This is a genomic window from Lacisediminihabitans sp. FW035 (assembly GCF_054880895.1).
In genome coordinates this window covers 1,463,076-1,577,286 of record NZ_CM142187.1, presented here as the reverse complement: position 1 = coordinate 1,577,286, position 114,211 = coordinate 1,463,076, and the positions used below count along the sequence as shown (strand labels likewise).

Here is a 114,211-nt window from a genome sequence, read left to right as displayed (position 1 = left end):
CTTCTCCCGGGTGACGAGCGCGACCGCCTCGGCGCCGGTGCCCGCCTCGCCCACGACGTCGAGATCCGACTCCGCCTCGAGCAGCGAGCGGAAGCCACCACGGATGAGCTGCTGGTCATCGGCGATAGCGACGCGGATCATGGGGTGCCCTTCGGCGTGGGAGGAACGGGCGCGGACGGTGTGGAGTCGGGCAGGACGGATGACGGCTCGGCCGATTCCGAAAAGGTCGGCGAAGCGGGTGCGGAGGCAGATTGCGGAGGACCCGACGGCGGACCGGAGAGGGAGACGGCTGCCGCGGCGCCCTGCGGGATGCGTGCCGAGACCCGGAATCCGCCGCCCTCCAGCGGACCGGCGGTGAGGCTGCCTCCGAGTAGCTCCGCGCGTTCGTGCATCCCGAGCAGGCCGCGTCCGCCGGTGTCCTGGCGCGGAGGCGAGCCGGTGCCGTTATCGGTGATCTCCAGCAGGTAGCTCCCCGCCCGCTCGGCCACGACGACAGTCGCCGTCGTCGCCCGGGCGTGCCGAAGAACATTGGTGAGCGACTCCTGCGCGATGCGGTACAGCGCCAGCTGGGCCGGCGCGTTCGGCACCGTCTCGATGGTGTTGCGCACCTCGACGGCGACCCCCTGGGCGGAGATGGAGGCGGCGAGTCCGGTGAGACGGGAGAGATCCGGCTCCGGCACCAGGGGGGCACTCGGGTCGGCACCCCCCTCGGCACGGAGGATTCCGAGCACCGAACGCACCTCGTCGAGAGCGGTCTTGCTCGACTCCTTGATACTCGCGAGCGCGGCCTTCGCCTTCTCGGGTTGTTTGTCCATGAGGTGGAGTCCGACGCCGGCCTGCACGTTGATCTGGCTCAGCGAATGGGCGAGCACATCGTGCAGCTCCCGGGCTATGCGCACGCGTTCCGCCTGCACCTCAGACTGTTTGCGCTCGGCGACACGGCGTGAGATCTCGGCGAACTGCTCGCGTCGCGTTCGCATCCCCTCCCCGACGCCAAGCACGATCAGGATGCCGAGAGTCACTGCCGCGATGCGGGGCGGCGACACGTCGAGACCGACGACGAGCGCAACGACGAGGGTGAGGATCCAGGCCGACCCCACCGAGATCCAGGCCCAGATGCGTGCACCACGCACGACTGCCGACACGACCGCGAAGGCGAGGGCTATGTACGGCGGATGGTCTGCGGTATTGAAGATCAAGAGGTCGGCACCTCCCGCCGCCGCGGCGATCGCGACGACAGGTCCGGGAAACCGACGTGCCGCCAGGAGGGCGATCGGCCCGACCAGGGCGACGAACAACCCGAGGGCGAGCATCGCGGGTTCGGCCCACACAGCGGTGTGCACCAGGCCGCTGCCCGGACGAAAACGGAAGAACACCCCAGGCACCTGCACGAACAGGGAGAGGATCACGGGCAGGAACAGGCGCATCCGACGCGAACCGATGGAGGCTCTGCGCTGGGCGTGCCATGCTTCGATGTCCTGCCACGGCTCGTGCCAGCGTTCGAAGTTGCGCCCGGTGTGTCGCACGGCCTGGTGCTCAGTCCAACGAGCGCTGGAGAAACGACCGTGATGGGGCATGGATCGATCGTAGTTGCGGCTCTCGCCCGAGGCATCCGCCCGGCGAAGTCGCGCGACTACTCCCTCGGGAGTACTGGTCCTCGGAGAGCAGCGGCGACCGGCCCAGTAACGTCCGGCTTCCAGTGATGTCCGGCTTAAGGACGACTGCCGGCTTAATGACGACTGCCCGGCTTAATGACGACTGCCCGGCTTAATGACGACTGCCGCAGGGGGTGGAGCCCCGTGCGGCAATCGAGCTCCCCGACTTGGACTCGAACCAAGAACCGCCGCATTAACAGTGCGATGCTCTGCCAATTGAGCTATCGAGGATTGTACGAAAATCATTCTACGAAACTGTCTGTACAAAACAGCTTGACCACTTTACCAAAGGAACGCCCTGCACCAAATCGTGCCCTGCACTGCCCCTGGACAGTCGTGCTCGTTGCGAGAACGTGTCTACAGTACCGGCAGCAGGAAGGTCGGCGATGCAACATCCACCGGCGAGCCGAGCGGATGCGGGATTCCCGTGACCGCATCGAGCCGGAAGGACGTCACCGTCGACGACAGCTGGTTCGCAACGAGAAGCAGGTCTGCTCTCTTACCTCCGGCGCTCAGGCCTCCGGGGATCACGCAGAGGTGCCTCGGCCAGTCCCCTCCGCAAGAGAGAGTGGCCGCCGGGCTGAGATCAGACACCCGGATCACGGCGATCCGGTTGGAGCCACGCAACCCGGTGTACAGGAACCGGCCCCGGCCGTCGACCGCGAGAGCGGCGGCGTGGTCGCCGTCGACCCAGTCGGCGGCGAGTGTTCCAGATGCGGAGACACGCCAATGCCCGGCACTGGGAGAGTCGCCGTCACCGAAGTCGTCGCCGCGGTCGCCTCTGTCGCCGTCACCAACGCCGTCTCCGTCACCAACGCCGGGGTCACCCCCGTCGCCCTCGAGCGCGAAGATCGTGCCCTGCAACTCGCCGAGCAGGATCACACGGCCACCCAGGGCCAGCAGGTCGCGGGGACCGGTGCCCGGAGGAAGCGCGACAGATTGCCTGCGGACGAGGATGCCGCCGTCGACGGAGTGCACGTGCATCCGATCCGCACCGAGATCGGCGCTGAGCACCGTGGCTGCGCCGCGCCGCGATTCCTGCACCAGGGTCGAGTGTGCGTGCGGGCCGTCCTGCGCGGGGTTCGGTCCGCTCCCGTTGGAGGTGAGGGTCTGCCGCAACTCGCCGATCGCCCCGTCGGGCAGGAGCGGATAGACATCGATCGAGCCATCGAGATAGTTGGAGACATACAGACTGTCCGGCGTGACGCTCACGTGGCAGGGGAACCCGCCCGAGGTTGCCCGGCCGCCGAGATGCTCGAGCACCGAGTCGGATCCCCGCCGGAACGCCTCGATACGTCCCGCAGCGCCGGCGGCCGCGACGGTAGCGCTGCCGGTGGCAGTACCTGTGGCTGTGCCGGCGGCCGGGCCAGCCGCGCCCGCGGGCGCTTCGTCGGTGGCGTACAGCACCGCCCCGCTATCTGCCGCGCTGCTGGCCCCCCAGCCGGCGGCGAGGAACGACGGCGACGAGGTCGGTGTCGTGCCGATGAGCTCGGGGCCCGTGCCATCCGCCGCATAGCGCAACAGGGAAATGCCGTCCGCGGTGCCGCCCATCGTCGGCGTATAGCCGCCGACCCAGATGTCGAAACCGGTCAATAGCCGGCCCTCGGATTCACGATGCCGATGAAGCTGCCGTCGCCGACGAAGCCCGCGACGTTGGCGCGGATGCGCTCGGCGAGAAGCGGGCCGGTCATGGCAGGCGTGTCGGCGCTGTGCGGGGTGATGAGGATGTTCGGCGCGGTCCAGAGCGGATGACCGTCGGGCAGTGGCTCCGGGTCGGTCACATCGAGGCCCGCACCGGCGATCCCACCCGATTCGAGGGTCGCGACGAGGGCATCCGTATCGATGAGACCACCACGCGCGATGTTGACGAGCACGGCGGAGGACCTCATCGCCGCGAATTGCGCGGCACCGAACAGGTGGCGTGTCTCGGCGGTCGATGCGGCCGCGATGACCACCACATCCGCGTCGGGCAGTACCTCGTCGAGACGTTCGGCGGTGACTGTGCGCTCCGCCCCGGCGACCTCTCCGACGCTGCGGCGGACGACGGTCACGTGCACCCCGAAAGGCTGGAGCAGTCTGATGAGCTCGATCGAGATGCCGCCCGCGCCCACGATCAGCACGCGCAGCCCGAAGAGCGAGGTTCCCGTCTTCGGACCGGTGGGCCAGGAGGTGGCCCTCACTCGCTCGGGGATGACACGGAGCAGTGCGAGCACCAGGGTGAGCGCGTGCTCGGCCACCGGCTGCGAGTAAGCGCCCTTCGCGCTTGTCCAGAGCGGTAGTGGGCGATCGGCGTAGGAGCCGAGAAGCCCGGCGAAGGCATCGACGCCCGCATACGGGAGCTGCACCCAGTCGATCGACGGATGCGACTGGAGCGTCGCCCTCAAGCTGTCTGCGCCCCCGTAGGAGAGCCAGATGAGACCCCGAGTGAGCGGGCCGAGTGGCACCAGTTCGCCGCCGGCGGCGCGCACGGCCTGCGCGATCGGATCGGACGAGTTCTCCGCCGTCGCTGCCGTCCCCCCGACGGGCACGATAGTGACGCCGCCGACACGCGGGCGTCGCGATCCCACGAGCGTCTCGGCACCCCGTGCGGTCACCCCGCGGTGCTGCGAAGTCGCGGTCACGGAGTCTCCCCGGAGGGCCGCACTGCGGGGGTGCGGGGCTTCTTCGGGCGCGGCGCGGGAAGGGCATCCGCGGTCGCCTGCACGGCCTCCTGCAACCAATCGCGGTCTTCGAGGGCATCCCCGGGCACCGACCGGTAGTCCTTGGCCCCGGGATAGGGCGGGGCAGACACGGTGGGCTCGAAGAGAGCGGGATCCGCATCGCTCGGTTTGATGAAGAGCGTGTCGTCGCAGATGAAGCCGACGACCTTCTCATCGCAATAGATGCCGTACTCGCCGAACATCGTGCGGGTGCGGATGTCGAGCTCACCGAGTTGGTCTTCGATGAAGCGGATCGTGTCGGGGTTGTTGGGCATTCCGGTCAGCCTCCGGACTTCTGGGGGTCGACGCCGTCCAGCGCCGCCCGGGATCGCGCCAGGCCCCTGAGGTAGTCGTTCTCCGGAGAGGCCGTCAGCGAATCGATGTCGCCGAGACCGACGATGATGCCGCGTTGCATTACCGCGATCGTCGGGGCGATACGGGAGAGCACCGCGAGATCGCTGCTGATCACGATGGCCGTGAGTCCGTGGTTGCGGTGAAGGTCCCGCAGCGCGTCGAGGACTCCGTCGCGAACGCTCGCATCGACGCCACGGGTCGGCTCGTCCGCCACCAGGAGGGTCGGCTCGAGCACGAGGGCGCGTGCGAGGGCGACGCGCTGGCGCTGGCCACTGCTGAGCTGGTATGGCAGGCGATTCATCAGGCTGAGCGGCAGGCGCACGGCGTCGACCACGGTCGCGACGGCATCCGCCGCGTCCCGCGTGCTGAATCTGCGATCGCGCTGGTAGATGGGTTCAGCCACGTTCTCGGCAACAGTGAGCAGGGGGCTCAATCGCTCCGCCGCGTCCTGCCTCAGGAAGCCGACACCGAGGGTCAGCCGATCCCGGGAACGGCGCCCGACATGGCGCAGGGGCGTTCCGTGCACCTCGAGCTGACCGCCGGAGATGCGGGGAATCGCGTCTCCACCGCTGCCGGCGAGCCCGGCGATTCCCATGGCGAGGGTGGACTTGCCCGAGCCCGACTCCCCGACGATGCCGATCATCTCTCCCGAGCGCACTTCGAGGGTCACGCCCCGCACGGCGAGATACGGCCGCGCGTGACTCGACCGGTAGACCATCGAGACATCCCGGGCCGAGACGACGACCTCCGCCGAATTCGCCTGGCTCACGATCAGTCGCCGGCCCGCAGCATCCGCAGTTCCTCACGTCGGGTCGCCTGCTCGGCCGGGTTCGGCACCGGCAGCGAGGCGAGAAGACGCTTCGTGTACGGATGCTTCGGGGCTCCGAGCACCTCGGCCCCGGTGCCCTCCTCCACGAGCTCTCCGCGGTAGAGGACGGCGATCCGATCGGCGAGGATGTCGACGACGGCGAGGTCGTGGCTGATGAACAGCGCGGCGAACCCGAACTCCTTCTGCAGTTCGGCGAACAGCTCGAGCACCCGTGCCTGCACCGAGACATCGAGCGCGCTGGTGGGCTCGTCGGCGATGAGGAGCTTCGGCTGGAGGGCGAGCGCGCGGGCGAGGGACGCCCGCTGGCGCTGGCCGCCGCTCAACTCATGCGGGTAGCGGTCTCCGAACGCCCGCGGCAACTGCACCGCCTCGAGCAGTTCGTCCACCCGGGATCTGGCGGCGCGCGGGTCGGCAGCCCGGCCGTGGACGATGAGGGGCTCGGCAACGCATTCCGCGATGGTGAGAAGCGGGTTGAAGCTCGTCGCCGGATCCTGGAAAACGAATCCGATGTCGCTGCGCAGCGGGCGGAACTGCCGCTCCCTCACGCCGAGCATCTCCTGGCCGAGCACGGTGAGCGATCCACCGGTGACCCGGGTGAGCCCGCCGATCGCCCGACCGATCGTGGTCTTCCCCGATCCGCTCTCGCCCACCAGCCCGAGCACCTCGCGGGCGTTGATCTCGAAACTCACGCCGTTGACGGCACGGAACCCCGCACGCCCGAATCGACCGGGGAACTCGATGCGGAGGTCTTTCGCCACGACGAGGGGAGGTTCGCTGGCCGCGAGGGCCCGTTCCATCGCGCGCTCGCGGGTCTGCACCGTACCGGAGCCGAGATAGGGCACTGCGGCGAGCAGTCGCTTGGTGTATTCGTGCTGCGGATTCTCGAACAGGTTCGTGGCATCCGCCTCCTCGACCACCTTGCCCTGGTACATCACTGCCACCCGGTCGGCGAGGTCGGCGACGACGCCCATGTTGTGGGTGATGAGCACGATGGCCGTGTCGAATTCGTCGCGGCAACGACGCAACAGGTCGAGGATCTCGGCCTGTACGGTCACATCGAGAGCGGTGGTCGGCTCGTCGGCGACGATCAGCTCGGGATCGAGCACCAACGCCATGGCGATCACCACGCGCTGTTTCTGCCCGCCGGAGAACTGGTGAGGGTAGTAGTTCACCCGCTCGTGCGGCTCGGGGATCCCCACCTTCTCGAGGATCTCGATCGCCTTGGCCTTCGCCTCGGCGCGCGAGTACTTGCCGTGGGCGCGGAGGCCCTCGGCGATCTGCCAGCCGACGGTATAGACCGGGTTGAGCGCCGTGGACGGCTCCTGGAAGACCATCGCCGCGCTGGTGCCGCGGAGTTCACGCAGGCGGGCGTGACTCACCGTGACCACGTTGTCCTGGCCGAGGAGCACCACCCCGGATGCCGTCGCGGTCTCGGGGAGGAGGCCGAGGATCGTCTTGGCGGTGACGGTCTTGCCACTTCCCGACTCACCGACGATCGCGAGCACCTCGCCCGCGTTGACGGAGAGGGTGACACCGTCGACGGCGCGCACATCTCCGCCGTCCGTTGCGAAGGTGACGGTGAGATCCGTGATCCCGACGGCCTGTTCGCCGCGCTTCAGCCTGCTCATGCGCGGGACTCCGATCCGGGAGTCTCGAGTTCGAGATCTCCTACCACGTCAGTGCTGCCCTCCGGGGCGGCGTCGGTCGAGGGTGCGGGCGGGGGCAGGGCTCCGGATGCCCGGCGCCGGGTGCGCAGGCGCGGGTCGGCCAGGTCGTTGAGGCTCTCCCCCACCAGCGTCATGCCGAGCACGGCGAGCACGATGGCGAGGCCGGGGAAGACAGAAGTCCACCAGATGCCGCTCGTGACGTCGGAGATCGATTTGTTGAGGTCGTAGCCCCACTCCGCCGCCGACGTCGGTTCGATTCCGAAACCGAGGAAGCCGAGCCCCGCGAGGGTGAGAATCGCCTCCGAGGCGTTGAGCGTGAAGATGAGTGGGAGCGTGCGGGTGGCATTGCGCAGGATGTGCCGGAACATGATTCGCGCCGAGCTCGCGCCGAGCACCTTCGCCGACTCGACGAAAGCCTCCGCCTTGATGCGGACCGTCTCCGCCCGGATCACCCGGAAGTACTGCGGGATGAACACGACCGTGATCGAGATCGCCGCGGCGAACACTCCCCCGATGAGGTTCGATCGCCCACCGGAGATCACGATCGACATGACGATCGCGAGCAGCAGGGTGGGGAAGGCGTACACCGCGTCGCAGATCACCACGAGCACGCGGTCGAGCCAGCCCCCGAGGTAGCCAGAGACGACTCCGAGGAGCACGCCGGCGAAGATCGAGAGGATGATCGCGACCACGATCACGAAGAGCGCGGTCTGGGACCCCCAGATCACCCGGGAGAGCACGTCGTAGCCGCCCACCGTCGTGCCGAGGAGATGCGTGCCCGACGGCGGGTTCTGTGCTCCGAAATTGCCCTTCGCATCGGAGAGCTGCGAGAAGCCGTAGGGCGCGAGCACGGGCGCGAAGATGGCCGTGAGGATGAAGATGACCACGATGGTCAGGCCGGCCACGAGCATCCCGCGCTGGAGGCCGACGCTTTGGCGCACCTGGTGCACCACGGGGATGCGGGTCCAGAGCGGGCGCTTGGGGGCGATAGTCGGAGGAGCGACGGCCGGAGTGCTGACCATGATCAGTACCTGACTCTCGGGTCGATGAGGGCGGCTATGACGTCCACGATGAAGTTGGTGACGGCCACGACGACCGCGAGCAGCGCGACGATGCCCTGCACCGCGACGAAGTCTCGGGCCCCGAGGTACTGTGCGAGTTGGAAACCGAGACCCTTCCATTCGAAGGTCGTCTCCGTGAGCACCGCTCCGCCGAGGAGGAGGGCGATTTGGAGGCCGATCACCGTGATGATCGGGATGAGCGCGGGCTTGTACGCGTGCTTGCGAACGAGGCGGAATTCACTCACCCCCCGGGAACGAGCGGCGTCGACGTAGTCCGCCGACAGGGTGCCGATCACGTTGGTGCGCACCAGGCGGAGGAAGATCCCGGCGGTGAGCAGCCCGAGGGCGATCCCGGGCAGGATGGCGTGGCTGAGCACATCCGCGAGATCCGCCGGATTGCCGGTCTGGATCGCGTCGATGAGATAGATGCCGGTCGGATGGGGAAGCAGTTCGATGTTGAGCTCCGTGCCGGTCGACGCCCGGCCGGAGACGGGGAGCACCCCGAGCCAGACCGAGAACACCAGCTTGAGCAGGAGCCCGGCGAAGAAGACCGGGGTCGCGTAGCAGAGGATGGCGAAGACCCGCAGGATCGCGTCCGGCCATTTGTCGCGGAAGTAGGCGGCGAGCATCCCGAGCGGGATCCCGACGATGAAGGCGACGATGAGTGCGTAGAAGGCGAGCTCGAGGGTCGCGCCCCCGTAGGTGAGCAGCACCTTCGTGACCGGCTGGTTGTCGCTGATGGTCGTGCCGAAGTTGCCGGTGAGGATCTGACCGAGGTATTCGAAGTACTGCACGAGGATCGGGCGGTCGTACCCGGCCGCGTGGATGCGCTCCTGCAGCTGTGCCGCACTCAGCCTGCCGCCGAGAGCGGCGGTGATCGGGTCGCCGATGGTGCGCATCAGGATGAAGACCATCGTGACCAGGATGAACACCGTGGGGATGATCAGCAGCAGCCGCACGAGGATGTAGCGGCCGATCTGGTTGCCGCCAGCGGCTGCTCGCTTCGGCGAGCCGGCCCGGCTCGTGCCCGGTGGGGGCGTCGATGCCTCTGCCGGAATCACGGATGTCGTCATGGTCACCAATCTGCGCTGCGAGAAAACATGCGGCCAAGAAGAACCGGGGACGATCCGCTCTCGCGGACCGCCCCCGGCCACGGCTATCCCAAAGGTTAGCCGGTACTGATCGTCACCGTGACAGGGCTATCCTGTCGCGTGTCGGCTGGGTTCTACTTCGACAGCGTGCCGAAGCGGAACTTGAAGGACGCGTCGAGCGTGACGCCCGACACCTTCGTGCCGGCGACCGCGACCTGCGCGCCCTGGAGCAGCGGAACCGTGGACAGGTCGGCTGCGACCTTGTCCTGGATGGTCTCGATGTCCTTGGTGCGCTTGTCCTTGTCGGTTTCGACGGCCTGCGCCTTGATGAGGGAATCGACTTCCGCGTTGTCGTAGTGGTTCGCGAGGAAGTTGTCCTTCGCGAAGAACGGGGACAGGTAGTTGTCGGCGTCCGAGTAGTCCGGGAACCAGCCGAGCTGGTACTCCGGGTACGCGTCCTTGGTGCGGTCCTTCGAGTAGGTGACCCACTCCGTCGACTGCAGGTTGACCGTGAACAGGCCACCCTTCTCGAGCTGGCTCTTCACGAGTGCATACTCATCGCCCGAGGACGCCCCGTAGTGATCCGGGTTGTACTGCAGGTTGAGGGCGACCGGAGCGGTGATTCCCGCAGCGGTGAGGGTCGACTTGGCCTTCGCGCCATCCGGTCCACCCTTTCCGTCGCCGTACAGGCCCTTGAGAGCCGTGTTGGCACCGGTGAGTCCGGCCGGAACGTAGGAGTAGAGCGGAAGGTAGGTGCCCTTATAGACCTGGTCGGCGATCGCCTGGCGGTCGACGAGGTCGGCGACGGCCTGGCGCACGGCGAGTGCCTTCGCGGCATCCGCCCCATCGGCCTTCACACCGAAGGGCTGGGTGTCGAAGTTGAAGACGATGTAGCGGATCTCTCCACCGGGGCCCGTCGTGACCTTCACGGACTTGTCTTTCTTGAGGTCTTCGACATCGGTCGCCGAGAGGCTGCGCGACGCGACGTCGATGCCGCCCTTCTGCACATCGAGCTTCAGGTTGGACTGGTCCGTGTAGTACTTGAGCACGATCGTGGGCGTCTTCGGCGTGCCGAGGAGTCCCTTGTAGCCCGAGAACGCCTTGAACTGCACGAGCTGGTTGAACTTGTAGCTCGCGATCGTGTACTGGCCGGCGAACGCCTTGCCCTTCACGATGTCGTCGTCGCTCGTGACCTTGTCGGCCGAGAAGACCTGCTCGTCGACGATCGGGGCGGCCGGGCTGGACAGGATCTGGGGCCAGATCTGGTCGTTGGCCGCCTTGAGGGTGAAGACGACGGTGGTGGCATCCGGAGCGGCGGTGCTCTCGAGGTTGTAGAGGAGGGTCGACGGTCCGTTCTCGTCGGCGATCTTCAGCTGGCGGTCGAATGAGAACTTGACGTCGGAAGAGGTGAGCTTGTCGCCGTTGGCGAAGGTCAGCCCCTTCTTCAGGACGACGGTGTACTCGGTCGGCGAGGTGAACTTGGCCGACTCCGCGATGTCGGGCTCGACCTCGGAGGTGCCCGGCTTCGAGTTGAGGAGGAAGGGATAGACCTGGTTCATCACGGCGAAGGAGCCGTTGTCGTAGGAACCGGCCGGGTCGAGCGAGGTCACCTTGTCGGTGGTGCCGACGGTGAGGGTCGTCGCCGCTGCCGTGGTGTTGTTCGAGCCTCCGCCGGCGGCGCAGCCGGACAGGGCGAGCGCCGCGATCGCGGTGCCTCCCAGCACGGCGAGCGTTCGCTTGCGGAACGTGGATGCGGATGTCATATCCGTCTGCCTCTCTGTTGGAAAAGAACGCGGGGAAGACGCGAGGACACGCCGAATCCCCCGCTGTATGAGTCCTTGCTAACACATCGGGCACACCCTCGACCAATCGAAGACGTCCAAAGACGGGAATGTTTACCCATCTGCAACACGCGGCAGCGCGGCCCCGACGACCGCTACTCGGAGCGCAGGGCCCGACGTTCGGCTTCGATGCGCACCAGCTCGACCTGGAGGGCGCGGTATCGCTCCGGCTCCGCCGCGGCATCCGTGCGCTGGGACTGGCCGAGCAGGTCGGCTTTGCGACGCAGCAGGTCGCGCGCGATGAGGTCGGTCGTCACGGCCTGGCAGTAGAGGGTGAGCTCCCGGTTCTCGCGCTCGGGAAGGGGGGCGAGACCGAGCTCCTTCACGAGCATCGCGAAGGGTGCGGGCACCTCGTCGATCACCCGGGCGAGCCAGCCTGCGGAATCGAAATCGTCCATGCTCGCCATCACACCGTCGCGCACGACGGCGAGAGACGGGTTCGAGAAATCGACCTGGCTCGCTCGCTCGACCAGGCCGCGTCCGATCAGTGTCGGTTGTTGCAGCATGGCCATCAGCGCGTCCCGCTCCAGTCGAGTGGACGGGTCGGTGGGCAGGTGCACGAGCGAAGGGCCCTGCTCCTCCACCGGGGCGACAGCCTCCGACTCCCCGAAGCTGCGGACCTCTCGCGGGATCTCCGGTGTGCGGGCGCGAGAAGCGCTGACGGCCCGTGCCACCTCATCAGGGTCCATTCCCAGCCAGCCGGCGAGATTGCGCACGTAGCCGACGTTGAGCGCCTGGTCGCGGATGCCCGCCACGACGGGAGCGGATGCCCGAAGCGCGGCCACCCGGCCCTCGACCGTGTCGAGATTGTGCCCGGCGAGCACGCGCCGGATCATGAATTCGAACATCGGCTTCTTCGACTGCACCAGGCGCCGCACGGCATCGTCACCACGCTCGAGCCGGAGGTCGCAGGGGTCGAGGCCATCGGGGGCGACGGCGACGAAGGTCTGCGCGGCGAATCGCTGCTCCTCGGTGAAGGCGCGGCTCGCCGCCTTCTGGCCCGCCTCATCCGGGTCGAAGGTGAAGACCACCTCCCCGGTGCCGGTGGTGTCGGCGTTCTCGACATCGCCGAGCACCCGGCGCACCACCTTGATGTGGTCGACACCGAAGGCGGTTCCACAGGTCGCGACCGCCGTGGTGACGCCGGCGAGGTGGCAGGCCATCACGTCGGTGTAGCCCTCGACCACGACGACCTGGCGGCCACGGGAGATGTCGCGCTTCGCGAGGTCCAACCCGTAGAGCACCTGGGACTTGTGATAGACCGCCGTCTCGGGGGTGTTGAGGTATTTGGGGCCCTGGTCGTCATCCAGCAGCTTGCGCGCGCCGAAGCCGAGAGTCTGGCCCGTGACATCACGGATGGGCCACACCAGCCGGGATCGGAACCGGTCGTAGGTGCTGCCGCGGTCGCCCTGGCCGATGAGGCCGGCCGCCAGGAGCTCCGCCTCGGAATAGCCGAGCGACTTGAGGTGTCTGGTGAGGCCGGTCTTCGGCGCGAACCCGACTCCGAAGCGCTGGGCAGCGGACGGATCGAAGCCTCGGGTACCAAGGAAGGTGCGAGCAGGTTCGGCGTCGGCGGTGCCGAGCTGGGACACGTAGTACTCGGCGGCCGCCTGGTTCGCGGCCAGGATGCGCGCCCGATTTCCGTGATCGCTGTTGGCCTGGCCGCCGTCTTCGTAGTGGAGCTCGTACCCGACCCTCGCGGCCATGCGCTCAACGGCCTCGGTGAAGCTGGTGTGGTCCATCTTCTGCAGGAAGCTGAAGACGTCGCCGTCTTCACCGCAGCCGAAGCAGTGGTAGCGGCCGACTTGGGGGCGCACGTGGAAGCTCGGGCTGCGTTCATCGTGGAAGGGGCAGAGTCCCTTGAGGGACCCGACGCCCGCGCCCTTGAGAGTCACATAGTCGCCGACGATGTCGGCGATGTTGATGCGCGACCGCACCTCGTCGATATCGTTTCGTCGAATGAGGCCGGGCACCTGTCGATTCTACCGATCGCCGCCGACCCGACCCTGCGGTACTCGAACCGGTGCGCACCTTCGCGGCGCCGAGTGACACGCGCGCCCGAACGGGCGGGCGCACGTGTCACTCGGCAGCGCGGAGCTCGGGTCTAGCCGACGATGCGCTCGTGCCAGGCCATCGCCGACTGGTCGGTCAGGCTCGCCACCTGGTCGACGACCGCGCGCTTGCGCCCGGCATCCGTCGTCGCGGACCGCCAGTCGGCGGCAAAGCCCGGATCGAGAGCGGACTCGCCGCGGTCGAGCAGCGTCGTGGCGAGTTCGGTGAGCACCTCGCGCTGTTGGGTATATATGGGCTGGCGGGTGTTCTTCGACATGACGAAGGCGGCGACGATACCTTTGAGCACCGCGATCTCCGCCCGGATCTCCCGCGGCACGATGATGTCCGCGCCGAAACGGATGAGACTCCCGCCATCCTGGGTACGCGTGGCCTGCACCGCGGCCGCGGCGAACCGGCCGATGAGCTGGCTGGTGAGATTCTTGAGGCGACCCTGGGCCATGCGGCTGCCGTCCCAGTCCTCGAGCCAGACATCGAGCGAATCGAGGCGGTCGAAGGCGGCGATGAGCTCGTCGTGGTCGAGCTCGCCGCCGATCCAGGCGAACATCGAGTCGACGAGAGCGTCGTGGTTGACCCGGGCGCCGAGCGCCTTCACGTCGATGTAGCCGCTCACCACGGCATCCTCGAAGTCGTGGACGGAATAGGCGATGTCGTCGGAGAGGTCCATCACCTGTGCCTCGATGCAGAGGCGGCGATCCGGTGCCCCGGCCCGGAGCCAGTGGAACGCCTCGACGTCGTCGGCGTAGAAGCCGAACTTGGCGCGACCACTCGGGTCGCCCACCGAGGAGGTCTCGGGCCACGGGTACTTGCAGCTCGCGTCGAGGCTCGCCCGGGTGAGGTTGAGCCCGTAGGAGCGGCCGTCGGGGCCGAAGACCTTCGGCTCGATGCGGGTGAGCAGGCGGAGCGTCTGCGCGTTGCCCTCGAACCCGCCGATGTCGGCGGCCCAGCTGTTGAGCGCGCGCTCGCCATTGTGACCGAAGGGCGGATGCCCGAGATCGTGGGCGAGGCAGGCCGTGTCGACGACATCCGGGTCGAGCCCGAGGCTCGTGGCCAGCTCGCGCCCGACCTGCGCGACCTCGAGCGAATGGGTGAGCCGGTTGCGGGCGAAGTCGAGGCCGGCGGCCGGGCTCAGCACCTGGGTCTTGGCCGCGAGTCGCCGAAGGGCGCTCGAGTGCAGGAGACGGGCGCGATCCCGGGCGAAGTCACTTCGACGGCTCGAATGCTCCTCGGGATACCAGCGTGCGGTGTCGTGTTCCGAGTAGGTCTCAACCACCGCTGTTGTGGATCTCTGCTTCGGCGACCTCGGCCCGCTGCGTGTCCGCGAGCTCACGGCTGTCCAGCCAGCCGGTGGGCAGCGAGGTGCGTTTGGGCGTGCCGGCCCGACCGCGTGGCCCCTCGGCATCGGCGCCGGGATACGGCAGGGTCCAGTCGAGACGGCCGAGAAGGTCGTCCATCTGCTGCAGGCTCTCGACCGTGGCGAGGGAGGAGCGGATGTCGCCGCCCACCGGGTACCCCTTGAAGTACCATCCGATGTGCTTGCGGATGTCGCGGCAGGCGTGATCCTCGTCGCCATCGAAGAAGTCCACGAGCAGTTCGGTGTGGCGGCGAAGGGTCTCGGCGACGACGCCTAGCGAGGGCTGGGGGATCTCGGACTCGCCGGCGAACGCCGAGGCGAGCTCACCGAACAGCCACGGGCGACCGAGGCAGCCACGGCCGACCACGACCCCGTCGCATCCGGTCTCGTCCATCATGCGGATCGCATCTGCGCCCGACCAGATGTCGCCGTTGCCGAGGATCGGCACACCGCCGATGGTCTCCTTCAATTTCGCGATGGCCGACCAGTCGGCGTGTCCGCTGTAGAACTCGGACGCCGTGCGGGCGTGGAGGGCGATGCTCGCGACCCCGGCCCCCTCCGCGATGCGCCCGGCTTCAAGGTAGGTGAGGTGCGTCGAGTCGATGCCTTTGCGCATCTTGATGGTCAGCGGAAGGTCGCCGGCGGCCTTCACCGCGCCCTCGACGATCTCCCGGAAGAGATCGAGCTTCCAGGGCAGTGCGGCCCCCCCGCCCTTGCGGGTGACCTTGGGCACGGGGCATCCGAAATTCAGGTCGATGTGGTCGGCACGGTCTTCGGCGACGAGCATCGTGACTGCTTCGGAGACCGTCTTCGGGTCGACGCCATACAGCTGGATGCTGCGGGGCGTCTCCGACTCGTGGTGCTTGATGAGGCGCATGGATCCCTCAGTGCGCTCGACCAGCGCCCGGCTGGTGATCATCTCCGACACGTAGAGGCCGGCCCCGAATTCCCGGCAGAGCCGACGGAACGCGGTGTTGGTGATGCCCGCCATCGGAGCGAGCACGACCGGTACAGCGAGCTTCAGCGGCCCGATCTGTAGGCTCGTCTGAACGCTCTTCCGTGCGCTCGTTTGGGGATCGGCTGTCATGGTCACCCCTCGATTCTCTCAGGCAAAGGTGAAACCGACATGACTGCCCCCAGTGGACGCACGCGAGTACTGGCGGATGCCGCGGCTCGCGGCCTCGAAATCGAGGTGGTCCAACGCCCCTCCGCCGACTCGCTCGAGCAGGCAGCGGTGCTGCTCGGGCTCGAGACGCGGCAGATCGTGAAGTCCCTCGTGGTGCGTCGACACACGCCTGAGGGTGCCCCCAACGAATACCTGTTCGCGCTGATCCCGGGCGACCGGCAGATCTCCTGGGCGAAACTGCGAGCGGTAGTGGGCGTCAACAAACTCTCGTTGCCCTCCCCCGAACTCGCCTTCGAAGCCACAGGCTACGAGCGCGGCACGATCACACCACTCGGGAGCACCATGGAGTGGCCGGTCTTCGCCGACTCATCCATCGTCGGGGGCCGGATCGCGCTCGGCGCCGGCGAGCAGGGCTATGGGGCCTTCGTCGACGCCGACGCCCTCATCGCCGTGCTCGGTGCGACGGTGGCCGATATCAGCGGCTGAGCCGTCCACAGCCCCTCCGGTCGGCTATGCGCCCGCGAGTGACACGTGCGCCGAAACGTTCGGGCGCGCGTGTCACTCGCGGGAGCGGAGGTGGCAGGGAGGCCGGGCAGCGGCAGGCGCGGGGGACCATCCCGAACGGGGGGCGCGAGGTTCGCTCAGTTCTGCCTAGGGTGGAAGGAGATCCCAGCGAAAGGCAGTTCTGTGTCCGAAACAGAGACCACGACCGGCGGACCGGCAGCGGGTTGGTACACGGATCCGGGTGGATCGGGGGCGCTGCGGTGGTGGACGGGCACCGCCTGGACCGAGCATCTCACTCCAGTACCCGTACCCGTACCCGTTGGTGAACCTGTGCCCGCGCACCCGGGATCCCTCGGGCCCTGGGCGCCCTCAGACCGGGACTCCGGACTCTTCGCTCCCGCCGCGACCTCCACCGACGACTGGCCACCTCGCGCGGCCACGGTGTCGCCGATCACGCCGAGCGCGCACACCCGGCCGATCTGGCTGATGGCGACCGTCGTCGCCGCCGTGGTGGGGGGCCGGGGCGCGGTGTCCACTCTGCAGTTCGACTCGACCTTGGTCGTGACATTGGCGATCTCGCTGGCGATCGTCGTGGCGCTGTTCGGCCTCGCCCTCTGGGACCATGCCGTGCTCGTGTCTCGTGGCCTGAAGGCGGCCTCGAGCTGGTGGATACTCCTCGCCCCGCCGATCGGATATCTCGTCGCCCGTCGCGTCGTGCTGAAGCGGCAGGGAATCCGCGCGAACGCGCCGAGCAACGTCTATGTCCTCACGGCCGTCGCGGTGGGGCTGATCGGTTTCTTCGCCCTCACTCCGCTGGCGGACGCCCAGAAGGATCACGCGTCACTCCGGTTGCTCGAGCTGCAGTCGTCCAGCGAACTGCAGCGACAGACCTCGATAGCGTGGACGACCACCTGCCCGGACGGGGCACCGGCGTCCGTCGTAGGCTCGACCTTCGACTGCACGGCGGCGGACATCACCGGTCGATCGGTGAGGTTCATCGCTCACGTCGTGCTCCCGCGCCAGTTCTCGATTGACGCCCCCGTGCTGCAGTAGGCGAAGCCCACAACACTTCTCTGGGAAGAGCTACACCAGGTCTTCGTCGAGCCGACGATTCACGACGGCCTGCTCGTGGTGGTCGGGGATCGCACAGAAGTCGCCCTCGCACGCCGCGGCGGTGGGATCTCCGACAAGGGTGAGGGGGATCGCCGGGCGAATACTCGCCGGGATGGTCAGGGGCAGCGTCTCGGCATCCGTCACTGGATGGCCTCTCGTTCGGTTCGTACCTGTTCGAGCACGTTAGCGAAGGTGGTCGCGTCCTGTGCGCCCGACACCCCGTACTTACCGTCGATCACGAAGAAGGGCACGCCCTGGATGCCGTACTCCGAGGCCTGGGCGACGTCGGCCTTCACGTCGGCGAGGTAGGTCTCGTCGGTGAGCACCCGCACCACCTCCGCGCGGTCGAGCCCGATCTCTGCGGCGAGGTCGGCGAGATCCTCGATGCGACCCACGTGGCGACCGTCCACGAAATAGGCCTTCAGCAGCCGCTCCTTCATGTCGAGTTGGCGGCCCTGTGCCTTCGCGTAGTGGATCAACTCGTGCGCCTTGATCGTGTTGGTCTGGTGTACGTGGTCGTAGTCGTAGTCGAGCCCGACGGAGGCGGCGATGCCGGTGACGTTCGCGAGCATCTGGGTCACCTGCTGCACCGGGATGCCCTTGCGCTGGCTGAGGTAGTCCACCGGCGTGCCGTCGAAATCGACGGGGGTGTCGGGGGCGAGCTCGAAGGAGTGGTATTCGACCTCGACCGGGCCACCGAATGCCGCGGCACCCGCCTCGAACTTGCGTTTGCCGATGTAGCACCAGGGGCACTGCACGTCGGACCAGATGTCGACCTTGATGGGGGAAGGGGATGCGTCAGTCACGCTGGGTTCAACGCCAACGTCGGGCGCCTATTCCCGCCCCGAAGCAAAAGATGAGCCCCCGGGTACCCGTACCCGGGGGCTCAAGGCCATTGCTGGCAACGCAGGCAGGAGCGGTCGTCCCGAACGTCCGACCCCCGGCCAATTCCGAACCTATGGGCAGACAGGGCCGTTTCGACAATCAGACTCGCCGATGACCGAGAAGATTTTCAGGCGAAAGACGTTACGCCCCCACGAGCTGCTCGGCGAGGTATCCGACGACACGGTCGAGCGAGATGCGCTCCTGCGCCATCGAATCACGTTCTCGCACCGTCACGGCGTTGTCTTCGAGGGTGTCGAAGTCGATCGTGATGCAGAACGGCGTTCCGATCTCGTCCTGGCGACGATATCGGCGACCTATCGCCCCGGCGTCATCGAACTCGATGTTCCAGTACTTGCGGAGATCGGCGGCGAGCGACCGGGCGATCGGGGACAGCTGCTCGTTGCGGGACAGCGGGAGCACAGCCACCTTGACCGGGGACAGGCGACGATCGAGTCGCAGGACTGTGCGCTTGTCGACACCGCCCTTCGTGTTGGGTGCCTCATCCTCGTGGTACGCGTCGGCGAGGAAGGCCATGAGGGCCCGGGTGAGGCCGAAGGCAGGCTCGATCACGAAGGGGATCCAGCGCTGGTTCTTTGTCTGGTCGAAGTAGCTGAGATCGACCCCCGACCCCTCCGAGTGAGTCTTGAGGTCGAAGTCGGTGCGGTTCGCGACGCCCATCAGCTCACCCCACTCGCTTCCGGCGAACCGGAAACGGTATTCGAGGTCGACGGTGCGCTTCGAGTAGTGCGAGAGCTTCTCCTGCGGGTGCTCGAAGCGGCGGATGTTGCCCGGCGTGATGCCGAGGTCGGCGAACCACGCCTCGCAGGCGTCGATCCAGTATTCGAACCACTCGTCGTCGGTGCCCGGTTCGACGAAGAACTCCATCTCCATCTGCTCGAACTCCCGGGTGCGGAAGATGAAGTTGCCGGGGGTGATCTCGTTGCGGAAGCTCTTGCCGACCTGCGCGATGCCGAAGGGGGGCTTCAGGCGCGAGGTGGCGAGCACGTTGGCGAAGTTGGTGAAGATGCCCTGCGCGGTCTCGGGGCGCAGGTAATGCAGCCCCTCTTCGTTGTCGACCGGGCCGAGGAAGGTCTTCAGAAGGCCGGAGAAGTTCTGCGGTTCGGTCCACGACCCCGGCTGCCCGGTGTCGGGGTCCTTGATGTCGGCCAGGCCGTTCACCGGGGGATGACCGTGCTTCTCCTCGTAGGCCTCGAGAAGGTGGTCGGCCCGATAGCGCTTGTGGGTGTGCAGGGACTCCACGAGAGGATCACTGAAGACCTCGACGTGCCCGGAGACCTCCCAGACGCGCTTGGGGAGGATGACGGCGGAGTCGAGACCCACGATGTCATCGCGACCCTGCACCATGAACTGCCACCACTGACGTTTGATGTTCTCCTTGAGCGCGGTGCCGAGCGGCCCGTAGTCCCAGGCGGACCGTGATCCCCCGTAGATCTCCCCCGACTGGAAGACGAACCCCCGGCGCTTGGCGAGGTTGATGACGGGATCGAGCGGGGAGGCGTTGGCCACGTAGAACTCCAAAGGTCAGCCGCGCTGGATGCGCGGTCGCAGGGCAAGCCCCAATCCTAGTTTGTGCCGCCAGGCCCGATCGCGGCCACCGCGCGTGACACCTCGCGCGCGACGTCGCCCAATTCCTCGGCTCCGACAGCCTCCGTGAAGCTGAACCGAACGGCGGTCTGGGCGACCTCCGGCGTAATCCCCAGGGCGAGGAGCACGGCGGAGGGTTCGTCACTTCCGGCGGCGCAGGCCGACCCGCTGGAGCAGACGATCCCCCGGCGCTCGAGTTCCAGGACTATCGATTCACCGCTCCTTCCCGCGAAGGTGAAGGAGGCGTTGCCGGCCAGTCGGGAGCCAAGGGAGCCGGTGAGTCGCGCGCGCGGTACTGCGGAGAGGATGTCACGGATGAACCCGTCCCTCGTCCGGGCGAGTGCGTCGGCATTTGCGAGGCGCGAGCGCTCCGCCAGCTCGAGGGCCACCGCGAGTCCGACGGCGCCCGCTACATTCTCGGTGCCCGACCTGCGGCCGCGCTCCTGCCCTCCGCCGTGGATGAGCGGCTCGACGGCGATCCGGGAGGCCAGGAACACCGCCCCGACGCCCTTCGGCGCGCCGAACTTGTGACCGGAGATGCTCAGCGCGTCCACGCCGAGGGCTCGCACATCGAGCGGGAGGGATCCGGGAGCTTGCACCGCATCGGTGTGCAGTGCCGCGCCGACCGCGTGGGCGGCACGCGCAAGAGACACGAGCGGTTGCACGGTGCCGATCTCGTTATTGGCGTACATCACGCTGGCCAGCGTGGTGTCACCACGGAGTGCGGCGGTGAATTCGGGCAGACCCACCAACCCGTCACCGTCCACGCCGAGGCGAGTGATCTCGAAGCCGTGGAACCGCTCGAGGTGGGTGCAGCTCTCGAGCACGGCCGGATGCTCGATCGCGGTCGTGACGATATGACGGCCTCGGGGGTTCGCCAGCGCGATTCCGAGGACCGCGAGATTCGCCCCCTCGGTGCCACCCGACGTGAACACGACCTCGGAAGCCCGACAGCCGAAGACCTCTGCCACCCGGGCTCGGGCGTCCGCGAGCGCGGCGGCAGCGGATGCCCCGGCCTCGTTGTGGCTCGAGGGGTTGCCGTACTCCGTCGTGAGGTGGGGCCACATCGCCTCGAGGACCTCCCGGCGAACGGCGGTGGTCGCCGCGGAGTCGAGGTAGATCACGGCTGGTCGACCGCGATGTCGAGTCCGAGATCCAGGGAACGCACGCTGTGGGTCAGTGCCCCGACCGAGATGATGTCCACCCCCGTGCGGGCAATCGCCCCGGCGGTCTCGAGGCTCACGGATCCACTTGCCTCGATGATCGCGCGGCCCCGGATGAGGGCGACTCCCTCGCGCAACTGCTCCAGGCTGAAATTGTCGAGCATGATCGTGTCGACGCCCGCGGCGAGAACCGCCTCCACCTGGTCGAGACGATCCACCTCCACCTCGAGGTGGACCGTGTGCCCGAGGCGGCGGCGTACCTCGCGGAGTGCGTCCGTGAGGTCCCGTCCGCCGGCGGTGAGCACAGCGAGGTGATTGTCCTTGGCCATCACCGCGTCGGAGAGCGAGAACCGGTGGTTGAATCCGCCGCCACAGTGCACCGCGTGGCGCTCGAAGGCCCGCAGGCCGGGCGTGGTTTTGCGGGTGTCGACGATCCGGGCGGAGGTGCCGGCCACCTCGCGGACGTAGCGGGCGGTGAGCGTGGCGATCCCGCTCATCCGCTGCACGAAGTTGAGGCCTACACGTTCAGCCTGGAGCACCGCGCGGGCCGGTCCCCTCACCTCGGCCAGCACCGCGCCCGTCTCGAACGCCGCGCCGTCCTCGAGCACGGCATCGACTCGGATGCGGGAATCGGTGAGCCTCATCGCCGACCGGAAGACCTCTCCCCCGCTGAAGACCCCCGGCTCGCGCGCCACGAGACGAGCCCTGGCGGTCGCCTCCTCCGGGATGAGGGTCTCCGAGGTGATGTCGCCCCACGGGGCGTCTTCGGCGAGCGCCATCCGTACTGTCGGTTCGATCTGGTTAGACGAGAGCATGACTGGTGTCCTTGGTGGGGGTGATTGCCGATATTCGGCCGGCCTGCACGGCGGAGTGGCGGGCGAACCGTGGATCGGTCTCGGGATAGTCGTCGCGGTAGTGCGCTCCCCTCGACTCGCGCCGTGTGAGGGCCGCACTCACCAGCAGGCCGGCGAGCTGGAGGAGGTTGCGGTCTTCGAGTGCCGCAAACGAATCACCGGATGCCGAACTCCAGCCGGCGAGCTCGTCGCGCGCGGACTGCAGTCCCTCCGCCGAACGGAACAGGCCGGCGTCGTCCCAGAGCAAGGCCTGCAGGCGGGCGCGATCGACCGGCTCGCCATCTGCGGGCACGATGTCGGAGACGACGGTGTCGGCCGGCTCGTGGAACGGCGGCCAGGGCAGCCCGAGGGAGTCCACCGATCGCCAGGCGAACACGAGCGACTCGAGCAGGGAGTTGGAGGCGAGCCGATTGGCCCCGTGCACCCCGGTGCTCGCCACCTCCCCGACGGCGTAGAGACCGGGAAGAGTGCTGCGCCCCCAGAGGTCGGTCTCGATGCCGCCCATCCAGTAATGCGCCGCCGGGGTGACAGGGATGGGTTGCCGCGACCAGTCGAGCCCGTGTGCGCGGCACACCCGGTCGATGCCCGGGAAACGCTCGGCGAGAAAAGCGGCACCGAGCCCAGTGGCGTCGAGAAGCACCGGCGCGCCGCCCTGGGTGGCCATCTGGCGGGCGATGCCGCGGGCCACGACGTCCCGCGGCGCGAGTTCGGCATCCGGATGCCAATCCGCCATGAACCGGCGGCCTGTCGCGTCGAGCAGCACTGCACCCTCGCCCCGCACCGCTTCGGACACCAGGAAGTTGCCGGGCACCGCGAGCGAGGTGGGATGGAACTGGTAGAACTCCACGTCGGCGAGCTTCGCCCCGGCGCGGAACGCGGCGGCGGCGCCGTCACCGGTGGCGACCGCGGGATTGGTGGTGTGGGCGTAGAGCTGCCCGGCTCCGCCGCTTGCCAGGATCACGGCATCCGCGTCGAGACGGGACACCAGGCCCGCGGCGTCCACCGACTCGACTCCGCACACGTGCCCGTCGGCGACCAGCAGGTCGCGGACGAAGGTGAATTCGAGGATGCGCACGCCAGAGGAGCGCACGGCCCGCACCAGCGCGCTCTCGATGCCCGCTCCGGTGGCGTCTCCCCCGGCATGCAGGATTCGCGCGCGGGAGTGGGCCGCCTCGCGGCCCCGCGAGAGCACACCCTGGTCCCGGTCGAACTCGACACCGAGGGCGAGCAGGTCCCGGATACGCTCCGGGCCTTCGGCGCAGAGGATCTCGACGGCGTCACGTGAGTTGAGCCCGGCCCCCGACGCGAGTGTGTCTTCGATGTGGGACGCGACGCTGTCGTCGGGGAACATCACCGCCGCGATACCACCCTGGGCGTAGCGGGTGTTGCTCTCCCCGAGCTCCGCCTTGGTCACCAGGGTGACCGAATGGGTGCGCTCAGCACGCAGAGCCGCGACGAGTCCGGCGATCCCGGTGCCGACAACGATCACCGATGGCCTTGCCATCTTCAGTCCCCGATCACATCGGCCGGGGCCACAGGCATGCCGGGCTGGGCTGCAAGCATGCGCTCGAGGGCGATGCGAGCGGGGACGGCCACCGCTTGTGGAACCGTTATCCGGTTGAACACCTCGCCCCGAACGAGTCCCTCGAGCACCCAGGCCAGGTAGCCGGGATGGATGCGGTACATCGTCGAGCAGGGGCAGACGACCGGGTCGAGGCTGAAGATGGTGTGCTGGGGGTACTGCGCCGCCAGGCGGTTGACCATGTTGATCTCGGTGCCGATCGCGAAGATCGTCGGCTCGGTCGCCGCGGCGATGGCCTTGCCGATGAAGTCGGTGGATCCGGCGGCGTCCGCGGCATCCACGACGTCCATCGGGCACTCCGGGTGCACGAGCACGGTCACTCCGGGGAACTCGAGACGGGCCTTGTCGATCTGGGCCACGCTGAAGCGCTTGTGCACCGAGCAGAAGCCGTGCCAGAGGATCACCCGGGCATCCGCCAGCGCAGCCTCGCTGTTACCTCCGAGCGGCTTGCGCGGGTTCCACATCGGCATGCGGTCGAGCGGCACACCCATCGCCTTCGCCGTGTTGCGCCCCAGGTGCTGGTCGGGGAAGAAGAGCACCCGCTGGCCGCGTTCGAAGGCCCACTCGAGCACGGTCGCCGCGTTGGAGGAGGTGCAGACGATGCCGCCGTGCTCGCCGCAGAATCCCTTGAGGGCGGCGGAGGAATTCATGTACGTGACCGGGATCACCGGCACCCGGCCCTCGGCATCCGGCTCGGTGCCGTACAGCTCGGCGAGCTGCTCCCAGCACTCCTCGACCGAGTCGATGTCGGCCATGTCGGCCATCGAGCATCCGGCGGCGAGATTCGGCAGGATCACCGACTGGTGCGGGCCCGCGAGGATGTCGGCGGTCTCGGCCATGAAGTGCACGCCGCAGAACACGATCGCCTCCGCGGCCAGCGTGGACCGGGCTGCATTGGCGAGCTGGAACGAGTCGCCGACGAAATCGGCGAACTGCACCACCTCATCCCGCTGGTAGAAATGTCCGAGCACCACCACGCGCTCGCCGAGTGTCGCCTTGGCGGCGCGGATACGGTCGGCGAGTTCGTCCTTGGACGCCACGCGGTACTCTTCGGGCAGCTGGCCCTGGCGCGGACTCCCCACCGGGATGACGTCGCCCATCGACGAGCCGGGTCCGTAGCTCGGCTCGGTCTGCCGGTCGAACACCCACGGGCTTTCGGCGAGGGCGGGACTGCAGACGGCGCCCTCGACCGCTCCCGCGCGGATGAGCTGGATAGTGGTGTCGACAGATGACACGGTGTCTCCCTGGTTGTCGAGTCGGAGTGCGGCTAGGAACGAGACAGTGGCCCGCGATCGGTGAGTTCGACCGAGGCGTTGTAGCGATAAAGCTTCGGCGGTCGATGGCGACCGCCTGAGAGGTGTTCGCCGGTAGCGATGATCGCGGGCGAGGACTCCATCTGGCGACGGAAGTTCGCCGGATCGAGCGCCCGGCCCAGCACGGCCTCGTGCACGTTCCGGAGCTCCGTGAGCGTGAATGTCTCCCCGAGGAATGCATGGGCGATGCGGCTGTACTCCACCTTGGTGCGCAGCCGCCAGAGCGCGTATTCGACGATCGTGTTGTGGTCGAAGGCCAGCGGCGGCAGGTCGTCGGCCGCAAACCAGCGCACGTTCTCGCCCACTGCTGCGAGCTGCGCCTCGTCCGTGCGCACGAGCGCCCAGTAGACGATGGAGACGACGCGGTCACCCGGCGACCGGTCGATCTCGCCGAACGCATAGAGCTGCTCGAGGTAGGTGGGGCTCAGCGCGGTCGTGTCGAGGAGGTGGCGACCGGCGGCTCTCTCCAGGCTCTCGGTCGGATCGATCGGGCCCCCGGGCAATGCCCACCGGCCGGAGAACGGGTCACGGATGCGACGGACGAGCGGCAGCCTCAGCGATGCCGCCGTGCTCTGGCTGTCCGCCTTCAAGGCGAAGATCACGGTGGAGACGGCGAGCGATACGGGGGCCGCGTCGCGCTCGCGGGTGCTGTCGTCCATGGTCACCTCGCCATCCATCTAGTAACAGTCAAGATGACTCTAACATGATCGATCCCGGCGACCCGTGCCGGTGTCCGGTTGAATGGAGCCATGTCCGCCTCCGAGTCCCGGGTGTATTGCGTGATCGCGCCGCTGTCTGCGCTGCCGGTCGGCGAGTGGATCGATCGCGCCCACTGGCCGCGGCATGTCACGGTGTGCCCGCCGTTTGGTGCCGGCCCCCGCGACATCGACGCAGTGGCAGCAATTCTGCGGAGCGTGGCGGCAACGACTCCCCCGCTTTCGGCGACAGTCGGCGACGAGGCACTGTTCGGTCCGGCCGGGGAGACCGCCATGCAGCTGGTGGATTCCAGCCCGCTCCGGCGCCTGCACGAGACACTCCTCGACGAATTCGGCAGTGCGGTTACGCTCGCGCCCATCGCTCCCGCCTACAGCGGTGCCGGGTATCGTCCGCACCTGACGGTCGTGGACAGCCACCGGTTGAAGCCTGGCGCTTCCCTCGAGTTGGATGTGCTGCTCCTCGTCGAACTCGCTCCCGGGGGCGACAGATCACGAGCCGTGCCCGTCGCAATGGCTGAAGTCGGTCGACACCTGGCCGACGAACCGGTTTCCGCCGAGCGCGCCGCTGTGACGTGGTCGGCGCTGAAGGAGCTCGGCATCCGTTCCTGGGTGATCGGCGGCTGGGGCATCGATGCGCTGGTCGGCCGGCAGACGCGGGACCATCACGATCTCGACCTGCTCGTTCTCGAGCAGGATGTGGGCCGGATGCTCGAATCCCTCGGACCCTCGGGCCTGCGGTACCTCTGGTCGGAGAACCGTTGGCACGACGGACTGCCGTCCGCATTCGTCGCCGACGTCGCGGGTGTGGAAGTGGATGTGCACGTCGTCGGTCTCGACGGCGGTGCGGTGCGCATCCTCTCCGAGCATTCGATCGAACTGCCGGTCGGCGCGCTCACCGGGTCGGGTATGGTTGCCGGGCTGCGCGTGGCATGTGCGACCGCGGAAGCCCAGCGGATCATGCACACCGGGTACGACCTGCCGGAGAAGCAGGTGCGCGATCTCGAGGCACTGGCTGCGAGCGACGCGGCACCCCAACCGCGCTGATCGTAGGGATAGGGTTGGGGAGCACCGCTCGAGGGAAGGCGTGGTTCCGGATGTCATTCGACCCCACGCCCCTGCTCGGCAAGACCGCCCTGGTGACCGGAGTGTCGCGTCGCCGGGGAATCGGATTCGCCGTGGCCAGCCGTTTTGCCGAGCTCGGCGCCGATGTGTTCATCCAGCATTATTCGCCCCACGATGCCGAGCAGCCGTGGGGTGCCGACGACCTTGACGCGCTGCGGTCGGGCATTACTTCGGCGCAGGTCGACGGCGCCGCGTTCGGCGACCTGAGCCTAGACCTTTCGCGGCCGGATTCGGCCGGGGCGCTTCTGGACGCGGCTGTCGGCCTGACCGGACGGGTCGACATCCTGGTCTGCAATCACGCTCGAAGCGGCGGCGATGGCTCCATCTTCGATATGACGCCCGACCTCCTCGACGGCCATTGGCAGGTGAATACTCGATCGACGCTTCTCCTCACCCGGGCATTCGCCGACCACTACTCCGGCCGCGCGCCATCCGCTCCCTCGCGCCCGGGAGAGCATCCGGAGCGGTCTGATCAGATCGATGAGTTCGCGACCGGCCGGGTCATCTGGATGACGTCCGGCCAGATCCACGGTGCGATGCGGGGCGAGGTCGCCTATGCCGCGAGCAAGGCGGCTCTCGCCGGCGTGACGCCCACGGTGGCCGGCGAGCTCCTCGCGCGGGGCATCATCCTCAACACTGTCGATCCCGGGCCAGTCAACACCGGGTACCTCGATCCGGAGACGACCGATCGCCCGCTCGACGAGATCCAGGACCGAGTGCGCAACACCCCGTTCGGACGTTTCGGTGCACCGTCGGATCCCGCGCGACTGATCGGCTGGCTCGCCACGGACGACGCACGTTGGATCGTGGGACAGGTGATCAGCTCCGATGGCGGGTTCCGGCTCTAGCGAGATCGCGACGTGAGCAGGAATCGAGAAGCGTCGATGCGGCCCCGGGCCTAGCCTGTCGAGTGACGACGGAGACGTCGCGCCGAGCAGGTGACACGAGGAGTATCCAGCATGACCAGATCAGACGAGAGTTCCGAATCCACCGGCTTCACGGCCGATGAACGCGCCGCGATCAAGGCCCGCGCCGCTGAACTTCGCGCCGAGGGCAAGAAAGGCGCCCAGAAGGCGGACGGGCTTCAGTCCGTGCTCGACAGCATCGCGAAGATGGCTCCGGACGATCGCGCGCTCGCGGAGCGCGTACACGTGACGGCGACGGTGAATGCCCCCGGGCTTTCGCCGAAGACCTGGTACGGGATGCCGGCCTATGCGAATGCGGACGGCAAGGTGGTGTTCTGCTTCAAGAACGCGGGCAAGTTCAACACCCGCTACTCGACCCTGGAATTCCAGGATGCGGCCCGCCTCGACGACGGTGAGATCTGGCCGGTGTCGTGGGCTCTCGAAAAGTGGAGCCCGACGGCAGAGGAACAGGTCGCGCGGGTGGTGAGGGCCGCCGTTTCCTGAGGGGAGGGCGGGCGCGCAGATCAGGGGCGCAGCGCCGCGATCACTGCCGCGACATCCGCTTCGTCGTTCCAGAGGTGGAAGGCGGCGCGCAGGCGTCCGGCGCGACCCGAGGCCTTGATTCCGGCGGCGATGAGCGCGTGCAGGTCGGAGGAATCCGGATCCGCCCAGGTCACGATCGCCTGATGCTGCTGCGGGATGCCGAGACCGTCGCAGAGCAGGTCTCCGAGACCGCTCGTGTAGGCCCACACCTCGTCGATGTCGAGCTCGGAGAACATGCGGATGGCCGGCTCCGCTCCCACCCAGGCCGGCCAGGCCGGCGAGACGTCGAATGCGCGAGCGTCGGTTGCCAGGGTCATATTGGGTCCATAGCAGGACTGCCAGACCTGCTCCCCGGCATACCATCCGGCTTGCACGGGGCGCAGCTCGGCCTGGAAACGCTCGCTCAGCGTGAGGAAGGCGACCCCCCTCGGCGCGCACAGCCACTTGTAGCTGTGGCACACCGTCGCGTCGAAGAGCGAGGCGTCGACGGGATGCACGCCGGCGGACTGGGTGGTGTCACAGAAGGTGTACACGTTGTGAGCGGCCGCTGCCGCGACGATCCCGGCGACGTCGGCGACGATTCCCGTTGACGACTGGATGTGGGAGAAGACGACGAGCCAGGTGTCGTCGGAGATCGACTCGGCGAGATCTGCAAGGGCGACCGTGCGCACCCGGATGCCCGGCTTCTGCAGCAGCGGGAACACGATCGACGAGAAATCACCGCTCACGCTCAGGACCTCGGCGCCGTCCGGCACGCCCGCGGCGACCAGGCTGGTGATCACCGAGGTCTGCGAACCGGTTGCCACGCGATCCGGTGTCACGCCGACCAAGCGGGCATACGAGCGCCGGGTGCGCTCGACGATCGCGTCGTAGTCCATTGGATCGCGACGGGCGGAACCCCAGAGGTCGAGGTCCTCCTTCTGGGCGGCGACCGTGTCGCGCGTGGGGATGCCGATCGAGGCGACGGCGAGAAATCCGCTTGACGGCTCGAAGCTCGCTCGTGCGCGCTGGAGCTCGAGGGAGAGTTCGGGTCGCGTGGCAGTCGTCATGCTCCCAGCATGACGAGCGGGCACTTATGCGACAAGAGCATACTTTCGATGCAACCGATAACATCGAGTTATGACTCTGGCCTTCGATCCGCAACTCGACCTGCAGACGATCCGCATCGTGCGGGCCATCGCCGACACGGGCACGATCACCGGCGCGGCGCGGCTGCTCGGTTACAGCCAACCGGCGGTGAGCCAGCACGTGCAGCGCGCCGAGGCTCGCCTCAACCTGCCGCTCGTCACCCGCGTCGGCCGCTCGGTGCGCCTCACCGAGGCGGGGACGGTGCTCGCGCGTCACGCGCTCACCATCGCGTCGGCGCTCGAGGCGGCATCCGGGGACCTGGCGGATCTCGCCGGGCTGCGCACGGGACTTGTGCGGCTCGCAGCGTTCCCCACCGCGTCGTCGACGATCGTCCCCCGCCTGCTCGCGGCCATGGCCGTCGAGCACCCCGGCGTTCGCGTCAACTACGTGGAAGCGCAGCCCCCCGAGGCCGTTGCACTGCTCCGCGAGGGCAGCATCGACCTCGCGATCACCTTCAGCTACCCCGGGGACAGATCCGATCCGCACGTTGACAGCGCCAACGGGCTCGGCTCCGAGACCCTGTTCACCGAAGACACCGTGGTGGTGTTACCGGCGGGGCATCCGCTGGCCGAGCAGCACATCGTGGATCTCGCCGGACTCGACGACGAGCGCTGGATCGCCGGATGCCCCCGTTGTCGCGGACACCTGCTCGCCGTCTGCGAGCTCGCCGGATTCGCTCCGGCGATCGCCTTCGAGACCGACAACGCCAGCGCTGTCATCAACATGGTCGCGAGTGGACTCGGCGTGGCGATGCTTCCTCGGCTCGCGCTGGTGGCCGCCGCGGTGCCGCCCGGCGCCGTGATCCGCGCGCACACGCCGTCCAGTGCCCGAAGCATCCACCTGATCGCGAACGACGGCGCACGGCGGGTGCCGAGCCTCGCGGCGACCAGCCGGGTACTGCACGGCCTTGACGGAAACGACTGGGGACTGGTGACGGTCTGACGTTAGCGCGCGAAGTCGTGCACGCCTTCGATGATCCGAAGAGCGGCGAGGGAATCGCGCGGATCGACCGGGAGAGCTGCGCCATCCCGGATCGCCGCGGCAGCCTGAGCATAGAAGCCGGCGTAGTTCCCGGGCTCGGTCGGCACCCTCGTCGGCGGCACGTCCTCTGAGCCGGTGATTCCGACGGTGCCCCAGGTCTCCTCCGGGGCGACGCCGAATCCGACGTCGGTGGGCGATCCGCCGGCCATGAGCGCGGGCTCCTGAGTGTCGAGTCCATAGATCGTGAAGGCAGATCGATCGCCCAGCACCCGGAAGCGCGGCCCGTTCTGCCCGGCGAAGCGGCTGAGGGTGAGGTGGGATCGGGTGCCCGAGGAGTGGAGCAGGGAGATGAATGCCTCGTCGTCGCTGACGCCGCCCTTTCTCAGGATGGAGAGCTCGGCATCCGCGATCGTCGCGGGTCCGAAGAGGTGGAGCGCCTGGTCGATGAGGTGACTTCCGAGGTCGAAGGTGATCCCGGCCCCCTGCGCGCTCGTGGTGGTGTCCTGCCAGCGGTCGCGCAACCCCGGGGACCAGCGCTCGAAGGTCGACTCGAAGCGGTGCACGTTGCCCAAAACGCCCTCGGTGAGCAGCTTCTGCACGGTGAGGAAGTCCCCATCCCAGCGGCGGTTCTGGAACACCATGAGCGGTCGACCGGCGGCCTCGGCCGCGGCGATGAGCTGCTCGGCCTCGGCGACGGAGGCTGCAAACGGCTTGTCGACGACGAGGGCGGATCCGGCGGCCAGCGCGGCGAGTCCCTGCTCGAGGTGGGCGTGGCCCGGAGAGGCGAGCACCACGAGGTCGAGCCCGCGGTCGATGAGTTCGCCCGGAGTGTTGACGGTGTCGATCGTCGGATGCTGCGAGCGGGCCACCGTCTGGCGGCCGGCATGGCTCGTGGCGACGACCTCGAGCGAGAAGCGCGGGTTCGCGGCGATGAACGGGGCGTGGAAGACCCGGCCGGAAAGCCCGTAGCCGATGATGCCGGTGCGGATGGGCGTGATGGATTCGGTGGGACTCATGACGCCAGAATATCGAGTTGTGACGCTGCGTCCCGTGTCAGTGGCCACCGGAGGGCGATGGTCTGGTCCGCCTCCGGCAGACTGGACGGATGCTCTCCTCCCGCGACCCGATCCGTCGGCCCGCCCGCGTGGTGGTCGCCGGCGTGAGCGGGGTCGGCAAGTCCACCCTGGCACGTCGGATCTCGCACGCTCTCGACCTGCCCTACACGGAGATCGACGGGCTGTATCACGGTGCCGGATGGGTTCCCCGGCCGGAATTCCTCGTCGACGTCGAGCTCTTCTCCCGGGAGGCGGAATGGATCACCGAGTGGCAGTACCGGGACGCCCGGCCGATCCTGTCGGCTCGCGCGGACACCCTGGTCTGGCTCGACCTGCCCTCCCCCGTCGCCGTTTGGCGCGTGGTGAGTCGCACGATCCATCGCAGCCGCACGCGAGTGGAGTTGTGGAACGGAAACACCGAGCCGGGGCTGTTGCACGCCCTGACGGACCCGGAGGGGATCATCCGCTGGGCGGTCAAGCACCAGCGGACGTATCGCCGCACCGTGCCGGCCGCTGCCGGCCAGCATCCGCACCTGCAGGTCGTGCGGCTGCGCAGTCAGCGTGAGGTGGATGCCTGGCTCGTCGGCCCCCTCGCGAGCTCCCGCTGACACACCCAAAACGCAGGAGATTCGCCATCACAGGGTCATTTCGCGGCGAAGAGCTTTCTTTCGTGGCGAATCTCCTGCGTTTTGAGTCTCGCAGAGGAGCCGGGGCCGGTCAGGCCGAGGGGGCGTCGATCGCGCCACCGAAGCGACGCGTGCGCTGGGCGTAGACCACGATCGCCTCCCACAGCTGTTCGCGGGTGAAGTCGGGCCAGAGTGTGTCGAGGAACACCATCTCGGCATAGGCGCTCTGCCAGAGCATGAAGTTGCTGGTGCGCTGCTCGCCCGAACTGCGCACGAAGAGGTCGACATCCGGCAGGTCGGGGGCGTAGAGCCGCTTCTGGATGGTCTTCTCGCTGATGCCGGAGGGCTTGAGCCGCCCGTCGGCCACGTCGTCGGCGATAGCGCGCACGGCATCCGCGATCTCGGTGCGGCCGCCGTAGTTGACGCACATGGTGAGGGTCAGCACGGAATTATCGGCCGTCAACCGCTCAGCGAACTGCAGCTCATCGATGACGGATGCCCAGAGCCTCGGCTTGCGACCCGCCCAGCGCACCCGAACGCCCCAGTCGTTCAGCTGATCCCGCCGGCGATGAAGCACGTCGCGGTTGAAGCCCATGAGAAAGCGCACCTCGTCGGGCGAGCGCTTCCAGTTCTCGGTGGAGAAGGCATACACGCTGAGGTGCTTGACCCCGATCTGGATGGCGCCGGCCACGACATCCAGCAGCGAAGCCTCCCCCGCCTTGTGCCCCTCCACCCGGGTCAGGCCCTTGCCGTTGGCCCATCGTCCGTTGCCGTCCATCACGATGGCGACGTGCTCCGGCACCGCATTACGAGGGAGCTTTGGCGGGTAGAGGCCGGTCCAGTCGATTGCCTTGAAGTCGACGGCGTCGCGGTGGGTCTTGGGTTTGCTCATGAGGTCTCGACACGCTCGCTGGCGCTCGCTACTCGACCAGCAGGATTCTCTCGACCAGCGGAAGGTACTCGACCGGCGGTCGTCGTGCGCACCCGGTCCACGTGCTCGAGGGAGCGCAACCCACGGTCGAGGTGGAACTGGGTGTAGGCCGCCACGACTCCACTCGCCTGCGAACGGGTGCGGTCGTCCGCGTCGTCCGCCGTCTGCCATTCGCCGGTGAGCAGCGAGGACAGCAGCAGGAGGGTCTTCGCGTCGAGACGAGGCGCACCGGGCGGCGCGACCGCATCCGCGACCACGCCACCGAGCTGCACGACGAACGCCGAGTGCGGCCCGGGTGCGCCGGTCACGGAACAGTCGTCGAAACTGGGGCTCCACCCGGCGATGGATAGCGCGCGCAGCAGGTAGGAGTCGAGGGTGAGGCTGGCGCCGTGCTCACGCCGGGCCAGCGAACGAAGCGCTCCGACCAGGAGGAGGTATTGCTGGAGGCTCGGCTCGCCCTCCGTGAGCTTGTCGGCGGTCTCGACCATGGCGCTGGCAGCCGTGTAGCTGCCGTAGTCGGCGGTGATGTCGGCACCGTAGGAGCCGACGGATTCCGCCTGGGTGATGATGTCGAGGCTGCGGCCCTCGTACAGCTGAACATCGGCGACCATGAAGGGTTCGAGTCGTGCCCCGAATTTCGATGCGGTCCGGCGAACGCCCTTTGCGACGGCCCGCACTTTGCCGTGCTGGCGCGTGAGCATGGTGACGATGCGGTCGGCCTCACCCAGTTTGTGGGTGCGCAGCACGACGGCTTCGTCACGGTAGAGGGGCATCCCCCAATTATCGTCGCCCTCACGGGGCAGGGCACCGTGCCGTGCCGTGGTACCAATGACTGTGAACGTCAGCCCTCTCATCATCCCGCTCTGGGCGGATCTCCTCGCCATCGCCGTCGGCAGCGTGCAGGGTGCAATGTTCGCCGCACAGTTCCGCGATCGCCGGCTCGATCTCCTCGGAATCGCGCTCATCGGCATCGCCGCCGGCACCGGTGGCGGGCTCTTCCGCGACCTGCTCCTCAACCAGGTGCCGGTCGCCCTTCAACTCAACTGGTACCTCATGGTCGCGGTCGGTGCGGCACTGCTCGGGATGCTGCTCGAGCGACTGTTCCAACGTCTCGGCCCGGTGATCACCGGCCTCGACGCCCTCACCATCGGTTTGTTCTGCGCCATCGGCACGACGAAAGCGCTCACGCTCGGGCTGCCGGAGATCCCCTCGGTCTTCGTCGGAGTGCTCTCCGCGGTCGGTGGGTCGATCCTGCGCGACCTGCTGCTCAACCTTCCGATCGCCCTCATGCACGTCGGATCGCTCTACGCCATCGCGGCAGTCGCCGGGGCCGGCACGCTCGTGGGACTCGTCGCACTCGACGTGCCGATGTTCGTCGCCGCGGTGGTCTGCGTCGCGGTCACCTTCGGGGTACGGGTGCTTGCGGTGCTCTTCAAGTGGAGCTTGCCCGAGCAGCGCCGCCTCGAGCGGATGCCTAGATGGCGACGGCGCTCCGCTCGCCGCTGAACGCGACGACCGAACGATCGATCAGGCGGCTGAGCAGCTCGGTGTAGCTCACGCCGACGGCCTGCCACATGCGCGGATACTGGCTGAAGGCGGTGAGACCCGGCAATGTGTTCACCTCGTTGAGGGTGATCGTGCCGTCCGCCCCGAGGAAGAAATCCACGCGGGCGATCCCCTCGCAGTCGAGGGTGCGGAAGGCGAGCGTCGCGAACTCCCGGAGACGCTCGGTTGCGGCATTCGGAATCTGAGCGGGCACCTCGAGGGTCGCTCCGCCGCCGGCGGTGTACTTCGCGGTGTAGTCGAAGAAGGCCGTCGAGTCTTCGGTGACGATGCGCAGGGGCGCACCGACGGCCAGGCTGCCGTCGACCTGCTGCAGCACCCCGAGATCCACCTCATCGCCGACGATCGTCTTCTGGATGAGCGCGGTCGAGTCGTGCTCGAGGGCGAGCGCGATCGCGTCGGCGACCCCTTCGGCGGTCTCGACCCGGCTCGCTCCGACGCTCGACCCCGAACGGTTCGGTTTGACGAAGACGGGGTAGCCGAGCGCATCGGCGAGGGAGACCGCGTCGCCCATCGTCTCCGCCGTCACCGCGGAGGTCGGGATGGTCGGGATGCCGGCGAGCTCGAGGAGGCGCTGGGCGAGGAGCTTGTCCATCGCGAGGGCACTCGAGAGCACCCCACAGCCCACGTACGGGATGCGTGCGAGCTCGAGGAGCCCCTGCACGGTGCCGTCTTCACCGAACCGGCCGTGCAGCGCGGGGAACGCGATGTCGACACCGTCGAGGTCGGGGAACCGGGTGCCGTCGCCGGCGTCAGCGAGGGCATCCACCGAATCGAGACGATGCCAGCCGCCCGCGCGATCGATGCCGATGAGGACCGGCTCGAATCTCTCGGGATCGAGATGGGATGCCACGCTCCGAGCCGAATTGCACGACACCTCGTGCTCGTTGTTCGCCCCGCCGAAGATGATGCCGATGCGCTTCACGAAAGAGTCCCTCTGGTCTGGGTGGAATGGCGCCGATCCATCCGGCCGCCGAGTCCGGTGAGTATCTCGTGGGCGATCGTACCGGTTACCGCGGCCCATTCCTGGGAGTCCGGCTCCCCGTCGGCGGGGCTCCCGAGCAACACCACCCCGGCACCGAGCACGACGTCGGCGTCCCCGACATCCACCACGAGCTGGTCCATCGAGATCGCTCCGACCACCGGGTGACGCACACCGCCGATCACCACTTCACCGCCGTGGGAGAGATCGCGCGGGATGCCGTCGCCATAGCCCGCCGGGACGAGCACGAGTGTCGTCTCGACAGCGGAGACCCAGGCATGGTTGTAGCTGACCCCGGTGCCGGCCGCCACGCGCTTGAGCTGAGTCACCCGTGAGACGACGCGCATCGCCGGCTCGAGCCCGTGGGTGCGACCGATCACGGTCTCGATCCCGTAGAGGGCGGCTCCGCACCGCACGAGGTCGTACCAGGTGTCGGGATGCTCGAGGGCTCCCGCAGAATTGGCGAGGTGCAGGATGCCCGGCGAGAGGCCGAGGCGGCGAGCACGAGCGACGCCGCGCTCGAAGGCGGCCACCTGCGCCGTCGTGGCCTCCGGCTCGGCGTCGGCGGCGAGGGCCAGGTGGGACCAGAGTCCGGTGACCCGTACCGAGGGAGCTGCGAGCGCCGAGGCGAAGAGTGCGTCCCACGCCGACTCGGGAGCGCCACCCCGCGACATGCCCGTATCCAGCTCCAGGTGCACCTCCGCGGGCTCCCCGAGGGCGGCGATGGCCTCGAGGGTCTCGGTATTGGCACAGGAAACGGTCACGCCCGCGGCGACTGCCGCGCGCAGGTCGCACCAGGGATCGGCGAGCCAGCACAGCACCGGAGCGGTGATCCCTGCGGAGCGAAGGGAGAGCGCTTCGTCCACTGTCGCGACGCCGAGCCACGCCGCTCCGGCTTCGAGGGAGGTGTTCGCCACCTCGATGATGCCGTGACCGAAGGCGTCGGCTTTCACGACCGCGAGGATCGGGGTGTTCGTGATGTCCCGGATGCGTCCGATGTTGCGGGCGATGGCACCGAGATCGACGATGCGGGTGGCGAGGGCCGTGGAGTGCGGGAGCTCCGGCGACGTCATGGCTCCAGAATACCGGGGGCATCACGACCTCCCACGACGTCTTGCGGTGAGGCACAATGTGCTGCATGACGTCGATCCTGGTCACCGGAGGTACCGCGCAACTCGGCCGGCCGACCGTCGGGGCCCTCCGCGCGGAGGGCCACGACGTTCGTGTACTGAGCCGCGGAAGGTCCGCCGGCGTGGTCTCCGGCGACCTCCTGACGGGGCGCGGCCTCGGGAGAGCACTCTCGCGGGTCGACACCGTCGTGCACCTGGCCAGCACGGGCTCTGCCCGGGATGTCGCGGCCACCCGCCTGCTGGCCACTTTCGCCCGCACCGCCGGGGTCGGTCACCTCGTCTACGTGTCGATCGTCGGTGTCGCCGACATCCCGTTGCCCTACTACCTCGGCAAACTCGAAGCGGAACAGGCGGTAATCGACTCGGAGATCCCGTACAGCATCTTGCGCGCCACCCAGTTCCACTCCTTCGTCGACGGTCTGTTCAGCGCTCAGCGGCGGGTGCTGCCGGTGACCCTGGTTCCGCGGTTCTCCCTGCAGCCGATCGCGGTCGAGGAGGTTGCCGCCCGCCTCGCGGAACTCGCCACGGCGGACCCGGCGGGGCGCGCGACCGACATCGGTGGGCCACAGGTGCTCACCGGCCGCGAACTCGCCCTGCGGTGGAAGGCAGCGTCGGGATCACACCGACCGCTCGCGCCGCTTCGGATTCCCGGTCGCACCGTCGAGGCGTTCGCCGCCGGGCACAACCTGGTACCCGGTCCCCCGTTCGGACGAGCCACCTTCGACGACTACCTCGCGGAGCGGTATCCTCACGTGCGATCCCAGAGCTCGAGGTAGTACCGCTGCCTCAAAGGGTCCGGGTCGACACCGTAGGCCTCCAGAAAGGCCGGCTCCCATCCCGGGCCGTAGTTGAGGGCGGTGTTGCGGGCGGCGACGGCGATGTCCGCCCAGCGATCCGCGACTCCGAGCCTCTGCAGATCGACCTGCGCCACGGCGACACCGTCGTCGGAGAGCAGGGTGTTGGGAGCGCACGGGTCGCCATGGCAGACCACCAGCCGGTCGATCGGCGGGGATGACGCGAGATCGGCACGTCCGGAGAGACCGAAGATCCGCGTCGCCGGGGACCAGTCGAACGGGCAGTCGGAGGGCGGAAGTGCGTCGTGCCACTGCCGCAGCCCGATCGCGAGCCCACGCACCGCGCCGGCGGGGTCGGCCAGCCACCGCTCGCTGACCGCGCTCTCGGCCTGGATCGCCCGCGTCACGAGCACCTCTCCGTCGGCAGACTCACGGTAGTCGAGCACCACGGGCACCGGACTGTAGGCGATCGCCCACAGCATCCGGTCCCGCTCGGCAGCGAGGTCGAGACCGACGCCGGCTGGCGCCCACTTGACGAACACCGATTCCGCGCCGATCCGCCCACGGAACGTGAGTCCGGCCAGTTCATTGCGCCAAACGGGCTCGAGGGAGACTCCCAGCGCCACCAGGTCGGGCGGGAGGGGCGTGTGGTCGAATGGCCCGGCTCGCATCGACTCAGGCTACGCGGGTGGCGGGACGGTGCGGGTGGCAAGATGACGCGCGTCGCGGGCCCATCCGAGGACACGCCGAGGACACGCGGACCGCACGCCTCGCCATCGTCTCTGCGCCCGCGAGTGACACGCGCACCCGAACGGGAATGCGCGAGTGTCACTCGCGGGCGCAGAGGTCGAGAGACTCCCGCGAGGCCGAACGCCTAGACCGAGGCCAGTTCGCGGTCGCCCGACTGTTCGCGTACGGCCCGGTTGACGGCCGAGACGACGGCCTTGAGCGATGCCGTGGAGATGTCAGCGTCGATGCCGACCCCCCAGAGACGCACACCGTTGACGTTCAGCTCGACGTAGGCCGCGGCAAGCGCGTCCCCGCCACCGCTGAGGGCGTGCTCAACGTAGTCGTACAGCTTGACCTCGACGCCCTGCTCGGTGAGCACGTTCAGGAAGGCTGCGATCGGGCCGTTGCCGGTGGTGTCGGTCGACACGAACTGCTCCCCCACCCGCAGCTCGGTGTGCAGCGATACGGTGCCGGTCATGTCGCTCTGCGTACGCGTCGAGGCCAGTTCGAACTGGCCCCATTTGTGCTCCGCCACGGACGCCGGCAGGTATTCGTCCTGGAAGATCTCCCAGATCTCGGCGCTGGTGACCTCGCCTCCCTCGGCATCCGTCTTGGCCTGCACGACGCCGGAGAACTCGATCTGAAGCTTGCGCGGCAGGTCGAGGGCGTGGTCGTTCTTGAGCAGGTAGGCCACTCCGCCCTTGCCCGACTGGGAGTTCACGCGGATGACGGCCTCGTAGCTTCGACCGAGGTCCTTGGGGTCGATCGGCAGGTACGGCACGGCCCAGACCAGCTCATCGACGGTCACACCCTTGTCGGCGGCATCCGCGGCCATCGCCTCGAAGCCCTTCTTGATCGCGTCCTGGTGGGAGCCGCTGAACGCGGTGTAGACCAGGTCGCCGGCCCAGGGATGGCGCTCCGGTACCGGCAACTGGTTCACGTACTCGACCGTGCGCTTGACCTCGTCGAGGTCGCTGAAGTCGATCTGCGGGTCGATTCCCTGGGTGAACAGGTTGATGCCGAGGGCGACGATGTCGACGTTTCCCGTGCGCTCGCCGTTGCCGAAGAGACAGCCTTCGATGCGGTCGGCCCCGGCCAGGTAGCCAAGCTCGGCGGCCGCGACTGCGGTGCCCCGGTCGTTGTGCGGATGCAGCGAGAGGATGATGTTCTCGCGCTGGTCGAGGCGGCGCGATATCCACTCGATCGAGTCCGCGTACACGTTGGGGGTGGCCATCTCCACAGTGGCGGGCAGGTTGATGATGACCTTGCGCTCCGGGGTCGGCTGGAAGATCGCGATCACTTTGTTGCAGACCTCGAGCGCGAACTCGAGCTCGGTGCCGGTGTAGCTCTCGGGCGAGTACTCGTAGAAGATCTCGGTGCCTGGGGTGATCGACTCCGCCGCCTTGCAGAGGCGAGCTCCCTCGAGGGCGATGTCGATGATGCCCTGCTTGTCGGTGCGGAACACGACGTCGCGCTGCAGCACGCTGGTGGAGTTGTAAAGATGCACGATGGCCCGCTTTGCACCGATGAGCGACTCGTAGGTGCGCGTGATCAGGGCGTCGCGCGCCTGGGTGAGCACCTGGATGGTGACGTCATCCGGAATCAAGTCGTCGTCGATGAGGCTGCGCACGAAGTCGAAGTCCGTCTGGGACGCGGACGGGAAGCCGACCTCGATCTCCTTGTAGCCCATGCGCACCAGCAGGTCGAACATGATGCGCTTGCGCTCTGGGCTCATCGGATCGATGAGTGCCTGGTTGCCGTCGCGCAGGTCGACCGCGCACCAGCGCGGAGCGGCGGTGATCCGCTTGGACGGCCAGGTGCGGTCGGGCAGGTCGACGGTGAGGGTCTCGTGGTACGGGCGGTACTTGTGGATCGGCATTGCAGAAGCCGACTGGGTGTTCTTCATGGTCTCGTTCTTTCGCTTGGTCTGAGGTGGTCAGCCAACGGCGCTGTTGCAGCACCAGTCTCCGCGACGAGGGAGGCCTGGGTTAGGACTCGTCGCGGCAGCTAAGAAGGAGCAGACCGAACAGCACAATCCCGAGGATAGCACCGTCGGCCCCGGCGGTCGCCTAGCCCCGTCCCCGCAGGAAGCGCACGGTCTGCGGCACGCTGAGCGAGGGAAGGTAGGCCCGACCGAGTGCGGCGCCGATCGCCGGAAGGGCGAGCGGATCGGGGTAGGCCATCAGCATCGGCTTCAGTTCTGGTTTGAACTTCTGCTTGAAGGTGAAGAGCGACTGGAAACCGTAGACCGGCTCGAGGCTCCGCGCGAGGAAGTCGAGGAGGCGATCCGTGCCGTCGGACTCCTCGGAGGTCGACTCGCGGCGGGCGAGCGGAGCGGCCGAGAGGCTCATGAACTCGATGCCCCGCTGCTGCATGAGCAGGGCGGCCGAGGCGATGAGGAACTCCATCACCCCGTTCATGCTCCCGGGTCGGCGACGCATGAAGTCGAGGGTCCAGCCCACGATCTCGCCCTCCCGGTAGGTGGGCATCCAGCTCGTGACCGCCTCGACGACATCGTCGTCACCGACGGCGAGCAGCACCGCGACATCCGGATCGCGCAGCTCGTCCATGCCGCCGAGGGTGAAGCCGAGCTCGGGAAGCTTCTTGTCGGCGACCCAGGCTTCGGAGATCGCTTCGATCTGCGCACTGTGAGCGAGGGAGAGTTTCGCCCAGGTCGTCCAGACGGCGTGGACCCCGAGGCGCTCGGCCCGGTTGATCGACGAGCGCACGTCCTGCCAGCTCTTGCCCTGGGTGGAGAAGGTGGCGGGATGCACGATGGTCTCCTCGGCGACCACCATCGTGCTCCAGCCCATGGCGTCGAACTGGGACTGGAACTCGTGGTCGATGCTGTAGAACACCGGGGTCCACCCATTGTCGTCGCAGTAGACCGCGAACTGCCGCACCGCCTCCGCGGCGGAGTCCGGTCGGCCGAGCGGCCCTCCCGTGGTGAGCGCGACGCCGGAGACGACCCGGTATGCGAGGGCAGACCGACCATCGGCGCTGAACCAGTAGTCGTTGCCGTCCCAGAGCGCCATGTGGCCGATGGAGCTTCCACCCTCGAGCAGGAGGGTTCGGGCTCTGTCGCGTTCCGCGAAGCTGTAGCGCACCCGATCCGAGAAGAAGAGCGGGAGCGTGGCAGCGATGAGCACCAGCCAGAAGACCGGCCCGATGCCCTGGTACAGCACACGAGTGAACGGAGCTATCGGGATGAACGGCACAGTCTCGAGGCGCAGGAAACCGACAGGCACGAAGCGGTCTGGCAGGTCGAGGAGTAGTTGCCCGAGGGTGGGTGCGGGGCGGAACTGGAGCCTGTCGAGCCATCCGGCACCGAGGTAGAGCAGGCACAGGGCCACGAAGGTGCCCACGACCGTGACGACGAAGCGCACCATGGCCGACCGTGGGATGCGCACTGTGAAGTGGCGCAGATTGATCGCGATGAGGGCCGCGATCACGAGCGGGACGAGCACCGACACCGCGAGCCGGACCACCGGTTCGAGGCCGGACGCGTAGTCGGAGACCGCCTCATCGCTGCCGAAGGCCGGCAGGAATCCGTAGTAGAACCCCGCGACGAGCGCGAGGAACAGGTTCACCGCAATGGCGATGAGGGCGGCGCTGCGGCGACCCCGCAGCATTCCGAGCGCCGCGACGATCAAGACCACAAGCGGCAATGGTGCGAGCAACACCGTGCCGGGACCGTTGATGCTCGCGAGATCGAGCTGCAGGTGGCATCCGGGCGAAGTCGCATGGCCGAGGCAGTGGTGCACGACCGTCTGCATCCGGGGCAGCTGGTCACGGAACAGCATGCCTAGCGGATGCAGCGGGCCGTACCTCGCCGGCGTGAAGATGCTCACGAATGGCCCGGCCGCGGTGATCATGAGCAGCACCGCTGTGAGGCTGCGCGCCTCGTAGTGCGAGCTCCTCGTCCACCGGGTGGTGGGGCGAGTGCGGGCGAGCAGCATTCCGAGCACCAGGCCGGCGAGGGCGGCGATGATGCGGAACAGGTCCGAGGGCTGCCCCGAATACAGGAACACGATGGTGAGGGCGGAGAATCCGAGGATGCGAACCCGACGGCGCCACAGGGGGCCGGCGAATGCGCTGGCGGTGAGAAGAGTGCCCGAGATGGCGGTGAAGGGGTCGAAGATGATCATCTCCTGGATGCGTACTGCCCAGATCTCCCGGGCGAGCAGCCCGGCAGCCTGGAGCAGCATCCCGAGCCCCGCGCCGATGTACGCGGTCACCACGAACGCCAGAAGCGTGCGCCACCACCCCATCAGTCGCTCGGCGGCACCCACGAGGATCACGATGGCCGCGACCGCCAGCAGCAGCTCGACCACCCCGGACGCGAACAGTACCGACGTGATCGGCGACAGCGGATTGTGCGTCTCGAGGAAGGCGTCGAGACCGGTGCCGACCTTCGGCCGAAGCGCGCGCCGGGGCCCGTGCAGGAGCGAACCGGTGACGAAGGCGAGCACGAGCATCAGGCCGGCGAGCGAGATGCTCACCCGGCGTTCCGAGATCCAGCGCCGCATCAGAGGCCCCAGTGGTCTGCGAGGATCGGGATGCCCTGTCTCAGCGCGAACTGCACGGTGTGCCAGTCGTGGGCGGTGCCCGGCGACTGCTCGTAGTGCACGGTCATGCCCGCCGCCCGGGCAGCATTAGAGACCGTGAGGGACGCCGCACCATAGCGCGTGTCGTTCTGGCCGACGAAGAACACGCCGAGGGTATCGGCGTACGGCGCACCGGCCGCGAGGAGCGCGACCGGTGCCGCTGCGGCATACGCCGCCGGTGAACCGCCGAATCCCTTAGCGATGGTGAGGGCCAGCGAGGTGCGGAATGGCGCGAGTTGGCCGGAGATGTCGAAGATGCTCCCGTAGATGCCACGGTACTTCGCGCCGAGCTGGATCGAGCAGGTTCCTCCCTGGGAGAATCCGCCGATCGCCCAGTCGGCGCGGCCCGGCAACACGCGCAGGTGATGCGTGATCCAGCTCGGGACGTCCACCGTGAGGTAGGTCGCCGAGTTGCCGAGCGACGAATCGACGCACATCGGATTGAGCTGGGGGGCTCCGAGCTGATCGGGGATGACCACGATCGGAGCGAGGCCGTCATGGGTGGCCGCGAACTGGTCGAGGATTGTCTCCATCGCGCCAGAGGTGATCAGATTTGCCGGGGCGCCCGGCTGCCCCGAGAGCATCTCGAGTACGGGAAGGCGCGGCGCATTCGCGACAAGGGCCGCGGGCGGCAGGTAGACGAGGGCGCTGCGGGCGGCGAAATGAGACACCGTGGCGGGGATGGTGACGGCACCGACAGTTCCGGTCTTCGGCATGTCGACCGGCGCATGCCAGCTCAACGCGAGGGTCTCGAGAGCAGTACTGGTCGGCGCCGGCCGGGCACTGGGCAACGCGAGCCTGCCGATCGAGTTGACGCCGAGGGCGGCGCCGAGGGTCGGGAACTCCGCGACATCCGCGTTCACGCCGATCGCGCCGGCGAATGCGAACAGGAAGACGCCGGTGCTGGCAAGCACCACGCGCCAGACTCGAGCGCGCCACAGGCCGGCGAGCGCGAATCCGATCCCCCCGACACCCAACGCGAACCACAGGCGGGTCACCGGGGTGAGCGCGACTCCGAAGCTGTCCCAGACGTCACTGATCAGCCAGGCCAGGATCAAGCCGACACCCGCACCGGCAAGCGCGCCGAGCAACTGGATGGGCAGCCAGCGACGCACGGGGCGGCGAGTGGCGAGCACTACGAGAGTGACGAGAGCGAGCGAGTACACGACCACCGGGAACGGCCCCGTCTCGAGACGGAGGTCGAGCAGTTGATGCAACATCGGGTTCCCCTCACACACACGCAGCAATTGCGCAGGCCCATTATGGACACGTGACCGACCATGAGAACGAGCCTGGCGACCTCCCTGTGAGAGCCCTCAGGGAAGTCCGGCGGTTAGCTGGCCGGCGGCTGTGTTCACCGCCGACCACGCCCCACTGATTTACCGCGCCGCCCGCATTCTCGGCGAGGACTATTCCACAGCGAGAGCCGCGACCGGCGCGATCCGGGTGGCTCGGCGCGACGGGGCGATGGAGGCCGCAAGGGTCAGCACCGCGGCCGCGACCGCCAGGATCCCCAGGAGGCCGGCCGGGATCGCGGGGAGCACGAGACCAGGTGAGCCGGAGATCGACCCGAGCAGGGACTGGGCACCAGCCCAGCCATAGAAGGTGCCGAGAACGAGTCCGACCAGCACGGCCGCGACCGTCAACTGGGCACTCTCGGCGAGGATCATCGCTCGCACCTGGCGGGCCGTGAAGCCGAGTGCGCGAAGCAGCCCGAGTTCCCGCGTGCGTTGCAACACACTCATCGACAGGTTGTTCACCATGCCGACAGCCGCGATGAGGGCACTGAACCCCATGAGCACCGAGAAGACCACCACGGTGACGGACAGGGTCTGGTCGACCCCCTGGTACACCTCGGGCTGGGCTTTCTGCGCCTCGGCGATGATCACCTGGTAGCTCTCGACACAGACGGCGAACATCGTGATGAGGGTGACGCCGATCACGAGCCCGATCGTCGTGCGGGAGCTGCGCTCGGGGTACCGCACCGCGTTCTCGGCGGCGAGCCGTGCGGGGGCGCTGCGTCCGAACATCCGCCCGGTCAATTTCAGTGCGACCGGCATCACCAGCTGCGATCCGAGCACGAGTCCGGTGAACGAGAGCAACCCACCGACCACACCGACGAGCACGCCGGCCGGGGAGACGAGGCCGATCACCATGCCGAGCACGAGGAGGGCACCGCCGATCGCGAACAACACGATGGCGACGACGTTGCGTCGACGATTGCCGGTCGCCTCGTCGAGGGACTTCTCCACCGCTCCCCCGGTCGCCTGCATCGGCGAGACCTGCAGCACTCGGCGCGAGCCGACCCATGAGGCGAGCCAGGTCGTGAGCACGACCGCGACGATCGGCAGCGCGATCACCGGCTCGAGGTAGCGGTAGCTGTGCGAGGGCACCAGTCCGGTCGCCACCGACACGGTGATGAAACCGACGGTGATACCGGTGCCGATGACGGCGCCAAGCACGGATCCGATCGCACCGACGGCCAGGCCCTCCCTAGCGACAGCACGCCTCTGGTCCGCGGCGCTCGAGCCGATCAGGCGATAGAGCGCGATCGTGCGGGTGCGGCCGGCAATGATCGTGGCGAAGGTGTTGGCCGTGACGATCGCTCCGACGTAGACCGCGATCACGATGAAGACCGAGGCCGCTATCTGCAGCATCACCGCGACGGTAGCGCTCGAACCGGTGACGCTGTCGGCCGAGATCACCTGGGCGAGGACGCCGGTCGTCTCGAGGAGGCATACTCCGAACGCCGCGCTGAGCGTCGCGACGAGAGTGCTCGGGACGTGTTCCGCGAGGGGCCTCATGCCGCCTTCTCCATCGACAGCATGAAGCGGGAGATCTCCTCGGCGGAGGACCGCGCGCGATCGTCGACTACTCGCCCGTCCGCGAGGAACAGGATGCGGTCGGCGTAGCTCGCCGCGATCGGATCGTGGGTGACCATCGCGATGCTCTGACCGTATTCCGCACTGGCGGCCGCGAGCAGGGAGAGCACCTCCCGCCCGGTGCGCGAGTCGAGATTGCCGGTCGGCTCGTCGGCGAAGACCAGGTCGGGTCGCGTTCCGAGCGCACGGGCGATGGCGACCCGCTGCTGCTGCCCGCCCGAGAGCTCGTGCGGACGATGCTTCAGGCGGTCGCCGAGGCCGAGCGAGTCGATCAACCGGTCGATCCAGGCCGATTCGTCGCGGGTGGGCCGACGCCCGTCGAGCTCGAACGGCAGCAGTATGTTGCCCCTCACGTCGAGCGTCGGCACGAGGTTGAAGGACTGGAACACGAAGCCGACCCGTCGCCGCCTCAGGATGGTGAGGTCGGCATCCGGCAGGCCGGTGATCTCGGTGTTGCCGAGCCAAGCCGCTCCCGACGTGGCCGAGTCGAGTCCGGCCATGATGTGCATGAGCGTGGACTTGCCCGACCCGCTCGGACCCATGATGGCCGTGAACTCGCCGGTGCGGATGCCGATGGAGACATCGTCGAGGGCGGTGACCGGGTTGGAGGCCGATCCGTAGGATTTGGTGAGGTGGGAGACCCGGGCGACGAGCCCGGCTTCGGAATGATTGAATGACATACTCCGACGCTACGGTCGCGTCTCGGCGCGGGCATCGGGCGGAGGTCTCGACCGCCGTACATCCAGCGGATGACCTCGGCCCGTCGGCGGCCCGGGCGACGGTCGACCCCGTTCACGGATCAGGATTCGCACGCGACACGCCGCTCTCGCGAGCCGCGACACGCCGCATCCGCCCCGCAAACCCTGATCCGCGAACCAAGATCCGCGATCGCTGACCCCAGCGCCCCACGGCACCGACGCGCGACGGGCGCCGCTACGTGTTCAACCCGTTCTCGAACGCGAAGACCACGAGCTGCACCCGGTCACGCAGGCCGAGCTTGCCGAGGATCCGGCTGATGTGCGTCTTCACCGTCGCCTCGCTCAGGTACTCCCCCGACGCGATCTCGGAATTGCTGAGACCACGCGCGGCCAGCTGGAAGATGTCGCGTTCCCGCGCGGTCAGCTGTCCGAATGCGACCGGTGCCAACGGACGTGCTCCTGCGGGCGCGAAGTGCTCGAACAGCTCTCTGGTGGCGGATGCCGCGATCACGGCATTACCCGCATGCACCGTGCGAATCGCCGCGAGCAGGAATTCGGGATCGGCGTCCTTCAAAACGAATCCGCTCGCTCCCCCGCGGATCGCCCGGGTCGCGGCCTCGTCGAGATCGAAGGTGGTGAGCACGATGATGCGGGGCAGGCTGCCGCCGCGGGCATCCGCTCGCTTCAGCACCTCGGTGGTGGCCGCGATTCCGTCCATCACCGGCATCCGGATGTCCATCAGGATCACATCGGGACGGGTCTCGGCCGCCATCGCGACGGCCTCGACGCCGTTGCTCGCCTCCCCCACGACCGCGAGGTCGGGTTGCGAGTCGACGAGCATGCGCACGCCGGCACGGAAGAGCGATTGGTCGTCCACGAGCCCGACACGGATGACGCTCACAGCCTGACCGCCTCGATGCTCAGCGGGATCGTCGCAGTGACGACCCACCGCTCGGCATCGATGCCCGCTGAGAAGGTGCCGCCCACCAGAACGGCCCGTTCGCGCATCCCCGCGAGGCCATGTCCACCAGGGTGGATATCGTCGGCGCCCTGGGGATCGCTGAGCGCGCTCGAGATGACCAAGCGGAGGGCATCGGGCCTCCACGAGAAGATGAGCCGCACTTCCCGGTCGGTGTCGCCATGCCGAAGGGCGTTCGTGAGGGCTTCCTGGCTTATCCGATAGACCGCGAGTTGCTGGGCTGTGGCTAGAGGGCGATCCTCTCCGACGGTCTCCCGGCTCACCACGAGGCCGGAACCGCGCAGCTGGTCGACCAGGGTGTCGAGGTCGGTGAGCATCGGCTGCGGAGCCTCACCCTGGCTGTGGCGCAGCTGCCCGAGCAGGATGCGAACGTCGCCGAGGGCTTCGCGGGCGGTCGTGGAGATGGTCGTGAGGGCCGCGTCCACGGCCGCCGGATCGGATTCGCGGGCATACCGTGCCCCGTCGGCCTGCGCGATCACCACGGCGAGGGAGTGCGCGACGACATCGTGCATGTCCCGCGCAATGCGGTTGCGCTCCTGCTCGACGATGACGTCCTGTTCGGCCACGACCTGGGCCTCCCGGCTCTGCCGGGACCGGCGCACCGCCCTGGCGAGGAGCCCGAGTGTCCACGACAGGCCGAGAGCGGTGAGGCAGCCGAAGAAGAGCAGCACGCCGCTCGAGAGCATCGACGGAAGGCTCGCGAGGTCAGTGCTCAGCGAATTGCGCCCGCCGTTGAAGAACGTGAGATAGAGAGTGGCGATCGCCGAGCCGAGCACCGCCGAGCCGAGCCCCACCCACCGCAGGACCCGTCCCCCATAGGACGCGGTGGTGAACAGGATGGCGAGTACGGCGAGATCGTAGGACTGGGGGGCGTCGAGAGCGAAGCCCATCTGCAGGATGGCCCCGATCCAGGCGCCGGCGAGTGCGAGCCCCGGGCTCAACCGCCGCAGGGCGAGGGCCCCCGAGAAGATGAGCATGAGCAACACGGGAACAACACCGTTGCTCAATGAGAACTGCCCCGCCAACTGCAGCACCAAGAATGCCGCCGCGATCGACAGGTCGGTGACGACCTGGTAGCGGCGGAGGGTACGGAACATCCCTCCACCGTAGGCGGGTCGCGTGACCTCCGCGGCGATCCGGGGGGAAATCATCCTCGAGATGTAGGGAGCCGCAGTCTCGGCGCCCGGGCGCTCAAAATCCGAGGCGCCCGAGCTGTTTCGGGTCGCGCTGCCAGTCCTTCGCCACCTTCACGCGGATCGACAGGAACACCTGCTTGCCCACGAGCGGCTCGATCTGGGCCCGGGCGCGAGCGCCGACATCCGCCAGTCTCGATCCCTGGTGACCGATGATGATGCCCTTCTGGCTGTCGCGCTCGACGAAGAGGTTGGCGTAGATCTCCACGAGGTCCTTGTCGTCCCGCTCGATGATGTCATCGATGGTGACCGCGATCGAATGGGGCAGCTCGTCTTCGACGCCCTCGAGCACGGCCTCTCGCACCAGCTCACTGATGCGGGATTCGAGCCCCTCCTCCGTGACCGCGTCGGCCGGATACAGCGCTGCGGAGACGGGAAGCAGCTTGATGAGTTCGGCCGCAAGGGTGTCGAGCTGGATGCGGCTGGTCGCCGAGACCGGGATGATCGCCTCCCACTCGCGCAACTCCGACACCGCGAGAAGCTGAGCAGCGACCTGCGGTCGCGATGTCGCGTCGATCTTGGTGACGATCGCGACCTTCTTCGCGCGCGGGAAGGAATCGAGCTGCTCGTTGATGTAGCGATCGCCGGGGCCGATCTTCTCATCCGCCGGCATGCAGAAGGCCACGACATCCACGTCACCGAGGGTGGTCTGCACGATGCTGTTCAAACGCTCGCCGAGAAGCGTGCGCGGGCGGTGCATTCCGGGAGTGTCGACCAGGATCAGCTGCCCGTTCGTGTAATGGGCGATGCCCCGGATGGCGCGGCGGGTTGTCTGCGGCTTCGACGAGGTGATCGCCACCTTCTCGCCGACGAGTGCATTGGTGAGAGTGGACTTGCCCACGTTGGGCCGTCCGACGAAGGACACGAATCCTGCCCGGAACTCCGAGGGGTTGTCATTGGTAAGCGACACGCTCAATCACCGTCTTCTGGGGGTTGGGATTTCTTCGGTTGGGAGGCTTCGGACTTCGACACCTTCGGCTCTGCGTCCTTCGGCTCTGCGTCCGTGGGCTTCGCGTCCGTGGGCTTCGCGTCCGTGGGCTTCGCGTCCTTCGGCTTCCCGTCAGTGGTCTTGCCGTCCTTCGGCTTCGCGTCCTTCGGCTTTACGTCCTTCGGCTTCGCGTCCTTCGGCTTCGCGTCCTTCGGCTTCGCGTCTTTCGGCTTTACGTCTTTCGGCTTTACGTCTTTGGGCCGGGACTCCCTCGGCGAAGGGAGCCGGAACGCGGCCTGGGCGTCGCTGAGGGCCTGGTCCCGCTCGACCAGCACGGTGCTGAGACGCTTGCGGCGCCCCTCGGTGCGCTCGGCGGTGAGGATCAGGCCGGAGAATGTCGCAACGGAGCCGGGAAGGGGCAGCCGACCGAGGGCCTTCGTGATCAGTCCGCCAACGGAATCGACGTCGTCGTCGTCCAGGTCGATCTCGAAGAGTTCTCCGAGCTCGTCGACCGGAAGCCGCGCACTTACCCGGTAGCGACCATCCCCGAGGTCTTCGATCTCGATGATCTCGTGGTCGTACTCGTCGGAGATGTCCCCGACGAGCTCCTCGATGAGGTCTTCCAGCGTGACGAGTCCGGCGATCCCGCCGTATTCGTCCACGACCATCGCGAGATGGTTGGACTCGAGCTGCATCTGGCGAAGAGTGTCGTCCGCCTTCTTCGACTCGGGGATGAACTGCGCGGGCCGCACGAGCGAATCGAGCGTCACGGATTCAAGACCTGTGGGGCGCTCGTAGCTGAGACGCGCGACATCCCTCAGATAGAGCACGCCGATCACCTCGTCGACGTCGATCCCGATCACCGGGACCCGCGACACTCCCCGGCTCAGGAACAGACCCATCGCCGCACCGATCGACTCATCGCTGTCGATCGTCACCATGTCGGTGCGCGGGATCATCACCTCCCTCACGACGGTGTCGCTGAACTCGAAGATGGAGTGGATGAGCTCGCGATCGTCTTCTTCGAGCACCTCGAGCTCGGTGGCCTCATCCACCATGCTCAGCAGTTGCTCCTCCGAAGAGAAGGTGGCGGTGCGGCCGGGGGTCACCCGGTTGCCGATCGCGACGAGGGCCGCGGCGATGGGGCCGAGGAATACTCGGATGGCGTGCACCGTCCAGGCGCTCACCCGCACCACCGCGCGGGCGTGCACCCTCCCGACGCTGCGCGGGCTGGATCCCACGAGAACGAAGGATGCCACGGTCATGATGAAAGCGGACGCGAGCAGCGCCCACCACCACTCCGCGAACACGTAGGCGAAGGCGAGGGTCACGAGCACCGCCGCCGTGGTCTCGGCCACCACGCGCATGAAGTTGACGGCGTTGACGTGGGCGCCGACGTCCGCCGCAATGGCGGTGAGCGATTTGCGGGCACGGGAGGTGGCGGCGATCTCGAGCAGGTCGGCGCGCGACAGCACACTGAGGGCGGCATCGGCCGCGGCGAGGAGGCCGCCGAAGACGACCAGGAGCACGGCCACGCTGACGAAGAGCGGGATCACGGGGAGACTACTTCGATCGTCGCTCGGCGGCGGCGAAACCGGCCAGGATCTCGCGCTGGATGCCGAACATCTCCTTTTCCTCGTCCGGCTCGGCGTGATCGAAGCCCAGGAGATGGAGGATGCCGTGGGTCGTGAGCAGCAGCAGCTCATCGAGCGGACTGTGGCCGGCCGTCTCGGCCTGCGAGATCGCGACCTGGGGGCAGAGCACGATGTCGCCGAGGAGCCCGGCCGGGGTCATCGACTCCTCGGTGCCGGGTCGGAGTTCGTCCATCGGAAAGCTCAGGACGTCGGTCGGGCCCGGCTCGTCCATCCACTGGAGGTGCAGCTGTTCCATGGCGCCCTCGTCGACGAGCACGATGGCGAGCTCGGCATCCGGGTGAACATGGAGGTAGTCGAGCGCGTAGATCGACAGTCGCTGCAGCGCGACCTCGTCCACCGGGATGACCGACTCGTTGTTGATCTCGATGCTCACAGACGACCCCTGCTGTCGGATTTCGGGGCAGTCTCACGGGTGCCGCTCGCTTCGAATCGCGCGGCCTGCCGCTCTGCATCGTACTTGGTGTACGCGTCGACGATGCGGCCGACGAGGTTGTGACGCACCACATCCTCGCTGGTCAGACGCGCGAAATGGATCTCGTCGATCTCGTCGAGCACCCGTGTCACGAGTTGAAGACCGCTGGCACCGGCGGGCAGATCCACCTGGGTGATGTCGCCGGTGATCACCATCTTCGAACCATGGCCGAGCCGGGTGAGGAACATCTTCATCTGTTCCGGCGTGGTGTTCTGGGCCTCGTCGAGCACGATGAAGGCGTTATTCAGGGTACGGCCCCGCATGTAGGCGAGCGGGGCGACTTCGATGGTGCCAGCGGCGAGAAGTTTGGGCACGACCTCGGGATCCATCATCTCGTTGAGCGCGTCGTACAGCGGACGGAGATACGGATCGATCTTGTCGGTGAGCGAGCCGGGCAGGTAGCCGAGGCGTTCGCCGGCCTCAACGGCCGGACGCGTGAGGATGATGCGCTCGACCTCCTTGCGCTGCAGCGACTGCACGGCCTTCGCCATCGCGAGATAGGTCTTGCCCGTGCCTGCGGGGCCGATGCCGAAGACGATCGTGTTCTCGTCGATCGCGTCGACGTAGTCCTTCTGCCCGAGGGTCTTGGGCCGGATGCTCTTGCCCCGACTGGTGAGGATGGCCTGGCTGAGCAACTCCGCCGGGCTCACCCGCTGGTCGGTGGCGAGCATCTTCGCGGATTCGGTCACGCTGCGTTCGTCGAGCACATTCTCTCCATGTTCACGGTCGCTGCGTACCATCAGCACAAGCTCTTCCACGAGCCGGGCTGCGGCCGACAGCTGGCGGGCATCCCCGTCGAGGGTGATCTCGTTGCCGCGCACGAGCACGGAGACGTTCGGGTACTGCCGCTCGATCGTCTTCAGAAGACGATCCTGCGGCCCGAGCAGCCGCACCATTGCGACCCCGTCGACGCGGATGACGACGTGCTGCGCTTGCCGGTCCTCGGAGTGGTCCGCGGGGAGACGGGGGGTGAGATCGCTACTGGCCAAGGGTTCCTTCGGGAAGCGGACCACCGAGCAGGTGGGCGTGGACATGGAAGATGGTCTGCCCCGCGAGAGGGCCGGTGTTGAAGACGAGACGGTACTGGCCGTCGCAGTGTTCGTCGGCCAGCTGCTGCACGACCGAGACGACCTCGGCGAGCAGCACGGGATCGCCCGCGGCGAGCTCGGTCACGTTGGCGTACTCCGGCGTCTTCGGCACCACGAGCAGGTGGACGGGGGCCTTTGGGGCGATGTCCCGGATCGCGATGATGCGGTCGTTCTCGAAGACGATATCGGCCGGGATCTGCCGCGCGGCGATGCGCGTGAACAGGGAGGGCTCGGCAGTAGTCGACATGACTCAAGGGTAAGCGACGCCGCCGACCCGCGTGCCGGCGTTCGCTACCAGCGCCCGCGACGTAGCATTCCTACGCCGTCGGCCACGAGCAAGAACAGTCCCGGCGCAGAACCCACTCCGCGACAGGCCCGCCCCCGCTCCCGTTCCCGTGCCCGTTCCCGTTCCCGTTCCCGGATCAGGAGTCACGACGAATCCACGGCGTGTCCCGCCGTGACACGCCGACCGTGCGGCTTCACTCCTGATCCGTGAACGGGAACCGGGGGGTCGACCGTGCGGCCGCACCGGCGCGGACCGTGAAGAACACCGTCGATTCACGGATCTGCCCGTCGGTTTAGGGATGCGCGCGTCGTCACCAGCGCCCGAGGCGGGCGTTCAGCACGGCGACAGCGGCCGGTCCGGCTGTCGATGTGCGCAGGATGGTGTCGCCGAGCCGCACCGAGACAGCCCCCGCGGCCTCGAGCCGGCTGAGCTCGGAGGGGGCGATGCCGCCCTCCGGTCCCACGACGAGCACCACGTCCCGGTCATCGGGCTCGAGCGTGCTGAGGGCGAGCTGCGCGGTCGGCTCGAGCAGCAGCATCCGCGTCACCTTCGCCAACGCCACGAGTACGGGGAGGGATGCGAGGTCGCCGACCTCCGGAACCCACGAGCGCACCGACTGCTTGGTGGCCTCCCGCACGATGGCGCTCCAGCGATCGTGCCCCTTGCGCACCTTGGCGCCTTCCCACTTCACTATCGAACGCTGGGCTGACCACGGGATCACCCCGTCCACCCCGAGTTCAGTCGCTTGCTGCACTGCCTGTTCGTCGCGATCGCCCTTGGCGAGTGCCTGGACGAGCCAGATCGCCGGGGACGCCGGCGGAGTCTCGACGACGGTCTCGACCTCCACCACGAACTCGGTGTGTTCGGCCGAGACGACCGTGCCCGAGACCAGCAGTCCCGCGCCGTTGCCGATCGCGATCGACTCCCCCGCAGCGATCCTGCTCACCGTGACGGCATGCCGGGCTTCGGCGCCGCCGACAGTGACCCGCTCACCGACGACCGCCGAGACCAACTCCTCGCTGAGGTAGAAGTGCGCCATGAGATCAGATGTTGAGGAACCGGTCGCGCAGCTTCTGGAAGAGCCCCTGCTGGAAGTGCGTCAGCGTCGGGGCCGCCGCCTTGCGCGTGCTTGCGAACTGCTTGATCAGGTCCTGCTCTTTGTGGTTGAGCTTCACCGGGGTCGTCACCTGCACACCGATCTTGAGGTCTCCCCGACCGCTGCCGCGCAGATGGGTCACTCCGCGCTCCTTGATCGTGATGACCTCTGCGCTCTGCGTGCCCGGTCGGATCTCGACCGAGACGTCTCCGTCGAGCGTCTTGAGCGTCGTCTTGGTGCCGAGGATGGCATCCGTCATCTGCACTTCGAGAGTGGCGAGGATGTCGTCGCCGTTGCGGCTGAAGACATCGTGGTGACGCACCTTGATCTCGAGGTAGAGGTCGCCAGCGGTTCCGCCAGCGGGCCCGACCTCGCCCTGGTTCGGCATCTGCAGGCGCAGTCCGGTGTCGACACCCGCGGGGATGTCGACCGGGATGCTGCGGCGCGCGCGCACGCGACCCTGGCCCTGGCAGGTGGGGCAGGGGTTCGGGATGACGGTGCCGTAGCCGCGGCAGGTGCCACAGGGGCTCGATGTCATCACGTTGCCAAGCAGGCTGCGCACCGTGCGCTGGATCTGTCCGCTGCCGTGGCAGATGTCGCAGGTGACGGGAGTCGTCCCCGGGGCACAGCAGGATCCGTCGCAGGTCTCGCACAGCACCGCGGTGTCCACCTCGATGTCGCGCGTCGTGCCGAAGATGATCTCGTCGAGGTCGACTTCCACCCGCACCAGCGCGTCCTGGCCGCGTTCGCGACGCGAGCGCGGGCCGCGGGTCTGACCGCCGCCGAAGAACGACTCGAAGATGTCGCCGAAGCCGCCGAAGCCCTGCCCGCCCTGCCCTCCGAAGCCGGTCTGCGGCCCCAGGTCGTACTGCTGCCGTTGCTGCGCATCGGACAGCACGTCGTACGCATGCGTGACGAGCTTGAACTGCTCCGAGGCATCCGCCCCGGGGTTCACGTCAGGGTGCAGCTCCCTGGCGAGGCGACGGTACGCCTTCTTGATCTCATCGGTGGTCGCGCTGCGATCGACACCGAGTACTTCGTAGTGGTCAGCCAATCAAAATTCCTTCAGGTGTTCAGTCTTCGCCGAGCAGGCGGGACAGGTAGCGGGCGACAGCTCTCACTGCCGCGATGTTGTTCGAATAGTCCATGCGGGTGGGGCCGATCACGCCGAGGCGTGACACCTCTCCACCAGAGGTCGCGTACCCCGTCGTCAGCACCGAGGTCTCTCCGAGGCCGAACGAGGCGTTCTCTTTGCCGATCGACACCGAGAACCCGTTCTGGTCGGGCTCCATCTCGCCGAACAGGCGGAGAAGTGTCACCTGCTCCTCGATCGCCTCCAGAACAGGGTAGATGCTGCCGCTGAAGTCTTCCTCGGTACGCACCAGGTTCGCGGTTCCGGCCATGACCAGTTTGTCCTGGCGATTGGCGAGCACCTGCTCGATGAGCGCCGAGGCGATCCGGCCGACTGCCGGAGCCTCCGAAGCGGAGAACTGATCGGGCAGCTGCGAGAGCTTCTCGGCCGCCTCCGCGAGCCCGAGGCCTCCCAGCGAGGCGTTGAGGCGTGAGCCGAGTTGCGAGAGGAAACCCTCCTCCAACTCGTCGGACACGTCGAGCAGCCTCTGCTCGACCCGTCCCGTGTCGGTGATGAGTACGGTCATTACCCGCGATGACGCGAGCCGCACGAGTTCGACGTGTCGGATTCGGGAGCGCGAGAGCGAGGGGTACTGCACGAGCGCCACCTGCTGTGTGAGCTGGGAAAGCAATCGCACCGTGCGTCCGAGCACCTGGTCGAGATCGGCGGATGACCCGAGGAAGGTCTCGATCGCGGTGCGCTGGGCGGGGCTGAGCGGTCGAAGGTCGGCAAGCTGGTTTACGAAGACGCGGTAGCCCTTGTCCGTGGGGATGCGGCCGGAGGAGGTGTGCGGCGCGGCAATCAGCTCTTCCTCCTCGAGCAGCGCCATGTCGTTGCGGATGGTGGCGGCCGATACGCCGAAGGAGTGTCGGTCGACTATCGACTTCGAGCCGACCGGCTCTCGCGAGGCGACGTAGTCCTGCACGATGACGCGGAGCACATCGAGGCCGCGCTCTGACACCATCCCGACCACCCCGCTCTCTCAACGCGCAGATTTCGCACCACGGATACTTGGCACTCACTACTGCAGACTGCCAATTGTACCGTGACACACCACCGTGAAGGCATTGCACGCACAGCAACGGGGGCGCTACCTTATGCATGTGCTCGTGCACCGCCCTCGATCGGGGGTTCAGCGAGATCACGCCCGAAGTCCGTCCTGGCCACACGCAGGATCGATCCGCTCACCGAAAGGCTCTGCACATGACCGACCCCATCTCCACGCCGGCTGCACCGCAACCGGCAGCACCCCTCACCGAGGCCGAGGACCGCCAGTGGGCTTCGTTCGCTCACCTCGGGGGCATCATCGGATTCCTGCCTTCGCTGATCATCTGGCTCGTGTTCAAGGACCGCGGCAGCTTCACCAACAGCGAGGCGAAGGAAGCACTGAACTTCCAGATCACCGCCGCCATTGCGCAGGTTGCCGTCTTCATTCTCAACTCCATCCTCACCGTCGTCACACTCGGCTTCTGGGGTCTGATCGGCTGGATCTTCCCCCTTGCCATTTGGGTGATCAGCCTCATCTGGTCGATCCAGGGCTTCGTCAAGGCGAAGGATGGCGTCGGCTACCGCTACCCGGCATCGGTACGCTTCATCAAGTAATCGGTTTTCACACAAGCCCGGCCGCACGCGGCCGGGCTTGTGTGTTTAATGGGCGGATGTCAGAAAACACTCCGTCCCCGTACCAGACGACCCAGCCACTCAGTCCGAGCGACGAGAAACTCTGGGCGATGCTCGTGCACCTGGGCGGGATTTTCTTCCACTTCCTTCCGGCGCTGATCGGATACCTGGTGCTTCGCGACCGTGGTCCGTTCGTCCGCGAACACACCCGCGCTGCACTCAACTTCCAACTCACCGTTCTACTCGGCTACCTCGTCGGACTGTTCACCCTGTGGCTGTTCGTCGGCGCGATCATCATCCTGGCCGTCGCCGTGCTCGACATCGTCTTCAGCATCATCGCCGCCATAGCGGCCAACCGGGGCGAGCTCTACACCTACCCGGTGGCCATCCGGTTCATCAGCAACTGAATCGGCTACTCGAGCAGGCGGCGAACTACGGCGTCGGCGAGCAGCCGCCCGCGCAGGGTGAGCACCAGCGACCCGCGGATCGCGGAGGCACCGTCCACGAGCCCATCGCCGATCAGGCCGGCGACGGCAGTTCGTGCCCTCGCAGGCAGCTCGGCGATCACCAGTCCCTCGCGGATGCGGGTTCCGAGCAGCACGCTCTCCACCCGGCGGGTCTCATCGTCGAGCGTCTCCCTCCCGGCGCCCGGTGACAGGCCGGCCCCGATCCGATCGGCGTAGGCGGCCGGGTGCTTCACGTTCCACCAGCGCACTCCTCCGATGTGGCTGTGCGCCCCCGGGCCGATCCCCCACCAGTCGTGTCCCTGCCAGTAGGCGAGATTGTGACGGGAACGATGCTCCGCACCGTCGCTGATCCCGGCGTCGGCCGTCGGCGATTCGCGCGACCAGTTGCTCACCTCGTACCAGTCATAGCCTGCGGCCCCGAGCAGTTCGTCCGCCAGCTCGTACATATCGGCTTGCAGGTCTTCGTCGGGCTGCGCCACTTCTCCGCGCCGGATCTGCCGAGCCAGTTTCGTGCCGTCCTCCACGATTAGGGAATACGCCGAGAGGTGGTCCGGGTTCTGCGCGATCGCGTGCTCGAGCGACTCGCGCCAGTCCGCGAGGGATTCCCCGGGCGTCCCATAGATCAGGTCGAGGCTCACCGCGAGGCCGGCATCCCGCGCCCACTGCACCACGAGCGGCACGCGTTCGGGATCGTGGGTTCGCTCGAGGGTCGCGAGCACATGCGGCACGGCCGACTGCATTCCGAATGACACGCGGGTGAATCCGGCGTCCGCGAGCGAACGGAGGTAGTCGGCATCCACCGAGTCGGGGTTGGCCTCGGTCGTGACCTCGGCGCCGTGCACGAGGCCCCAGGTGTCCGCGACCGCACCGAGCATCGATGCGAGATCGGAGACGGGGAGCATCGTGGGGGTGCCGCCTCCGAAGAAGACCGTTGATACGGCCCGGTCGGGCAGCTCGGCGCGCATCATCACCTGCCGGGCGAGGGCGACCTCGGCAATCGCCTGCCCGGCGTAGTCCGTGCGCTTCGCCCCGCGAAGCTCATCGGAGGTGTAGGTGTTGAAATCGCAGTAGCCGCACCGCACCCGGCAGAACGGCACGTGCAGGTACACACCGAAGTTGCGGTCGACGGCTCCGGCGACGACGGATGTGGGAAGCGTGCCGTCGGACGGTGCCGGATCCGCGAGCGGCAGGGCGCTCGGCATCAGGCTGCGGGGGCTGCGGGGAGCGGCCCGGAGAGGGACTCGAAGTACCGGCGCGTGTAATACGCCTGCGTGAGCCGCAGCACCGGGAAGACGATCCACCAGAACGCGTTCGCGGGCCGCGAGAACGCGCTGATCTCGAGCCAGACCGATCCGTCGTCCGTCTGTTCGACTATGAAGGACTCCTCTCCGCTCTCCGGATGCCCGGGAAGGGTGCCGTAGGCGAATCCCTTGCGGTTCAGCTCGTCGACCACATAGACGACCCGCGCCGGTGCCGTCACGTGGAATGGCCCGAACGGGATGCCGAGCAGCACCGAGTCGCCCGGCACGATGAACGGGGCTCCATCGGGGCCGAAGACCACTTCGTCGGTCATGACCGAAGAGGTGACCGGGGCACCGGCCTCATCGAACGCCACCGGGACGTAGGTCTGGTCGCTCACCGCTGCCGGCACGTCTGCGACGTCGATGCGGAACCCGCTGTTGCGCTGGATACCCCACGACATCACCTCGTTCCAGGCGTAGTCCCACCGTGCGTCTCCATGCCCGATACGGGAGCGCTGACGGAACGGCCGGTAGCCCGCCGGGGACTTGGCGAGCAGGTCCGAGGACTGGGTCGCCCCCACGGTCGCATAAGTGACGGGCCGCTCCCAGAGCGGCAACTTCGCGGGCATCTAACGATCACCGATTCTCGGGACGGATGGTGCGGGCATAGGCCGATTCTACCGGCGCCGGCTCGCACTTCCGTCGGCCGGCCTAGCCGAGGGCGCTGCTCGGAACCCGCACCGACCCGGCCAGCTGGTCGGCGTCGAGGGCGAAGAGGTCGCGCGCTCCCCCGGTGGCCGCACCGAACAGGCCGGCCGCCTGGGGAAGGAGCTGCTCGGCATAGAACCGCGCGAGCACGAGCTGGGTTTCCGCGAGGTCCGCATCCCCGGTGGCCTCACCCGCGAGGGCGGACCGCGCCATCAACCAACCGCCGACGGTGAGCCCCCACATACGCAGGTACGGCGACGAGCCGGCGAGCACGGCGTTCGGGTCGGACTGGCCGGTGCGCAGCATCCATCCGGTCGCCGCTTCGAGCGAGTCGAGCTGCGTGCGCAGCTGGACGCGGATCGTTTCGAACGCGTCTCCAGCGGTGGCGAGCTCCGCATCCGTCTCACGCATGGTGGCGATGAACTCGAGGAAGGATGCTCCACCCCGCACTGCGAGCTTGCGGCCGACGAGGTCGGCGGCCTGGATGCCGTTGGTGCCTTCGTAGATCGGCGTGATGCGCACATCGCGGAAGTGCTGGGCTGCTCCGGTTTCTTCGATGTAGCCCATTCCGCCGTAGACCTGGAGGGCGAGGGAGGTGAGCTCCACGCCGAGGTCTGTGCCGAAGGACTTGCTGATCGGGGTGAGCAGCCCGACGATCTCGGCGGCGCGCACCCGAGCCGCCTCGTCGGTGCTGTGAGTGCTGAGGTCGATCTGCACCGCGTTGAACAGCACGAGGCGACGGAGGGCGGACAGGTAGGCCTTCTGCGTCATGAGCATTCGGCGCACGTCGGGGAAGTCGATGATCGGCGAATCGACGGTGGCGCCGATCGCCTTGCCCTGAGTGCGCTCCTGGGCGTAGGCGAGTGACCCCTGGTAGGCGCGCTCCCCGATCGAGAGACCCTGGGTGCCGACCGACAGCCGGGCGCTGTTCATCATGACGAACATGATGCGCATGCCGAGGTTCTCCTCGCCGATGAGGTACCCGGTGGCGTCCTCGTACGAGAGCACGCAAGTGGGAGCCCCATGGATGCCGAGCTTGTGCTCGATCGAGAGGCAGGAGACGCCGTTGTGCTCGCCGAGCGAGCCGTCCTCGTGCACGTGGAACTTCGGCACGATGAAACAGGAGATCCCGCGGGTGCCGGCGGGCGCTCCCGGCGTACGCGCGAGGACAAGGTGCACGATCTGCTCGGAGAGGTCGTGCTCGCCGTAGGTGATGTAGATCTTCTGGCCGGTGATGGCGTAGGTGCCGTCGCCGTTCGGAACGGCGCGGGTGGTGAGGGCCCCGACATCCGATCCGGCCTGGGGCTCGGTGAGGTTCATCGTGCCGGTCCACTCGCCGCTGATCATCTTCGGCAGGTAGGTCTTCTTCTGGGCCTCGTCGCCATAGTGGAGCAGGGCGTCGATGGCGCCCTGGGTGAGCAGCGGGCAGAGCGCGAAGGCCATGTTCGACGAGCCGAGCATCTCCTGGATGGCGAGACCGACCGACCACGGGAATCCGCCGCCGTCGAACTCCTCGGGGAACGGCACACTGCCCCACCCGGCATCGACGTACTGGCGGTAGGCGGACTTGAAGGCCGCCGGCGTGCGGACGGTGCCGTCGGGGTCGCGCTGCGCGCCCTCGACATCCCCCGACTGGTTGGTGGGAGCCACGACCTTGACCATGAAGTCGCCGCAGTCTTCGAGGAGTCCCACGACGGTCTCGAGATCGGCGTGCTCGTAGCCGGGAAGGGCGGCGACCTGCGGATACCCCACCACGTGCTCGAGGACGAAGGCCAGATCGGACACAGGGGGACGGTAATCGCTCATGGTCGCAGAATACCGCGCCGCGGTCGTACGTTCACGAACGTTGTGCCGACTCACAAAGGAGGTTCGGCTGTCGCCCACTTTATTGTCCGTGCGGGCCATTCGTCGTGTAGTCCGTGCGGGCCGTTCGTCGTGTAGTCCATGCGGGCCATTCGCCGTTTAGTCCATGCGGGCCATTCGTCGTGTAGTCCATGCGGGCCGTTCGCCGGGGGGGTTAATCCGCGTTCGCTCAGCCGCACGGCTCCGCCGTCGGGTCACGCTTCGCCCGTCGAGTTCGCCCTCCCGGCCAGGGTCACCACCGGTTGCTGGTCAGAAATGCAGGACCGGGTGTTACCAGGGGGGCAGGTGTGCCTCAGTAGGCAACATCCGTCACAGGTTTCCCTGCATTTCGCACGGGAACTTTTCGCAAGGGACAGTTCGCGCTGGACAGTTCGCACGGGACAGTTCGCGCAGAAACATTTCGCCCCGGAACAGCTCGCCCCGGAACAGTTCGCGCCTGAGCGGTGAGACCGAGGGGCGCGGCGGCCACAATTCACACCGTCGAGAACGGAGACAGCCGGCCGCGGGTTCGAAATGCAGGACCGGAGGTTACCAGTAATGCAGTTGTGGCTCAGGAGGCAACATCCGTCACAGGCTTCCCTGCATTTCGCACCGGAGCGTGCGGGTATCGGAGCGTGCGGGCATCGGAAGCGCATCGAAAGCGAAACGGAAGGGAAGGGCATCGAAAGCGGAACGGAAGGGCAGCGGAAGCATAGCCACAGCGGATGCCGGACTGATCCTCGGCAGGGGCGTGGATACTGCTACTTGTCCTTCTTGGTCTCCGTGTCGCCGGAGAGCGCCGCGATGAACGCCTCCTGCGGGACCTCGACCCGGCCCACCATCTTCATGCGCTTCTTTCCCTCCTTCTGCTTCTCGAGGAGCTTCCGCTTGCGGGTGATGTCACCGCCGTAGCACTTGGCGAGCACGTCCTTGCGCATCGCGCTGATCGACTCGCGGGCGATGATGCGCGCCCCGATGGCGGCCTGGATCGGCACCTCGAACTGCTGCCGCGGGATGAGCTTCTTAAGCCGCTCGGTCATGAGCACGCCATAGGCGTACGCCTTGTCGCGATGAACGATGGCGCTGAAGGCATCCACCGCCTCGCCCTGCAGCAGGATGTCGACCTTCACGAGGTCCGCATCCTGGTCGCCGGTCGGCTCGTAGTCCAGCGAGGCGTAGCCGGCGGTGCGGCTCTTCAACTGGTCGAAGAAGTCGAACACGATCTCGCCGAGCGGCATGGTGTAGTGCAGCTCCACCCGGTCCTCGCCGACGTATTCCATGCCCTGCATGGTGCCGCGGCGGCCCTGGCAGAGTTCCATCACGGTGCCGACGAAGTCCTTTGGCGTGAGGATGGATGCCTTCACCACCGGTTCACTCACCGACGCGATCTTTCCGCCGGGGAACTCGCTCGGGTTGGTCACGGTGACTGTCTTCTTGTCGTCGGTCGTGACCTGGTAGATCACGGACGGCGCGGTAGCGATGAGATCGAGCCCGAACTCGCGCTCGAGGCGCTCGGTCACGATCTCGAGATGCAGGAGGCCGAGGAATCCGCAGCGGAAGCCGAAGCCGAGCGCGACGGAGGTTTCGGGCTCGTAGACGAGCGCGGCATCCGAGAGCTTGAGCTTGTCGAGGGCCTCGCGCAGAACCGGATAGTCGGAGCCGTCGATCGGGTAGACGCCCGAGAACACCATCGGCATCGGTTCGGAGTAGCCCTTCAGCGCGACAGTCGCGGGCTTCATGAAGCTCGTGACGGTGTCGCCGACCTTGCTGAGGCGCACGTCCTTGACGCCGGTGATGAGATAGCCGACCTCGCCGACACCGAGCCCCTTGGTGGGAGTCGGCTCCGGTGCGCTCACGCCGATCTCGAGCACCTCATGGGCGCTCTTGGTGCTCATCATCATGATCTTCTCGCGAGGCTTCAGCGCCCCGTCGATCATGCGCACGTAGGTGATGACGCCGCGGTAGGCGTCGTAGACGGAGTCGAAGATCATGGCGCGGGCGGGCGCGGCCGGGTCGCCGACCGGCGGCGGGATGAGGCGGGTCGCCCGGTCGAGGAGCTCGGGCACGCCGACACCGGTCTTGCCGGAGACGAGCAGGATGTCCTCCGGCTTGCAGCCGAGCAGACCGACGATCTCCTTGATGTACTTCTCGGGATCCGCTGCTGGCAGGTCGATCTTGTTGAGCACCGGGATGATCGTCAGGTCGTTGTCGAGGGCGAGGTACAGGTTCGCGAGCGTCTGGGCCTCGATCCCTTGTGCGGCATCCACGAGCAGGATCGCGCCCTCGCAGGCGGCGAGCGACCGGGAGACCTCGTAGGTGAAGTCGACGTGGCCGGGGGTGTCGATCATGTTGAGGGCGTAGGTCTGGACGTCCCCAGACTCGGACGTCAGAGCCCACGGCATCCGCACGGCCTGGCTCTTGATCGTGATTCCGCGCTCGCGCTCGATATCCATGCGGTCGAGATACTGCGCGCGCATGTCCCGGTCGCTCACGACACCGGTGATCTGCAGCATCCGGTCGGCCAGCGTGGACTTGCCGTGATCGATGTGGGCGATGATGCAGAAGTTGCGGATGAAGGCCGGGTCGGTCGAAGCCGGCTCGAGGGCCTTCAGTGCTCTGGGGCTCACGCAAATCCTTCGTATCAGTGCCGTGGGGTCGAACAATTCTCCCACGACCCGCGCCGACCGACATGCGGAGCCCCGTCGGCGCGTGATCCCGACGGGACTGCGGAGCCCCGTCGGCGCGGGATGCCGACGGGGCTGCCCGCTGCTACTGGCCGAAGACGAGGGCGAAGAGCCCGAATGGGGCGAGGAAAGCGAGCCCGAAGAGCAGGGCGATCGCCGGCAGCGCCAGCGAAACGGCGCCGACGATGATTCCCCACACGCTGTAGCTGCGGCCGGCCGGTTCGTGGCTGAGCCCGACCGCCCCGATAACGATCGCGGCGATCGGAACGAGCACGGTATAGCCGAAGGCGATCGAGGCGAGTCCGAGCACGAGGCTCGTGATGCCGAGGGTGCGCGTGGTGTCGACGGGCGTTACGGGCGCCGTTCCCGTGCTGATCGGTGCGCTGTCGATGATCGGGGTGGTCATGGTCTCTCCTGGGTCGGTTGGTGTCCTTTCAGGGTAGAAAATGCCCCGCCCGACGACCATGGGGATAACCCCCGCGTTGCCCGCGGCTGATCCCCCGAGGTCTACGACTGCGGCCGGGCGACCGCCGGCAGCCGCCCGAGCCCCGCGAGCAGCACAGACTGCTCTGCGGCGAGCGACACCCTGATCCAGCCCTCCCCGGACCGCCCGAACGCGCTGCCCGGAGCCACGGCGACGCGGTCATGGAGCAGGAAGTGCTCGGCCCAGGCCGCGACGTCGCCGCCACTGAAGTGTGCGACATCCACCCACAGGTAGAAGGCGCCGCCGGGGCGCTGGTAGCGGATGCCCCGCGCGTCGAGCAGCGCGCAGGCGGCCTCGAGATTGGCCCGGTAGTGCTCGCGGGAGTCGGCGACATGCTGGTGATCACCGGTGATGGCGGCGACCGCGGCGTACTGGTCAGGCATCCCGACGCAACTGATCGAGGCCTCCTGAACCGTGCGCATGACCTGTGCGAGCCCGGGCGGAGTCACCAGGTAGCCGATACGTGCGCCGGTCATCGCGTAGGTCTTGGAGAGGGAGAAGACGCTGAACACCCGGTCGTCGGTGTCGAGACTCGCGATGCTCCGGTGTCGTGCACCGTAGGTGAAGTATTCGTAGACCTCGTCGCTGATCACCCAGAGGTCGTGTCGCCGGGCGAAGTCGAGGAGGGAGCGCAGCTGCTGCTCATCGAGGACCACCCCGAGAGGATTCGACGGCGAATTGACGATGATGACGCGGGTGCGGTCGGTGACGAGTCGCTCGAGTTCATCGAGATCGGGAGCGAACCCGTGTGCCGGGCGCAGCGAATACGGCACCGGCACAGCCTCAAGAAGGCGGGCGTTCATCGTGAAGGTGGTGTAGCCGGGATCCGGCACCAGCACCTCGTCGCCGGTCGAGAGCACCAGGCGCATCGCCTGGAAGAGACCCTGGGTCGCGCCGAGAGTCACCCAGACCCGTTCCACGTCGACGTGAATGTCGTTCTCTCGCGCCAGCTTCTCCACGAGGGCGGAGCGCAAGGGCGGAATCCCGCCGTTCGCGGAGTAGTTCGTGAGGTCGTCGCGCCAGGCCTGGGCGCCCGCCGCGAGGATGTGAGGGGCCACCGGCCGATCGGGCTCACCGACCGCGAGCGAGATCACGTCGTCGAGCTCGAGGGCGATCTCGAAGATGCGGCGGATGCCCGATGGGGGCACCGACGCGATGTGCGGGGAAAGAGACGGCATACTGTCAGGCTATTACGGCGCTCGGAGCGGTTAGCATCGTGCCATGCCCACCCCCGTCGTGCTCGTCCACGGCCTCCGCGGCTCGAGTGCCGAGTGGGCACCGCAGCGCGACATCCTCGAGGCCCACGGGCATCCGGTGGTCGTGGTCGAGCTTCCCGGGCACGGGTCCCGCATCGGTGAGCCTTTCTCCATCGGTGAGTCCCTGGTCACCGTGGCGGATGCTGTGCGCTCACTCGGCACCTCACCGGTGTTCATCGTCGGGCGCGGCCTCGGCGGCCATCTCGCGGTCGAGTGCGGCTCGCTCATCGACACCGTCGGCGGGGTCGTCGCGGTGGGTTGCGGCACCCAGGCCCTCAGCTGGGTGCTCGACAGCTACCGGATCGCGTCCACCAGCACCCACCACATGCTTCCCGACAGAGGCGCCTCCTTCAGCAGCGCCGCATCCTCCGCCTTCGTGCGTGCGGGTTCGTCGGGCGCAGTCGCCCCATCGGAGCACTTCGCCGACACGCTCCGCCAGCTCGACGCGCTCGACACCCGGCAGGCGCTGTCCCGGCTCGAGGTGCCGGTCTGGCTGCTCAACGGCCGGTTCGACCGGTTCTGGATGCAGGAGCACGCGTTCCTCGCCGCCGCACAACAGCACCGGCTCGTTCGGCAGCCCGGGGTGCGGCTTGCCGCTCGATTCCGTCGCCCGGTCGAGACCGCCCGGCTGCTTCTCGGCATCCTCGATGGACGCTATCCGACACGCTCCCCGCTCACATTGCCGGATCGCTGACGCACTGGTATCGTTGATGGTTGGCTTGCGCGAAGCGTTTGGTACCCGAATGACTTCGCGAATCGCAGCCCGGATCCCCAGTTATGGAACCGGTTCGCGGCTGCCCTCAACCGTTCGAACCACAGAGAAAGTTAGACATTGGCAAACATCAAGTCGCAGATCAAGCGCATCGGAACCAACAAGAAGTCCCAGGACCGCAACAAGGCCGTCAAGAGCGAGGTCAAGACCGCTGTGCGCTCCGCGCGCGAGGCCATCGTCGCCGGTGACGCCGCCACTGCCGCCACCGCTCTCGCGCTCGCGTCGAAGAAGCTCGACAAGGCCGCAAGCAAGGGTGTCATCCACAAGAACCAGGCCGCGAACCGCAAGTCGGCCATCGCCAAGCAGGTCGCTGCACTCTAAGCACCAGACTTACCGAAAGCCCGTCACCGTTCGCGGTGGCGGGCTTTCTGCACTGCGCGGCGGGGGCTTTGCGCGGGCGTGGCTGGCCAGGGCGCGTGGCCGGGGTTCGCGAGAGGACGTGTGCGGATGAATGTTCACAGGTGAACGTGCGCGGCTGGGCGTTCGCGAGTGAATGTTGCCACTCGAACCATCGTTCCCGAATCTTCGCGTTCGCCGGTGCGCTTCGACATTCCCTGGCGCCGAGAACGGCCCAAAACCTGCTGTTCAACGCTCCAGTTGCCCACAGAGTGATGTTGGCAGTGCGGTGCCGCCGATGGTCGCTGCCTGTCACCGTGCGGGACCGACCCGCCTCGACCCCCGGCACACCACACAGCGACAGCGATTGCGACAGGCCGACACCGATCGCGCTAGGACGTACCGCGGGTGCTGATCACCCCGACGAGGCGCTCGAGCACGAAGACCGGATCGCGACCCGCGCCCTTGATTGCGGCATCCGTCTCGGCGAGGAGTTCGATGCACCGGCCGAGGCCGCGATCGTCCCAGCCCTGCAGGTCGCGACGGGCACGATCGACCTGCCAGGGTGCGAGTCCGAATTGCTGGGCGAGTTGGGCGGATCCTCCGCGAGCCCCGGAGATCTTGGCCATCGTGCGGAGCTTGCTCGCGAAGGCGGCGACGATCGGCACCGGGTCGGCCCCGGACGCGAGAGCATGCCTCAGCAGGATGAGAGCGTCACCGCGCCGACCGGCGATCGCGACATCCGCGACCCGGAAGGCGTTGGTCTCGACCCGGCCGGAGTAGTACTTCTCGACCGTGACCTCGGTGATCTCCTCGCTGGCGTCGGCCATGAGCTGCTGGCACGCCGCGGCGAGTTCGGCGAGGTCGTCGGAGAATGCCCCCGCGAGCGCCCGGAGGGCACCGCTCGTGATGCGGCGATTCTCGACAGCGAACTCCGCAGCCGCGAAGTCGAGCTTCTCGGAGTCCTTCTTGAGATCGGCACAGACGATCTCGATGCCGCTGCCGAGGCCGCCGCGGATCGCGTCGAGCAGCTTCTTGCCGCGTACTCCCCCGGCGTGCCGAAGCACCAGGTAGGTGTCGTCGGCCGGCGATTCGAGGTACTGCAGGGTCTCTGCGATGAAGGCGTCCGTGCACTTCTCCACGCCGGTCACCCTGATCAGGCGCGGCTCGCCGAAGAGTGAGGGGCTGGCCAGGGTGATGAGCTCGCCCGGGCCGTAGCCGTCCGCCTCGAGATCGCTGATCTCGAGGCTCGGGTCTTCCGCCTTCAATATCTCCCGAAGCTGGCGGATGGCGCGCTCGGCGAGGAAGTCCTCGGTGCCGGAGACGAGTACGACGGCGGCCGGGCGCACGCGATCCCAACCGAGCTGCGGGATCGAAACCGCCGCTTTGGTCGTCTTCGGTGCTGACTTCGGTGATGCCCTGCCTGCCACTGGACTCCCTGCATCGCGTCACCCTGAACGGCTGTCGTCCCAGTTTAATGCGACACCACCGACACCATTTGCACGGTGCGCAGCTCCGCTAGCGCGACACCGCCTTACCGGCAGGAAGCGGATGCTCGGTCCAGACGATCACCCCTCCACCCGGCGACGGCGCCAGCAGCACCATCCCCTCGAGATCGGTGCGAGCCGGCAGGGTGCCGGTGTCGGCGAGGATGCCGAGAAGCAGGTCTGTCGGATGCCCGTAGCCGTTATCGAGGCCGACGCCGATAACTCCGACCGTGGCACGCAGCGCCGCATACAACGCCGGGTTCTGGTCGGCCGACCCGTGATGAGCGACCTTGACGACATCCACCGGACCGATGCGATTCGCCGCCATCAGGAGCGCCTGCGGATGATCGCCGAGGTCACCGAGGAAGATCGATGACAGGCAACCGGTCAGGCAGGCCCCGACTCCGGTGAATCGCAGCGTCACGCTCGCATCGTTGCCCGGCGCGACCGATCCCAGCCGCGCGCGCGGCCAGAGGACCTCCCAGCCCAGCTCGCCGAGAACGCCCGACTGTCCCTGACTCCCCTGCCTCACCACTGCTCCGGCGTCGGCCAGCCGGCCGCCGATCGCAGCAGCGGGAGATCCGTCGGTCGGCCCGATCATCGCCCGGGTGACCCGTCCGAAGACGGCGGAGGTGCCGCCGACGTGATCGAGGTCCCAGTGCGTGAGTACGAGAAAGTCGATGCGTCCGATCCCCAGCTCGTCGAGGCATCGGCGGAGACGCTTCGGGTCGCGCCCTGTGTCCACGAGGGCGACCTGGCCGAGACTGCGAACGAGCACCGCATCGCCCTGCCCGACGTCGCACACGGCGATCTGCCAGTCTCCCGGACGGGAGAGGCGTTGACGGAGTTCGTCCCCCGCAGCGATGCCTCCTGCTGCGACGAGGAGGAGCGCGAGGGCGAGCGAAGAGATCCGGCGGGCCGGACCCGCCCTGCGCAGGAGCGCGACCATCAGCGCCAGCACCGTTGCCACCGCGATCGACGCGACCCCGAGTATGCCCTGCGCCCAGGGAATGGCCGCGCCCGGCAGCCCCGCGAAGAATGACGCCACCGCCGCGATCCACGCCGCCGGAAGCCAGGCGAGGGTGGCGATGGCCTGCCCGACAGCGGGCAACACCGGCAAGACCACGCACGCGATGAGCCCGAGCACCGTCGCAACCGGGGCCGCGGGCTCCGCCAGGACGTTCGCGACGACCCCGTAGGTGGGGATGCTCGGATTGAGGAGGATGAGAACCGGCTGGCAGGCGAGCTGGGCGGCCAGCGGGATGGAGAGTATCGCCGCGAGCCACAGCGGCATGAACCGGGACATCAGCCGGGCGAGCGGGCCGGACAGTACGAGAAGGCCACCCGTTGCGAGCACCGAGAGGATGAAGCCGTAGCTGTGCGAGAGCCAGGGGTCGTGCGCGAGCAGCACGAGGCTCGCCAGAGCGAGGATCGGGATGCCCCGAACCGGCCGCCCCCGTGCAAGGGCGACGAGCACGAGGGCGGCCATGACTGCCGCTCGCAACACACTGGGCTCGGGGGTCACGAGCACCACGAACCCCACCAACACGACGACGGACACGCTGACCCGCCACACCCGCGGGAGGCCGACGGCGGCTCCCACGAGCATCACGAGCGCGATCACGACGGCGCAGTTCGCACCCGACACCGCGGTGAGATGACTCAGTGACGTCGCCTTCATCGCGGCATCCAGCGGGAGACCGACGGCGCTGGTGTCCCCGATGGCGAGGCCGGGAAGGAGATCGCCGCCGTCCCCGGGCAGTGCGGCGGCGGCATCCCGGAACCGGCTGCGCAGGCCGTTGGCCCAGTCGAGGTACCACGGCGCAGGCGACTCCACCCCAACGTCCCGCGCGGCGAAGAACCGGAAGGCGACGTCATCCGTCGGATCCGATGCGGCAAGGGTGCCCGCGATGCGCACGGTCGCTCCGATGCCGATCGTCTCGCGCGGGTTATCGGCGAAGACAGTCACCGGGATGTCCACGCTGCTCGCGACCCCTCCCAGCGTCACCGAACCGAGAATCGCCGAGAACATCGCCTGTCGTTGGCCGGACCCCACTGCCTCCCCGCCGGGCAGCACCGTCTGGCTGACCGTAGCGGTCGCCGTGACGAATCGACCGGCGTGCGCGGCTGCGACCAGTGCCGCGGGCTGCCGGTCTGGCGCACGCTGGGCCGCGACACTCACCAGGAGGCCGCTGGCGGCGATGGCGACCAGAAGTCCGCCGACCAGCGCCCGACGGTGCCCGCACAGGAAACGGGCGGCAAGCACGAGGAGAGCCGCGGCGCCCCAGAGGAGCAGAGCGGCGACCGGAAGCAGCCGCGGGATTCCGAGCAGCACTCCGACCGTCACCCAGGCGACCACCACCGGCACCGCGAGGCGGAGGTCGACGGTCGCCACGCCGCCGGGAAGCAGGCCGCCGGGAACCGCGCCACCAGTCATAGGGTCACCAGGTCCTTGAGCGACTCGAAAGTCTTCTCCCCCACGCCGGTCACGCTCAGTAAGTCTTCGAGCGCGGCGAACCGCCCGTTCTTGGTGCGCCAGTCGATGATGCGTTTCGCCATGGCCGGCCCCACTCGAGGCAATGTCTCGAGCGCGGTCTCGTCCGCGGTGTTGATGTTGACCTTGCCGCCGGCTGCCGTCGTGCCGCCGGGTGCGGCGGCGGCCGGCACCTCACCGATGTGCGGCACGACTACCTGTTCGCCGTCGACGAGGGGGCGGGCGAGATTGAGTGCCGACCGGTCTGCCGTGTCGGTGAATCCGCCGGCGGCCGCCACCAGATCGACCGCCCGGTCCCCGTCGGTGAGGAGATAGAGACCCGGCTTCGCCACCGCACCGAGGATGTGGAGGTAGATCGTGGCCCCAGCACCGGACCGCGCCCCGCTAGTGGCCCCCGGCGAGGGCGATGCCGTCGAGGGAGTGATGGACTGGGTCGTGCCGTGCGACCCGAAGGCACTCACGAGCACCGCGATACCGAGGCCGACGAGCACGAGCACGATGGCCGCACCTACCCCGACGCGCGAGCGCACCGGCCTGCGCGCGACGAGCAGGGCGGGTTCCATGCCCGAAGGCTAGAAACTCCTCGCGCGGCGGGTCACCGCGACGGTCGCTGCTGGGGAGAAGTCGGCAGCGACCGGTACGGCAGAGGACTGGACGAGCGCTACTGCTTCGTCGCGATGTTCACGATGCGCGGGGCCCGCACGATCACATTCACCACGGTGCGATCGCCGACCGCGCGCACGACTCCGGCGGATGCCAACGCGAGTTTCTCCAGGTCGGCTGGATCGATCTTCGGACTGACCTCTGCCTTGTCACGTACCTTGCCATCCACCTGGAAGACCGCGGTCACGGCGGTCTCCACGAGGAGGGTCTTGTCGGCCTTGCGCCAGCCGAACAGCGCGACGGGTGGCGGGTAGCCGAGCTGCTCCCACATCTCCTCCGCGGTGTAGGGCGCGAACAGCGAGAGTCCGAGCGCAACGGTCTCCGTCGCCTCGCGCACCGCGGCATCCCCTCCCCCCGCTCCGCTGTCGATCACCTTGCGGGTGGCGTTGACGAGCTCCATCAGGCGAGCGACAACCACGTTGAACTTGAAGGACTCGATGAGGCCGGGAGCCTCCGCGAGGAAGTGGTGGGTGACGCGGCGGAGCGCTTGGTCGCCGGTGCGCCACTCGATCTCCGGAGCGCTGGTGACATCCTGCGCAAGACGCCAGGCACGCGCGAGGAACTTCGCCGAACCCGCTGGCGAGACATCCTCCCAGTTGATGTCGTCTTCCGGCGGCCCCGCGAAGACCATCGTGAGGCGGATCGCGTCGACCCCGTGGGCGCTGATCTCGTCTCCGAGGTTCACTCCCCCGCGGCTCTTCGACATCTTCGAGCCTCCAGAGAGCACCATCCCCTGATTGAGAAGGGCGCTGAACGGCTCGGTGAAACTGACGTAGCCGAGGTCGAAAAGCACCTTGGTGATGAAGCGCGCGTAGAGGAGGTGGAGGATGGCGTGCTCGACCCCGCCGATGTACTGGTCGACCGGGGCCCACTTGTCGGCCTCCTTCGGATCGAAGGCCCGACTGTCGTCTCCCGGGCTGAGGAAGCGGAGGAAGTACCACGAGCTGTCGACGAAGGTGTCCATGGTGTCCGGATCGCGACGCACGGCACGGCCGTCCGGCAGGGTGGCGTTCACCCACTCCTCGGCTGCGCCGAGCGGCGAGACGCCCTTGGGCTGCAGGTCGAGACCCTCGGTCGACGGCAGGCGCACCGGCAACTGGTCCTCCGGCACGGGCACGAGCTCGCCGTCCTCCGTGTGGAAGATCGGAATCGGCGTGCCCCAGAACCGCTGGCGCGAGATGAGCCAGTCGCGCAGTCGATAGTTCTTCGACGCGCGGCCGTTGCCCGCCGCATCCAGCTGTTCGGTGATGCGCTTGATCGCATTGGACTTGCTCAGCCCATTGAGGGATCCCGAGTTGATCATGCGACCGTCACCGGTGAGCGGGATGCCTGTGTGGGCAGGATCGAGCGGCGGCAGATCGTCGGGCAGCTCGGCCTCACCGGTCTCCGGGTTGATCGGCAGCACGGGGATCGCGCCCGTCACGGGCTGGTTCGTGTCGAGCACCACGCGCACGGGGAGGTCGAACTTGCGAGCGAAGTCGAGGTCGCGTTGGTCGTGTGCGGGCACTGCCATGACGGCCCCGTGCCCGTAGTCGGCGAGCACGTAGTCGGCGGCCCAGATGGGAATGCGTTCGCCGTTGATCGGATTCACCGCGAAGCGGTCGAGGAAGACGCCGGTCTTCTCCCGGCTGGCATCCTGGCGCTCGATCTCGGTGGTCTTCTGCACCTGGACGAGGTAGTCGGCGAAGCGGGCGCGCACGGCATCCGTCGACCCGGCCACGAGCTCTGCCGCCAGATCAGAATCCGGCGCGACGACCATGAAGGTGACGCCGTAGAGGGTGTCGGGGCGGGTGGTGAAGACGGTGATCTTCTCCTCACGGCCTTCGATCACGAAATCGACATCCGCGCCCTTGGAGCGGCCGATCCAGTTTCGCTGCATCGCGAGCACCTTCGGCGGCCACGATCCCTCGAGCTGGTTGAGGTCGTCGAGCAAGCGGTCGGCGTAGTCGGTGATCTTGAAGTACCACTGGGTCAGCTTCTTCTTCACCACGACCGCACCGGACCGGTCGGAGGTACCGTCGGGAAGCACCTGCTCGTTCGCGAGCACGGTCTGGTCCACCGGATCCCAGTTGACCCACGAATCCTTGCGGTAGGCGAGCCCCTTCTCGTACATCTTGAGGAACAGCCACTGGTTCCACTTGTAGTACTCAGGGTCGCTCGTGGCGATCTCGCGGTCCCAGTCCACCGAGGTGGCGTACTGCTTCATCGAGGCGGACTGCTGCGCGATGTTCGCATAGGTCCACTCGCGGGGATCGACTCCGCGCTTGATCGCGGCGTTTTCGGCCGGCAGCCCGAAGGAATCCCAACCGATCGGGTGGAGCACGTTGAATCCCTGCTGGCGCCAGTAGCGCGCGAGCACGTCTGCGAGGGCGAACGCCTCCGCATGTCCCATGTGTAGGTCGCCCGAGGGGTAGGAGAACATGTCGAGGATGTACTTGCGCGGTCGCTTGTCGTGGGGGTCGTCGGTGCGGAACGACTTCAGTTCGTCCCAGCGCGGCATCCACTTCGCCTGAAGCGCAGCAGCGTCGTAACGGGGACCATGGTCGGTCGTCCGGTCCCCGACGTCGTCACCGGTGGAGCGGTCGTCTGCGGTGCGATCTTCTGCCACGAAAGTCTCAATTCATTTATTCACGGGAGGCGGCCGGATCAGACCACGGCCAGTATCCAAGGCTACCGAACCCAGCCGCGAGCAATCGCATCCGCCCTGGGTCAGGGAGACGGGACCACACCGAGGACGGCGAGAAGCACCGCGGACTTGAGCTTCACCTCGGCGAGTTCCTCGATGGGCACGGAGAGCGCGGTGATGCCACCGCCGGTTCCGATCGACGCTCCGTCGGCGTCCAGCAGGATGCTGCGGATCACCATCGACAGTTCGATGCGTCCGTCGAGACCGAAGTAGCCGAACGCCCCGGCGTACACTCCCCGGGCACGATGCTCCAGCCGGTCGAGGATCCTGACCGCACTGTGCTTCGGGGCGCCGGTCATCGAACCGGCGGGAAAACATGCGCGCACGGCATCCACACCCGTCAGCCCGGCCGCAAGCCGACCGCGAACCGTGCTCACCAGCTGGTGCACATGAGCGTAGGACTCGACGGCGAGAAGCCGCGGAACGGTGACGGATCCGACCTCGCTCACCCGGCCGATATCGTTGCGCATCAGGTCGACGATCATCAGATTCTCGGCGCGTTCCTTCTCGCTACCGAGGAGCTCGGCCATCAGCGCAGCATCCGACTCCGCGGTGTCTCCTCGGGGCCGCGTGCCCTTGATCGGCTGCGATTCGATAGTGCCGTCCGGTGTCACCGTGAGGAAGACCTCGGGCGACGAGCTCAGGAGAGCCACTGCCCCCGCCCGGAAGTAGGCGCCGTGATGACTCGGGCTCGCGGACCTGAGGGCAAGATAGGCGGCGAACGGTTCGGGTGTCACCGCCACCCGAACCTCGGTCGTGAGGCAGAGTTGATAGGCGTCGCCCGCCTCGATCGCGGCCTGGCACTCGCCGATCATGCCGAGGTACTCCTCGTCGGAATCGGCCCAGACAGCCTCCGCCCGCGGCAGTGAAGCGGCGCCGGCAGCGGGCGCGGCCGGCGCGAAGGCACCGATCGCCCGGGCGCGCATGTCCTCGACGGCGGCCAGGTCCAGTCCGATCACCGAGATGGCCTGTGCCGCGTGATCGAACACGATCGCGAGGTCGACGAAGAGAAGCGAGGCGTCCGCATACCGCGGGCGGTGGGCGGATGCCACCCCCATGGTCTGCGCGTGCAGCCCATACCCCAGCCAGCCCACCCAACCGAGCGGGCCCGATCCGTCGAGGCCTTCGGCTCCCGCTAAGTCTTCGCGCAGGAAGTCCAGCACTCGCCCGTGCCGGGTCTCACCATCCACGGTGATGGTGTTGTCCGCCACGGACGCCGAGAGTGTCCTCGAGCCGAATCCGAGGCAACTCATGCCCTCGGCGGCATGGATACCGGAGTCCAGCCAGACGGCACTGCTGCGCCCCGCGAACAGCACGCCGGCGAGCCCGGCCGGGTCGATCCAGCCGGGCAGCGGAGATTCGTGGACCGGGTGGCGCATACCCTAACTCTATGAGCGAGTCATCGATCCACCGTTGGCACGACGGCGGATTGGTGCCGCTCGACTACTGCGACATGGCCGACACGACGATCGCCGCGGCGGATTCCTGGCTGGTCAGCGACGGCTCCACCCTCGCTCTCGATCTCCACCGCCAACGTTTCTTCGAGGCCGCGGACGGCCTCATCGACGATCTCGACCGGTTCTGGAGCGCGTCCATCGCGGCGATCCCGCGCACCGGCGACTGGTTTCCCCGTGTCGAGGTGCAGCTGCGGAGCGGTGCCGCGCTCGCGGTGCTGCGGCTCCGCACTGCACCAGAACTGACCCGATCGGTGCGGCTCGCGACTCATCACGGGGCGGACCCCCGCTCCGCCCCGCGCACCAAGGGCCCCGACACTGCGGTCCTGCTGCGCATCCGCACGGAGGCTCAGGCCGCCGGGGCCGACGAAGCTGTAATCCTCTCGCCCGATGGATTCGTCATCGAGTGCGCCTACAGCGCGATCCTCTGGTGGCGCGGCGATGTGCTCTGCGCCCCCTCGGCGGAGCTCGACAGGGTGGACAGCGTGACGGCGCGCTCGACGATCACCCTCGCGACCGCGCTCGGGATCGAGGTCTACTACGAGTCGGTCGTGCCGGCCGAGTTGGACGGCTGCGAGATCTGGGCGCTCAGCGCCCTGCATGGCATCCGCATCGTCACCGAGTGGATCGACGGCCCTGCGACGGCCGAACTGCCCGGCAGGCTCGCTACCTGGCGGGCGCGTCTCGAACGGTTGAGAAGGCCGCTCCCTTAGCCTTCAGACCGATTCGGATGTGTGCTGGCTAAGCTCACGAACGTGAACGACGTCCTCACCTGGATCCTCGACACGGTGCGCCATGTCGATCCCCTGCTCCGCGTGCTGATCGCGGGCGTCGGGATGCTCCTGGAGACCTCGATCCTCATCGGCCTCATCGTGCCCGGCGACACGATCGTGCTGGTGTCCGCCACCGGAATCGCCGACTGGCCGCAGTACATCGCGCTGCTTCTCACCGTGATCGTCGGCTCGCTCACCGGGGAGAGCATCGGTTTCGCGCTCGGGCGCTTCTTCGGTCCGCGCATCCAGGCGTCGCGGCTCGGGCAGAGGCTCGGCGAGCGCAACTGGGTGCGCGCCGAGACCTACCTCGACCGGCGGGGAGGCATCGCCGTTTTCGTGTCGCGCTTCCTTCCGGTGCTTCACGCGCTCATCCCGCTGACGGTCGGCATGAGCACCATGCGCTACCGCAAGTTCCTTGCCTGGACCGCGCCGGCCTGCATCCTGTGGGCCGGCGCCTATGTGTCGGTCGGCTGGTTGGCGGCCGGGTCCTACCGACAGCTGTCGACCCAGCTCCACTTCGCGGGCTACCTGTTCGCCGGCTTCATCGCGGTGTTCCTCGTGATCGTGCTCCTGGTGAAGAAGGCGATCACCCGCGCAGAGGCCCGGCATATGCTGCGCGAGGAGACCCAGACAGACGAAGTGCCCGGGCCGTAGCCCGGGCACTTCTCAGATTGTCTCAGACTGCCCGCGCTACTTGAGCAGGCCGTTCTTGGTGAGCCAGGCCTTGGCGATGACCGGTGCCGACTTCTGGTCGGTCACGCTCTCCGCATTCAGGCTGACCAGATCGGACTGCGAGAGCTTGGCATCCACCGCATTCAGGATGTCCGCCGCCTTCGTCGTGACCTTCTTCGAGACGATCGGAGCAACGTTGTCCGGGAAGAACAGGTTGTCCGGGTCCTTCAGCACGACGAGGTTGTCGGTCTTGATCAGCGGGCTCGCGGTGTAGATGTTCGCGAGCTGGATCTTGTCGTCGAGCAATGCCTTCACGGTCAACGGTCCACCGCCGTCTTCGATGGCGGTGAGGCCGGCGGTGGTGACACCGTACTTGGCCTTGAGTGCATCCGGGCCGTACGGGCGTGTCGCGAGCTCCGAGTTGCCACCGACCAGGATCGGGTCGGTCACGTTCTTCAGCGACGCGATGTCGGTGAGCTTCCACTTCTTGGCGAATTCCGACGTGACCGTCCAGGAGTTCTGGTCGGCCGCTTCGGCCTTGTCGAGCACGCGAAGGCCGGTCGGCAGCACCGACGCGAGGTCCTTCGCGACGTCGTCGGCAGATCCACCCGCCGCCGTCTTATTGAGGGCCTGGTCGAGGCTTCCGATGTACTCCGGGAACACATCGATCTTGCCCGATTCGAGCTCGGGCAGGTAGACCTCGCGCTGGCCGATCTTGAACTGGCGGTCGATGGTGAACCCGCCGTTCTCGAGCGCCTGCGAGTAGATCTCCGCGATGATCTCGTTGGAGTAGTAGTCCTGCGATCCGACGACGAGCGTCGTCTTGGCGCCCGAACCCGAACCCCCGGAGATGGGGTTACTCGACGCGCACCCTGAAAGGGCTATTGCTGCCCCAACCACGACTGCGCCGAGTGCGACGAGCCGGCCTTTTCTTGCTGTGAACATGTGACTGCTTCCTTACTGTGAGGGGATTTAACCCAGGGCCGTGCGAGATCGGGTTGACTTCACGCGGACATCTTGAGGTTGCCCGGCGGTGACCCCGGCGGGCACCACCAGCCTTTGGACGATGCTGAACAGCACTTCGGAGAGGATGGCGAGGAGGATCACGATGATCGATCCCGCCAGCATCTGCGGGTAGTCGTTGGTCTTGAGACCGAGGAAGATGAAGTGCCCGAGACCGCCGCCGCCCACGTAGTCCGCGAGCGTCGCCGTCGCGATCACCTGCAGCGACGCAGTGCGCAGGCCGCCGATCAGCAGCGGCAGCCCCAGCGGCATCTCGACCCGGCCGACGATCTGTAGCTCGGTCATACCGACGGCGCGGGCGGCATCGATGGCCCGCCGATCCACAGCCTCGAATCCCGAATACGCCCCGGCCAGGATCGAAGGGATGGCAAGCACGACGAGCGCGATGAACGGGGCGAGCAGGCCGACGTTCACGGCGAGGGCGATGATGATCAGGAGCCCGAGGGTCGGGAGGGCGCGGATCGCACCGGACGCCCCTATCGCCAGCGAACGCCCCCGGCCGGTGTGGCCGATGACATACCCGAGCGGAATCGCGATGATCGAGGCGACCACGAGCACGCCGAAGCTGATCAGGAGGTGTTGAGCAACCCGGGTGTCGATGCCGTCGACTCCCCCGTAGTGGGCGGGATCGAGCACCCAGAGGATGCCCTGCACGAAGAGATTCATGCGGTCACTGCTCCACGCGCCCGACGAAGCTCGCGACGGACGCCGCGGCCGGAAGTGACCGCAACCCACGGCATGAGCACCCGGCCGAGGAGCACGAGGAGCCCGTCGATACCGAGGGCGATGATGATGGTGAGCACGATCCCGGTGAGGATCTCTACCGCGATGCCGCGCTGGAACCCGTCGGTGAACAGAGCACCGAGGCTGTCGATACCGATCACCGCCCCCACCGTCGTGAGGCTGATCGTGCTCACTGCCACGACCCGGATGCCGGCGAGGAGCACCGGACCGGCGAGCGGGAGCTCCACCCGGAAGAACTGGGACCGCGCGGAGAATCCCACCGCGGTGGCGGACTGGCGGATGTCCGGGTCGACCGAGGCGAGACCATCGGCGGTCGTGCGCACCATGAGCGCGATGCCGTAGAGCGTGAGGGCCACCACGAGGTTCGCCGAATCCCGCAGGCCGGTGCCGAGGATCAACGGAAGGATGATGAACAACGGAAGGGACGGGATGGCGTAGAGCAGGCCGAGGACGGTGAGCAATGTCCCGCGACTCCAACGGTAGCGATTCGCCACCCAGCCGATGGGTACGGAGATGACGAAACTCAGAATGATCGGCGGGATGGCGATCAGGAGGTGCGAGACGATCAGCTGGCCGATCAGGTCACCGTTGTTGAGCAGCCAGTTCACCGCGCTGCTCCGCCGGATCCGCTGACGAGGCCGGATCCGCTGACGAGGCCGGTTCCGCTGACAAGGCCGGATCCGCTGACAAGACCGGGTTCGCCGACCAGCCCGGACTCGCCCACAAGCACGCCCGCGGCGCGGCCCTCGGCATCCACCAGGATGTCGCCGGTCGGGGTGCGACGGATGCTGAGCGCCCGCTTGCCCTTCTCGGCCCCGATGAAGCTGGCGACGAACTCGTTGGCCGGCGCCGAGAGGATCTCGGTGGGCGAACCGACCTGCGCGATGCGTCCGCCCTTCTCGAGGATGACCACCTGGTCGCCGAGGAGGAAGGCCTCATCGATGTCGTGCGTCACGAAGACCACCGTCTTGTCGAGTTCTCGCTGGAGACGGATGAGCTCGGTCTGCAGCTCCGCCCGCACGATCGGGTCGACGGCACCGAAAGGCTCGTCCATCAGCAGGATGTTCGGGTCGGCCGCGAGCCCGCGGGCCACCCCGACGCGCTGCTGCTGTCCGCCGGACAGCTGGCTCGGGTAGCGATCGGCCAGCGCCCGATCGAGGCCGACGGTGTCGAGCAGGCGCAGCGCATCCTCTCTCGCCTGCTTCTTGGGCACCCCGTTGAGCACCGGGACGATCGTGACGTTGTCGATCACCTTGAGGTGGGGAAGCAGACCGGAGTTCTGCATGACATAGCCGATGCGTCGGCGCAGGGCGACCGGCTCGAGCTTCGAGGTGTCTTCGCCATCGATCTCGATGGTGCCCGACGACGGGTCGACCATCCGGTTGATCATGCGCAGCAGGGTGGTCTTGCCCGATCCCGACGACCCGACGAATACCGTCGTCTTGCGGGAGGGCAGCACCAGGCTGAAGTCTTCGACCGCGAGCGTGCCGTCGGGGAATTGTTTTGTGACGCTGCGGAACTCGATCATGGGGGCGGCTCATTCCTCGTGGGCTACACGAATCGACACTTGCCGGACTTTTTTCTAGCTAAACACTATTCTCGACAACCGTCATTCTCGGTTGCGGAAGATTACGAATAGCTGACGTACCCGGATGACGCGGTGAACCGAACCGTACGCCAAGAGAGACCCGCGGCCTAGACCTGAGTGGGATCTCCGTAGAACCCTGTCAGGTAGGCCTTCGACAGGGTCATCGCTTCGTCGATGAGCTTCGAGTCGCCCTTCGAGTCGTAGGTGAACGCGCGTGCGAGCAACGAGTCGGAGACGACGATGACGACCTCGAGGCGGTGGGCCAGGTCGTCGATCGGAAGTCCAAATCGCTCGGAGAGCGCCGTTGCGGCCGCAGCGGCCACCACCGTGCTCCCCGACTGTGACGAGAGCGCCGGGCGCACATCGAGAACATCGCCGAGACGAAGGGAACGGTAACCGGGCAGCGTGCGGAAGGCACCCGTCATCCCGACGATGCAAGCGCTCACCGCGTCCCACCAGGTGTCATGGGCCGGGTCGAGGATCGTCGCCCGCGTGCCATCGACGAAACCGCCGAGGGACCGGGCACTCAGACTCTGGAGCACAACGATGCGGTCGGGGAAATAGCGGTAGACGGTGCCGATGGAGGCACCCGCACGCTCGGCCACCATCGCGGTGGTGAGTCGCTCGTAGCCGATCTCGTCGATGATGGCAGCGGCGGCGTCAAGGAGGCTCGCAAGCCGCGCCGTGCTGCGCGCCTGGACCGGTTCGTTGCGCAACAGAGCGCTTCCGTCCGAGGAAATGTCCGTAGGGTTCTGATCCGCCAATGCAACTCCTCGATTTATGTCAGTCCGAATACTATCGCGCCCCCGAGACGGGGGCGCGAACTATTTGCGTTTAATTCAGGAACTGTGCGATTTGCCAGAAATGACGGGTCTGTGCACTGCTCCGACCTGTCTGTCGACCGCGGGTGGCCCTCGCAGACGTGAAAGACTTGGGCCATGGCAAGGATCCCCAAAACCTCAGCCGCGGTGGCAGGAGCCGAGCCGATCCTCCACCTCGCGGCGCGTGCCGAAGATGCGGTGCACGACTTCCGTGAGAAATTCGCCCGGCGTCGGGGCCACACCCCCACGGTCATCCCCTACGCCGGCTACGGCGCTCCCGGGTGGGCGAGGGTGCTCTGCCGGGTGCTCCTCACTAAGCCGACGGCGGGAAAGGATCCGCGCTATCAGAAGATCCGCGGCTGGCGGAGCTTCACCAGCGTTCCGGTGAACGAGATCGCCGTCACGATCGAGATCGGGGATGTGGAACAGCGGGTGATCGCCGACCGCGGTGGCGTCGTGGACACCGTTCTCGAGGTCGATCTCGAGCCGGGCTGGCACGTTATCACCATCCGCACCGACGAGACCGACAGCGTCGAGGCTCCGGTCTTCATCGTCGACCCGGCGGCCAAGGTCGGAATCATCTCCGATGTCGACGACACCGTGATGGTGACCGCACTCCCCCGGCCGTTCCTCGCCGCCTGGAACACCTTCGTGCTCGATGAGCACGCACGACGACCGGTGCCCGGCATGGCGGTGCTTTACGAACGACTGACCAGGTCGCATCCGGGGATCCCCGTCTTCTACCTCTCGACCGGTGCCTGGAATGTCGCCCCGACCCTGTCAAGATTCTTGTCCCGCAACCTCTACCCCACCGGCCCCCTGCTGCTCACCGACTGGGGACCCACCCACGATCGGTGGTTCCGCAGCGGTCGCAATCATAAGGTCGACACCCTCAAGCGCCTCTCCCGGGAATTCCCCGAGGTGCGCTGGCTGCTCGTCGGCGACGACGGCCAGCACGACGAGGAGATCTACGGCCAGTTCGCCGCGAGCCACCCGCACAACGTGGAGGCGGTGGCGATCCGTCAGCTCTCCAACAGCGAGGCTGTTCTCGCCGGTGGGCGAAGCAAGTCCGAAGCCCACTCCAACCAATCGGCTCCCTGGGTGTACGCCCCCGATGGGGCCGGACTGGCCGAACGGCTTGCAGATTCCGGGCTTTTCTAGCCGTACCCTCGGTTTCCGGTGTGCCTGCTGGTAGACCTGAACCATGGTCACTCGACGGGGGGACGGGTCGGCGGGCGATGCCGACTACTCTCGGATCGGCGACGGGTACGCGAGAATCCGCCAGCCCGATCCGAGAATCGCTGCCCGAATCCTCAGCGCCCTTGGAGACGCCCTCACGGTGCTCAATGTCGGAGCGGGCGCGGGATCCTACGAGCCCGTCGACCGTGAGGTGACCGCCGTCGAGCCCTCGGCCTCGATGAGGGCGCAGCGGCCCGCCTGGCTATCGCACGCGATCGATGCGACCTCGGACGACCTTCCCTTCGCCGACGACAGCTTCGATGCGAGCATGGCGACGGTGACGGTGCACCAGTGGCCGGATCTCGCCGCGGGACTCGCCGAGATGCGACGGGTGACGCGCGGGCCGGTGGTGGTGATGACGTTCGATCCGGTGCCGCCGGTGCACTGGTGGCTCATGGACTATGTGCCCGAAGTGCTCGACGTGGATGGTCGGCGGATGCCCGCTATCGCCGACCTCGTGGCGGAACTCGGCCGGGACGGCAGCGCCGAGGTCGTTTCGGTACCCGTGCCCGCGGACTGCCTCGACGGCTTCGGCCAGGCGTTCTTCGCCCGGCCGGAGCGCCTCCTCGAACCGGAGGTTCGGAAGGCCATGTCGGCCTGGAGCTTCGTGCCCGACGAGGTGGTCGACCGGTTCGTCCGCGAGCTCTCGCGAGACCTCGCCAGCGGTGAGTGGGACAGGCGCTACGGCGATTTCCGGCGACTGGCCGAGTTCGATGCGGGCCTTCGGATCGTGGTCGGGCGTCCCTGAGCCGTCGGGCAGCTCTCAGTTCTCCCGCGCTATCGCCAGGCCGTGGGGCCCGCGGACCCGGCGCGGTAGCTGTCGATCGGCACGACCCCCTTGCGCCAGGCCGAGAGGATCGGCGCCACGATGCGCCAGCATTCCTCCACTGCGTCCGCCCTCACCGAGAGCGTCGTGTCGTCGGAGAGGATGCCGTGGAGAACTTCGCCATAGGGCCCGAGCTCACCTTTGGCGAACTCCACGTCGAGGCTCACACGGTCGAGTGTGAAGGGATCATCCTCACCATTGATATTGAGGTCGAGTTCGATGCTGTCCGGCGTGAGCGAGATGGTGAGCCGTGCTGGGCCGGGGTTTCCGGTGAAACCGTACGGGCGGTGGGGCACGTCCTTGAAGGTGACCACGATCTGCTGGCGCTTGTCGGCGATGGCCTTCCCCGACCGCAGCCGGAACGGCACCCCCGCCCAGCGCCAATTCTCGATGCCCACCGTCACCTCGGCGAGAGTCTCTGTGTCGAGCTCCGGATGGACTCCGTCCTCCTTCACATAGGCCGGCAATTTGCGCCCATCGATGGTGCCGCCGGTGTAGCGCGCCCGGCGGCCGGCGGCTACTGCGTCGCCCTTCCAGGCGTGGGTGGCCCTCAGCACCTGGGCCATCGACCCCCGCAGGTCGTCGGCGTCGAGACTCGACGGTGGCTCCATCGCGGTGAGCGCCATCACCAGCAGGAGGTGGCTCTGGATCATGTCCACCAGCGCGCCGGCCTTGTCGTAATACCCGGCGCGTCCCTCCAGCCCGAGGGTCTCATCGAAGACGATGTCGACCCGCTCGATGTGCTCGGCGCTCCACACCTGTTCGAAGATGCGGTTGGCGAAGCGCAGTCCGAGCAGGTTGAGAACTGTGGATTTGCCGAGGAAGTGGTCCACCCGGTGGATGTGCTTCTCCGGCAGCAGCTTCACCAGCTGACGGTTGAGCGCCTGGGCGCTGCGGAGGTCGGTGCCGAACGGCTTCTCGAGTCCGAGCACGGTGCCCTTTGGCAGGCCGACCTTCTCGAGTGCGGTGATCGCCGCGATCGTCACGTGAGGCGGCAGCGCGAAATACAGGGCCGGTGCCCCGCTGGCAGCGGCGAGGATCCGAGTGAGATCGGCGGGGCTGGTGACGTCGGCCTGGAGGTAGACCGAGTTCTTCGCCACCGACGTCGCGCGCGTGCTTGCCACGCCACCGGCCGCGAAGGATTCCGCGACGCGGGAGCGCCACTCGACATCTGTCATCGGGTCGAATCCCACCCCGATCAGGCGCAGGTCGTACCCTCGCGAACTGCCCAACAGCTGGCCGAGACCCGGAAGCAGAAGTCGCTTCGTGAGATCCCCTCCTGCTCCGAGAATGACGAGAGTTCCGATGTGGTCAGTCATGAGCACAGGTTACCTCTGCAAGACTGGCGAAATGGCTCTGCGCATCGAGGACTACGCCCTGATCGGCGACTGCCACACTGCTGCTCTCGTCGGGCGGGACGGAAGCATCGACTGGCTCTGTTTTCCCCGGTTCGACTCCCCGTCTACTTTCGGAGCGCTGCTCGGAAACAAGGATCACGGGCGCTGGCTGCTCGCCCCGGTCGGCAAGGTCGTGTCCACTTCGCGCCACTACCGCGAAGACACCTTCATCCTCGTGACGCGGTGGGAGACAGCAAATGGTGAGGTGGAAGTCACCGACTTCATGCCGCACGGCGACCGGCGCGCCGATGTTGTCCGTCGCGTCACCGGCATCCGGGGCAGCGTGGCGATGACGATGGACGTGCGGCTGCGTTTCAACTACGCGGAGTCAATGCCCTGGGTACGCCAGGCGCCGGACGAACACGGCTTCGGACTCGTAGCCGTGGCGGGACCGGACGCCGTGATCATTCGCGGACCGGAGCTGCGGGCATCCGACCACACGCACGTCGCCGAGTTCACCGTGGCCGCCGGAGAGACTGTGGATACCTCGCTGACCTGGTATCCCTCTCATCGACAGCCCCCGCCCCGGATCGTGGTCGACGACCGCCTTGCTGACACGGTCGAGGTGTGGCAGGAGTGGGCATCCCACTGCATCGCCTCGCCGATCTATCACGACGAGGTGCACCGCTCGCTGCTGGTATTGCGAGCGCTCACCCACGAGGACACCGGCGGGATAGTGGCGGCCGCCACCACCAGTCTTCCCGAATCGTTCGGAGGCAGTCGCAACTGGGACTACCGGTATGTGTGGCTTCGCGACGCGTCGCTCACTCTGCACGTGCTGCTCAAACACGGGTTCCACGAGGAGGCGAACTCGTGGCGCGGATGGCTGCTCCGGGCCGTTGCGGGTGACCCCGGTGACGTGCAGATCATGTATGGGCTGTCGGGCGAGCGCCGCCTCACCGAGTGGGAGGTGGACACCCTTCCCGGTTACGACGGCGCATCGCCGGTGAGGGTCGGAAACGACGCCTGGCGGCAGTACCAGGGCGACGTCTTCGGGGAGGTGATGATCGCGCTCCAGTCCGCACGCGAGCTCGGGATCGCCGAAGATCCGTTCTCCTGGCCTCTCCAACGCGCCCTCATGACCTATGTGGAGGAGAACTGGCGGCGTCCGGACAACGGGATCTGGGAGATCCGGGGGCCGCAGCGCGACTTCGTCTCTTCGCGAGCCATGATCTGGGCAGCCTTCGACTGCGCGATACGTGCCGTGACCGACTTCGGCCTCGAGGGACCGGTCGAGCGGTGGACGCGCCTTCGCGAGGAGGTGCGCGCCGAGATCGAGTCCCGTGGGTTCGATCACTCCCGCAACACCTACACGCAGTATTACGGCAGCACGGGCGTCGACGCCTCTCTTCTGCTGCTCTCGCAGATCGGATATGTCGCCGCCGACGACCCGCGGATGCTCGGCACGGTCGCCGCCCTCGAGGAGGAGCTGCTGCACGACGGGCTCCTCATGCGGTACCGCACCGAGTCAGGGGTCGACGGGCTGCCGTCGGGCGAGCATCCGTTCCTCGCCTGTTCGTTCTGGCTGGTCGAGCAGTACGCGCGCAGCGGCCGAGTGAGCGACGCACGTGCCCTGATGGATCGGCTGGTGAGCTTCTGCAACGACGTGGGCCTGCTCAGCGAGGAATACGACGTGGCCCAGTCGCGGCAGGTCGGCAACACGCCCCAGGCGCTGTCGCATCTCGCCCTGGTCCGCGCGGCGGATGCGATCGCGGAGGCGAGCGCCTGAACCCCTGGAGGCCACCAGTTTTCAACCGCCGAGCGCTGCCCGCGGCACCCCCTGCCCGGCATCCGCTGCTCGGCATCCGCTGCTCGGCATCCGCTGCTCGGCATCCGCTGCCCAACATCAGTGACCACCGGAAATAGCCGAAAGTCTGCTGTTGAACGCTCACTCGGCCCGAGATCTGATGTCGAGCGCGACCCCCGGACGGTCGAGAAGGCCGCAACAGAGTGCCACACCGGGGGCCCGGCCTCAGCGCCCGGCACTCAGCACTCAGCACTCAGCACTCAGCACTCAGCACTCAGCACTCAGCACTCAGCACTCAGCACTCAGCACTCAGCACTCAGCACTCAGCGCCCGGCACTCAGCACTAGGCACTCAGCCCTTCGTCGTGAGGTGCTCGGCGAAGAAGGCATCGATCCGCTGCCACGCATCGGCCGCCGCCTCGGGGTTCGGTCCGGCCCCGATGATTCGCTTCATGATGAAGCGAAGGGCCGGCGGGCCGCTCTCGGCGTCGTTGAGGAATGCATGACCGGCCTCGGGATACTCCTTGACGTCGTGCTCGATCCCCAGGCGCGTGAGGGAGTCCTCGAGTTTCTGGGCTGCACCCTTCAGGGATCCGTCCTTGCCGCCGTAGCTTCCGATGATCGGGCAGGCTCCGACGAGCGCCTCGTCGAGGGGTTTCGGAAGCCGCCCGTAGTTGGCTGACGCGGCGGCGAAACCGAGACTGGCCGCGGTGAGCGCGAAGCCACCGCCCATGCAGAAGCCGATGATGCCGACCTCGCCGGTGCAGTCCTCCCTGCCGATGAGCAACTGCCTGGCCGACTCGATGTCGGCGAAGGATCGCCCGGTGCCGGCGCTCAGCTCCCGGAAGGTCTGGGTGAGGCACTTGCGCGCTCCCCCCTCGGTGAACAGGTCGGGCATGATCGCGATATAGCCCGCCCGGGCGAAGCGCTCCGCCTGCCGACGCATCACGTCATTGATGCCGAACGCCTCGTGCACCAGCACCACTCCGGGCCAGGGCCCGTCACCGGCCGGGAGGACGAACTCCCCGGTGAGGCCGACGCTCGCTCCCCTGAGCGCGGGGATGTCGATGGTGCGGGAACTGGTCTCGGGCATGGTTCTCCTGGTGGGTGGGCGCTTCGGGACGATCAGACTGCCTGCGTGAGCTCGCTGAACTCATCCTCCGACAATTCGAGCCCGGCGGCGGCGATATTGTCGGCGAGATGATCGAGGCTCGAGGTGCCCGGGATCGGCAGGAGCACAGGAGACCTCTTGAGCAGCCAGGCGATCGCGAGCTGGGATGGCGAGGCGCCGTGCCGCCTCGCGAGGTCGTCGAGCGGCCCTCCCGGCTTGGCGAGCCTGCCGGTGGCGAGCGGGAACCACGGGATGAAGGCGATGCCATTGGCCGTCGCGTAGTCGAGCAGGGGCTCCGCATCACGGTGGGCGAGGTTGAAGAGGTTCTGCACCGAGACGATCCGTGCCAGCTGCGAGGCGGCCTTCAGCTCGTCCACCGAGACCTCGGACAGCCCGAGGTGACGGATCTTGCCCTCGGACTGGAGCGCGACCAACTCGCCGAGCTGGTCTTCGAGCGCGACTTTCGGATCGATCCGATGCAGCTGCAACAGGTCGATGCGCTCGAGCCCGAGATGCCGCAGGCTGAGCTCCACCTGCTGTCTCAGGTATTCCGGGCGTCCGACCGGGATCCACTGGTTCGGACCCTGCCGGGTGAAACCGACCTTCGTTGCGATCACCAGGTCGTCGGCGTACGGGTGGAGCGCATCCTTGATCAGGAGGTCGGCGACCTCCGGACCGTAGGCATCCGCGGTATCGATGAGCGTCACACCGAGCTCGACGGCCCGGCGGAGCACCCGCACCGCGTTCTGCGGATCGGGCGACTCCCCCCAGACTCCGGCGCCCGGTAACTGCATCACTCCATAGCCAAGCCGGTTGACGACGAGGTCTCCGCCGATCGAGAAGGTTCCGGATGCCGCAGCGGGTTTCGTGGTCATTGACGTCACGGTACGCGCATGAGACCTCTCTCATCTTGGAACTGGCTGGGTAACGATTGCTCGATAATGAGGGCATGCCCCGCCGCCGCACCATCACCGTGTCGGTTCGTGTCCGCATTCTCGCCGCGATGCTGGTCGTGGCAGCGGCCGGCATGACGATCGCCGGCGGCACGGCGTTCCTGGTGCAGCGCGAGCGCGTGCTCTCCCAGGTGGACCAGCGGCTGGAGGACACGGCGAGCCGCCTGCGCTCGATCGCGGCCGAGAAGGAGTACTCGAGCGTGCGCCTGCTGTTGACCGCCGCAATCCAGCAGATCACCCCCGACACGAACGAGGGAATCCTCGGCATCATCGACGGCAAGGCCGCGGTGATCCCCGGAAGCCAGGTGGGGGTCCCCCTCGAGAAGGACACCGAGCTCATCACCCGCGTGAACCGCGAGACGGCTCCCGGAGCCGTGGTGCTCGGCACCGACGTGGGTTCCCGCGGTGCCCTGCGCTATCTCGCCGTTCCGGTGCGGGCCGCCGGAGACAGCGCATCGGGCGTCTATGTGGCGGCGTACAGCATCGATGCCGAGCTCCTGCCGATAGCCGAGGGCTTCCGCACCTTCCTGCTTGTGGCCGCGGGCGCCCTGGTGGCGGTGGGACTCGTGGGCTGGTTCGTCGCCGGTCGCCTGCTGCGTCCCCTCCGCATCCTCCGGGACACGGCCCGGCGCATCACCGGATCCGACCTCGTCGAGCGCATCCCGGTGGCGGGCGGCGATGACGTCTCCGAGCTCACCGTGACGGTGAACGAGATGCTCGACCGGATTCAGAGCTCCCTCGAGGGCCAGCGCCAGCTGCTCGATGACGTCGGTCACGAACTCAAGACGCCCATCACGATTGTTCGCGGCCAACTCGAGCTTCTCGACGTCGACGACTCCGTGCAGGTGGAGGAGATCCGCACCCTCGCCATCGACGAACTCGACCGCATGAACATGCTTGTCGCCGACATCTCGCTGCTCGCGTCGGTCCAGCGCCTCTCCGGCGTCACCCTCGAGCCGACGGACGTGCGCGGACTCACCGAGACCGTCTACCGCAAGCTGAGCGGGATCGCCGGCCGCGACTGGAGACTGATGGAGACCGCAGATGCCGTGGCCGACCTGGATCCGGCCCGCATCACCCAGGCTTGGTTCCAGCTCGCCGCCAATGCCAACCGGCACGGTACTCCGGGGTTGCCGATCGAGATCGGCAGCCGGGTGGTCGAAGACCTCGGCCATGAGTTCCTCGAACTCTGGGTCACCGACTTCGGACCGGGCATCGCTCCGGAGGCTCACGAGCGTATCTTTGAGAGGTTCCGACGCGAAGAGGAAGGCCGCGGCGAGAGCGGAGCCGGACTCGGGCTCGCGATCGTGACGACCATCATCCACGCCCACCACGGTGTGGTGCGACTGGAGAGTGCGCCGGCGATCGGATCCACGTTCACGCTCGAGCTGCCGCTCGGGCCGGCAATTCACGATGATGACGAGGACAGTGGGAGGAGCCACGCATGAGCGGCATTCTCATCGCCGAGGACGAGGCGCGCATCTCCTCCTTCATCGAGAAAGGCCTGCGCGCGGCGGGGTACAGCTCCCATACCGTGACGAACGGTGGCGATGCGCTCGACTACGCCTCCACCGGGTCGTTCGACCTCGTCGTGCTCGACATCGGCCTCCCCGGGCTCGACGGATTCACGGTGTTGCGCCGCCTGCGCGAGTCGGGCGCCGACATCCCGGTGATCATCCTGACCGCCCGCGACTCGGGAGCCGACACCGTTGCCGGGCTCGAGGGCGGGGCCAACGACTACATGTCCAAACCATTCCGGTTCGACGAGCTGCTCGCCCGCATCCGCCTCCGGCTGCGGGATGCCGGGCCGGTCGAGCGCACCGAGCTGGTCTACGGCGACCTCAGCCTCGACACCCGCACCAGGCGCGCCACCATCGGCTCCCGCACCGTCGACCTCTCCGCGCGCGAGTTCGGACTCGCGGAGGAGTTCCTGCGCCACCCTGACCAGGTGCTCAGTCGCGAGCAGCTGCTGAGCAGGGTGTGGGGATTCGACTTCGACCCCGGGTCGAACGTCGTGGACGTGTATGTGCGCTATCTTCGGGCGAAGTTCGGCGCCGAGCGCATCGAGACAGTGCGCGGGATGGGCTATCGGCTCCGATAGCCCTCCCGCGCACCCGGTCGGACGAACTGCTGCTAGTGGTGCCCGCCGGTGTCGCCCGAACCGTCACCGTGGCCACTGCCGCCAGAGGAACCCCCGTCGGTGACGCCACTACCCGAAGTGGAGCCTCCCGATCCGCTGGTTCCCGTGCCCGAGTCGCCCGACCCGTCATGGTCGTCACCGGAGGGGTCTCCGGTTCCGTCGTGTCCGCCATCGGACAGATTGTCGTCGCCGAGATCATGGGGGGCACCGTCATGGGTGCCGCTGTTTCGCAGCCCGCCGTGGTCGTCGACGTTGATCGGATCCGCAGGCGAGACCGTTGTCGTACCGGTCGGACCGTTGGATTTGTCATCGAGCGGAGTCGCGCTCGGCGAAGGAGTCATCGTGCCCGTGGTCACGGGAGCGAGCTTCTGCACAGCACCGGCGCGATCTTCGATGGTCAGTGTGTGGGCGACCGCCGCCGCTCCGGCAGAACCGAGGCCGAAGACACCGAGCGTCACCGCGCCCGCGAGTGCGATCTTGCGCGAGATGTTCATGGGGACTGCCTTTCGCTGCGGCGTTGCCGGCACGGGTAACCGGGGGCACGTGCACCGTCACCCGGGCGGGAGATGCGGGCGGATTGCGTGTCAGAGCCAAGCCTGCGACACAGCCATGAGATCCGAAAGAGAAGCTGATGAGAACTCTCTCATCTGCCGCGCCTCCCCGATGGAGAGTCGACACGAAGCTTTCCTCATCATCGATCCGGGATGCGGGGCATCTCGCCCGGAAAATCGGCACATTCGGGCCGTACTCGCCGTCACGCCCCCAAATTGGGGCACACCGTGGCTTGCCCCGCGAATGAGGGGCTGATACGTTCCTCTTATCGATCTGATGTCCCCCTAAAGACGGACAGACCGATACACAGTTCATGTACCCGACATGAACCGTTCCTTACCCGAAAGGAACAGCCAGCACATGAATGCTGCGCTTGCTGCCGCGTCCGCGGCGACCGATGCGATTACCCTGCCACTAGTGCTCACCGTCTCTCTTGCGACGGTTGCCCTCGTAGCCATCGCCGTTTATGTGAGGCGATCGCGCCGCACTGGACGGCTGACCGGAGTGACCGCGGCAGCAAGCGGAGTTTCTGCAGCCGGCATCCTCGCGAGCGCGCTGCTCGTGAGCGTCGCGCTCGGCGGATCCGCAGTCGCGGCGGCCGACACGGTGTCATCGACCGGCTCCCCCCTGCCGGGCACATCACACACCTCTGTCGTCGTCGTGTCCCCCACTGTAGATCCGCCGACGAGCGGCGACCTCAGCGGCCCGCAGCTCCCGACCGAGTAGGCCGAAGCGCCGCCCGGCCCGGGTAGTCCCACCCCGCCGACCCGCCCGCCCAGACCGATGGTCGCCGTCGACTCTGTCTCCCTCCGGATACTCTGGGGGGATGCGACTGATGGCCTCGCTGCGAGCCTCGACCCGCAGTCCACTGCTCCAGGTGCTCAAGACCTCGGTCGCCGCCATCGTCGCGTGGCTGATCTGCACGGTCGCGCTCGGCCAGCCGCTTCCGATCTTCGCGGCGATCGCAGCTCTCCTCGTGGTGCAACCGAGCGTCAACCAGTCTCTGGCGAAGGGCATCGAGCGCAGCGTCGGTGTGATCTTCGGGGTGGTGCTCGCCTATGCCGCCGGAATCCTGTTCGGACATTCGAGCTGGATTGTGCTTGGCATCATCGTGGTGTCGCTCCTGCTGGCCTGGGCCCTTCGACTGTCACCGGGTTCGGCCAACCAGATCCCGATCAGCGCGATGCTCGTGATCGCGATCGGCGCGAACACGCCCGGGTATGCCGTCAACCGGGTGATCGAGACGGTGATCGGCGCGGTCGTGGGACTCGCGGTCAACGCCATCATCGTTCCCCCGGTGCTGCTCGCCCCGGCCCACGATGCGCTCGTACGACTGGCGGAGAGTGTGGCCGACACCCTCTCGTCGTTCGCGACGTCGCTTCGCACACCCCAGGAGCCGCAGGAGCTCGCCGCGATGCTCGCCGGTGCACGCCGATTGCCGGGGCTGCGCAATTCGGCCACCGATGCCCTGGTGCGCGCGGACGAATCGCTCATGCTCAATCCGCGGCGCGCCCGCTATCGCGAACGCCTGGAACACGACCGTGACCTCCTCGACACGCTCGGCATCCTCGTGACGCGCGTCACTGGCATGGCCCGCGCCCTCCACGACAACTACGACTCGGGGCTCGCCGACGATCCGTTCGTGCGGTCCATCGCGCTCGAGCTCGACCGGGCGGCGCACGACCTCCGCCTTCTGGCGCAGGATGCGCCGACCATCGAGGCGGCGCCGATCACCGCGGAGCTCCCCGCCCTCACCGCGCCGCTGACCATCGTGCAACCCGACCCCGACAACTGGATCCTGGTGGGGTCACTTCTCGAAGACCTCCGCCGCGTGCGCGAGGTCATCATCGGGGAGGAGTCCGCATGAGCGTGGCCACCCTCGAGTCCTACGCGCCGTACGAGCTCGTGGCGGATGCCGCCTCCCTCGGCCTCACCGTCACCACGGTCTCGAGCTCCCTGGGAACCTGTGTGGCGCGGCATCCGGTGCGGCGTACGTCGACCCGGGCGACCCTGTTCCTGCATGGCGCGGCCGGATCCTGGACCACCTGGACTCCCTTGCTCCAGGCCGCCGATGCCGATCGTGTCGACCTCGGCGACATCGTGATCTTCGACCTGCCGGGCTGGGGGGACGCCGAACTCGCGGAAGGCAGCATCGATGACCCGGTGTTCGCGATCTGTTCGCTGGTGAAGGACATGGCCGAAGAGCTCGGCTACACCCAATGGGACCTTGTCGGCCACTCCCTCGGCGGCTTCATCGCCCTGCACATGGCCTCGATCTGGCCGCAGGCGGTGCTGTCGGTGGGGATGGTTTCGGGCACGACGTTCTCGATCATCCACAGCGTCGAGCATCCGGTGAGGCGCTTCGGCGAACTCCCCGGATTCACGATGCTCTGGCGGGTGATGCAGGCGCTCGCAGCCCTCGGCCCCGCCGGCCCCGCGCTCGTGCGCGGGATCGGTGCGATCGGGCTGCTGCGCCCGGCGACCTTCCCCTTGTTCCGGCACTGGCGGTCGATCCCCCGTTCGCAGGGACGGGCGCTCGCCGCGGAGATCCGTCCGCGATCCTTCGCGACGGCGGCGAGCGTGACGCGGGGCTACGACGCGGATGCCCGCTGGGCGAGCATCGACTGCCCGGTGCGCGCGACGAAGGGCGACCGCGACGTGTTCGTCACCCAGGAGGACCTCGACCACCTCGGACGACTGCTTCCGTCGAGCGTGCGGACGGTCATCCCGGACTGCGGACACTTCGGAGCGGTTGAGCGCCCGCGGGCCGTGCTCAAGGCGCTGGGTTACGGCGACGACTGACCGCCAGTATCGGCAGGTCGAGCCGGATCACTCGGACAGCTCGAGCCAGGTGAGGCTCGCGAACTCGCCGGTGGTGAGGCCGAGCGACTCGGCACGACCCGCGACCTCGGTGCGGAAGGCGTGCGAATCCGTGCCGTCCCGAACGAGGACATCCACGCCGGCGGGTGTGAGCCACGATTTCGAGAACCGGATGACGAGGATGTTCGAGTCCTCCGTCGCTCCGATGACGGACCAGCGGCTCGTGACGAGCGCGAGCAGGCGGGTACCGCGCCAGACAAAACCCTCCGCACGAAGACGGTCGATCCCGACGATGGTCTTCTCCACCCCGTCGCGGGTGGTGTAGCTGACCACGTCGTCGAGCACGAGGGGATCGGCACTCGTCAGGTCATAGCGGAACTGCGGCCGAAGGCGATCCCCGCCGAGCCACATCGGGAAGTTGGTGGCGCCGACGCGCCAGGTACCGGGAAGCAGCGCGGCGAGCGCGGCGGCATCCGTTGACAATGGCATGACCTCCAACCTACTTGCAGCGGCTGGGCGTAGCGTTCAGGAATGCGTGCCATCACTGTCCCCAATCCCGGGGGTATCGATTCCCTCGTTTTCGACGAGCTCCCCGACCCGACGGCCGGTCACGGCGAAGTGCTCATCGAGGTCGCTGCGGCCGGGGTGAACCGAGCCGATATCGGCCAGCGGGAGGGACATTACCCCTCGCCGGCCGGCACGTCCCCCCTGATGGGCATGGAGGTGTCGGGGACGATCCGCTCGCTCGGGTCCGGGGTGCACGACTGGGCGGTGGGCGACCGGGTCTGCGCACTGCTGCCGGGCGGTGGCTATGCCTCATTCGCCGTGGCCAGCGCAGGGCAACTTCTCCCGGTGCCCGACTCGCTCGACCTCGTGGATGCCGCCGGCCTCCCCGAGGCAATCGCGACGGTGTGGTCGAACGTCTTCCTCACGGCGGCACTTCGCGCCGGAGAGACCCTGCTCATCCACGGCGGGTCGAGCGGCATCGGCACCATCGCCATCCAGCTCGCCCGCGCCTTCGGGAGCCTCGTCGCCGTGACCGCGGGGTCGCCGGCCAAGCTGGCCGCGTGCGAACGACTCGGGGCGGAGATCCTCATCGACTATCGCACCGAGGATTTCGCCGAGCGGGTCTCGGAAGCGACCGAGGGTCGGGGCGTCGATGTGATCCTCGATTCGATCGGCGGCGGCTACCTCGAACGCAATCTCGCGTCGCTCGCGACTCGCGGACGCCTGGTCAACATCGCGAACCTCAGCGGTGAGCCCGGAATCCTCGACTTCGGGCTCGTGATGCGGCGGTGGCTGTCCCTCTACGGATCGACCCTCCGCGCGCGCCCCCTCGCGGAGAAGGACGAGATCCTCGCGAGCGTTCGCGAGAACGTCTGGCCCCTCGTCGTCACCGGACAGGTGGTTCCGGTGATCGACAGCCGGTTCCCCCTGGCCGATGCCGCCGCGGCGCACGAACGCCTCGAGTCGTCAGCGCACATCGGAAAGCTGCTGCTCCTGCCCTAGCCGCGGATGCGTCGTCGTCTCAGGCGCGCGCTAAAAGCGATTCGAGCGCGTCGGCGAGAGCCATCGCCCCCGCCTCCGCGTCATCCTGCTCCACGTGCTCCTCGGGAGAATGCGAGATCCCGGTGGGATTGCGCACGAAGAGCATGGCAGTCTCGACCCGGGAGCTCAGCACCCCGGCATCGTGGCCGGCCCCGGTGTCGAGCAGCGGGGACCCCGGCAGGATGTCGGCGAGCCGGTCGCGCAGCGGGGCCGGGAAGTGCACCGTGCCGCTCACCGACTCCTCGAGCACGCGTACGGTGCACCCCTCATCCGCGGCGATGCGGCCGGCCTCGGCGGTGACGCGCCTCACGACGGCTGCCGTGGTCTCGTCAGCCGGATGCCGCACGTCCAGCCACAGGTCCACGCTCGAGGCGATCACATTGGTGCCTCCGGGTACGGGCGTGAGACGGCCGACGGTCGCCCGGGCGTACGGATGGGCGAGGGCCGCGTCCCGCACCGCGACGACAATTCGCGCCGCGGCGACCATGGGATCGCGGCGGTCCGCCATCAGCGTGGTTCCCGCGTGGTTGCCCTGGCCGGTGACCGTGATGCGCCAGCGGCCGTGGCCGAGGATCGACCGGGCGATCCCCACGGGCCGCCGGAGGTCGATGAGCCCTCGCCCCTGCTCCACATGCAGTTCGAGGAACGTGGCGATGGAGGCGAGGGTGCCATCGTCCTGGCCGATGAAACGAGGGTCTAGCCCGCTCGCCGCCGCGACCTCGGCGAATGTCGCACCGTCCTCATCCCGGAGCCCGCGAGCCCGATCCGGATCGATGGCCCCGGCGAGCAGGCGCGACCCGAGACAGGCGACCCCGAACCGCGACCCCTCCTCCTCGGGGAAGACGGCGATCGCGAGCGGCCTCGCCGGCGTCCCTCCACGGCCCCGCAGATGGTCGACGGCGACAAGGGCCGAGCAGACCCCGAGCGGGCCATCGAACGCTCCCCCGCCGGGCACCGAGTCGAGGTGGCTCCCGGTGACGACGACATTCCCCGCGGACATGTCCCCCAGCGTCGCCCAGAGGATGCCGTTCAGATCGGTGTGCACGTCGAGTCCGCGCCGCTCGGCGTGAGAGGTGAACCAGCCTCCGAGGTCGCGTTCGGCAGTTGAGAAGACCGGGCGGGAGTAGCCTCCGCGCTGGCGGTCACGACCCACCCCGGAGATCTCGGCCAGGAGGCCCGCAACCGTATCGGGGCTACGGGTCTCGGGCATGGTCACCACGATAGTGCGAGCCGCGCGGGCCCCGCGGAAGTAGCATGAGCGGATGCCCCGAACCGCCGTCGCCCTGGCCCTCTCGAGCCACCCGGGGCCGAGCGTCGCGGTCAGTGCGGTCGCCGCCGTGCTGGGCATCGCGGTGGGGCTGGATCCGCTGCGTGTCGCGATCCTCGGCCTCGCGTTCCTGCTCGGACAGGTCTCGGTCGGCCTCTCCAACGACTGGATCGACGCCGGGAGGGATCGGGCCGTCGGCCGCACCGACAAGCCGGTCGCCTCCGGACGCGTGAGCGTCGGCACCGTGCGCACGGCCGCCTTCGTGACAGCTGCGGCGGCGATACTGCTGACGCTGCCTCTCGGCTGGCCGGCCACCCTCGCCCACACCGTCTTCATCACCTCGGCATGGACCTACAACCTCGGCCTCAAGAACACCCCGCTCTCGGTTGTCCCCTACATCGTCAGCTTCGGACTCCTACCGATGGTCGCAACCCTCGCCAGGCCGGTGCCCGCCGTCGCCGCCGGCTGGGCGCTGGCCCTCGGGGCGCTGCTCGGTGTCGCGGCCCATTTCTCCAATGTGCTTCCCGACCTCGACGACGATGCCCGCACCGGCATCGCCGGCCTTCCGCATCGCCTCGGCCGCGCAGCATCCGGAGTCGTGATCTGGGCATCGCTCGCCGCCGGTGCAGCCGTCGCATTCTTCGGCCCCGCGGACGGGAAGACAGTGCTCCAGTGGGTCGGGCTCGGCCTCACCCTGTTGCTCGCGGTGGCCATCGCCGTGGCGGTGAGGCGGCCGCCAACGCGCTTGCTTTTCCAGCTGATCATCGCATCCGCTCTTGTCAACGTGGTGCTGCTGTCGTTCGGAGGGTCACGCCTGCTCGCCTGAGGCCGGCGCTTGCGCGGGCGCGTTGCGGATGCCGATCCAGGACGTCACCCCGCCGAGCACCAGCAGGATGGCGGTCACGACCACCCCGCGCTGGAAGCCCGCGACGCCGAGCTGCGGACCGACGATGAGTCCGACGAAAGCGATCGCGACGAGTCCGGCGACCCGGGAGACCGCGTTGTTGATCGCGGAGCCGATGCCGGCCTGGCGTTCATCGATCGCGCCGAGGATCGCGCTGGTGAGCGGAGCGACAGTGATCGTCAACCCGAAGCCGAAGAGGATGACGCCGGGCAGGATCTGCGTCCAGTAGTTCGGATGCGCCCCCGCGAACACGTAGAGGAAGAAGCCCGCCGCCGTGATGATCGGGCCGACAGTCATGAAGAGGCGCGGACCGTACCGACCGGCAAGGGAGCCGACGCGGCTCGACAGCAGGATGCTGATGATCGTGACCGGCAGGGTCGCGAGCCCGGCGAACGTGGCCGGATACCCGGCGACCTGCTGCAAGAACACCACGAGCAGGAAGCCGCCGAGCGAGATGGCGGCATACACGAACGTGGTGGTGAGGTTACCCCAGGCGAAGTTGCGCACCCGGAACAGCGCAAGCGGCACCATCGGCTGCTTCGCGACGCGCTCGCGCCAGAGGAACGCGGCGAAGGCGAGGACCCCGAAGCCCATAGTCAGATAGATCACCGGGCTCCCCCAGCCATAGTTCCCCTGTTCGATCAGGGCGAAGACCGGAAGTCCGAGGCCCAGCACTCCCAGGACGGCACCGGGGTAGTCGATGGCGACGCCCCGGTCGCGCTCGTCCTTCTGCTTCAGCACCGCGAGCAGGTAGAGCGTGACGGCAATCGGCAACACGTTGATCGCGAAGACGAGGCGCCAGCTCGCCAGATCGACGAACAGGCCGCCGAGGAGCGGTCCGAGGATGAAGGCGGCGCTGGTGAAGCCGGTCCACTGCCCGATGGCCTTGGCCTGTGCGGGGCCGCGGAAATTGGACAGGATGATCGCGAGCGAGCTCGGCACGAGCAAGGCACCGGCTATTCCCTGCACTCCCCGCGAGATGATCAGGATCTCCGCCGTCGGGGCGAGGGCGCAGAGCAGCGACGCCGCCCCGAAGCCGATCAGCCCGGTGCGCAGCACGACGATCCGGCCGTAGACGTCGGAGAGAGATCCGGCCACGAGGATGAGCGATCCGAGGGTGATGAGGTAGGCATCGACTACCCACTGCTGGGTGCTGATGCCGCCGCCGAGGTCTTTCATGATGGCGGGAAGGGCGACGTTGATGACCGAGCCGTCGAGGAATGCCACGAACGAGGCGAGCACGGCGATGGCCAGTACGAGTTTCTGGTGCTTCTCCATTGGCGTCATTCTTCTACCTGCGCGACGCGAGGGCACCCTCGACTTCGGCGAACAGTGTCGCGGACGAGAGTGGCCGGAAGTGTCCGACCATCGGCAGGCACACGTTCGTCGCCCCCTCGAGCTCGCTGCCGCCGGGGATGAGCGGGTCGAGGCGGCTGTAGATCGAGGTGATCCGCGCATTCGCCGCGCGGTTCGCCGCGAGGGTCATCACCGTCTCATCCCGCGGGGAGAACGCGCGAAGGGTGCGCACCGGCGCCCAGTTGGCCAGCGTTGAGCCACCGAACGGGGAGTTGATCGCGACGAGAGTGTCGATCCTGCCCGCGCGGTCATCCGTCACCATCATGTGCTTGGCGATGAGGCCGCCCTTGCTGTGCGCGACGATGGCCACGCCAGCGAGATCCCTGCTGTCGAGGTAGTCCTGGGCGAGCGCGGCCGATGCGACGACCGTCAGGCGATTGTGGCCGAGCTCCCGCAGGGTATGGATCGGATGCCCGAGGGCGTTGAGCCGGTCCGCCACCGGCCGAAGGAACTGCCAGGTCTCATACACGCCGGGAAGCAGCAGGACGGGAGCGAGGTCACCGCGCTCGTACCGCTCACTCGGAGCGCCGCCGACGACATGTTTCGCCTGCTCACGTATCTGGTAGAGCCGGTCGGCGACGGCCGCTCCGGCATCCCTCGGGGTGATCATGGTGTGCCGTTCATGCGGAGTGCTTCACGATGAGGGCGGCGATGCGCACCGGGTCGGAGTGCATCACGACATGCGGCCCTGTGACCTCGGCATAGGTCGCGTTCGGGAGCAGCTCCGCCACGGTCTCCGCCCACGATCGGGGAACGATCGGATCGGAGTCGCCGCGGAGTACGAGGGTGCGCGCCTCGATCGCCGGCAAGCGGTCCTCCATCCGGTCGCTCAACAGGTGCTTCAACTGGGCAAGGAAATAGGGGATGCCGCACCGCACCAGATAGTCGGTCGCGATGATCAGGTTGGAGCGCATCGATTCTCTCGTGATGTCGCGCAGCAGCGCCATCGCCTCCGTGCTGAAGCGGCGGTCGGGAGGGTTCACCGTCGGAGCGATCAGCACGAGTCGATCGCTGGCCCGCGGAGAGTCGAAGACGAGCTGCGACACCACCTGGGTGCCCATGGAGTGGCCGACGAGCACCGGGTTCTCGATGCCCGCCCTGTGCAGGAAGGTGCCGAGGACATCCGCGTGAAGCTTGATCGAGACGTCGCGTTTCGGATCCGGCGCCGCCCCGTAGCCCGCGAGGTCGATGAGGTAGACCTCTCCACTCTTCGCCAGCTGCTCGGCGAGCGGATGGAAATACCGGGAGGAGACGCCGATACCGTGGACGAGCACGAATGGCCGCGACACGTCCGTAGCCGCAGAGCCCGGGAAGCGTTTGATGACGACGGCGAGATCGTCGTACAGGGGCCGGCTCGAGTAGTAGCTGACCCCGCCCCGACGCCTCAGGCGTTCGCCGACGCGGAGGTCATTCATGGTCACGGGATCGACTCTACGCGCGGCGCATCCGTCATCGAACCGTAAGACGCATTCGGCTCCGCGACCCAGCGTCCGTCGTAAGTTCGCTGCATGACCCGTGGCCAACGCACCGCGACCCTGCGCCTGTCGGTCGGCACGCTCATCGTCGGTCTTCTGCTGGCAGGATGCACGCCGTCGGAAATCGAGCGAGGACCAGCCGGAGAGCGCGATGGCCTGAGCGGCGTCGGGAAGCTCCCGGCACCGGCGAGCGCCTGGCCCTCGGCGCAGTTCGACGCCCGTCACTCCTCCGCGACATCCGCGACCGGGCCGCAGACGGGGAAGGTGCGGTGGTCAAGGGACCTCGGCGGATCGGTGACCCCCGGGCCGGTGATCGGCGTCGACGGCAGCATCCTCGCGGCGACGAACGCGGGAGTGCTTCACGCCCTCGATCCCGCGACCGGCAATGATCGCTGGGTCTTCGATGGCGGCGCCCGATACGGGAGCGACCTGTCGACCAGCCCCGCCGTGCTCGGAGACGGAACTATCCTCTGGCCCGGCCCCCGCTCCACCCTGTTCGCCCTCGACCGGTCCGGGCGACTGATCTGGACCGAGAAGTTCGGCAGCGATGTGCTCTCTCCCGCGATCGCCGGTCACAACCGGGTCTACGTCGCCGACCTCGCGGGCCACCTCGCCGCCCTCGACGTCACCGCCAACAGCCATCGGAGAGTGTGGACCCTCGATCTGGGAGGAGTCGACTATTCAAGCCCGTCCGTCGGGCCGGATGGCACCATCTATACGGCCATCGAGAAGCAACTCATCGCCGTGCGCGACACCGGTGATTCGGGAGTCATCCGCTGGCGCTTCGAGACGACGAAGCGCATCGAGGTCTCCAGCGGGGTGAGCGAGTCGGGAATCGTCGTACTCGGCACCAACAACGATCACGAATACGGCGTGCGCAGCGACGGCACTCGAGCCTGGCAGCTCCTGATCCACGACTACACCTACTCGTCGTCGACCGTCCGGCCGGATGGCCGGGCCTACTTTGCGGACAACTCCGGGCGGGTGCGCACTGTGGACTCTTCGACCGGTCGAATCATCCGCACGATCGCCCCGGTCGCACCGGCGAAGGAACACGCCTGGACGTCCATAGTGGTCGATGCGCGGTCCGACACCTACTGGGGGTCGATGAACGGCAGAGTTTACGGTTACGACGCGAACGGGCACCGGCTCTTCGCCCTCTCCGTGGACTCGGGGGTCTCGAGCTATCCCGCGCTCGGGGTGGACGGCACTCTCTACGTGGGTACCGTGGGCGGCCTTCTCTATGCGATCGGTGCGTCCTGACCCGCTCGCACGACGAAGGCCCACCGCGGTGGGCGGTGGGCCTTCGGGCGATGCGGGATACTGCTACTTGATCTGGGCCGTGATGGTGGCGATGCCCACGAGCAGGCCGCCCTTGACGGCATCCGTCGCGAAGACCTTGTCGAGCAGGCCGGCGGCGGTCTCGGAGATGTGCACCGTGGTGCCGGTGAGGATTGCGTTGTCACCCTCGAGCTTGAGCGGCTTCAGCGTTCCCCCGTGGAGGTCGAACAGCGGGGCCTGGACGGCGGCAACGGTTCCGTTGACGTCGACATCGCCGTAGAGCTGCGAGTTTCCCGGGTTGATCGTGAAGTTGGAGAGACCGACGACGGTGGATCCCGCGGTGAGCGAGAGGCCGGATCCGTCATGCTCGATGATGCCCTGCACGTAGGGGCGGTAGTTGCTCTTCGGCGACCAGTAGACGACGCTGCCGCCCGTGATCGGGAAGTGCACCGAGCCGTCGGTGAGGGTGCCGGTGCCGGTGACGCCGGGCGTGAGGCCGAGTGAGGTGAGGGCGGCGGCGAAGCCAGCGTCGAGCAGAACGGCGGTGTCGCCACCCTTGAGCGCCGGAACAGCGGCAGCAGGCGCCGGGATTGCGGACGAGGACTTCGCCTTGATCTCGGGGGCGGCGTTGGCGGTGGAACTGACGCCGGCGACGCCGGCGACGAGAAGGCCCGCGGTAGCGATTCCGATGGCGGCTTTGGTGAATCTGCGCATGATCTCAACCTTTTTTGACGGTGGAAGTGGACAACAACTGGTTGCATCTGGTTCGGTGTGCCGGCACAAAGGGTTTGCTCTCGCAGGAGAAAGTAGGCTCGTCTCATCCCGATCAGTGAAGGCAGGCAGAATGGGTCCGGCGACCATCAACCAGGAGTCGCGTGACTTCACGGTCGAGTTCAATGGGCGGATCGGTGAGACACTCGCGGGGGTGTTCGCCGACGAGCAGCACCGCCTGCGCTCCGAGGGCGTTCCGGTCGTGTCAGTGGCGCTCGGGGCGAGCTTGCCGAATGCTCCGCTGCTCGACGGGCAGGGTCTCCCCACTGGGCTCTATGACGCCCTCGGCGCCGATTCGGCGGTGATCGTCTTCTATCGCGGCGCCTGGTGCCCGTACTGCAATCTCGCCCTCGCCCACTACCAGCGGGAGTTGCTTCCCGGCCTGCTCGACCGCGGGGTCGGTCTGGTTGCCATCAGCCCCCAGACTCCGAGTTCTTCGAACCTGTCGATCGCCGATGGCGCCCTCGAATTCACCGTGTTGTCCGATCCGGCGAACTACCTCGCGACAGCGCTCGGGATCCTCACCGAGCTGATCCCCGAGGTGCGTCTCGCCCACAGCCAGCTCGGCTTCGATGTCGCCGACAGCAACGCGGATGCCACCGGGCATGTGCCCTTCCCCACGGTCCTGGTGATCGACCCCCATCGCATCGTGCGATTCGCCGACGTTCAGGTGGACTACACCCGGCGTACCGAGGTGGCTGACATCCTCGCGGCGGTGGATGCGCTGAACGTGCCGGCCTGACCGGCACCGGACCGACCCGGGGCGCTGCATCCCCCTCCCGTTTTTACGACCAGCTCGGTGCACACACACCGTTGTGGTGAGAAAAACGGGAGGTGGTCGGATGCGACTGTGCCCCGATCACGTCAGCCGGGAGCGCAGCCGCACGAGCTCGTCGTCGGCCAGCCCGGCATCCGCCAAGTAGGCGGCGACATCCAGGCGTGCGATCCAGTCGATCAGCGCGGCACGCCGAACCGACAATCGAGCGGACATCACCTCCGGGGAATGCGGAGTCTCCCCGGTGAGTCCCGGCTCCACGCCGAGGCCCGCGTTGAATCGCGAGGCGGCAGCGACGTAGTCGTCCGCAATCGCGTCAGGGGTGACCCCGGCAAGCCTGAGAAGCATCGCGATGACCATTCCCGTGCGGTCGCGGCCCGCCCCGCAGTGCACAAGTACTCCGTCCTCGGACCGGGCGATCGCGCGGAAGATTGCAGCGAACTTCGCCGGATACAGCCGGATGTTGTCGGCATAGGACCGCGGATGATCGAGCCACGGCCCGCAGACGGCCACGAACTCCGGATCGAGGGGATCCTCGGTCGGGAGGCTGAGCATCGAAATGCCCTCGAGCACCACCGGATCGACGAGGGGCCCGCCGGTCTCGCGGTCCGACTCCCCCGGGCTGCGCAGATCGATCACCGTCGTGACGCCCGCCGCACGTGCTCGCCGCCATCCCTCGGTGGTCAGGTGCTCCGGGCGAGCGGAACGGAAGACGCGCCCGTGCCGGGTGACGCCGCCCGCCGCGAGCGGAAGGCCGCCGACATCCGCGAGGTTGAATGCCCCGGGCCAGCCCGGATCGGATCGCGCGCTCGAATTCGTCATGTGCCGCGAGCCTAACCCGGAGGTCGCACCGGCATTTCGCCATCCCCCTCCCGTTTTTACGACCACATGGGTGCACACACACCGAGGTGGTCGCAAAAACGGGAGGTGGTGGGAGAGAACCGGGGCCGGGGAGGGCCGGCGAGCGGGGAGGCGGTGCGTCAGAGCATCCCGATGGAGGTGACCCGCACCACGGCGACCCCGGCGGCGTTCGACTCCGCGAGATCGACGGTGGCCGAGATCCCCCAGTCGTGGTCGCCGGCCGGATCATCGAAGATCTGCCGCACGGTCCAGCTCGTTGAGCCCTCATCGACCATGAGCATCGCCGAACTGCGGGCGTCTCCTCCGGTGCCGAGGTTGTTGTGCGCGTCAAAATACGCGTCCATCGCGTCGCCCCAGGCGTCTGCGTCGAAGCCGGCGGCGGCATCCAGCTCACCGAGCTGCTCATAGTCCTCGAGCGCAGCGAGCTGCACCCGGCGGAACATCTCGTTGCGCACCAGGATGCGGAAGGCGCGGATGTTGGCGGTGACCCCCGTGGGCGTCGGCGGCAGCACCGGGGCGGAGGCGTCGATGGCTGCGGCGGGATTGATCAGCTCTTCCCATTCGTCGAGCAGGCTCGAATCAACCTGCCGCACCAGCTCACCGAGCCATTCGATCAGGTCGAGCAGCTCCTCCGTCTTCGCCTCGTCCGGGATGGTCTGGCGGGCGGCCTTGTAGGCGTCGGAGAGGTAGCGCAGCACGAGCCCCTCCGAGCGGTTGAGCTTGTAGAAGCCGATGTAGTCGTTGAACGTCATCGCCCGCTCGTACAGGTCGCGCACGACGGACTTGGGGCTGAGCTCGAAGTCGCCGACCCAGGGCTGGGAGGCGCGGTAGGTCTGGAACGCGGCATCCAGCAGCTCCTCGAGCGGCTTCGGCCAGGTGACACTCTCGAGCAGTTCCATGCGCTGGTCATACTCGATCCCCTCGCTCTTCATGGCGGCGACCGCTTCGCCGCGCGCCATGAACTGCTGGGCCGAGAGGATGGGACGCGGGTCGTCGAGCGTTGCCTCGAGCACCGAGATGAGGTCGAGCGCATAGGTGGGTCCGCGATCCTGGTCGGGTGTGCCCTCGGCGGGTTGCAGCAGGTCGAACACGGCGAGCGCAAACGGGGAAAGCGGCTGGTTGAGCGCGAAGTTCGGCTGCAGGTCGACGGTGAGGGTGATGTCTCCCCCGTCGGACTGCTGCACGATCTCCGCCGTGCGCAGCGTGCGGTAGATCGCGAGCGCCTGGCGGGCGAGCTCCCGCTGCCGGGGCCTCGGCTCGTGGTTGTTCTCGATCAACTCTCGCAGCTCGTCGAAGGGCTTTCCGCCCCGCCCGATCACGTTGAGCACCATCGCGTGGTTCACCTGCATGCTCGAGGTCAGGGTCTCCGGCTGCGCCGCGACGAGCCTGGCGAAGCTCGGCTCGCCCCACGACACGAATCCGTCGGGTGCCCGCTTGCGCACGATCTTCTTGATCTTCTTCGGGTCGTCCCCGGCCTTCGCGAGCAGCCGGGCATTCTCGGTCTCGTGATCGGGGGCCTGCACGATGACGGTTCCCGCGGTGTCGAAGCCGGCGCGACCGGCGCGGCCGGAGATCTGGTGGAACTCCCGGGCGCTCAGCTGGCGCATCTTCGTGCCGTCGAACTTGGTGAGCGCCGTAAGCAGCACGGTGCGGATCGGCACGTTGATGCCCACCCCGAGGGTGTCGGTGCCGCAGATCACCTTGAGCAGCCCCTGCTGGGCGAGCTGCTCGACGAGCCTCCGGTATTTGGGCAGCATACCGGCGTGGTGCACGCCGATGCCGGAGCGGATGAGGCGGCTGAGGGTGCGCCCGAAGTTGGTGGTGAACCGGAAGTCGCCGATGGCATCCGCTATCTCGTCCCGCTGCTCACGGCTGGCGATCTTGACACTCGTGAGGGCCTGGGCGCGCTCGAGGGCCGCGAGCTGCGAGAAGTGCACGATGTAGATCGGTGCCTGGCCGGTGGCGAGCAGGTCTTCCACCGTCTCGTGTACCGGCGTAGTGGCGTAGGAGTAGTGCAGTGGCACGGGGCGGTCGACGCCGGTGACCACCGCGGTTTCGCGACTGTTGCGCTTCGACAGGTCGGTGGCGAGCCACTCGACGTCGCCGAGGGTGGCCGACATGAGGATGAACTGCACCCGCGGCAGCGTGAGCAGCGGGACCTGCCAGGCCCACCCACGCTCGGGGTCGGAGTAGAAGTGGAACTCGTCCATCACGACCTGGTCGACCGGGGCATCCGTTCCGTGCCGAAGGGCGAGGTTCGCCAGAATCTCGGCGGTGCAGCAGATGATGGGAGCCTCGGCGTTGACGCTCGAGTCCCCGGTGACCATCCCCACGTTCTCCGCGCCGAAGATGTCGACGAGGGCGAAGAACTTCTCAGAGACGAGCGCCTTGATCGGCGCGGTGTAGAAGGTGCGCTGGCCCTGGGCGAGCGCGGCGAAATGGGCCGCGATCGCGACGAGTGACTTGCCGGTTCCGGTGGGTGTGCTGAGGATCAGGTTGGCACCGGAGACGATCTCGATGAGGGCCTCGTCCTGGGCGGGATAGAGGGTGAGGCCGCGACCCTCCACCCACTCGACGAACTGCCCGTAAACCGCATCGGGATCGTAGGAGTCCGCCGCTCGGATGGGGGCGAGCCGGTCGAGCAGCAGGTCAGGCATGCTGGGCCGCGACGATCGAGTAGACGTGCTCGACGTAGGCCCAGAAGCCCGCGACATCCAGGGTTACCGGCACGATCGCGTTGGGGAACGGCGAGTCGAAGTCCACCACCGTCATGCCGCTGGTGAACTGCCCTGTGGTCTCCACCCGCACGCGGGCCGGTCGCGACGAGAAGAGGTCGGGCCGCGCCACGTGGGCCACAGCGCAGACATCGTGGACCGCCTGGCCATCCCAGTCGGAGTTGTTCGCGTCGACCCAGAACGTTGCAAGGGGCAGAATGAGCTCGTGAGCGAGTGCTCCCAGCCGGCCGAGACGTTCTATCACCGGTCCGTTGGCCTGCGCTTGCAGCGTGAGGTCGAGACCCACCATCACCACCTGCCAGTCGGCGTCGAATACGATCCGGGCGGCCTCAGGGTCGGCGTAGATGTTGAATTCCGCCGCCGGGGTCGCGTTGCCGCGGGTGAAGGATCCGCCCATGATCGTGAAGGAGGCGACCCAGCGCGCGATCGCCGGTTCTCTCTGCAGGGCGAGCGCGATATTGGTGAGCGGGCCGGTGGCCACGAGGTGGATTGCACCCGGGGTCGCGCGCAGCGTCTCGACGATGACATCGACGGCGTGTCGCCCGTCCACGGCGAGCGCCGGTTCCGGAAGTACCGCCGAGCCGAGGCCGGACTCGCCGTGCACGTGGCTCGCCTCCCGCGTCTCGCCCCTCAGCGGCTTCCCCGCTCCGGCAGCCACCGGCACGTTCTCGAAGTGCAGGTATTCCCGAAGAGCCAGCGCGTTCCGCGTAGTGCGCGGAAGCCCGACATTGCCACCGACGGTCGTGACCCCCACCAGCTCGATGTTCGGATCGCCGTGCGCAAGCAGCAGGGCGAGAGCGTCATCGAGGCCAGGGTCGCAGTCGAGAAGGATCTTCCGGGGCATGGGTCAACCGTGCCACATCCGTCCGCGCCCCGCCGCCGGCATTCGTGCGAGCGCTCACCCCTCCGTGATACGCGACTGGACGATCCGCGGAATTCGGCCGAGCCAGGGAGCGCCGATCAGTGCCGCCGCCGCGATGAGCAGCACCGTGAGCAGCAGCGGCTGGCCACCTCCGGCAAAGGCCAGTCCGATCGCGAGCGTGACCGAGACCGGTACCCGCAGGAGAAGACCCCAGATCCGGAGGCGGGGAACCGCGGTGCGATCGTAGCGACAGCTGGCGAGTTGCCGCTCGAATCTCTGCCAGAGCGCTGCATTGAACCAGAGCAGGAGTGCGGCGGCTCCGGCGACGAGGGCGAAGTAGGGCACCCACGACAGGGTGAACACCCAGGAGAGTCCCCCATCCCCGCTCTTCACGTGCAGGAGCCACTTGAGCACCGTTGTCACCACATCGACGGGCCCCCTCGCGATGATGCCGAAGAGATCGGCGAGTGTCGGTACGAAAAAACACAGAGCCGCGAGCAGCAGCACGAGCAGCCGGTTGAGCGCGAGTTCCTTCACGGCCCGCACGTGAAGCCGGTTCTGCTCCGCGTTCGCCGCCGCGAGTGGTCGGACGGGAGGAATCCCCGGTGCGGATGATGGGGCCCATACCTCCATTCCCAACACGATCCGGGCGAGCGGATCGATGACCTGCAGGATGTTGGCCGAGTACGACTGGTGGTCCGTGAACGCGGAGCCCGTGTTGTGGACCGGGTGCTCCTCCGGCCCGAGCGCGGGCGAATCTGCCGGGGGCTGGGGCGCGGCAGTCGGATTCACCACCGGCGCATAGCTCGCCTTCCACCGAGCGCGCCGTGCCGCGGGACCGGTGGATGTCGGCCCGGACGGGACGACATCCCAGGTCGCGAAGAAATCCAGCCACCGCGGGCGCAGGGCCGCGTCCATCTCCGCCCAGGCGCGCACCGGGTTGAGCTTCGTCGAGAGGCCGCGCTCGGCCAACTGGACCGGGGAGAGCCGGCGCGAGGTGAAGCTCGGTGCTCCGAGCAGCGACAGCGCGCTACCGACAGTAGCGAGCGTGTCTACGCGATACTGCGGGCTGTCGATCGCATCGCCGAAGAGCAGGTTGGTGGTGATCGCCGCGCCCTCGGAGTGCGCGATCACGATGACGCGATCAGTCTCTCCCGCTCGGGCGCGCGCAGCGGACACCGCGTCCCCCACAACCTGGCGCATGGCGGCGGCCCGTGTCGGCCGCTGGGTCCAGGCCGGCACATCGCCGACGAAATCCACCAGGACATCGACGACCGGCTTGAGAAGGGTGCCGACGAAGGGGAAGATCAACAGCGGCCCCGACAGGCCGAGGAAGGCAACCGCCACGATGGTGAGGGCTCCGACCACGATCCCGAGGACGACGATGGCCAGCACTGCCACGGCGCGACCGAGACCCCAGAAGCCACGAGACGTCACCCAGAAAACCGTGCTGAGATAGCGGAGCAGCCGGCCAACGGCCCGAAAGACGAAGGTCAGCCCCCAGGTGAAGATCTGGGTGCGGGAGAGCGGCAGGAATGCCTCCGACCAGCGGGCTTCGGTGATGTGGACCGTCACTCCCCTCGGCGCCGCATCGAGGTCCAGATACTGGATGCTCGCGGTGACTTCGTCGCTCGCTGTGCCGAGCACGACCGCGCCGAATTCGATCGCTGTCGGCTCGCCCTGCGCGTCGTCGCCGGCGTGAGCGATACCGCGTTCCGGTAAAGCCTGGATGCCCTGCCCGGGCACTCGTGCCGCGGCCTCCGCCGCTGTGGTCTGGGCTGCGGCCGTTGCGCCGTTCTCCTCCGGGTTGCCCTTGGCGAGCCAGTCCATGCGCTGCAGCACCGGCTCGGCCCACTCGAGCAGGGTCTGACCTGCGGTCTGCCTTCCCATGCCGTGCACGACCACGAGCTCGACGCGGCTGCTCTCGATCGAGGGGACCAGCGGGGCGCGGACCGGTTCAGCGGGATTCACGGGTTCACCTCTCGGTCGGGCCAGGATCGCGTGCCGCACCCAGGGCGACCGGGTGTCCACACAGTAGTACCGCGGTACCGGTCACGACCAGCCCCGCGGTCCGCGACCGCAGCATCGAGTCCGGCACCGGGCGTTTAGAATCTTGTGTGCCTTCCGACAGCAGCGCCGACCTCACCGGCGCCATCGACCCGACCGACCTGCAGGTGACCCTGCGGGTTCTCGCCGCGATGGATGCCATCGACGAGGAGCACCCCGACTTCATCGCCGTGCGCCAGGCCACGGCTCGCATGTTCAAGTCGGTGAAACGCAACCGCCGCCTCGAGAAACGCGCCGTGATCGCGGAGGCGGATCGGGCCGTGGTGGCCAACACCGCGACCGGCGCCCCCGATCGCATCGATGATGAGACCCGCGGCATCCCTCTCGCCATCACGGTGGCGGCACCGACCGCGGGCACCCTGCTCAAGTCACGACCGTGCTACATCTGCAAGCAGCACTACACCCAGGTCGACGCGTTCTATCACCAGCTCTGCCCGGATTGCGCGGCCCTCAACCATGCCCGGCGCGACGCCCGCACGGATCTCACCGGCAAGACCGCCCTCCTCACCGGCGGCCGCGCGAAGATCGGCATGTACATCGCCCTCCGCCTGCTGCGGGATGGCGCACACACCACCATCACGACGCGATTCCCCCGCGACGCCGTGCGACGGTTCTCCTCACTCCCGGATGCGAGCGACTGGCTGCATCGCCTTCGGGTGGTCGGAATCGACCTGCGAGACCCGGCCCAGGTGATCGGTCTCACCGATGCGATGATCGAGGCCGGCCCTCTCGACATCCTCATCAACAACGCGGCGCAGACGGTGCGACGCTCGCCCGGCTCCTACGCCCCGCTGGCGGATGCCGAGAGCGCGCCGCTTCCCGACGGCCCGCTGCCCGAGCTGCTCACCTTCGGCCACACCAATGACGCGCACCCGCAGGCGCTGGCCGCCTCGGTGGGGGCGCACCCGATCCTCGCGAACGCGGGCGGGCTCAGTGCGGCAGAGCTCACCGAGCTTGCACTCGCGGCGGGATCCTCCTCGCTCGCCCGCCTCGCCGCCGGAACCGCGATCGACGCCGGCGGACTCGTGCCCGACGAACACGACCAGAACAGCTGGACCCAGTTCGTGCACGAGGTGGACCCGCTCGAGATGCTCGAGGTGCAGCTGGCGAACGTGACGGCGCCGTTCCTGCTGGTCTCCCGGCTCCGCCCGGCGATGGCGGCGTCCACCGCGCACCGAAAGTACATCGTGAATGTGTCGGCGATGGAGGGGCAGTTCGGGCGGGGATACAAGGGTCCGGGGCATCCGCACACCAATATGGCGAAGGCGGCGCTCAACATGCTCACGCGCACCAGTGCGAAGGAGATGCTCGAGACCGACGGCATCCTCATGACGAGTGTCGACACCGGCTGGATCACCGACGAGCGGCCGCATTTCACCAAGATCCGCCTGGCCGAGGAGGGATTCCACGCGCCCCTCGACCTCGTCGACGGGGCCGCGAGGGTCTATGACCCGATTGTGCGGGGCGAGGCGGGCGACGACCTGTTCGGCGTCTTCCTCAAGGATTACGCGCCCGCCGCCTGGTAGCACCACGGGGCCTGCCTTTCCCTCCCGGGCACAACTCCGGCAGAATGCGCGAATTGTGCGGAATTCCCGCCCTTTCGAGCTGGTTGTAGGCGAACAGCAGGACTTATGCAGAAGGAGCGACCATGACCACGCGGACCCCCCAACGGCGGACGCCGCAGCATCCGATCGGCTCCGGCTTCGATGCGGAGAGCACCGCACACGACGTTATCCAGGGGATCGACCTCGCCGGGCGCACCGCCATCGTCACCGGCGGGTATTCCGGCCTCGGGTTCGAGGTGACGAAAGCGCTCGTCGGAGCCGGCGCTGCGGTGACCGTGCCCGCCCGCCGTCCCGAGCACGCCCGACAGGTGCTGGATGACGCGGGCCTCACCACCGTGGAGGTGGATGCCCTCGACCTCGCCGATCTCGACAGCGTCGCGGCCTTCGCCGGGCGTTTCCTCGCTTCGGGTCGCACTCTCGACATCCTCATCAACAACGCCGCCGTGATGGCGGCACCGCTTACCAGGGTTGGGGACGGATGGGAGTCCCAGTTCGCCACCAACCACCTCGGGCACTTCGCCCTGACCAACCGGCTCTGGCCGGCGCTCGTTGAGGCCGGTCACGCGCGTGTCATCGCGCTGTCATCGAGCGGGCACAAGCTCTCCGGCATCCGGTTCGACGATCTCGACTTCACCGCGGACTACGACAAATGGCAGGCCTATGGCCAGGCGAAGACGGCGGACAGCCTCTTCGCGGTGGAGCTCGACACACTGGGGCGCGAACACGGCGTTCGCGCGTTCGCGGTACACCCGGGTGGCATCATGACACCGCTCCAGCGTCATCTGCCTCGCGAGGAGATGATCGCCGCCGGGTGGATGGACGAGGCCGGAACCGTGAACGAGCGCTTCAAGTCGACCGAGCAGGGCGCCGCGACCACCGTGTGGGCGGCGACCTCGCCGCGGCTGGACGGGCTCGGCGGCGTGTATTGCGAGGACTGCGACATCGCCGAAGTGGTGACCCCGGACTCCCCGGAGGCACGCACGCGGGGCGTCTACGCCTATGCTGTCGACCCGCAGGATGCCGCGCGGCTCTGGGCCGTCTCGGCCGACCTCACCGGCGTCAACGCCTTCGCCTGACGCGGCCGCGACCCTGCGGGCGGGCCGGGGTGCGCGGCGGGATCAGCCGGGGGTCGGCGCATGCCTCTCCAGGAACTCGAACACCTCGGTGCTGTCGACGCCGGGGAATGCGCCCGTCGGCATCGCCGCATGCAGCGACGAGTTGAGGCGTGCGCTCGGCCAGGAGTGCTTGTCCCACTTGGCCGCGAGGGTCGACGGAGGCGTTCGGCAGCAGGAAGGGTCCGGGCAGGTGGAGGTGAACCGGTTCTCCGTGTCCCGACCGCGGAAGAATTTCGCCTGGGCGAACTGGGTGCCGACGCTCACCGAGAACTGCCCACGGGGCGAGGACTGGATGCGCGAGGTGCACCAGTAGGTGCCGGCCGGCTTGTCGGTGTACTGGTGGTACGGGCTGAACCGGTCTGCGACATCGAATACGCGGCGAGCGCTCCAGAACCGGCAGACGACCTGTCCTTCGACCGCGCCGAGCGCATCCGTCGGCAGCGTCACGCTGTCGTTCTCGTAGGCCTTCGACACCGTGCCACTCTCGTGCACCTTGAGGAAGTGCACCGGGATGCCGAGATGCTGGGTCGAGAGGTTTGTGAACCGGTGCGCTGCGGTCTCGTAACTCACCCCGAAGGCATCACGGAGGTCTTCTACCGACAGCTCCCGTGCGGCCTTAGCCCGGGTGAGGAACTCGACGGCGCTGTGCTCGGGTACGAGCAGTGCGGCCGCGAGGTAGTTGGTCTGCACCCGCTGGTCGAGGAAGTCGGCGTAATTGGTGGGCTCCTCGTGACCGAGCACATGGCTTGCGAGCGCCTGGAGCACCACAGACCGCGGATCGGAATCCGCACTCGCGCCCTGCGGCACGTAGATGCGGCCGTTGTTGAGGTCGGTGACCGACCGGGTCGACCCGGGGAGGTCCGGCACGTAGTGGAGAGTGAAACCGAGGTGGGTGCCGAGGTCGGAGGCCACGCGCTGCGAGAGCGGACCGCCCGTGTGCCCGACGGCCGCGAGCAGGCCGCGGGCCACATCCTCCAGCTCGGCGAAGTAGTTGTTTCGGCGACGCATCGCCTTGCGCAGCTCCGTATTGGCCCGTCGCGCCTCCTCCGGGGTCGCAGCGCGCTCGCTGTGCACGCGTTCGAGCTCGCGGTACAGCCCGAGGATCGCCTCGATCGCCTCGTCGCTCATCGCTTTGCGCACTGCGAGCTGGGGAAGCCCGAGCGACGCGTACAGCGGCCCGCGCTGGACGCGCTCGAGTGCGATCTCCAGCCCTGCACGGCCACTCGGCGGCTCCGAGCTCAGCAGCTGGTCCACCGGCACGTCGAGAGCGCGCGCGAATCGCTGGAGCTCGCCGAGCTTGAGTTCGCGCTTGCCGTTCTCCACCACTGAGACCTGGGACGCCGCGCGCCCGATCGCCGCCCCCATGTCGTCAAGGGTCATGTGCCGCGAGGTGCGCAGCTGCCGGATGCGTCGGCCGATCGTCAATGAATCGAGCATGTCTTCATCCTCGAGCGAGTCGAACGGCCGTGGTCCCATCGGGCAAGCATGACAGGCGGGGTTCTTCCGGTAAATAGAAGAACCGTGGAATTTCTGGCATCAATGTCGGACCGCAGCCTGCGGAACGGCCGCATCGTGGGTTTTACGCAACCAACGAAGGAGCACCGATGACCACTCGACCGGGTGACCAGAACCAGACCGCCGCTGAGCTCGAGACGCAGTGGAAGACCGACGCGCGCTGGAACGGCGTTGAACGGGACTACACCGCCGAGGACGTCATCGCGCTGCGCGGCAGCGTGCAGGAGGAGCACACCCTCGCCCGCCGCGGCTCCGAACGCCTCTGGAGTCTCCTCCAGAGCGAGGAGTGGGTTCCCGCCCTCGGCGCCCTCACCGGCAACCAGGCCGTTCAGCAGGTGCGCGCCGGGCTCAAGGCGATCTACCTCAGCGGCTGGCAGGTGGCGGCCGATGCGAATCTCTCGGGTCAGACCTACCCCGACCAGAGTCTCTATCCCGCGAACTCGGTGCCGAGCGTCGTGCGACGGATCAACAACGCGCTGCTCCGCGCCGACCAGATCGAGACCTCCGAGGGCTCACGAGTCACCGATT

General features: G+C 67.7%; 104 protein-coding genes and 1 tRNA gene (2 of these 105 only partly in view). 30 read left to right on the top strand and 75 right to left on the bottom strand.

The window, feature by feature from the left end; all coding sequences use genetic code 11:
• From ACVXZ4_RS07630 to dusB, 14 genes are all read right to left on the bottom strand, one after another.
• A protein-coding gene (locus ACVXZ4_RS07630) for a response regulator (RefSeq protein WP_461797631.1) crosses the window boundary here: on the bottom strand, positions 1-141 show its 5' end (the start). 525 nt of this gene lie to the left of the window's left edge; the window shows 141 of its 666 coding nt (coding positions 1-141); its start codon is at positions 139-141; the stop codon falls past the left edge of the window.
• Positions 138-1,577, bottom strand: a complete 1,440-nt coding sequence (locus tag ACVXZ4_RS07625; protein ID WP_461797630.1) for a sensor histidine kinase — start codon at positions 1,575-1,577, stop codon at positions 138-140. Before ACVXZ4_RS07625 ends, ACVXZ4_RS07630 begins: the two co-directional genes overlap by 4 nt.
• 236 nt (positions 1,578-1,813) lie before the next feature.
• Positions 1,814-1,886 (bottom strand) — tRNA-Asn (locus ACVXZ4_RS07620).
• 126 nt (positions 1,887-2,012) lie between these two features.
• Entirely contained in the window at positions 2,013-3,248 is a 1,236-nt protein-coding gene (locus ACVXZ4_RS07615) for a lactonase family protein (RefSeq protein WP_461797629.1), read from the bottom strand.
• A complete protein-coding gene (locus tag ACVXZ4_RS07610; RefSeq protein ID WP_461797937.1) occupies positions 3,245-4,183 on the bottom strand; it encodes a D-isomer specific 2-hydroxyacid dehydrogenase family protein in 939 nt (312 codons plus the stop codon). Before ACVXZ4_RS07610 ends, ACVXZ4_RS07615 begins: the two co-directional genes overlap by 4 nt.
• Positions 4,184-4,272: 89 nt before the next feature.
• Positions 4,273-4,629, bottom strand: coding sequence for a TfoX/Sxy family protein (locus ACVXZ4_RS07605; protein ID WP_461797628.1), 357 nt, complete (start codon positions 4,627-4,629; stop codon positions 4,273-4,275).
• A 5-nt stretch (positions 4,630-4,634) separates the two neighbouring features.
• Positions 4,635-5,477, bottom strand: coding sequence for an ATP-binding cassette domain-containing protein (locus tag ACVXZ4_RS07600; RefSeq protein ID WP_461797627.1), 843 nt, complete (start codon positions 5,475-5,477; stop codon positions 4,635-4,637).
• A 2-nt stretch (positions 5,478-5,479) separates the two neighbouring features.
• On the bottom strand, positions 5,480-7,165 hold the full coding sequence (locus ACVXZ4_RS07595) for an ABC transporter ATP-binding protein (RefSeq protein ID WP_461797626.1): 1,686 nt from the start codon (positions 7,163-7,165) through the stop codon (positions 5,480-5,482).
• Complete coding sequence (locus ACVXZ4_RS07590; RefSeq protein WP_461797625.1) at positions 7,162-8,226, bottom strand: ABC transporter permease; 1,065 nt, start codon at positions 8,224-8,226, stop codon at positions 7,162-7,164. Before ACVXZ4_RS07590 ends, ACVXZ4_RS07595 begins: the two co-directional genes overlap by 4 nt.
• Before the next feature lie 2 nt (positions 8,227-8,228).
• The gene (locus ACVXZ4_RS07585) at positions 8,229-9,338 is read right to left on the bottom strand and encodes an ABC transporter permease (protein ID WP_461797624.1); all 1,110 of its coding nucleotides are present in this window, start codon (positions 9,336-9,338) and stop codon (positions 8,229-8,231) included.
• A gap of 152 nt (positions 9,339-9,490) precedes the next feature.
• The gene (locus tag ACVXZ4_RS07580) at positions 9,491-11,119 is read right to left on the bottom strand and encodes an ABC transporter substrate-binding protein (RefSeq protein ID WP_461797623.1); all 1,629 of its coding nucleotides are present in this window, start codon (positions 11,117-11,119) and stop codon (positions 9,491-9,493) included.
• Positions 11,120-11,292: 173 nt separating this feature from the next.
• Positions 11,293-13,170 (bottom strand): DNA primase, encoded by a 1,878-nt coding sequence (gene dnaG / locus ACVXZ4_RS07575; protein WP_461797622.1) that lies wholly within the window; start codon positions 13,168-13,170, stop codon positions 11,293-11,295.
• A gap of 131 nt (positions 13,171-13,301) precedes the next feature.
• Positions 13,302-14,540 (bottom strand): deoxyguanosinetriphosphate triphosphohydrolase, encoded by a 1,239-nt coding sequence (locus tag ACVXZ4_RS07570; protein ID WP_461797621.1) that lies wholly within the window; start codon positions 14,538-14,540, stop codon positions 13,302-13,304.
• Positions 14,533-15,708: a tRNA dihydrouridine synthase DusB gene (gene dusB, locus ACVXZ4_RS07565; protein ID WP_461797936.1), complete on the bottom strand. Its 1,176-nt coding sequence runs from the start codon at positions 15,706-15,708 to the stop codon at positions 14,533-14,535. Before dusB ends, ACVXZ4_RS07570 begins: the two co-directional genes overlap by 8 nt.
• A gap of 39 nt (positions 15,709-15,747) precedes the next feature.
• On the opposite strand from dusB, the gene ACVXZ4_RS07560 reads away from it, so the two are divergent.
• Together ACVXZ4_RS07560 and ACVXZ4_RS07555 are read left to right on the top strand one after the other, a co-directional pair.
• A complete protein-coding gene (locus ACVXZ4_RS07560) occupies positions 15,748-16,233 on the top strand; it encodes an aminoacyl-tRNA deacylase (RefSeq protein WP_461797620.1) in 486 nt (161 codons plus the stop codon).
• Between the two features lie 201 nt (positions 16,234-16,434).
• Entirely contained in the window at positions 16,435-17,304 is an 870-nt protein-coding gene (locus ACVXZ4_RS07555; RefSeq protein WP_461797619.1) for a DUF2510 domain-containing protein, read from the top strand.
• Between the two features lie 30 nt (positions 17,305-17,334).
• Here ACVXZ4_RS07555 and ACVXZ4_RS07550 read toward each other — a convergent pair whose 3' ends face one another.
• The 8 genes from ACVXZ4_RS07550 to ACVXZ4_RS07515 form a co-directional block, all read right to left on the bottom strand.
• The gene (locus ACVXZ4_RS07550; RefSeq protein WP_461797618.1) at positions 17,335-17,508 is read right to left on the bottom strand and encodes a hypothetical protein; all 174 of its coding nucleotides are present in this window, start codon (positions 17,506-17,508) and stop codon (positions 17,335-17,337) included.
• Entirely contained in the window at positions 17,505-18,170 is a 666-nt protein-coding gene (locus ACVXZ4_RS07545; protein WP_461797617.1) for a DsbA family oxidoreductase, read from the bottom strand. The genes ACVXZ4_RS07550 and ACVXZ4_RS07545 overlap by 4 nt, the downstream gene beginning before the upstream one ends.
• A 220-nt stretch (positions 18,171-18,390) precedes the next feature.
• Entirely contained in the window at positions 18,391-19,776 is a 1,386-nt protein-coding gene (locus ACVXZ4_RS07540) for a glycine--tRNA ligase (protein WP_461797616.1), read from the bottom strand.
• A gap of 56 nt (positions 19,777-19,832) precedes the next feature.
• Entirely contained in the window at positions 19,833-20,978 is a 1,146-nt protein-coding gene (locus ACVXZ4_RS07535) for a cysteine desulfurase family protein (RefSeq protein ID WP_461797615.1), read from the bottom strand.
• Positions 20,975-21,832 (bottom strand): carboxylating nicotinate-nucleotide diphosphorylase, encoded by an 858-nt coding sequence (gene nadC, locus ACVXZ4_RS07530; protein ID WP_461797614.1) that lies wholly within the window; start codon positions 21,830-21,832, stop codon positions 20,975-20,977. The genes ACVXZ4_RS07535 and nadC overlap by 4 nt, the downstream gene beginning before the upstream one ends.
• The gene (gene nadB, locus ACVXZ4_RS07525; RefSeq protein WP_461797613.1) at positions 21,819-23,375 is read right to left on the bottom strand and encodes an L-aspartate oxidase; all 1,557 of its coding nucleotides are present in this window, start codon (positions 23,373-23,375) and stop codon (positions 21,819-21,821) included. Before nadB ends, nadC begins: the two co-directional genes overlap by 14 nt.
• 2 nt (positions 23,376-23,377) lie before the next feature.
• Complete coding sequence (nadA, locus tag ACVXZ4_RS07520) at positions 23,378-24,688, bottom strand: quinolinate synthase NadA (protein ID WP_461797612.1); 1,311 nt, start codon at positions 24,686-24,688, stop codon at positions 23,378-23,380.
• A gap of 32 nt (positions 24,689-24,720) precedes the next feature.
• The gene (locus tag ACVXZ4_RS07515) at positions 24,721-25,425 is read right to left on the bottom strand and encodes an NUDIX hydrolase (protein WP_461797935.1); all 705 of its coding nucleotides are present in this window, start codon (positions 25,423-25,425) and stop codon (positions 24,721-24,723) included.
• Positions 25,426-25,515: 90 nt separating this feature from the next.
• Here ACVXZ4_RS07515 and ACVXZ4_RS07510 point away from each other — a divergent pair, with 90 nt between their 5' ends.
• From ACVXZ4_RS07510 to ACVXZ4_RS07500, 3 genes are all read left to right on the top strand, one after another.
• Positions 25,516-26,526, top strand: coding sequence for a 2'-5' RNA ligase family protein (locus tag ACVXZ4_RS07510; RefSeq protein ID WP_461797611.1), 1,011 nt, complete (start codon positions 25,516-25,518; stop codon positions 26,524-26,526).
• Positions 26,527-26,576: 50 nt separating this feature from the next.
• Complete coding sequence (locus tag ACVXZ4_RS07505; protein WP_461797610.1) at positions 26,577-27,452, top strand: SDR family oxidoreductase; 876 nt, start codon at positions 26,577-26,579, stop codon at positions 27,450-27,452.
• Positions 27,453-27,563: 111 nt separating this feature from the next.
• Positions 27,564-28,013, top strand: a complete 450-nt coding sequence (locus ACVXZ4_RS07500) for an iron chaperone (RefSeq protein ID WP_461797609.1) — start codon at positions 27,564-27,566, stop codon at positions 28,011-28,013.
• A 20-nt stretch (positions 28,014-28,033) separates the two neighbouring features.
• On the opposite strand, the gene ACVXZ4_RS07495 is transcribed toward ACVXZ4_RS07500, so the two are convergent.
• The gene (locus ACVXZ4_RS07495; protein ID WP_461797608.1) at positions 28,034-29,101 is read right to left on the bottom strand and encodes an aminotransferase class V-fold PLP-dependent enzyme; all 1,068 of its coding nucleotides are present in this window, start codon (positions 29,099-29,101) and stop codon (positions 28,034-28,036) included.
• Between the two features lie 70 nt (positions 29,102-29,171).
• On the opposite strand from ACVXZ4_RS07495, the gene ACVXZ4_RS07490 reads away from it, so the two are divergent.
• Positions 29,172-30,122: a LysR family transcriptional regulator gene (locus tag ACVXZ4_RS07490; protein WP_461797607.1), complete on the top strand. Its 951-nt coding sequence runs from the start codon at positions 29,172-29,174 to the stop codon at positions 30,120-30,122.
• Between the two features lie 2 nt (positions 30,123-30,124).
• Here ACVXZ4_RS07490 and ACVXZ4_RS07485 read toward each other — a convergent pair whose 3' ends face one another.
• The gene (locus ACVXZ4_RS07485) at positions 30,125-31,177 is read right to left on the bottom strand and encodes a Gfo/Idh/MocA family protein (RefSeq protein ID WP_461797606.1); all 1,053 of its coding nucleotides are present in this window, start codon (positions 31,175-31,177) and stop codon (positions 30,125-30,127) included.
• 89 nt (positions 31,178-31,266) lie between these two features.
• On the opposite strand from ACVXZ4_RS07485, the gene ACVXZ4_RS07480 reads away from it, so the two are divergent.
• Entirely contained in the window at positions 31,267-31,824 is a 558-nt protein-coding gene (locus ACVXZ4_RS07480; RefSeq protein WP_461797605.1) for a P-loop NTPase family protein, read from the top strand.
• Positions 31,825-31,933: 109 nt separating this feature from the next.
• Here ACVXZ4_RS07480 and ACVXZ4_RS07475 read toward each other — a convergent pair whose 3' ends face one another.
• Both ACVXZ4_RS07475 and recO read right to left on the bottom strand, forming a co-directional pair.
• Positions 31,934-32,734, bottom strand: a complete 801-nt coding sequence (locus tag ACVXZ4_RS07475; RefSeq protein WP_461797604.1) for an isoprenyl transferase — start codon at positions 32,732-32,734, stop codon at positions 31,934-31,936.
• Entirely contained in the window at positions 32,731-33,546 is an 816-nt protein-coding gene (recO, locus tag ACVXZ4_RS07470) for a DNA repair protein RecO (protein ID WP_461797603.1), read from the bottom strand. Before recO ends, ACVXZ4_RS07475 begins: the two co-directional genes overlap by 4 nt.
• 55 nt (positions 33,547-33,601) lie before the next feature.
• Between recO and ACVXZ4_RS07465 the strand changes: the two genes are divergently transcribed.
• Entirely contained in the window at positions 33,602-34,279 is a 678-nt protein-coding gene (locus tag ACVXZ4_RS07465) for a trimeric intracellular cation channel family protein (protein ID WP_461797602.1), read from the top strand.
• Here the strand turns inward: ACVXZ4_RS07465 and ACVXZ4_RS07460 are convergent.
• Entirely contained in the window at positions 34,248-35,261 is a 1,014-nt protein-coding gene (locus tag ACVXZ4_RS07460) for a D-alanine--D-alanine ligase family protein (protein WP_461797601.1), read from the bottom strand. The genes ACVXZ4_RS07465 and ACVXZ4_RS07460 overlap by 32 nt on opposite strands.
• Positions 35,258-36,391 (bottom strand): alanine racemase, encoded by a 1,134-nt coding sequence (gene alr, locus ACVXZ4_RS07455; protein WP_461797600.1) that lies wholly within the window; start codon positions 36,389-36,391, stop codon positions 35,258-35,260. Before alr ends, ACVXZ4_RS07460 begins: the two co-directional genes overlap by 4 nt.
• Positions 36,392-36,456: 65 nt before the next feature.
• Here alr and ACVXZ4_RS07450 point away from each other — a divergent pair, with 65 nt between their 5' ends.
• On the top strand, positions 36,457-37,224 hold the full coding sequence (locus tag ACVXZ4_RS07450; RefSeq protein ID WP_461797599.1) for an SDR family oxidoreductase: 768 nt from the start codon (positions 36,457-36,459) through the stop codon (positions 37,222-37,224).
• On the opposite strand, the gene ACVXZ4_RS07445 is transcribed toward ACVXZ4_RS07450, so the two are convergent.
• From ACVXZ4_RS07445 to hrcA, 16 genes are all read right to left on the bottom strand, one after another.
• Positions 37,197-37,913 carry a phosphotransferase gene (locus tag ACVXZ4_RS07445; RefSeq protein ID WP_461797598.1) on the bottom strand — a complete coding sequence of 239 codons (717 nt, stop codon included), beginning with the start codon at positions 37,911-37,913 and terminating at the stop codon, positions 37,197-37,199. The genes ACVXZ4_RS07450 and ACVXZ4_RS07445 overlap by 28 nt on opposite strands.
• Positions 37,914-38,116: 203 nt before the next feature.
• Positions 38,117-39,877: a 2-isopropylmalate synthase gene (gene leuA / locus ACVXZ4_RS07440; RefSeq protein WP_461797597.1), complete on the bottom strand. Its 1,761-nt coding sequence runs from the start codon at positions 39,875-39,877 to the stop codon at positions 38,117-38,119.
• A 163-nt stretch (positions 39,878-40,040) separates the two neighbouring features.
• Entirely contained in the window at positions 40,041-42,473 is a 2,433-nt protein-coding gene (locus ACVXZ4_RS07435; RefSeq protein WP_461797596.1) for a bifunctional lysylphosphatidylglycerol flippase/synthetase MprF, read from the bottom strand.
• A 26-nt stretch (positions 42,474-42,499) separates the two neighbouring features.
• On the bottom strand, positions 42,500-43,798 hold the full coding sequence (locus ACVXZ4_RS07430) for an alpha/beta hydrolase (RefSeq protein WP_461797595.1): 1,299 nt from the start codon (positions 43,796-43,798) through the stop codon (positions 42,500-42,502).
• Positions 43,799-43,987: 189 nt separating this feature from the next.
• Positions 43,988-45,382 (bottom strand): ABC transporter permease, encoded by a 1,395-nt coding sequence (locus ACVXZ4_RS07425; protein WP_461797594.1) that lies wholly within the window; start codon positions 45,380-45,382, stop codon positions 43,988-43,990.
• A complete protein-coding gene (locus ACVXZ4_RS07420; RefSeq protein ID WP_461797593.1) occupies positions 45,379-46,140 on the bottom strand; it encodes an ABC transporter ATP-binding protein in 762 nt (253 codons plus the stop codon). The genes ACVXZ4_RS07425 and ACVXZ4_RS07420 overlap by 4 nt, the downstream gene beginning before the upstream one ends.
• A 253-nt stretch (positions 46,141-46,393) precedes the next feature.
• Positions 46,394-46,999: a response regulator gene (locus ACVXZ4_RS07415; RefSeq protein ID WP_461797934.1), complete on the bottom strand. Its 606-nt coding sequence runs from the start codon at positions 46,997-46,999 to the stop codon at positions 46,394-46,396.
• A gap of 56 nt (positions 47,000-47,055) precedes the next feature.
• Positions 47,056-48,288, bottom strand: a complete 1,233-nt coding sequence (locus ACVXZ4_RS07410) for a sensor histidine kinase (RefSeq protein ID WP_461797592.1) — start codon at positions 48,286-48,288, stop codon at positions 47,056-47,058.
• A 40-nt stretch (positions 48,289-48,328) separates the two neighbouring features.
• Positions 48,329-49,246 carry a GTPase Era gene (gene era, locus ACVXZ4_RS07405; protein ID WP_461797591.1) on the bottom strand — a complete coding sequence of 306 codons (918 nt, stop codon included), beginning with the start codon at positions 49,244-49,246 and terminating at the stop codon, positions 48,329-48,331.
• Positions 49,243-50,814 (bottom strand): hemolysin family protein, encoded by a 1,572-nt coding sequence (locus tag ACVXZ4_RS07400; RefSeq protein ID WP_461797590.1) that lies wholly within the window; start codon positions 50,812-50,814, stop codon positions 49,243-49,245. The genes era and ACVXZ4_RS07400 overlap by 4 nt, the downstream gene beginning before the upstream one ends.
• A gap of 7 nt (positions 50,815-50,821) precedes the next feature.
• Positions 50,822-51,286, bottom strand: a complete 465-nt coding sequence (ybeY, locus tag ACVXZ4_RS07395; RefSeq protein ID WP_461797589.1) for an rRNA maturation RNase YbeY — start codon at positions 51,284-51,286, stop codon at positions 50,822-50,824.
• Positions 51,283-52,419: a PhoH family protein gene (locus ACVXZ4_RS07390; RefSeq protein ID WP_461797588.1), complete on the bottom strand. Its 1,137-nt coding sequence runs from the start codon at positions 52,417-52,419 to the stop codon at positions 51,283-51,285. The genes ybeY and ACVXZ4_RS07390 overlap by 4 nt, the downstream gene beginning before the upstream one ends.
• Positions 52,364-52,720, bottom strand: coding sequence for a histidine triad nucleotide-binding protein (locus ACVXZ4_RS07385; protein ID WP_461797587.1), 357 nt, complete (start codon positions 52,718-52,720; stop codon positions 52,364-52,366). The genes ACVXZ4_RS07390 and ACVXZ4_RS07385 overlap by 56 nt, the downstream gene beginning before the upstream one ends.
• A 349-nt stretch (positions 52,721-53,069) precedes the next feature.
• Positions 53,070-53,798 carry a 16S rRNA (uracil(1498)-N(3))-methyltransferase gene (locus ACVXZ4_RS07380; RefSeq protein WP_461797586.1) on the bottom strand — a complete coding sequence of 243 codons (729 nt, stop codon included), beginning with the start codon at positions 53,796-53,798 and terminating at the stop codon, positions 53,070-53,072.
• A gap of 4 nt (positions 53,799-53,802) precedes the next feature.
• Entirely contained in the window at positions 53,803-54,909 is a 1,107-nt protein-coding gene (dnaJ, locus tag ACVXZ4_RS07375) for a molecular chaperone DnaJ (protein WP_461797585.1), read from the bottom strand.
• 19 nt (positions 54,910-54,928) lie between these two features.
• Complete coding sequence (hrcA, locus tag ACVXZ4_RS07370; protein ID WP_461797584.1) at positions 54,929-55,951, bottom strand: heat-inducible transcriptional repressor HrcA; 1,023 nt, start codon at positions 55,949-55,951, stop codon at positions 54,929-54,931.
• 239 nt (positions 55,952-56,190) lie between these two features.
• On the opposite strand from hrcA, the gene ACVXZ4_RS07365 reads away from it, so the two are divergent.
• Complete coding sequence (locus ACVXZ4_RS07365; protein ID WP_461797583.1) at positions 56,191-56,589, top strand: DUF4870 domain-containing protein; 399 nt, start codon at positions 56,191-56,193, stop codon at positions 56,587-56,589.
• A gap of 56 nt (positions 56,590-56,645) precedes the next feature.
• On the top strand, positions 56,646-57,014 hold the full coding sequence (locus tag ACVXZ4_RS07360; RefSeq protein WP_461797582.1) for a DUF4870 domain-containing protein: 369 nt from the start codon (positions 56,646-56,648) through the stop codon (positions 57,012-57,014).
• 5 nt (positions 57,015-57,019) lie between these two features.
• Here the strand turns inward: ACVXZ4_RS07360 and hemW are convergent, their stop codons facing one another.
• From hemW to ACVXZ4_RS07330, 6 genes are all read right to left on the bottom strand, one after another.
• Entirely contained in the window at positions 57,020-58,276 is a 1,257-nt protein-coding gene (hemW, locus tag ACVXZ4_RS07355) for a radical SAM family heme chaperone HemW (protein WP_461797581.1), read from the bottom strand.
• Entirely contained in the window at positions 58,276-58,944 is a 669-nt protein-coding gene (locus ACVXZ4_RS07350; RefSeq protein WP_461797580.1) for a DUF1990 family protein, read from the bottom strand. The genes hemW and ACVXZ4_RS07350 overlap by 1 nt, the downstream gene beginning before the upstream one ends.
• A gap of 82 nt (positions 58,945-59,026) precedes the next feature.
• Positions 59,027-60,829 (bottom strand): acyl-CoA dehydrogenase, encoded by a 1,803-nt coding sequence (locus tag ACVXZ4_RS07345; RefSeq protein ID WP_461797579.1) that lies wholly within the window; start codon positions 60,827-60,829, stop codon positions 59,027-59,029.
• Positions 60,830-61,626: 797 nt separating this feature from the next.
• A complete protein-coding gene (gene lepA / locus ACVXZ4_RS07340) occupies positions 61,627-63,492 on the bottom strand; it encodes a translation elongation factor 4 (protein WP_461797578.1) in 1,866 nt (621 codons plus the stop codon).
• 142 nt (positions 63,493-63,634) lie between these two features.
• A complete protein-coding gene (locus tag ACVXZ4_RS07335) occupies positions 63,635-63,955 on the bottom strand; it encodes a hypothetical protein (protein WP_461797577.1) in 321 nt (106 codons plus the stop codon).
• Positions 63,956-64,056: 101 nt separating this feature from the next.
• Positions 64,057-65,211 carry a pyridoxal phosphate-dependent aminotransferase gene (locus ACVXZ4_RS07330; protein ID WP_461797576.1) on the bottom strand — a complete coding sequence of 385 codons (1,155 nt, stop codon included), beginning with the start codon at positions 65,209-65,211 and terminating at the stop codon, positions 64,057-64,059.
• A 43-nt stretch (positions 65,212-65,254) separates the two neighbouring features.
• Between ACVXZ4_RS07330 and ACVXZ4_RS07325 the strand changes: the two genes are divergently transcribed.
• Together ACVXZ4_RS07325 and rpsT are read left to right on the top strand one after the other, a co-directional pair.
• Positions 65,255-65,983, top strand: coding sequence for an alpha/beta fold hydrolase (locus tag ACVXZ4_RS07325; RefSeq protein ID WP_461797575.1), 729 nt, complete (start codon positions 65,255-65,257; stop codon positions 65,981-65,983).
• A gap of 138 nt (positions 65,984-66,121) precedes the next feature.
• Positions 66,122-66,382 (top strand): 30S ribosomal protein S20, encoded by a 261-nt coding sequence (gene rpsT, locus ACVXZ4_RS07320; protein ID WP_461797574.1) that lies wholly within the window; start codon positions 66,122-66,124, stop codon positions 66,380-66,382.
• Positions 66,383-66,789: 407 nt separating this feature from the next.
• Here rpsT and holA read toward each other — a convergent pair whose 3' ends face one another.
• The 5 genes from holA to ACVXZ4_RS07295 form a co-directional block, all read right to left on the bottom strand.
• The gene (gene holA, locus ACVXZ4_RS07315) at positions 66,790-67,827 is read right to left on the bottom strand and encodes a DNA polymerase III subunit delta (protein ID WP_461797573.1); all 1,038 of its coding nucleotides are present in this window, start codon (positions 67,825-67,827) and stop codon (positions 66,790-66,792) included.
• Positions 67,828-67,915: 88 nt separating this feature from the next.
• A complete protein-coding gene (locus tag ACVXZ4_RS07310) occupies positions 67,916-70,321 on the bottom strand; it encodes a ComEC/Rec2 family competence protein (RefSeq protein ID WP_461797572.1) in 2,406 nt (801 codons plus the stop codon).
• The gene (locus ACVXZ4_RS07305) at positions 70,318-70,941 is read right to left on the bottom strand and encodes a helix-hairpin-helix domain-containing protein (RefSeq protein WP_461797571.1); all 624 of its coding nucleotides are present in this window, start codon (positions 70,939-70,941) and stop codon (positions 70,318-70,320) included. Before ACVXZ4_RS07305 ends, ACVXZ4_RS07310 begins: the two co-directional genes overlap by 4 nt.
• 98 nt (positions 70,942-71,039) lie before the next feature.
• A complete protein-coding gene (leuS, locus tag ACVXZ4_RS07300; protein WP_461797570.1) occupies positions 71,040-73,649 on the bottom strand; it encodes a leucine--tRNA ligase in 2,610 nt (869 codons plus the stop codon).
• A gap of 101 nt (positions 73,650-73,750) precedes the next feature.
• Complete coding sequence (locus ACVXZ4_RS07295; RefSeq protein ID WP_461797569.1) at positions 73,751-75,106, bottom strand: anthranilate synthase component I family protein; 1,356 nt, start codon at positions 75,104-75,106, stop codon at positions 73,751-73,753.
• An 11-nt stretch (positions 75,107-75,117) separates the two neighbouring features.
• Here ACVXZ4_RS07295 and ACVXZ4_RS07290 point away from each other — a divergent pair, with 11 nt between their 5' ends.
• Together ACVXZ4_RS07290 and ACVXZ4_RS07285 are read left to right on the top strand one after the other, a co-directional pair.
• Positions 75,118-75,894, top strand: coding sequence for an aminotransferase class IV (locus tag ACVXZ4_RS07290; protein ID WP_461797568.1), 777 nt, complete (start codon positions 75,118-75,120; stop codon positions 75,892-75,894).
• Between the two features lie 42 nt (positions 75,895-75,936).
• Entirely contained in the window at positions 75,937-76,608 is a 672-nt protein-coding gene (locus ACVXZ4_RS07285) for a DedA family protein (protein WP_461797567.1), read from the top strand.
• A gap of 36 nt (positions 76,609-76,644) precedes the next feature.
• Here the strand turns inward: ACVXZ4_RS07285 and ACVXZ4_RS07280 are convergent, their stop codons facing one another.
• The 5 genes from ACVXZ4_RS07280 to ACVXZ4_RS07260 form a co-directional block, all read right to left on the bottom strand.
• Positions 76,645-77,571: an ABC transporter substrate-binding protein gene (locus ACVXZ4_RS07280; protein WP_461797566.1), complete on the bottom strand. Its 927-nt coding sequence runs from the start codon at positions 77,569-77,571 to the stop codon at positions 76,645-76,647.
• A 27-nt stretch (positions 77,572-77,598) separates the two neighbouring features.
• Positions 77,599-78,315 (bottom strand): ABC transporter permease, encoded by a 717-nt coding sequence (locus ACVXZ4_RS07275; protein ID WP_461797565.1) that lies wholly within the window; start codon positions 78,313-78,315, stop codon positions 77,599-77,601.
• Positions 78,312-79,001: an ABC transporter permease gene (locus tag ACVXZ4_RS07270; RefSeq protein ID WP_461797564.1), complete on the bottom strand. Its 690-nt coding sequence runs from the start codon at positions 78,999-79,001 to the stop codon at positions 78,312-78,314. Before ACVXZ4_RS07270 ends, ACVXZ4_RS07275 begins: the two co-directional genes overlap by 4 nt.
• Entirely contained in the window at positions 78,998-79,921 is a 924-nt protein-coding gene (locus ACVXZ4_RS07265) for an ABC transporter ATP-binding protein (protein WP_461797563.1), read from the bottom strand. Before ACVXZ4_RS07265 ends, ACVXZ4_RS07270 begins: the two co-directional genes overlap by 4 nt.
• A 167-nt stretch (positions 79,922-80,088) precedes the next feature.
• Positions 80,089-80,745: a TetR/AcrR family transcriptional regulator gene (locus ACVXZ4_RS07260; protein WP_461797562.1), complete on the bottom strand. Its 657-nt coding sequence runs from the start codon at positions 80,743-80,745 to the stop codon at positions 80,089-80,091.
• A 174-nt stretch (positions 80,746-80,919) separates the two neighbouring features.
• Here ACVXZ4_RS07260 and ACVXZ4_RS07255 point away from each other — a divergent pair, with 174 nt between their 5' ends.
• Entirely contained in the window at positions 80,920-81,963 is a 1,044-nt protein-coding gene (locus tag ACVXZ4_RS07255; protein WP_461797561.1) for an App1 family protein, read from the top strand.
• A 43-nt stretch (positions 81,964-82,006) separates the two neighbouring features.
• Complete coding sequence (locus ACVXZ4_RS07250; protein ID WP_461797560.1) at positions 82,007-82,789, top strand: class I SAM-dependent methyltransferase; 783 nt, start codon at positions 82,007-82,009, stop codon at positions 82,787-82,789.
• Positions 82,790-82,818: 29 nt separating this feature from the next.
• On the opposite strand, the gene ACVXZ4_RS07245 is transcribed toward ACVXZ4_RS07250, so the two are convergent.
• Positions 82,819-84,186 (bottom strand): glucose-6-phosphate dehydrogenase, encoded by a 1,368-nt coding sequence (locus tag ACVXZ4_RS07245; RefSeq protein ID WP_461797559.1) that lies wholly within the window; start codon positions 84,184-84,186, stop codon positions 82,819-82,821.
• A 31-nt stretch (positions 84,187-84,217) separates the two neighbouring features.
• Between ACVXZ4_RS07245 and ACVXZ4_RS07240 the strand changes: the two genes are divergently transcribed.
• Positions 84,218-85,993 carry a glycoside hydrolase family 15 protein gene (locus ACVXZ4_RS07240; RefSeq protein ID WP_461797558.1) on the top strand — a complete coding sequence of 592 codons (1,776 nt, stop codon included), beginning with the start codon at positions 84,218-84,220 and terminating at the stop codon, positions 85,991-85,993.
• Positions 85,994-86,362: 369 nt separating this feature from the next.
• Here ACVXZ4_RS07240 and ACVXZ4_RS07235 read toward each other — a convergent pair whose 3' ends face one another.
• Positions 86,363-87,103, bottom strand: coding sequence for a dienelactone hydrolase family protein (locus ACVXZ4_RS07235; RefSeq protein ID WP_461797557.1), 741 nt, complete (start codon positions 87,101-87,103; stop codon positions 86,363-86,365).
• 32 nt (positions 87,104-87,135) lie between these two features.
• Positions 87,136-87,996, bottom strand: a complete 861-nt coding sequence (locus ACVXZ4_RS07230; RefSeq protein ID WP_461797556.1) for an aldo/keto reductase — start codon at positions 87,994-87,996, stop codon at positions 87,136-87,138.
• 74 nt (positions 87,997-88,070) lie between these two features.
• Here ACVXZ4_RS07230 and ACVXZ4_RS07225 point away from each other — a divergent pair, with 74 nt between their 5' ends.
• Together ACVXZ4_RS07225 and ACVXZ4_RS07220 are read left to right on the top strand one after the other, a co-directional pair.
• Positions 88,071-89,522, top strand: a complete 1,452-nt coding sequence (locus ACVXZ4_RS07225; protein WP_461797555.1) for a sensor histidine kinase — start codon at positions 88,071-88,073, stop codon at positions 89,520-89,522.
• The gene (locus ACVXZ4_RS07220; protein WP_461797554.1) at positions 89,519-90,175 is read left to right on the top strand and encodes a response regulator transcription factor; all 657 of its coding nucleotides are present in this window, start codon (positions 89,519-89,521) and stop codon (positions 90,173-90,175) included. Before ACVXZ4_RS07225 ends, ACVXZ4_RS07220 begins: the two co-directional genes overlap by 4 nt.
• A gap of 32 nt (positions 90,176-90,207) precedes the next feature.
• Here ACVXZ4_RS07220 and ACVXZ4_RS07215 read toward each other — a convergent pair whose 3' ends face one another.
• Positions 90,208-90,708, bottom strand: coding sequence for a hypothetical protein (locus tag ACVXZ4_RS07215; RefSeq protein ID WP_461797553.1), 501 nt, complete (start codon positions 90,706-90,708; stop codon positions 90,208-90,210).
• 418 nt (positions 90,709-91,126) lie between these two features.
• On the opposite strand from ACVXZ4_RS07215, the gene ACVXZ4_RS07210 reads away from it, so the two are divergent.
• From ACVXZ4_RS07210 to ACVXZ4_RS07200, 3 genes are all read left to right on the top strand, one after another.
• Complete coding sequence (locus ACVXZ4_RS07210) at positions 91,127-91,492, top strand: hypothetical protein (RefSeq protein WP_461797552.1); 366 nt, start codon at positions 91,127-91,129, stop codon at positions 91,490-91,492.
• 109 nt (positions 91,493-91,601) lie between these two features.
• Positions 91,602-92,633 carry an FUSC family protein gene (locus tag ACVXZ4_RS07205; protein WP_461797551.1) on the top strand — a complete coding sequence of 344 codons (1,032 nt, stop codon included), beginning with the start codon at positions 91,602-91,604 and terminating at the stop codon, positions 92,631-92,633.
• Positions 92,630-93,568: an alpha/beta fold hydrolase gene (locus tag ACVXZ4_RS07200; RefSeq protein WP_461797550.1), complete on the top strand. Its 939-nt coding sequence runs from the start codon at positions 92,630-92,632 to the stop codon at positions 93,566-93,568. The genes ACVXZ4_RS07205 and ACVXZ4_RS07200 overlap by 4 nt, the downstream gene beginning before the upstream one ends.
• Before the next feature lie 27 nt (positions 93,569-93,595).
• On the opposite strand, the gene ACVXZ4_RS07195 is transcribed toward ACVXZ4_RS07200, so the two are convergent.
• Positions 93,596-94,075, bottom strand: coding sequence for a hypothetical protein (locus tag ACVXZ4_RS07195; protein ID WP_461797549.1), 480 nt, complete (start codon positions 94,073-94,075; stop codon positions 93,596-93,598).
• A 42-nt stretch (positions 94,076-94,117) separates the two neighbouring features.
• Here ACVXZ4_RS07195 and ACVXZ4_RS07190 point away from each other — a divergent pair, with 42 nt between their 5' ends.
• On the top strand, positions 94,118-95,095 hold the full coding sequence (locus ACVXZ4_RS07190) for an NAD(P)H-quinone oxidoreductase (RefSeq protein WP_461797548.1): 978 nt from the start codon (positions 94,118-94,120) through the stop codon (positions 95,093-95,095).
• Positions 95,096-95,114: 19 nt separating this feature from the next.
• On the opposite strand, the gene ACVXZ4_RS07185 is transcribed toward ACVXZ4_RS07190, so the two are convergent.
• A complete protein-coding gene (locus ACVXZ4_RS07185; protein ID WP_461797547.1) occupies positions 95,115-96,344 on the bottom strand; it encodes an allantoate amidohydrolase in 1,230 nt (409 codons plus the stop codon).
• Positions 96,345-96,396: 52 nt separating this feature from the next.
• On the opposite strand from ACVXZ4_RS07185, the gene ACVXZ4_RS07180 reads away from it, so the two are divergent.
• Complete coding sequence (locus ACVXZ4_RS07180) at positions 96,397-97,227, top strand: UbiA family prenyltransferase (RefSeq protein ID WP_461797546.1); 831 nt, start codon at positions 96,397-96,399, stop codon at positions 97,225-97,227.
• Here ACVXZ4_RS07180 and ACVXZ4_RS07175 read toward each other — a convergent pair.
• The 3 genes from ACVXZ4_RS07175 to ACVXZ4_RS07165 are packed head-to-tail and all read right to left on the bottom strand — an operon-like array spanning position 97,210 to position 100,076.
• Positions 97,210-98,583: an MFS transporter gene (locus ACVXZ4_RS07175; protein WP_461797545.1), complete on the bottom strand. Its 1,374-nt coding sequence runs from the start codon at positions 98,581-98,583 to the stop codon at positions 97,210-97,212. The two genes, ACVXZ4_RS07180 and ACVXZ4_RS07175, sit on opposite strands and share 18 nt — an antisense overlap.
• Before the next feature lie 13 nt (positions 98,584-98,596).
• Positions 98,597-99,271, bottom strand: coding sequence for an esterase/lipase family protein (locus tag ACVXZ4_RS07170; RefSeq protein WP_461797544.1), 675 nt, complete (start codon positions 99,269-99,271; stop codon positions 98,597-98,599).
• A 10-nt stretch (positions 99,272-99,281) separates the two neighbouring features.
• A complete protein-coding gene (locus ACVXZ4_RS07165; RefSeq protein ID WP_461797933.1) occupies positions 99,282-100,076 on the bottom strand; it encodes an alpha/beta fold hydrolase in 795 nt (264 codons plus the stop codon).
• Positions 100,077-100,169: 93 nt separating this feature from the next.
• Here ACVXZ4_RS07165 and ACVXZ4_RS07160 point away from each other — a divergent pair, with 93 nt between their 5' ends.
• A complete protein-coding gene (locus ACVXZ4_RS07160; protein ID WP_461797543.1) occupies positions 100,170-101,399 on the top strand; it encodes an outer membrane protein assembly factor BamB family protein in 1,230 nt (409 codons plus the stop codon).
• 63 nt (positions 101,400-101,462) lie between these two features.
• On the opposite strand, the gene ACVXZ4_RS07155 is transcribed toward ACVXZ4_RS07160, so the two are convergent.
• Positions 101,463-102,131 (bottom strand): hypothetical protein, encoded by a 669-nt coding sequence (locus ACVXZ4_RS07155; RefSeq protein WP_461797542.1) that lies wholly within the window; start codon positions 102,129-102,131, stop codon positions 101,463-101,465.
• 130 nt (positions 102,132-102,261) lie between these two features.
• Between ACVXZ4_RS07155 and ACVXZ4_RS07150 the strand changes: the two genes are divergently transcribed.
• Positions 102,262-102,930, top strand: coding sequence for a peroxiredoxin-like family protein (locus tag ACVXZ4_RS07150; protein WP_461797541.1), 669 nt, complete (start codon positions 102,262-102,264; stop codon positions 102,928-102,930).
• Positions 102,931-103,047: 117 nt separating this feature from the next.
• Here ACVXZ4_RS07150 and ACVXZ4_RS07145 read toward each other — a convergent pair whose 3' ends face one another.
• The 4 genes from ACVXZ4_RS07145 to ACVXZ4_RS07130 form a co-directional block, all read right to left on the bottom strand.
• Positions 103,048-103,785 (bottom strand): tyrosine-protein phosphatase, encoded by a 738-nt coding sequence (locus ACVXZ4_RS07145; protein ID WP_461797540.1) that lies wholly within the window; start codon positions 103,783-103,785, stop codon positions 103,048-103,050.
• A 158-nt stretch (positions 103,786-103,943) separates the two neighbouring features.
• Positions 103,944-106,481, bottom strand: a complete 2,538-nt coding sequence (locus tag ACVXZ4_RS07140) for a DEAD/DEAH box helicase (protein WP_461797539.1) — start codon at positions 106,479-106,481, stop codon at positions 103,944-103,946.
• Positions 106,474-107,403 (bottom strand): nucleoside hydrolase, encoded by a 930-nt coding sequence (locus ACVXZ4_RS07135; RefSeq protein WP_461797538.1) that lies wholly within the window; start codon positions 107,401-107,403, stop codon positions 106,474-106,476. Before ACVXZ4_RS07135 ends, ACVXZ4_RS07140 begins: the two co-directional genes overlap by 8 nt.
• Before the next feature lie 54 nt (positions 107,404-107,457).
• Positions 107,458-109,392 (bottom strand): hypothetical protein, encoded by a 1,935-nt coding sequence (locus ACVXZ4_RS07130; RefSeq protein ID WP_461797537.1) that lies wholly within the window; start codon positions 109,390-109,392, stop codon positions 107,458-107,460.
• A gap of 146 nt (positions 109,393-109,538) precedes the next feature.
• On the opposite strand from ACVXZ4_RS07130, the gene ACVXZ4_RS07125 reads away from it, so the two are divergent.
• Complete coding sequence (locus ACVXZ4_RS07125; protein ID WP_461797536.1) at positions 109,539-111,014, top strand: SDR family NAD(P)-dependent oxidoreductase; 1,476 nt, start codon at positions 109,539-109,541, stop codon at positions 111,012-111,014.
• 122 nt (positions 111,015-111,136) lie between these two features.
• On the top strand, positions 111,137-112,129 hold the full coding sequence (locus ACVXZ4_RS07120) for an SDR family NAD(P)-dependent oxidoreductase (protein ID WP_461797535.1): 993 nt from the start codon (positions 111,137-111,139) through the stop codon (positions 112,127-112,129).
• A 42-nt stretch (positions 112,130-112,171) separates the two neighbouring features.
• On the opposite strand, the gene ACVXZ4_RS07115 is transcribed toward ACVXZ4_RS07120, so the two are convergent.
• Entirely contained in the window at positions 112,172-113,605 is a 1,434-nt protein-coding gene (locus ACVXZ4_RS07115) for a helix-turn-helix domain-containing protein (protein WP_461797534.1), read from the bottom strand.
• Positions 113,606-113,772: 167 nt separating this feature from the next.
• On the opposite strand from ACVXZ4_RS07115, the gene aceA reads away from it, so the two are divergent.
• On the top strand, positions 113,773-114,211 hold the 5' end (the start) of the coding sequence (gene aceA, locus ACVXZ4_RS07110; RefSeq protein ID WP_461797533.1) for an isocitrate lyase. The gene runs 851 nt beyond the window's last position; the window shows 439 of its 1,290 coding nt (coding positions 1-439); the start codon lies at positions 113,773-113,775; the stop codon falls past the right edge of the window.

Coding starts and splice junctions, on each gene's coding strand:
- ACVXZ4_RS07625 (WP_461797630.1), bottom strand. CDS start 1,577: ATGCCCCATCACGGTCGTTTCTCCAGCGCTCGTTGGACTGAGCACCAG.
- ACVXZ4_RS07605 (WP_461797628.1), bottom strand. CDS start 4,629: ATGCCCAACAACCCCGACACGATCCGCTTCATCGAAGACCAACTCGGT.
- ACVXZ4_RS07595 (WP_461797626.1), bottom strand. CDS start 7,165: ATGAGCAGGCTGAAGCGCGGCGAACAGGCCGTCGGGATCACGGATCTC.
- ACVXZ4_RS07590 (WP_461797625.1), bottom strand. CDS start 8,226: ATGGTCAGCACTCCGGCCGTCGCTCCTCCGACTATCGCCCCCAAGCGC.
- ACVXZ4_RS07585 (WP_461797624.1), bottom strand. CDS start 9,338: ATGACGACATCCGTGATTCCGGCAGAGGCATCGACGCCCCCACCGGGC.
- ACVXZ4_RS07580 (WP_461797623.1), bottom strand. CDS start 11,119: ATGACATCCGCATCCACGTTCCGCAAGCGAACGCTCGCCGTGCTGGGA.
- dusB (WP_461797936.1), bottom strand. CDS start 15,708: ATGACAGCCGATCCCCAAACGAGCGCACGGAAGAGCGTTCAGACGAGC.
- ACVXZ4_RS07560 (WP_461797620.1), top strand. CDS start 15,748: ATGACTGCCCCCAGTGGACGCACGCGAGTACTGGCGGATGCCGCGGCT.
- nadC (WP_461797614.1), bottom strand. CDS start 21,832: ATGCTCTCGTCTAACCAGATCGAACCGACAGTACGGATGGCGCTCGCC.
- nadB (WP_461797613.1), bottom strand. CDS start 23,375: ATGGCAAGGCCATCGGTGATCGTTGTCGGCACCGGGATCGCCGGACTC.
- ACVXZ4_RS07515 (WP_461797935.1), bottom strand. CDS start 25,425: ATGGACGACAGCACCCGCGAGCGCGACGCGGCCCCCGTATCGCTCGCC.
- ACVXZ4_RS07510 (WP_461797611.1), top strand. CDS start 25,516: ATGTCCGCCTCCGAGTCCCGGGTGTATTGCGTGATCGCGCCGCTGTCT.
- ACVXZ4_RS07505 (WP_461797610.1), top strand. CDS start 26,577: ATGTCATTCGACCCCACGCCCCTGCTCGGCAAGACCGCCCTGGTGACC.
- ACVXZ4_RS07500 (WP_461797609.1), top strand. CDS start 27,564: ATGACCAGATCAGACGAGAGTTCCGAATCCACCGGCTTCACGGCCGAT.
- ACVXZ4_RS07495 (WP_461797608.1), bottom strand. CDS start 29,101: ATGACGACTGCCACGCGACCCGAACTCTCCCTCGAGCTCCAGCGCGCA.
- ACVXZ4_RS07490 (WP_461797607.1), top strand. CDS start 29,172: ATGACTCTGGCCTTCGATCCGCAACTCGACCTGCAGACGATCCGCATC.
- ACVXZ4_RS07485 (WP_461797606.1), bottom strand. CDS start 31,177: ATGAGTCCCACCGAATCCATCACGCCCATCCGCACCGGCATCATCGGC.
- ACVXZ4_RS07480 (WP_461797605.1), top strand. CDS start 31,267: ATGCTCTCCTCCCGCGACCCGATCCGTCGGCCCGCCCGCGTGGTGGTC.
- ACVXZ4_RS07475 (WP_461797604.1), bottom strand. CDS start 32,734: ATGAGCAAACCCAAGACCCACCGCGACGCCGTCGACTTCAAGGCAATC.
- recO (WP_461797603.1), bottom strand. CDS start 33,546: ATGCCCCTCTACCGTGACGAAGCCGTCGTGCTGCGCACCCACAAACTG.
- ACVXZ4_RS07465 (WP_461797602.1), top strand. CDS start 33,602: ATGACTGTGAACGTCAGCCCTCTCATCATCCCGCTCTGGGCGGATCTC.
- alr (WP_461797600.1), bottom strand. CDS start 36,391: ATGACGTCGCCGGAGCTCCCGCACTCCACGGCCCTCGCCACCCGCATC.
- ACVXZ4_RS07450 (WP_461797599.1), top strand. CDS start 36,457: ATGACGTCGATCCTGGTCACCGGAGGTACCGCGCAACTCGGCCGGCCG.
- ACVXZ4_RS07445 (WP_461797598.1), bottom strand. CDS start 37,913: ATGCGAGCCGGGCCATTCGACCACACGCCCCTCCCGCCCGACCTGGTG.
- leuA (WP_461797597.1), bottom strand. CDS start 39,877: ATGAAGAACACCCAGTCGGCTTCTGCAATGCCGATCCACAAGTACCGC.
- ACVXZ4_RS07430 (WP_461797595.1), bottom strand. CDS start 43,798: ATGTTGCATCAACTGCTCGACCTCCGTCTCGAGACGGGGCCGTTCCCG.
- ACVXZ4_RS07425 (WP_461797594.1), bottom strand. CDS start 45,382: ATGAGGCCCCTCGCGGAACACGTCCCGAGCACTCTCGTCGCGACGCTC.
- ACVXZ4_RS07420 (WP_461797593.1), bottom strand. CDS start 46,140: ATGTCATTCAATCATTCCGAAGCCGGGCTCGTCGCCCGGGTCTCCCAC.
- ACVXZ4_RS07415 (WP_461797934.1), bottom strand. CDS start 46,999: ATGCTCGTCGACTCGCAACCCGACCTCGCGGTCGTGGGGGAGGCGAGC.
- ACVXZ4_RS07410 (WP_461797592.1), bottom strand. CDS start 48,288: ATGATTTCCCCCCGGATCGCCGCGGAGGTCACGCGACCCGCCTACGGT.
- ACVXZ4_RS07390 (WP_461797588.1), bottom strand. CDS start 52,419: ATGTCCACGCCCACCTGCTCGGTGGTCCGCTTCCCGAAGGAACCCTTG.
- ACVXZ4_RS07385 (WP_461797587.1), bottom strand. CDS start 52,720: ATGTCGACTACTGCCGAGCCCTCCCTGTTCACGCGCATCGCCGCGCGG.
- ACVXZ4_RS07380 (WP_461797586.1), bottom strand. CDS start 53,798: ATGGCGCACTTCTACCTCAGCGAGGAGTTGGTCTCGGCGGTCGTCGGT.
- hrcA (WP_461797584.1), bottom strand. CDS start 55,951: ATGGTGTCAGAGCGCGGCCTCGATGTGCTCCGCGTCATCGTGCAGGAC.
- ACVXZ4_RS07365 (WP_461797583.1), top strand. CDS start 56,191: ATGACCGACCCCATCTCCACGCCGGCTGCACCGCAACCGGCAGCACCC.
- ACVXZ4_RS07360 (WP_461797582.1), top strand. CDS start 56,646: ATGTCAGAAAACACTCCGTCCCCGTACCAGACGACCCAGCCACTCAGT.
- hemW (WP_461797581.1), bottom strand. CDS start 58,276: ATGCCGAGCGCCCTGCCGCTCGCGGATCCGGCACCGTCCGACGGCACG.
- ACVXZ4_RS07350 (WP_461797580.1), bottom strand. CDS start 58,944: ATGCCCGCGAAGTTGCCGCTCTGGGAGCGGCCCGTCACTTATGCGACC.
- ACVXZ4_RS07345 (WP_461797579.1), bottom strand. CDS start 60,829: ATGAGCGATTACCGTCCCCCTGTGTCCGATCTGGCCTTCGTCCTCGAG.
- ACVXZ4_RS07335 (WP_461797577.1), bottom strand. CDS start 63,955: ATGACCACCCCGATCATCGACAGCGCACCGATCAGCACGGGAACGGCG.
- ACVXZ4_RS07330 (WP_461797576.1), bottom strand. CDS start 65,211: ATGCCGTCTCTTTCCCCGCACATCGCGTCGGTGCCCCCATCGGGCATC.
- ACVXZ4_RS07325 (WP_461797575.1), top strand. CDS start 65,255: ATGCCCACCCCCGTCGTGCTCGTCCACGGCCTCCGCGGCTCGAGTGCC.
- ACVXZ4_RS07310 (WP_461797572.1), bottom strand. CDS start 70,321: ATGACTGGTGGCGCGGTTCCCGGCGGCCTGCTTCCCGGCGGCGTGGCG.
- ACVXZ4_RS07305 (WP_461797571.1), bottom strand. CDS start 70,941: ATGGAACCCGCCCTGCTCGTCGCGCGCAGGCCGGTGCGCTCGCGCGTC.
- ACVXZ4_RS07295 (WP_461797569.1), bottom strand. CDS start 75,106: ATGCGCCACCCGGTCCACGAATCTCCGCTGCCCGGCTGGATCGACCCG.
- ACVXZ4_RS07290 (WP_461797568.1), top strand. CDS start 75,118: ATGAGCGAGTCATCGATCCACCGTTGGCACGACGGCGGATTGGTGCCG.
- ACVXZ4_RS07280 (WP_461797566.1), bottom strand. CDS start 77,571: ATGTTCACAGCAAGAAAAGGCCGGCTCGTCGCACTCGGCGCAGTCGTG.
- ACVXZ4_RS07275 (WP_461797565.1), bottom strand. CDS start 78,315: ATGAATCTCTTCGTGCAGGGCATCCTCTGGGTGCTCGATCCCGCCCAC.
- ACVXZ4_RS07265 (WP_461797563.1), bottom strand. CDS start 79,921: ATGATCGAGTTCCGCAGCGTCACAAAACAATTCCCCGACGGCACGCTC.
- ACVXZ4_RS07255 (WP_461797561.1), top strand. CDS start 80,920: ATGGCAAGGATCCCCAAAACCTCAGCCGCGGTGGCAGGAGCCGAGCCG.
- ACVXZ4_RS07250 (WP_461797560.1), top strand. CDS start 82,007: ATGGTCACTCGACGGGGGGACGGGTCGGCGGGCGATGCCGACTACTCT.
- ACVXZ4_RS07245 (WP_461797559.1), bottom strand. CDS start 84,186: ATGACTGACCACATCGGAACTCTCGTCATTCTCGGAGCAGGAGGGGAT.
- ACVXZ4_RS07240 (WP_461797558.1), top strand. CDS start 84,218: ATGGCTCTGCGCATCGAGGACTACGCCCTGATCGGCGACTGCCACACT.
- ACVXZ4_RS07235 (WP_461797557.1), bottom strand. CDS start 87,103: ATGCCCGAGACCAGTTCCCGCACCATCGACATCCCCGCGCTCAGGGGA.
- ACVXZ4_RS07230 (WP_461797556.1), bottom strand. CDS start 87,996: ATGACCACGAAACCCGCTGCGGCATCCGGAACCTTCTCGATCGGCGGA.
- ACVXZ4_RS07225 (WP_461797555.1), top strand. CDS start 88,071: ATGCCCCGCCGCCGCACCATCACCGTGTCGGTTCGTGTCCGCATTCTC.
- ACVXZ4_RS07220 (WP_461797554.1), top strand. CDS start 89,519: ATGAGCGGCATTCTCATCGCCGAGGACGAGGCGCGCATCTCCTCCTTC.
- ACVXZ4_RS07215 (WP_461797553.1), bottom strand. CDS start 90,708: ATGAACATCTCGCGCAAGATCGCACTCGCGGGCGCGGTGACGCTCGGT.
- ACVXZ4_RS07210 (WP_461797552.1), top strand. CDS start 91,127: ATGAATGCTGCGCTTGCTGCCGCGTCCGCGGCGACCGATGCGATTACC.
- ACVXZ4_RS07205 (WP_461797551.1), top strand. CDS start 91,602: ATGGCCTCGCTGCGAGCCTCGACCCGCAGTCCACTGCTCCAGGTGCTC.
- ACVXZ4_RS07200 (WP_461797550.1), top strand. CDS start 92,630: ATGAGCGTGGCCACCCTCGAGTCCTACGCGCCGTACGAGCTCGTGGCG.
- ACVXZ4_RS07195 (WP_461797549.1), bottom strand. CDS start 94,075: ATGCCATTGTCAACGGATGCCGCCGCGCTCGCCGCGCTGCTTCCCGGT.
- ACVXZ4_RS07190 (WP_461797548.1), top strand. CDS start 94,118: ATGCGTGCCATCACTGTCCCCAATCCCGGGGGTATCGATTCCCTCGTT.
- ACVXZ4_RS07185 (WP_461797547.1), bottom strand. CDS start 96,344: ATGCCCGAGACCCGTAGCCCCGATACGGTTGCGGGCCTCCTGGCCGAG.
- ACVXZ4_RS07180 (WP_461797546.1), top strand. CDS start 96,397: ATGCCCCGAACCGCCGTCGCCCTGGCCCTCTCGAGCCACCCGGGGCCG.
- ACVXZ4_RS07175 (WP_461797545.1), bottom strand. CDS start 98,583: ATGGAGAAGCACCAGAAACTCGTACTGGCCATCGCCGTGCTCGCCTCG.
- ACVXZ4_RS07170 (WP_461797544.1), bottom strand. CDS start 99,271: ATGATCACCCCGAGGGATGCCGGAGCGGCCGTCGCCGACCGGCTCTAC.
- ACVXZ4_RS07165 (WP_461797933.1), bottom strand. CDS start 100,076: ATGAATGACCTCCGCGTCGGCGAACGCCTGAGGCGTCGGGGCGGGGTC.
- ACVXZ4_RS07160 (WP_461797543.1), top strand. CDS start 100,170: ATGACCCGTGGCCAACGCACCGCGACCCTGCGCCTGTCGGTCGGCACG.
- ACVXZ4_RS07155 (WP_461797542.1), bottom strand. CDS start 102,131: ATGCGCAGATTCACCAAAGCCGCCATCGGAATCGCTACCGCGGGCCTT.
- ACVXZ4_RS07150 (WP_461797541.1), top strand. CDS start 102,262: ATGGGTCCGGCGACCATCAACCAGGAGTCGCGTGACTTCACGGTCGAG.
- ACVXZ4_RS07145 (WP_461797540.1), bottom strand. CDS start 103,785: ATGACGAATTCGAGCGCGCGATCCGATCCGGGCTGGCCCGGGGCATTC.
- ACVXZ4_RS07140 (WP_461797539.1), bottom strand. CDS start 106,481: ATGCCTGACCTGCTGCTCGACCGGCTCGCCCCCATCCGAGCGGCGGAC.
- ACVXZ4_RS07135 (WP_461797538.1), bottom strand. CDS start 107,403: ATGCCCCGGAAGATCCTTCTCGACTGCGACCCTGGCCTCGATGACGCT.
- ACVXZ4_RS07120 (WP_461797535.1), top strand. CDS start 111,137: ATGACCACGCGGACCCCCCAACGGCGGACGCCGCAGCATCCGATCGGC.
- ACVXZ4_RS07115 (WP_461797534.1), bottom strand. CDS start 113,605: ATGCTCGATTCATTGACGATCGGCCGACGCATCCGGCAGCTGCGCACC.